The organism is Arthrobacter sp. E1SS-5 (assembly GCF_057073715.1).
Genome location: NZ_CP172703.1, coordinates 846,076 through 959,499, shown reverse-complemented (window position 1 = coordinate 959,499; position 113,424 = coordinate 846,076). Strand labels below are relative to the sequence as shown.

At 65.5% G+C, this 113,424-nt stretch carries 104 protein-coding genes and 1 pseudogene (2 of these 105 cut by a window edge); 49 read left to right on the top strand and 56 right to left on the bottom strand.

The genetic code is table 11. The annotated features are described in order from the left end of the window. Positions 1–502, bottom strand: partial view of a Gfo/Idh/MocA family protein gene (locus ACIGJD_RS04545; RefSeq protein ID WP_483688490.1) — the beginning only. Its footprint begins 641 nt before the window's first position; 502 of the gene's 1,143 nt are visible here — the first part of the coding sequence; it begins with the start codon at positions 500–502; the stop codon falls past the left edge of the window. A gap of 137 nt (positions 503–639) precedes the next feature. On the opposite strand from ACIGJD_RS04545, the gene ACIGJD_RS04540 reads away from it, so the two are divergent. The 12 genes from ACIGJD_RS04540 to ACIGJD_RS04485 all read left to right on the top strand — a co-directional run bounded on the left by ACIGJD_RS04540 (position 640) and on the right by ACIGJD_RS04485 (position 12,893). Next, the gene (locus tag ACIGJD_RS04540) at positions 640–1,542 is read left to right on the top strand and encodes a PfkB family carbohydrate kinase (protein ID WP_483688489.1); all 903 of its coding nucleotides are present in this window, start codon (positions 640–642) and stop codon (positions 1,540–1,542) included. 21 nt (positions 1,543–1,563) lie between these two features. After that, positions 1,564–2,448 carry an aldolase gene (locus ACIGJD_RS04535; RefSeq protein ID WP_483688488.1) on the top strand — a complete coding sequence of 295 codons (885 nt, stop codon included), beginning with the start codon at positions 1,564–1,566 and terminating at the stop codon, positions 2,446–2,448. Positions 2,449–2,551: 103 nt separating this feature from the next. After that, positions 2,552–3,841 (top strand): ABC transporter substrate-binding protein, encoded by a 1,290-nt coding sequence (locus tag ACIGJD_RS04530; RefSeq protein WP_483688487.1) that lies wholly within the window; start codon positions 2,552–2,554, stop codon positions 3,839–3,841. Further along, positions 3,838–4,794: a carbohydrate ABC transporter permease gene (locus tag ACIGJD_RS04525; RefSeq protein ID WP_483688486.1), complete on the top strand. Its 957-nt coding sequence runs from the start codon at positions 3,838–3,840 to the stop codon at positions 4,792–4,794. The genes ACIGJD_RS04530 and ACIGJD_RS04525 overlap by 4 nt, the downstream gene beginning before the upstream one ends. 4 nt (positions 4,795–4,798) lie before the next feature. Next, complete coding sequence (locus ACIGJD_RS04520) at positions 4,799–5,614, top strand: carbohydrate ABC transporter permease (protein ID WP_483688485.1); 816 nt, start codon at positions 4,799–4,801, stop codon at positions 5,612–5,614. A 64-nt stretch (positions 5,615–5,678) separates the two neighbouring features. Then, positions 5,679–7,118 (top strand): NAD-dependent succinate-semialdehyde dehydrogenase, encoded by a 1,440-nt coding sequence (locus tag ACIGJD_RS04515; RefSeq protein WP_483688484.1) that lies wholly within the window; start codon positions 5,679–5,681, stop codon positions 7,116–7,118. After that, positions 7,119–7,862: a sulfite exporter TauE/SafE family protein gene (locus tag ACIGJD_RS04510; RefSeq protein ID WP_483688483.1), complete on the top strand. Its 744-nt coding sequence runs from the start codon at positions 7,119–7,121 to the stop codon at positions 7,860–7,862. 37 nt (positions 7,863–7,899) lie between these two features. Continuing rightward, positions 7,900–9,159, top strand: a complete 1,260-nt coding sequence (locus ACIGJD_RS04505) for an AGE family epimerase/isomerase (protein ID WP_483688482.1) — start codon at positions 7,900–7,902, stop codon at positions 9,157–9,159. 151 nt (positions 9,160–9,310) lie between these two features. Beyond that, entirely contained in the window at positions 9,311–10,552 is a 1,242-nt protein-coding gene (locus ACIGJD_RS04500; RefSeq protein ID WP_483688481.1) for an MFS transporter, read from the top strand. Positions 10,553–10,795: 243 nt separating this feature from the next. Then, positions 10,796–11,446, top strand: a complete 651-nt coding sequence (locus ACIGJD_RS04495) for a hypothetical protein (protein WP_483688480.1) — start codon at positions 10,796–10,798, stop codon at positions 11,444–11,446. A gap of 95 nt (positions 11,447–11,541) precedes the next feature. After that, positions 11,542–12,090, top strand: coding sequence for an RNA polymerase sigma factor (locus ACIGJD_RS04490; protein ID WP_483688479.1), 549 nt, complete (start codon positions 11,542–11,544; stop codon positions 12,088–12,090). Then, positions 12,087–12,893, top strand: a complete 807-nt coding sequence (locus ACIGJD_RS04485) for a hypothetical protein (RefSeq protein ID WP_483688478.1) — start codon at positions 12,087–12,089, stop codon at positions 12,891–12,893. Before ACIGJD_RS04490 ends, ACIGJD_RS04485 begins: the two co-directional genes overlap by 4 nt. Positions 12,894–12,922: 29 nt before the next feature. Here ACIGJD_RS04485 and ACIGJD_RS04480 read toward each other — a convergent pair whose 3' ends face one another. After that, a complete protein-coding gene (locus ACIGJD_RS04480) occupies positions 12,923–13,258 on the bottom strand; it encodes a cupin domain-containing protein (protein WP_483688477.1) in 336 nt (111 codons plus the stop codon). A gap of 139 nt (positions 13,259–13,397) precedes the next feature. On the opposite strand from ACIGJD_RS04480, the gene ACIGJD_RS04475 reads away from it, so the two are divergent. The 3 genes from ACIGJD_RS04475 to ACIGJD_RS04465 all read left to right on the top strand — a co-directional run bounded on the left by ACIGJD_RS04475 (position 13,398) and on the right by ACIGJD_RS04465 (position 15,934). Beyond that, positions 13,398–13,805 carry a DUF1304 family protein gene (locus ACIGJD_RS04475; RefSeq protein WP_483688476.1) on the top strand — a complete coding sequence of 136 codons (408 nt, stop codon included), beginning with the start codon at positions 13,398–13,400 and terminating at the stop codon, positions 13,803–13,805. Positions 13,806–13,876: 71 nt separating this feature from the next. Further along, positions 13,877–15,124, top strand: coding sequence for a mechanosensitive ion channel family protein (locus ACIGJD_RS04470; RefSeq protein ID WP_483688475.1), 1,248 nt, complete (start codon positions 13,877–13,879; stop codon positions 15,122–15,124). A gap of 57 nt (positions 15,125–15,181) precedes the next feature. Next, entirely contained in the window at positions 15,182–15,934 is a 753-nt protein-coding gene (locus ACIGJD_RS04465; RefSeq protein WP_483688474.1) for an ArsR/SmtB family transcription factor, read from the top strand. Between the two features lie 80 nt (positions 15,935–16,014). Here the strand turns inward: ACIGJD_RS04465 and ACIGJD_RS04460 are convergent, their stop codons facing one another. Both ACIGJD_RS04460 and ACIGJD_RS04455 read right to left on the bottom strand, forming a co-directional pair. Then, positions 16,015–17,358 (bottom strand): alpha-L-fucosidase, encoded by a 1,344-nt coding sequence (locus ACIGJD_RS04460; RefSeq protein ID WP_483688473.1) that lies wholly within the window; start codon positions 17,356–17,358, stop codon positions 16,015–16,017. Further along, a complete protein-coding gene (locus tag ACIGJD_RS04455; protein ID WP_483688472.1) occupies positions 17,351–18,133 on the bottom strand; it encodes a FadR/GntR family transcriptional regulator in 783 nt (260 codons plus the stop codon). Before ACIGJD_RS04455 ends, ACIGJD_RS04460 begins: the two co-directional genes overlap by 8 nt. 164 nt (positions 18,134–18,297) lie before the next feature. Here ACIGJD_RS04455 and ACIGJD_RS04450 point away from each other — a divergent pair, with 164 nt between their 5' ends. The 8 genes from ACIGJD_RS04450 to ACIGJD_RS04415 all read left to right on the top strand — a co-directional run bounded on the left by ACIGJD_RS04450 (position 18,298) and on the right by ACIGJD_RS04415 (position 25,655). Then, on the top strand, positions 18,298–19,683 hold the full coding sequence (locus ACIGJD_RS04450; RefSeq protein ID WP_483688471.1) for an L-fuconate dehydratase: 1,386 nt from the start codon (positions 18,298–18,300) through the stop codon (positions 19,681–19,683). Then, positions 19,680–20,108: an RbsD/FucU domain-containing protein gene (locus tag ACIGJD_RS04445; protein WP_286402237.1), complete on the top strand. Its 429-nt coding sequence runs from the start codon at positions 19,680–19,682 to the stop codon at positions 20,106–20,108. Before ACIGJD_RS04450 ends, ACIGJD_RS04445 begins: the two co-directional genes overlap by 4 nt. A 14-nt stretch (positions 20,109–20,122) precedes the next feature. After that, positions 20,123–21,001 carry an amidohydrolase family protein gene (locus ACIGJD_RS04440; protein ID WP_483688470.1) on the top strand — a complete coding sequence of 293 codons (879 nt, stop codon included), beginning with the start codon at positions 20,123–20,125 and terminating at the stop codon, positions 20,999–21,001. A 1-nt stretch (position 21,002) separates the two neighbouring features. Next, positions 21,003–21,974, top strand: a complete 972-nt coding sequence (locus ACIGJD_RS04435) for an aldo/keto reductase (protein WP_483688469.1) — start codon at positions 21,003–21,005, stop codon at positions 21,972–21,974. 37 nt (positions 21,975–22,011) lie between these two features. Beyond that, on the top strand, positions 22,012–22,857 hold the full coding sequence (locus tag ACIGJD_RS04430; protein ID WP_483688468.1) for a fumarylacetoacetate hydrolase family protein: 846 nt from the start codon (positions 22,012–22,014) through the stop codon (positions 22,855–22,857). A gap of 18 nt (positions 22,858–22,875) precedes the next feature. Continuing rightward, positions 22,876–23,634 carry an SDR family NAD(P)-dependent oxidoreductase gene (locus ACIGJD_RS04425; protein ID WP_483688467.1) on the top strand — a complete coding sequence of 253 codons (759 nt, stop codon included), beginning with the start codon at positions 22,876–22,878 and terminating at the stop codon, positions 23,632–23,634. A 66-nt stretch (positions 23,635–23,700) separates the two neighbouring features. Further along, complete coding sequence (locus tag ACIGJD_RS04420; protein ID WP_483688466.1) at positions 23,701–24,996, top strand: hemolysin family protein; 1,296 nt, start codon at positions 23,701–23,703, stop codon at positions 24,994–24,996. 218 nt (positions 24,997–25,214) lie between these two features. After that, positions 25,215–25,655 carry a hypothetical protein gene (locus tag ACIGJD_RS04415; protein ID WP_483688465.1) on the top strand — a complete coding sequence of 147 codons (441 nt, stop codon included), beginning with the start codon at positions 25,215–25,217 and terminating at the stop codon, positions 25,653–25,655. 16 nt (positions 25,656–25,671) lie between these two features. Here ACIGJD_RS04415 and ACIGJD_RS04410 read toward each other — a convergent pair whose 3' ends face one another. From ACIGJD_RS04410 to fdhA, 5 genes are all read right to left on the bottom strand, one after another. Continuing rightward, on the bottom strand, positions 25,672–26,415 hold the full coding sequence (locus ACIGJD_RS04410) for a dienelactone hydrolase family protein (protein ID WP_483688464.1): 744 nt from the start codon (positions 26,413–26,415) through the stop codon (positions 25,672–25,674). Positions 26,416–26,480: 65 nt separating this feature from the next. After that, positions 26,481–27,842, bottom strand: a complete 1,362-nt coding sequence (locus ACIGJD_RS04405) for an MFS transporter (RefSeq protein WP_483688463.1) — start codon at positions 27,840–27,842, stop codon at positions 26,481–26,483. A gap of 68 nt (positions 27,843–27,910) precedes the next feature. Beyond that, the gene (locus ACIGJD_RS04400; protein WP_483688462.1) at positions 27,911–28,861 is read right to left on the bottom strand and encodes a serine hydrolase; all 951 of its coding nucleotides are present in this window, start codon (positions 28,859–28,861) and stop codon (positions 27,911–27,913) included. A gap of 255 nt (positions 28,862–29,116) precedes the next feature. Then, a complete protein-coding gene (locus ACIGJD_RS04395; protein ID WP_483688461.1) occupies positions 29,117–29,470 on the bottom strand; it encodes a GNAT family N-acetyltransferase in 354 nt (117 codons plus the stop codon). Positions 29,471–29,577: 107 nt separating this feature from the next. Continuing rightward, a complete protein-coding gene (fdhA, locus tag ACIGJD_RS04390; protein WP_142130916.1) occupies positions 29,578–30,789 on the bottom strand; it encodes a formaldehyde dehydrogenase, glutathione-independent in 1,212 nt (403 codons plus the stop codon). A 301-nt stretch (positions 30,790–31,090) separates the two neighbouring features. Here fdhA and ACIGJD_RS04385 point away from each other — a divergent pair, with 301 nt between their 5' ends. From ACIGJD_RS04385 to ACIGJD_RS04370, 4 genes are all read left to right on the top strand, one after another. Beyond that, a complete protein-coding gene (locus tag ACIGJD_RS04385; protein ID WP_483688460.1) occupies positions 31,091–32,065 on the top strand; it encodes an aldo/keto reductase in 975 nt (324 codons plus the stop codon). 195 nt (positions 32,066–32,260) lie between these two features. Next, positions 32,261–33,997, top strand: coding sequence for a RecQ family ATP-dependent DNA helicase (locus ACIGJD_RS04380; RefSeq protein ID WP_483688459.1), 1,737 nt, complete (start codon positions 32,261–32,263; stop codon positions 33,995–33,997). 35 nt (positions 33,998–34,032) lie between these two features. After that, positions 34,033–35,235: a TerC family protein gene (locus ACIGJD_RS04375; protein WP_483688458.1), complete on the top strand. Its 1,203-nt coding sequence runs from the start codon at positions 34,033–34,035 to the stop codon at positions 35,233–35,235. 162 nt (positions 35,236–35,397) lie between these two features. Continuing rightward, positions 35,398–39,084, top strand: coding sequence for a TM0106 family RecB-like putative nuclease (locus ACIGJD_RS04370; RefSeq protein WP_483688457.1), 3,687 nt, complete (start codon positions 35,398–35,400; stop codon positions 39,082–39,084). 103 nt (positions 39,085–39,187) lie between these two features. Here the strand turns inward: ACIGJD_RS04370 and ACIGJD_RS04365 are convergent, their stop codons facing one another. The 3 genes from ACIGJD_RS04365 to ACIGJD_RS04355 form a co-directional block, all read right to left on the bottom strand. Next, on the bottom strand, positions 39,188–39,499 hold the full coding sequence (locus tag ACIGJD_RS04365; protein WP_483688456.1) for an acylphosphatase: 312 nt from the start codon (positions 39,497–39,499) through the stop codon (positions 39,188–39,190). Between the two features lie 103 nt (positions 39,500–39,602). Further along, positions 39,603–40,556 carry a pullulanase X25 domain-containing protein gene (locus tag ACIGJD_RS04360; RefSeq protein WP_483688455.1) on the bottom strand — a complete coding sequence of 318 codons (954 nt, stop codon included), beginning with the start codon at positions 40,554–40,556 and terminating at the stop codon, positions 39,603–39,605. Between the two features lie 261 nt (positions 40,557–40,817). Then, complete coding sequence (locus ACIGJD_RS04355; protein ID WP_483688454.1) at positions 40,818–41,879, bottom strand: adenosine deaminase; 1,062 nt, start codon at positions 41,877–41,879, stop codon at positions 40,818–40,820. Between the two features lie 310 nt (positions 41,880–42,189). Between ACIGJD_RS04355 and ACIGJD_RS04350 the strand changes: the two genes are divergently transcribed. Beyond that, entirely contained in the window at positions 42,190–42,831 is a 642-nt protein-coding gene (locus ACIGJD_RS04350; RefSeq protein ID WP_483688453.1) for a transglycosylase family protein, read from the top strand. Positions 42,832–42,999: 168 nt separating this feature from the next. Here ACIGJD_RS04350 and ACIGJD_RS04345 read toward each other — a convergent pair whose 3' ends face one another. After that, entirely contained in the window at positions 43,000–43,587 is a 588-nt protein-coding gene (locus tag ACIGJD_RS04345; RefSeq protein WP_483688452.1) for a hypothetical protein, read from the bottom strand. 156 nt (positions 43,588–43,743) lie between these two features. Between ACIGJD_RS04345 and ACIGJD_RS04340 the strand changes: the two genes are divergently transcribed. From ACIGJD_RS04340 to ACIGJD_RS04315, 6 genes are all read left to right on the top strand, one after another. Beyond that, the gene (locus ACIGJD_RS04340; RefSeq protein WP_483688451.1) at positions 43,744–44,664 is read left to right on the top strand and encodes an MSMEG_6728 family protein; all 921 of its coding nucleotides are present in this window, start codon (positions 43,744–43,746) and stop codon (positions 44,662–44,664) included. Between the two features lie 3 nt (positions 44,665–44,667). Then, positions 44,668–45,528, top strand: a complete 861-nt coding sequence (locus tag ACIGJD_RS04335; RefSeq protein WP_483688450.1) for an SDR family oxidoreductase — start codon at positions 44,668–44,670, stop codon at positions 45,526–45,528. A gap of 69 nt (positions 45,529–45,597) precedes the next feature. Then, positions 45,598–45,993 (top strand): DUF1622 domain-containing protein, encoded by a 396-nt coding sequence (locus ACIGJD_RS04330; RefSeq protein WP_483688449.1) that lies wholly within the window; start codon positions 45,598–45,600, stop codon positions 45,991–45,993. Between the two features lie 170 nt (positions 45,994–46,163). After that, positions 46,164–48,077, top strand: a complete 1,914-nt coding sequence (locus tag ACIGJD_RS04325) for an HNH endonuclease signature motif containing protein (protein ID WP_483688448.1) — start codon at positions 46,164–46,166, stop codon at positions 48,075–48,077. Between the two features lie 35 nt (positions 48,078–48,112). Then, positions 48,113–48,892 (top strand): isocitrate lyase/PEP mutase family protein, encoded by a 780-nt coding sequence (locus ACIGJD_RS04320; RefSeq protein ID WP_483688447.1) that lies wholly within the window; start codon positions 48,113–48,115, stop codon positions 48,890–48,892. A gap of 65 nt (positions 48,893–48,957) precedes the next feature. Further along, a complete protein-coding gene (locus ACIGJD_RS04315) occupies positions 48,958–49,764 on the top strand; it encodes a YqjF family protein (RefSeq protein WP_483688446.1) in 807 nt (268 codons plus the stop codon). On the opposite strand, the gene ACIGJD_RS04310 is transcribed toward ACIGJD_RS04315, so the two are convergent. After that, positions 49,761–50,114: a hypothetical protein gene (locus ACIGJD_RS04310; protein WP_483688445.1), complete on the bottom strand. Its 354-nt coding sequence runs from the start codon at positions 50,112–50,114 to the stop codon at positions 49,761–49,763. The genes ACIGJD_RS04315 and ACIGJD_RS04310 overlap by 4 nt on opposite strands. A 46-nt stretch (positions 50,115–50,160) precedes the next feature. Then, positions 50,161–52,662: a Tex family protein gene (locus ACIGJD_RS04305; RefSeq protein WP_483688444.1), complete on the bottom strand. Its 2,502-nt coding sequence runs from the start codon at positions 52,660–52,662 to the stop codon at positions 50,161–50,163. A 130-nt stretch (positions 52,663–52,792) separates the two neighbouring features. On the opposite strand from ACIGJD_RS04305, the gene ACIGJD_RS04300 reads away from it, so the two are divergent. Further along, positions 52,793–53,110 carry a hypothetical protein gene (locus ACIGJD_RS04300; protein WP_142134819.1) on the top strand — a complete coding sequence of 106 codons (318 nt, stop codon included), beginning with the start codon at positions 52,793–52,795 and terminating at the stop codon, positions 53,108–53,110. Between the two features lie 232 nt (positions 53,111–53,342). Here the strand turns inward: ACIGJD_RS04300 and ACIGJD_RS04295 are convergent, their stop codons facing one another. The 4 genes from ACIGJD_RS04295 to ACIGJD_RS04280 form a co-directional block, all read right to left on the bottom strand. Beyond that, positions 53,343–54,413 (bottom strand): alkene reductase, encoded by a 1,071-nt coding sequence (locus tag ACIGJD_RS04295; protein WP_483688443.1) that lies wholly within the window; start codon positions 54,411–54,413, stop codon positions 53,343–53,345. 110 nt (positions 54,414–54,523) lie between these two features. Further along, on the bottom strand, positions 54,524–55,408 hold the full coding sequence (locus ACIGJD_RS04290; RefSeq protein ID WP_483688442.1) for a hypothetical protein: 885 nt from the start codon (positions 55,406–55,408) through the stop codon (positions 54,524–54,526). A 35-nt stretch (positions 55,409–55,443) separates the two neighbouring features. Continuing rightward, positions 55,444–56,118: a DUF6318 family protein gene (locus ACIGJD_RS04285; RefSeq protein ID WP_483688441.1), complete on the bottom strand. Its 675-nt coding sequence runs from the start codon at positions 56,116–56,118 to the stop codon at positions 55,444–55,446. A 198-nt stretch (positions 56,119–56,316) separates the two neighbouring features. After that, positions 56,317–58,044, bottom strand: a complete 1,728-nt coding sequence (locus ACIGJD_RS04280; RefSeq protein ID WP_483688440.1) for a purine-cytosine permease family protein — start codon at positions 58,042–58,044, stop codon at positions 56,317–56,319. 189 nt (positions 58,045–58,233) lie between these two features. Between ACIGJD_RS04280 and ACIGJD_RS04275 the strand changes: the two genes are divergently transcribed. Together ACIGJD_RS04275 and ACIGJD_RS04270 are read left to right on the top strand one after the other, a co-directional pair. Further along, positions 58,234–58,668 (top strand): pyridoxamine 5'-phosphate oxidase family protein, encoded by a 435-nt coding sequence (locus tag ACIGJD_RS04275; RefSeq protein WP_142130942.1) that lies wholly within the window; start codon positions 58,234–58,236, stop codon positions 58,666–58,668. 19 nt (positions 58,669–58,687) lie between these two features. Then, positions 58,688–59,131, top strand: coding sequence for a very short patch repair endonuclease (locus ACIGJD_RS04270; RefSeq protein ID WP_483688439.1), 444 nt, complete (start codon positions 58,688–58,690; stop codon positions 59,129–59,131). Between the two features lie 128 nt (positions 59,132–59,259). On the opposite strand, the gene ACIGJD_RS04265 is transcribed toward ACIGJD_RS04270, so the two are convergent. Further along, positions 59,260–60,438: a glycosyl hydrolase gene (locus ACIGJD_RS04265; protein WP_483688438.1), complete on the bottom strand. Its 1,179-nt coding sequence runs from the start codon at positions 60,436–60,438 to the stop codon at positions 59,260–59,262. 282 nt (positions 60,439–60,720) lie between these two features. Here ACIGJD_RS04265 and ACIGJD_RS04260 point away from each other — a divergent pair, with 282 nt between their 5' ends. Further along, positions 60,721–61,131, top strand: a complete 411-nt coding sequence (locus ACIGJD_RS04260) for an Hpt domain-containing protein (RefSeq protein ID WP_483688437.1) — start codon at positions 60,721–60,723, stop codon at positions 61,129–61,131. On the opposite strand, the gene ACIGJD_RS04255 is transcribed toward ACIGJD_RS04260, so the two are convergent. Next, positions 61,104–61,868: a response regulator transcription factor gene (locus ACIGJD_RS04255; RefSeq protein ID WP_483688436.1), complete on the bottom strand. Its 765-nt coding sequence runs from the start codon at positions 61,866–61,868 to the stop codon at positions 61,104–61,106. The two genes, ACIGJD_RS04260 and ACIGJD_RS04255, sit on opposite strands and share 28 nt — an antisense overlap. A gap of 94 nt (positions 61,869–61,962) precedes the next feature. Between ACIGJD_RS04255 and ACIGJD_RS04250 the strand changes: the two genes are divergently transcribed. Further along, the gene (locus tag ACIGJD_RS04250) at positions 61,963–63,618 is read left to right on the top strand and encodes a sensor histidine kinase (RefSeq protein ID WP_483688435.1); all 1,656 of its coding nucleotides are present in this window, start codon (positions 61,963–61,965) and stop codon (positions 63,616–63,618) included. Between the two features lie 30 nt (positions 63,619–63,648). On the opposite strand, the gene ACIGJD_RS04245 is transcribed toward ACIGJD_RS04250, so the two are convergent. The 11 genes from ACIGJD_RS04245 to ACIGJD_RS04195 form a co-directional block, all read right to left on the bottom strand. After that, positions 63,649–64,842 (bottom strand): 5-methylcytosine restriction system specificity protein McrC, encoded by a 1,194-nt coding sequence (locus ACIGJD_RS04245; RefSeq protein WP_483689429.1) that lies wholly within the window; start codon positions 64,840–64,842, stop codon positions 63,649–63,651. 46 nt (positions 64,843–64,888) lie between these two features. Next, positions 64,889–67,120, bottom strand: a complete 2,232-nt coding sequence (locus ACIGJD_RS04240) for an McrB family protein (RefSeq protein WP_483688434.1) — start codon at positions 67,118–67,120, stop codon at positions 64,889–64,891. A gap of 70 nt (positions 67,121–67,190) precedes the next feature. Further along, positions 67,191–67,448: a PLD nuclease N-terminal domain-containing protein gene (locus tag ACIGJD_RS04235; RefSeq protein WP_483689428.1), complete on the bottom strand. Its 258-nt coding sequence runs from the start codon at positions 67,446–67,448 to the stop codon at positions 67,191–67,193. Between the two features lie 134 nt (positions 67,449–67,582). Then, positions 67,583–67,999, bottom strand: coding sequence for an acyl-CoA thioesterase (locus tag ACIGJD_RS04230; RefSeq protein ID WP_483688433.1), 417 nt, complete (start codon positions 67,997–67,999; stop codon positions 67,583–67,585). Positions 68,000–68,037: 38 nt separating this feature from the next. Beyond that, the gene (locus tag ACIGJD_RS04225; protein WP_483688432.1) at positions 68,038–70,101 is read right to left on the bottom strand and encodes an ABC transporter ATP-binding protein; all 2,064 of its coding nucleotides are present in this window, start codon (positions 70,099–70,101) and stop codon (positions 68,038–68,040) included. After that, entirely contained in the window at positions 70,098–71,831 is a 1,734-nt protein-coding gene (locus ACIGJD_RS04220; protein ID WP_483688431.1) for an ABC transporter ATP-binding protein, read from the bottom strand. The genes ACIGJD_RS04225 and ACIGJD_RS04220 overlap by 4 nt, the downstream gene beginning before the upstream one ends. A gap of 240 nt (positions 71,832–72,071) precedes the next feature. Then, on the bottom strand, positions 72,072–74,285 hold the full coding sequence (locus ACIGJD_RS04215) for an MDR family MFS transporter (protein WP_483688430.1): 2,214 nt from the start codon (positions 74,283–74,285) through the stop codon (positions 72,072–72,074). After that, entirely contained in the window at positions 74,278–74,772 is a 495-nt protein-coding gene (locus tag ACIGJD_RS04210) for a MarR family winged helix-turn-helix transcriptional regulator (protein ID WP_142130959.1), read from the bottom strand. The genes ACIGJD_RS04215 and ACIGJD_RS04210 overlap by 8 nt, the downstream gene beginning before the upstream one ends. A 139-nt stretch (positions 74,773–74,911) precedes the next feature. Continuing rightward, a complete protein-coding gene (locus ACIGJD_RS04205) occupies positions 74,912–76,600 on the bottom strand; it encodes a thiamine pyrophosphate-binding protein (RefSeq protein ID WP_483688429.1) in 1,689 nt (562 codons plus the stop codon). Between the two features lie 4 nt (positions 76,601–76,604). Next, positions 76,605–77,666, bottom strand: a complete 1,062-nt coding sequence (gene speB, locus ACIGJD_RS04200) for an agmatinase (RefSeq protein ID WP_483688428.1) — start codon at positions 77,664–77,666, stop codon at positions 76,605–76,607. 386 nt (positions 77,667–78,052) lie between these two features. Further along, entirely contained in the window at positions 78,053–78,328 is a 276-nt protein-coding gene (locus ACIGJD_RS04195) for a hypothetical protein (protein ID WP_483688427.1), read from the bottom strand. A gap of 36 nt (positions 78,329–78,364) precedes the next feature. Here ACIGJD_RS04195 and ACIGJD_RS04190 point away from each other — a divergent pair, with 36 nt between their 5' ends. Continuing rightward, a complete protein-coding gene (locus tag ACIGJD_RS04190) occupies positions 78,365–78,796 on the top strand; it encodes an endonuclease domain-containing protein (protein WP_483688426.1) in 432 nt (143 codons plus the stop codon). A 126-nt stretch (positions 78,797–78,922) separates the two neighbouring features. Here ACIGJD_RS04190 and ACIGJD_RS04185 read toward each other — a convergent pair whose 3' ends face one another. Further along, entirely contained in the window at positions 78,923–79,498 is a 576-nt protein-coding gene (locus ACIGJD_RS04185) for a helix-turn-helix domain-containing protein (RefSeq protein WP_142030339.1), read from the bottom strand. Between the two features lie 260 nt (positions 79,499–79,758). Here ACIGJD_RS04185 and ACIGJD_RS04180 point away from each other — a divergent pair. Beyond that, positions 79,759–81,278, top strand: a pseudogene (locus tag ACIGJD_RS04180) (sodium:solute symporter family protein). Between the two features lie 97 nt (positions 81,279–81,375). Here ACIGJD_RS04180 and ACIGJD_RS04175 read toward each other — a convergent pair. Continuing rightward, positions 81,376–81,603, bottom strand: a complete 228-nt coding sequence (locus ACIGJD_RS04175) for a hypothetical protein (RefSeq protein ID WP_483688425.1) — start codon at positions 81,601–81,603, stop codon at positions 81,376–81,378. Positions 81,604–81,868: 265 nt separating this feature from the next. On the opposite strand from ACIGJD_RS04175, the gene ACIGJD_RS04170 reads away from it, so the two are divergent. Continuing rightward, positions 81,869–83,014, top strand: coding sequence for a VIT1/CCC1 transporter family protein (locus ACIGJD_RS04170; protein ID WP_483688424.1), 1,146 nt, complete (start codon positions 81,869–81,871; stop codon positions 83,012–83,014). Between the two features lie 39 nt (positions 83,015–83,053). On the opposite strand, the gene ACIGJD_RS04165 is transcribed toward ACIGJD_RS04170, so the two are convergent. Then, positions 83,054–84,190: an LOG family protein gene (locus ACIGJD_RS04165; RefSeq protein ID WP_483688423.1), complete on the bottom strand. Its 1,137-nt coding sequence runs from the start codon at positions 84,188–84,190 to the stop codon at positions 83,054–83,056. A 146-nt stretch (positions 84,191–84,336) separates the two neighbouring features. After that, positions 84,337–85,755, bottom strand: coding sequence for a sugar porter family MFS transporter (locus ACIGJD_RS04160; RefSeq protein ID WP_483688422.1), 1,419 nt, complete (start codon positions 85,753–85,755; stop codon positions 84,337–84,339). A gap of 293 nt (positions 85,756–86,048) precedes the next feature. Between ACIGJD_RS04160 and ACIGJD_RS04155 the strand changes: the two genes are divergently transcribed. Genes ACIGJD_RS04155 through ACIGJD_RS04145 form a run of 3 tightly spaced genes read left to right on the top strand, consistent with a single transcriptional unit; the run spans position 86,049 to position 88,773 of the window. Beyond that, complete coding sequence (locus ACIGJD_RS04155; protein ID WP_483688421.1) at positions 86,049–86,789, top strand: GntR family transcriptional regulator; 741 nt, start codon at positions 86,049–86,051, stop codon at positions 86,787–86,789. A gap of 17 nt (positions 86,790–86,806) precedes the next feature. Then, positions 86,807–87,700 (top strand): 5-deoxy-glucuronate isomerase, encoded by an 894-nt coding sequence (iolB, locus tag ACIGJD_RS04150; protein WP_483688420.1) that lies wholly within the window; start codon positions 86,807–86,809, stop codon positions 87,698–87,700. 56 nt (positions 87,701–87,756) lie between these two features. Beyond that, complete coding sequence (locus ACIGJD_RS04145) at positions 87,757–88,773, top strand: LacI family DNA-binding transcriptional regulator (protein ID WP_483688419.1); 1,017 nt, start codon at positions 87,757–87,759, stop codon at positions 88,771–88,773. Here the strand turns inward: ACIGJD_RS04145 and ACIGJD_RS04140 are convergent. Continuing rightward, the gene (locus ACIGJD_RS04140; protein ID WP_483688418.1) at positions 88,770–89,975 is read right to left on the bottom strand and encodes an MFS transporter; all 1,206 of its coding nucleotides are present in this window, start codon (positions 89,973–89,975) and stop codon (positions 88,770–88,772) included. The genes ACIGJD_RS04145 and ACIGJD_RS04140 overlap by 4 nt on opposite strands. A 168-nt stretch (positions 89,976–90,143) precedes the next feature. Here ACIGJD_RS04140 and ACIGJD_RS04135 point away from each other — a divergent pair, with 168 nt between their 5' ends. Both ACIGJD_RS04135 and ACIGJD_RS04130 read left to right on the top strand, forming a co-directional pair. Then, positions 90,144–90,593 (top strand): MarR family winged helix-turn-helix transcriptional regulator, encoded by a 450-nt coding sequence (locus ACIGJD_RS04135; protein ID WP_483688417.1) that lies wholly within the window; start codon positions 90,144–90,146, stop codon positions 90,591–90,593. 185 nt (positions 90,594–90,778) lie between these two features. After that, entirely contained in the window at positions 90,779–91,795 is a 1,017-nt protein-coding gene (locus tag ACIGJD_RS04130) for a sugar phosphate isomerase/epimerase family protein (protein ID WP_483688416.1), read from the top strand. Between the two features lie 188 nt (positions 91,796–91,983). Here the strand turns inward: ACIGJD_RS04130 and ACIGJD_RS04125 are convergent, their stop codons facing one another. The 9 genes from ACIGJD_RS04125 to ACIGJD_RS04085 form a co-directional block, all read right to left on the bottom strand. Beyond that, complete coding sequence (locus tag ACIGJD_RS04125) at positions 91,984–93,414, bottom strand: sugar porter family MFS transporter (protein ID WP_483688415.1); 1,431 nt, start codon at positions 93,412–93,414, stop codon at positions 91,984–91,986. After that, entirely contained in the window at positions 93,411–94,286 is an 876-nt protein-coding gene (locus tag ACIGJD_RS04120; protein ID WP_483688414.1) for a sugar phosphate isomerase/epimerase family protein, read from the bottom strand. The genes ACIGJD_RS04125 and ACIGJD_RS04120 overlap by 4 nt, the downstream gene beginning before the upstream one ends. 73 nt (positions 94,287–94,359) lie before the next feature. Beyond that, complete coding sequence (locus ACIGJD_RS04115; RefSeq protein WP_483688413.1) at positions 94,360–95,373, bottom strand: Gfo/Idh/MocA family protein; 1,014 nt, start codon at positions 95,371–95,373, stop codon at positions 94,360–94,362. Between the two features lie 30 nt (positions 95,374–95,403). Continuing rightward, positions 95,404–96,315: a sugar phosphate isomerase/epimerase family protein gene (locus tag ACIGJD_RS04110; RefSeq protein ID WP_483688412.1), complete on the bottom strand. Its 912-nt coding sequence runs from the start codon at positions 96,313–96,315 to the stop codon at positions 95,404–95,406. 34 nt (positions 96,316–96,349) lie between these two features. Next, positions 96,350–97,864 carry a CoA-acylating methylmalonate-semialdehyde dehydrogenase gene (locus ACIGJD_RS04105; protein ID WP_483688411.1) on the bottom strand — a complete coding sequence of 505 codons (1,515 nt, stop codon included), beginning with the start codon at positions 97,862–97,864 and terminating at the stop codon, positions 96,350–96,352. Positions 97,865–97,896: 32 nt separating this feature from the next. Further along, positions 97,897–99,873 carry a 3D-(3,5/4)-trihydroxycyclohexane-1,2-dione acylhydrolase (decyclizing) gene (gene iolD, locus ACIGJD_RS04100; protein WP_483688410.1) on the bottom strand — a complete coding sequence of 659 codons (1,977 nt, stop codon included), beginning with the start codon at positions 99,871–99,873 and terminating at the stop codon, positions 97,897–97,899. Positions 99,874–99,875: 2 nt separating this feature from the next. Then, entirely contained in the window at positions 99,876–100,814 is a 939-nt protein-coding gene (locus tag ACIGJD_RS04095; protein ID WP_483688409.1) for a Cgl0159 family (beta/alpha)8-fold protein, read from the bottom strand. Further along, the gene (iolC, locus tag ACIGJD_RS04090; protein ID WP_483688408.1) at positions 100,811–101,821 is read right to left on the bottom strand and encodes a 5-dehydro-2-deoxygluconokinase; all 1,011 of its coding nucleotides are present in this window, start codon (positions 101,819–101,821) and stop codon (positions 100,811–100,813) included. Before iolC ends, ACIGJD_RS04095 begins: the two co-directional genes overlap by 4 nt. Before the next feature lie 188 nt (positions 101,822–102,009). Continuing rightward, positions 102,010–102,414 carry a tautomerase family protein gene (locus ACIGJD_RS04085; RefSeq protein ID WP_483688407.1) on the bottom strand — a complete coding sequence of 135 codons (405 nt, stop codon included), beginning with the start codon at positions 102,412–102,414 and terminating at the stop codon, positions 102,010–102,012. A gap of 155 nt (positions 102,415–102,569) precedes the next feature. On the opposite strand from ACIGJD_RS04085, the gene ACIGJD_RS04080 reads away from it, so the two are divergent. Both ACIGJD_RS04080 and ACIGJD_RS04075 read left to right on the top strand, forming a co-directional pair. Then, on the top strand, positions 102,570–102,926 hold the full coding sequence (locus ACIGJD_RS04080; protein ID WP_483689427.1) for an ArsR/SmtB family transcription factor: 357 nt from the start codon (positions 102,570–102,572) through the stop codon (positions 102,924–102,926). Continuing rightward, positions 102,926–103,408, top strand: coding sequence for an SRPBCC family protein (locus tag ACIGJD_RS04075; RefSeq protein ID WP_483689426.1), 483 nt, complete (start codon positions 102,926–102,928; stop codon positions 103,406–103,408). The genes ACIGJD_RS04080 and ACIGJD_RS04075 overlap by 1 nt, the downstream gene beginning before the upstream one ends. Here the strand turns inward: ACIGJD_RS04075 and ACIGJD_RS04070 are convergent. The 10 genes from ACIGJD_RS04070 to ACIGJD_RS04025 form a co-directional block, all read right to left on the bottom strand. Beyond that, positions 103,366–104,172 carry a triose-phosphate isomerase family protein gene (locus ACIGJD_RS04070; RefSeq protein ID WP_483688406.1) on the bottom strand — a complete coding sequence of 269 codons (807 nt, stop codon included), beginning with the start codon at positions 104,170–104,172 and terminating at the stop codon, positions 103,366–103,368. The genes ACIGJD_RS04075 and ACIGJD_RS04070 overlap by 43 nt on opposite strands. 30 nt (positions 104,173–104,202) lie before the next feature. Continuing rightward, a complete protein-coding gene (locus ACIGJD_RS04065) occupies positions 104,203–105,549 on the bottom strand; it encodes an MFS transporter (protein WP_483688405.1) in 1,347 nt (448 codons plus the stop codon). Positions 105,550–105,650: 101 nt separating this feature from the next. Continuing rightward, positions 105,651–106,418, bottom strand: a complete 768-nt coding sequence (locus ACIGJD_RS04060) for an SDR family NAD(P)-dependent oxidoreductase (RefSeq protein ID WP_483688404.1) — start codon at positions 106,416–106,418, stop codon at positions 105,651–105,653. A 60-nt stretch (positions 106,419–106,478) separates the two neighbouring features. Further along, positions 106,479–107,432: a 3-hydroxyacyl-CoA dehydrogenase family protein gene (locus ACIGJD_RS04055; RefSeq protein ID WP_483688403.1), complete on the bottom strand. Its 954-nt coding sequence runs from the start codon at positions 107,430–107,432 to the stop codon at positions 106,479–106,481. Next, positions 107,429–107,923, bottom strand: coding sequence for a ribose-5-phosphate isomerase (locus ACIGJD_RS04050; RefSeq protein WP_483688402.1), 495 nt, complete (start codon positions 107,921–107,923; stop codon positions 107,429–107,431). The genes ACIGJD_RS04055 and ACIGJD_RS04050 overlap by 4 nt, the downstream gene beginning before the upstream one ends. A 10-nt stretch (positions 107,924–107,933) precedes the next feature. Next, positions 107,934–109,655: a dihydroxyacetone kinase subunit DhaL gene (gene dhaL / locus ACIGJD_RS04045; RefSeq protein ID WP_483688401.1), complete on the bottom strand. Its 1,722-nt coding sequence runs from the start codon at positions 109,653–109,655 to the stop codon at positions 107,934–107,936. 38 nt (positions 109,656–109,693) lie between these two features. Next, complete coding sequence (locus ACIGJD_RS04040) at positions 109,694–110,692, bottom strand: sugar phosphate isomerase/epimerase family protein (RefSeq protein ID WP_483688400.1); 999 nt, start codon at positions 110,690–110,692, stop codon at positions 109,694–109,696. A gap of 143 nt (positions 110,693–110,835) precedes the next feature. Beyond that, positions 110,836–111,525 (bottom strand): GntR family transcriptional regulator, encoded by a 690-nt coding sequence (locus ACIGJD_RS04035; protein WP_483688399.1) that lies wholly within the window; start codon positions 111,523–111,525, stop codon positions 110,836–110,838. Between the two features lie 110 nt (positions 111,526–111,635). Beyond that, positions 111,636–112,412: an SDR family NAD(P)-dependent oxidoreductase gene (locus ACIGJD_RS04030; RefSeq protein ID WP_483688398.1), complete on the bottom strand. Its 777-nt coding sequence runs from the start codon at positions 112,410–112,412 to the stop codon at positions 111,636–111,638. Positions 112,413–112,421: 9 nt separating this feature from the next. Further along, on the bottom strand, positions 112,422–113,424 hold the 3' portion of the coding sequence (locus tag ACIGJD_RS04025; protein ID WP_483688397.1) for an MFS transporter. It continues 347 nt past the right edge of the window; the window shows 1,003 of its 1,350 coding nt (coding positions 348–1,350); the start codon falls outside the window, past its right edge; its stop codon occupies positions 112,422–112,424.

Below are 113,424 nucleotides of genomic sequence, written 5' to 3'. Positions count from 1 at the left end.
GGAACCGGTGTTCCACGATGGAGAGCATGTAGATGTTGCCCAGCTTGCCACCATGCGCTGCCTGGATGATTTCCTGCACTGGGGGCATGTACCGGTATTCCATGGCCACCCATACCGGCGCGGCGTAATTGGCGGCGAGCGCCTCCAGTTCGTCGGCCTGCTCGGCGCTGGTGCAGACGGGCTTCTCCACGAGCACGGGCAGGTTGGTTCCGCTGGCGAAGATGTCCTTCAGGATCCCGAGGTGCGTGTCGTTGGGGCTGGCAATGACCAGCGCATCCACCAGCCCCGAGGCCAGCAGTTCATTGTGGGTGGAAAAGGTCTGCACCTCATAGCCGATCTCCCTGGCCGTCTCTTCCAAGGATGACGGCGTGGGATCCGAGACTGCGGTGATCTGGCTTCCCGGGATCAGGGCAAGGTTCCTGACATGTTCACGGGCCATGTGGCCGGCTCCGATGAGGCCGTACCTGATTGTCCGTACTGATTCCGCAGTAGGCAATGACATGAGCTGCTCCGTTTCTCTACGTTGAGTGGGGGACCGCGGCGTTGCTTCCCAAACACAACTATACAGAAAGTGTTGTTTTTCCAACATAGCGTGTGTATATTTCTTCAGTACCAGCCGGAACTACAACGAGGTGGATCGTGCCCCAACCGACAACCGGAACCCTGCTCTTCGTAGGATGCGCCACTCTTGACTCCATTGCCCTGGTGCAGGATTACCCGGCCGCGGACAGCCGCACGGTCGCCACGGACTTCGCGACGGCGGGCGGCGGCCCGGCGGCCACCGCAGCTGTGGCGGCAGCCCGGGCAGGGGCAAGGACAGCCTTCGCAGGAGTCCTGGGCACCGACGAGGAAGGTGACCGCATCATCCACGGCCTGGAGTCCGAGGGCGTGGACACATCCGCCGTGGTCCGGGATGCCGGCGTCAAGACCGGTGCCAGCGTGATCGTGGTCAGCAGGGCAACGGAGAGCCGGGCAATCGTCACCCGCCCGGTCCCGCCGGTCAGCTTCCCCGCGGGCAGCCGCTTCTCCGAACTGCTGCAGTCCGCGGCGTGGGTGCACACCGACCACCTGGGCTGGAACGCCGTGGCCAACGCGTCCGGCCGTCCCGCGACACTGAACATCAGCGTCGACGCGGGCAATCCGATTCCGGACTTCAGCCCCCGCGGCGTCGCACTGTACGTCCCCACCATTGAAAGGCTCCGGGCAGAGTACGGCGAAGACCTCTCCCCTGCAGCGCTCCTGCAGAAAGCACTGGACGACGGCGCCTCCGCCGTCGTCGCCACCGCCGGCTCCGACGGCGCCTGGGTCTTGGAACGCGGCGGCGAACCCGTCCACGTACCGGCCACCCCCGCAACCATCGTCTCCACCCTCGGCGCCGGAGACGTGTACCACGGCGCCCTGCTCGCCGCCGTCGCCGCCGGACTTCCCCTCGTGCAGGCCGCAGCATTCGCCGGCCGTACCGCCTCCGCCTCCTGCGGCGGACTCGACGGCCGCTCCGCCATCCCGCACCAAACCATCGATTCCGTCCCAGCATCCATCTGAACCAGCTGAAAGAAGCAGCCCATGACCTCCACAGACCTTTCCCCCCTCCAGCGCCCGTCAGGCGCCTTCGCGATGCTCGCCGTGGACCAGCGTGAAGCAATGCGCAACATGTTCGCCGAGCACACCGACCAGCCCGTCACCGACGAGGACCTGCGCAACTTCAAGCTCGAAGCCGCCCGGATCCTCAGCCCCTACGCGTCAGGCATCCTGATCGACCGCCAGTTCGCCCTGGACCAGGCCATCGACGCCGGGGTGGTGGACCCCGGCTGCGGGCTCATCGCCTCCGCCGACCACTTCGAGTCCGCGCACGGCGAGCTGGTGGGCGAGGTGACCATCGACAAGCTGGTGGACCCGCACAAGTACAAGGCCCTGGGTGCGAAGGCCCTGAAACTCCTGGTCCTCTACCGCCCGGACGAGCCCGCCGAAGGCCGCGTGGCGATGGTCCTGGAATTCGTCGAAAGCTGCCGGTCCGCCGGGCTGATCAGCATCATCGAACCCGTCTCCCGCAAGCCCCTCGCCGGCGGCGACTTCGACTGGAACGCGGGAATCCTGGCCGCAGCCAAGGAGCTCGGCAGCCTTGGCGCCGACCTTTACAAGGCCGAGGTGCCCTTCAAGGGACAGGCTTCCGAGGATGAGGTCCGCGCGGCCTGCGCCGAACTGACCCAAGCCATCGACGGCCCCTGGGTGGTCCTTTCCTCCGGAGTTCCCGAGGATGTCTTCCCGGACGCCGTCCGGTGGGCCTGCCTGGAAGGTGCCAGCGGCTTCCTTTCCGGACGCGCCGTCTGGGCGTCGTGCATCGGCGCACCCGACGTCGTCGAATCCCTGTCCACTGACGCCGTCCGCCGGCTGCAGCGCCTCTGTGCCGTGGTGGATGACGTCGTCTCCAGCCAAAGGAGCCACGCCTAGCCCGCCACCGGAGTTCCTGTCACCGGACGGTGACCCTTTCGCACTCAAGCAATTTTTGCAGTCAAGCAACAAGGCATAGCAAACACTCAACGAGGAGATTATTGTGAGTCAGATTTCACGCAGGCAGGCCATGGCCCTTCTCGGAGCCCTGGGCTTGGGCGCCAGCGCGGCAGCGTGCGCCGGCCCCGGCGGTTCCACCAAGCCGGCCGGCGCGTCCGGACCGGCGGCCCCCTCCACCGGTGCCGTCACCGGCAAGGTGTCCTTCGCGCACTGGCGCGGCGAGGACAAAGCCGTGTTTGACGAGCTGATCAAGCGCTTTGCGGCAAAGCACGACGGCGTTGAGGTTGCCCAGGACATCTCCACCTCCAACGACTACAACGCCCAGGCACTGCAAAAGCTGCGCGGCGGCTCCATCGGCGACGCGTTTGCCACCTTCCGCGGCGCACAGTTCAAGAACTTTACCGAGGCAGGAATCTACACCGAACTGAAGGACAGCCAGGCGGTGAAGAACTACCAGAAGGGCCTGCTCTCCGCGGGCCAGAACGGCGACAGCCAGCTGGGTCTGCCCTACCAGGTGGTGTTCCCCATGCCCATGGCCAACCTGGACCTGTTCGACAAGGCAGGCGCGGACGTGGCCCCCAAGAACTGGGACGCCTTCCTGGCCATGTGCGAAAAGCTCGCCTCCGCCGGAGTCATTCCCATCTCCTGGCCCGGCGGTGACGTTGGAAACGGCGGCCAGCTGTTCAACTGCATGATCGCCAACAACGCCCCCGTGGACGACATGTGCGCCCAGATCGAACAGGGCAAGCTCAAGTGCACCGACGACTGGTTCATCAAGATGCTCAACCAGTACAAGGACCTGAAGCCGTTCGTGCAGCCCAACGCCACCGGCACCGCGGTGGAGCCCGCCCAGAACCTGTTCTCCCAGGGCAAGGCCGCCATGCTGGCCACCGGTTCGTACCACCTCGCCGCCGTGCGCGGGCTGGGCGCCAAGTTCCCCATTGACCTGGTGTTCCCCAACACCACCTCCGACGGCAAGGGCAAGTACGAGGGCGCCTACAACGCCACGTTCATCCTGGGCGTCAACTCGGCCAGCAAAAACCAGGCAGCCGCCGCAGCCTGGATCGATTTCCTCTCCGAGCCGGAGAACGCCGGCTACTACGCCAACCAGACGGCCCAGCACGTGTCCGTGGACAAGGTGGAGTACACCAACCCGGACCTGAAGCGGCTGAGCCCCTGGCTGCAGAAGAAGACGGCGCTCGCCGCCCGGTTCCAGTTCAACAACCTCGATGTCCGCAACGCGGTGGAGGCCAGCGCCACGGCCGTCATCTCCGGCACCAGCCCGGAGCAGGCAGCCGCTGCCGCCCAGAAGATTGTTGACGAACGGCTATGAGCATCCATCCTGGAACGGCTGCCAAGCGCAAAGCGACGGACAGCCCGGCACCCGCAAACCCTGCCAAGGTGCGCCGCCGCTCCCCTACCAGGGTGAATCCGGCACTGTACCTTTTCCCGCTGCCCGCCGTCGCCGTCGTCGCCTTCTTCCTGGTGATGCCCACGCTGCAGGCCTTCCAGTACGCCATCACCGACTGGAACGGCTTCTCGGCGGCGTTCAACTACGTGGGCCTGGACAACTTCATCCGGGCGTTCACCAAGGACTCACTGTTCACCAACGCGCTGACCAACAACCTGAAGTTCGTGCTGCTGGTGGTGATCGCCCAGACCGTGTTCTCGCTGGTGCTGGCACTGCTTCTGACGAAGAACTCGCGGGGCAGCATCCTGCTCCGCGCCCTGTTCTTCTTCCCCACCATCCTGTCCTCGGTGTCGGTGGCCTTCATCTGGAAGTTCATCTACGACCCCAACTTCGGCCTGGCCAACACGGTCCTTCGAACCGTGGGGGTGGACGGCGGCGCCTACCTGGGCAACGACGCGCAGGCCCTGTACTGGGTGGCCGTCACCCAGGTGTGGTTCCACTCGGGCCAGATGATGGTGGTCTACATTGCGGGCCTGCAGTCCATCCCCAAGGAACTCTACGAAGCGGCGGAAATGGACGGCGCCAACAAGTGGCAGCAGTTCAAGTCCATCACCTGGCCCTTCGTGGCCCCGGCGACCTCCATTGTGGTGGCCTACACCACCGTGCAGTCGTTCAAGGCCTTCGACCTGATCCTCGGCATCGCGGGCAACCCGCCCAAGGCCTCGCTGGACATCCTGTCCACGCGCATCTACAGCACCTTTGCCAACTCGGAGTTCGGCTACGCCGCCGCCCAGTCGATCATCTTCATGGCGATGATCGCCCTGGTCACCTGGCTCCAGCGCCGCCTGCTCCGGCTGACCCCGAAGGGGGACTAGCAGCATGCTCGCCTCACTCAGCCGCCGCGCCATCCTGGCCATCTATGCGGTCATCATCATCATTCCCCTGACCGTGGTGGCCTTCGGCAGCTTCAAGTCCACGCAGGAGCTCTTCGCCGGGCCGTTCAGCCTCCCGCACTCCCTCGCCCCGGACAACTTCGCGGAAGTGGTGGGCGGCCAGAACCTGGGCTCGTCCTTCATGAACAGCGTGATCGTCACCGGCATCTCCGTGCCGCTCACCCTGTTCCTGGCCAGCCTGGCAGGCTACGCCGTGTCCCGGTTGAAGGGGTTCATGGCCTGGGCCATCTTCGGCTTCCTGGTCCTGGGCATGGCCATCCCGGCGCAGGCCAACATGGTGCCGCTCTACGTGCTCTTCGGCCGCCTCGGCCTGCTGGACAACCTGGCCGGCCTGATCCTGGCCAACGTGGTGTCCACACTGCCCATCGCCGTCTTCATCCTGGGCGGGTTCATGCGGACGCTGCCCAAGGAGCTCTACGAAGCCTCCTCCATCGACGGCAGCGGACCGTGGAAAACCTACTCCTCCATCGCCCTGCCGCTCTCGGCCCCCTCCATCGCCGCCGCAGCGATCTTCCTGTTCGTCATCCACTGGAATGAACTGCTGTACCCGCTGCTGTTCATCCAGACCCCCGGCAACCGCACCCTGCCGCTGGCACTGCTGAGCTTCCAGGGCGAGTTCCAGACCAACTACCCGCTCCTGTTCGCCGGCGTGATCCTGGCGTCGCTGCCTGTCGTGGTGGCCTACGTCTTCCTGCAGCGCTACTTCGTTGCCGGTATCACGGCGGGAGCCAGCAAGGGATGAGTACGACGACGACACGCGGCTCCGCTGGCGGCAGTCCCCTTCCAGCCAACGAAAGGCAACACTGATGAACCTCAAATCGGCCAGGCACCTGGTGAACGGCAGCTGGCACACCGCCGGAAGCGCCAAGGACGTGATTGACCCGGGCAACGGCAGCACCGTCGGCGAGGTGGCCTGGGGTACTGCCGCAGACGCCACCAAGGCCGCGGACGCCGCCGCGGAAGCCTTCGGTTCCTGGTCCCGCACCACAGTGCGGCAGCGGGCAGACCTGCTGCGCAACGCAGCCGAACTCCTGGCCGAACGCCGGGACGAACTCGCCCACACCCTGGCGCTGGAAGCCGGCAAGCGGCTCCCGGAGGCGCAGGGCGAGGTGGACTTTTCGGTGGAGTACTTCCGCTGGTTCGCCGAGGAAGCCCGCCGGGCCACCGGCACCCTCAGCCCGCCCGAGCTGCAGGGCCGCCGCCACCTGAGCAGCCGCAAGCCGATCGGCGTGGCCCTCAGCCTCACACCGTGGAATTTCCCGGTGTCCATCCAGGCCCGCAAGCTCGCGGCCATGCTCGCCGCCGGTTGCACGGTGGTGGGCAGGGTATCCGAGAAGGCCCCGCTGGCTGCCACCGGGCTTTTCGAGGTCCTGCACGACGCCGGCTTCCCAGCAGGCGTAATCAATCTGGTCCACGGCCCCTCCCGCGAAATTACCGGTGCGTTGATGTCCCACCCCGCGGTCCGCGCCGTCAGCTTTACCGGTTCCACGGGGGTCGGCAGGCAGATCATGGCATCCGCTTCGGAGCGCGTGGTCCGGCCCCTGCTGGAGCTGGGCGGCAACGCGCCGTTCATTGTCTTCGAGGACGCCGACCTGGACGCCGCCGTGGAGGGTGCCGTCCTGGGCCGGCTCCGCAACACCGGCCAGTCCTGCGTGGCCGCCAACCGCTTCCTGGTCCAGGACAGCATCGCGGAAGAGTTCGCGCAGAAGCTGGGCGCACGCTTTGATGCCATGAGCATCGGCCACGGCGTTCCCGACGACGGCACACCGGTTCCGGACCTCGGCCCGGTCATCGACGCCGAGAGGGTGTCCGCGGTGCAGGCACTGGTGGACGACGCACTGGAGCTCGGCGCCCGCCGCGTCACCCAGCGGACGTCCGTGCCTGGCGAAGGTGCCTACATGGCACCCACGCTGCTGGCCGACGTCCCGGACGATGCACTGCTGGTGACCGAGGAAGTCTTCGGCCCGGCAGCCGGCGTCGTCACCTTCTCCTCGGAGGAAGAAGCCATCCGCAAGGCCAACGCCACCGAGATGGGCCTGGCCGCCTACGTCTGGAGCGGCAGCCCGAGGCGCGGGTGGGACATCCCGGAGCAGCTCGAAGCCGGGATCGTGGGCGTCAATGACCCCCTTCCCTCCGTAGCCTTCGCCCCCATGGGCGGTGCCAAACAGTCCGGCCTGGGCCGGGAAGGATCGAGTCTGGGCCTGGAGGAATTCGAGGAGGTCCAGTACGTGGCCTGGAGGCCGTAAATGCTGACCACCGGGCTGGTGCTGGGCGCCGTCGTCATGGGTGCGGGGATGCAGCGGATCACCGGAATGGGCTTCGCCCTGGTGGCCGCCCCCTTCCTGGTCCTTTTGCTGGGACCGGTGGAAGGCGTGGTGCTGGTGAACGTATGCGGCGCCGTAACGGCGGGGGCCATCATCTTCCGGGTGGTCAAGGACATCGACTGGAAGCGCTACCTGCTGCTCGCGGCCTCGGCGCTGCTGGGCATCATCCCGGCGGCGTTCCTGATCCGCCTCATTCCGGCGCCGGTCCTGGAAATCTCCATCGGCGTGCTCCTGGCCGCCGGGCTGACGGTCCTGCTGTTCCTGAAGTCCGCCACCCTCCCGGAGCGCCGCCGCTACCTCTTCACCGCCGGCGGCCTCAGCGGGTTCATGAACACGGCTGCCGGGGTGGGCGGCCCGGCGGTCAGCATGTACTCCATCGCCACCCGGTGGCAGCACAGGTCCTTCGCGGCCACCATGCAGCCGTACTTTTTCACCATCGGAACGTTCTCGCTCATCTCCAAAGCGATTACCGCCCCGGCGACGTTCCCCGTGATGCCGTTGGCCATGTGGGCCGCTGTCGCCGTGGCGTGCCTGGCCGGGCTGGTGCTGGGCGACCTCGCGTCGAAGTTCGTCCCCGCCCGCGCCGCACAGATACTGCTGATCATCCTGGCCTACCTGGGAGCAGCGGCCACCATCATCCGCGGCGTGCTTGACGCCGCCGCCTGACCCGACATTCACATTCTCACCAGAAAGAGGACATGACATGACCTGGCTCGACAGTGCCGCCCACGCACGATGGCTTGAGGCGGAAACCGACCGGCTGATCCGTTTCGCAGAGGCGTCGAAAGTATCCACCGGTTTCGGCTGGCTGGACAACTACGGCAAGGTGTTCGCCGACAAGCCGACCCATCTGTGGATTACCGCCCGAATGACGCACAGCTTCGCCGTCGCCGCGCTGATGGGACGGCCGGGTGCTGCGACCCTCGTGGACCACGGCATCAACGCACTCAACGGTGTCCTCCACGATGACGAGTTCGGCGGCTGGTACGCCGAGGTGGACAGCAACGGCCCGGTTAACGACACCAAGTCCGGCTACCAGCACTCCTTCGTGCTCCTGGCTGCCGCCAGCGCCGTCGCCGCCGGACGCCCGGGGGCCCGGGAACTGCTCGACGAGGCCCTGCGGATAGCCGACACCAAGTTCTGGGACCACCAGGCCAACATGTGCTTCGACTCGTGGAACCGGGAATTCACCGAAACGGAAGCCTACCGGGGCGGCAACGCGAGCATGCACTCGGTGGAGGCCTACCTCATTGTGGCCGATGTGACAGGGGAGAACCGCTGGATCGAACGGGCGCTGCACATCGCCGAGGTGCTCATCCACGATTTTGCGCGCAACAACAACTACCGCGTGTTCGAACACTTCGACCCGGAATGGAACCCCATGCCGGAGTACAACACCGACGACCGGGCCAGCCAGTTCCGCGCCTACGGCGGAACCCCGGGCCACTGGGTGGAATGGGCCCGGCTGCTCCTGCACCTCCGCGCCGGGCTCGAGGCCCGCGGTTTGGAAGCCCCTGCCTGGCTCCTCGACGATGCCCGGGGCCTGTTCGACGCCGCCATCCGCGACGCGTGGGAACCGGACGGCTACCGGGGGTTTGTGTACACCGTGGACTGGGAGGGCAAGCCTGTTGTCACCACCCGCATCCGCTGGGTTCCCGCGGAGGCCATTGGAGGCGCGGCAGCCCTTTACCTTGCCACCGGCGAGAAAAAGTACGCGGACTGGTACGAACGGATCTGGGACCATGCCCGCGACTGGTTCATCGATTACGAGCACGGATCCTGGAAACAGGAACTGGACGAGAACGGCAACATCAGCTCGACTGTCTGGTCCGGCAAGGCCGACATCTACCACCTGTGGCACTGCCTGGTGGTCCCACGCCTTCCGCTGGCCCCCGGCCTGGCTCCGGCACTCGCAGCAGGCCTGCTCGACTCCCGCCTGGATGCCTCCCGAAGGGGCCTGTGATGCAGCAGGGCCCGAAGGGGCCTGTGATGCAGCAGGGTGGGTGACCGTGTCACGTCTGTGACAGCCACTTTGGTCCGGTAAATTTAATGGAGGAATTGTCCGGCGAGCCGAGCCGCATTCCAAGCCCTCCCCTTGAATGGACCGCACCCCCATGTCTTCCGCGATTTCCGCGCCGTCCCCTACCCGTTTTCCCTACGCCGCGATGGTGGTGCTGGCCACCATCGCGTTTACGGCCATCACCACCGAGCTCCTCCCGTCCGGGCTGCTGCCGCAGATCAGCACCGGCCTGGGCGTGTCCGAGCCCGTGGCCGGATACCTGGCGGCAGCCTATGCCGCCGTCATTGTGGTCACGGTGGTTCCGGCGGCGCGGCTGCTGGGGAAGATCCCGCGGCACGCCCTGCTGGTGGGCCTGGTCCTGACCTTCGCACTCAGCAACGCGCTGGTGGGACTGGCCCCGGACTTCACCTCCGCGATGGTCGCCAGGCTGGTGGGCGGTTTGGCGCACGGGTTGCTCTGGACCACCATGGCGCCGTTCGTATCGCGGGTGGTGCCGGCGGACAAGGTGGGCAAGGCCCTGGCCATCGTGTTCAGCGGCAACAGCCTGGGACTGGCCATCGGGGCCCCGGTGGGAACGGCCCTGGGCGGGTTCCTTGGCTGGCGTGCCGCGTTCATGGTGCTCGCCGGATTTGGTGTGGTGCTGACCGTTCTCGCGTTCTGGCTGCTCCCCCGGGTCCAGCGCATCAGTGACGCCGCCCGACCGTCCCTGCGCAAGGCGATTGGCCAGCCCGGCGTGAAGTCGGTGGCGATTGCCTGGCCGCTCCTGGTGCTGGCCCACTTCGCCCTGTTCACGTACATCGCGCCGTTCATCCGTGAAGCGAACCTGCCGGACTACGCCACGAGTCTCTCCCTCACCGTGCTGGGCGGTTCCGGGCTGCTGGGCATCTGGATCGCCGGGATGACCGTGGATTCGCGTCCCCGGCGTTCGCTGTTGATCACGACGGCGGCCATCGCCGCATCGATGTTCCTCCTGCCCCTGGCGGTGGGGAACCTTCCCCTCGCATTGGTCCTGATGACCGTTTGGGGAGCCGGCCTGGGTGCCATCGGCATCTACAACCAGTCCGCAATCCTCCGTGCCGGCGGCGAATACAGCGAGGCGGCCAACGGGCTCACCGTCCTCACCATCCAGCTGGGCATCACTGTCGGGGCGCTTTACGGTTCCGCCGCCCTGGTGGTTGGCGGCCCGCTGCTGGTTCCGGCCGCCGCGGCAATCCCGGTAATCGCCGCGTTCGTCATCACCCTGGCGGGGAAGAGGTACGCCTACCCGCCCGGCCCCCGCGAGCGGATTTGGCTGGAGCCCCGCCCGGTCACCGACAAGGTCGAGGATCCCGCCTAGCCCCAAACCACCCTTTCATCGATTGCTCCGTAACTGTCGTTTTGAACGCCCATAACGACAAGTGCGGAGCAATCGATGGTTCTGCGGGGGAATTTCAGGGCTGCCCGGTGGAAATTTTGACAAATTAGTCACGAGATTCCCGCAAATCCGTAACCTCCATGACCCAAATTTCGATTCACTAAATGCGGGGGCAACTCCGCGGAAGTTGAACGCAATCGAGAAAATTCGTCAACGGAGGGTCTCATGTCTTTCTTCACGTTCTCAGGTAACAAACTGGCCATGACCGTGCTCGCGGCAGGCGCGCTCGCGGTCGGCGGCACAGGCGTTGCCGCAATGGCAGAGTCTTCGCCGGACACGCCATCGGTCCTTGCGGAAACGGAATCGCCGTCGCCGAGCCCCACGGCAACCGAAACTGAGTCACCGTCGCCGAGCCCCACTGCGACCGAAACCGAATCCCCGGACCCGACTCCCACGGAAACCGAGACGGAGGCTCCGGACCCGACACCAACGGCGACGGAAACCGAATCACCGGAGCCCGCCCCCACGGAAACGGCTGATCCTGAACCGTCGCAGACTTCCACTCCAGCAGGACCTGACGCATTCGGCCCTGCCGCCTTCGGACTGTGCAACGCGTTCAGCAATGGCGGCCTGGGTACCACGTCCACGGCCTACGCGGCCTTGGTCCGCGCAGCCGGCGGGGAAGACGGCGTCGACGCCTATTGCGCCACTGTTGCTGCACCCGGAGGCGGCGACGACAGCGATGCCCCTGCCACCTCCGAACAGGGGCAGATGCAACAGCAGCAGGTAAAGGAGCAACGCCAGGGTGCACCCGCCTCCAACGGCGGCGCCCACCAGGGCGCCGGCAACGGCGCCAAGCACGGCGGACAGCGGTAGCTGCCAGCGGCGTGCGGTTGCGCCGGGACATCCAATGTTCCGGCGCAACCACCCATCTGGAGCTGTTGCAGGCGGGACCTGCCTCAGGGGGGCGGATGCAAAGGATTGAGCACACGGCAGAGCGGTCCGGCTGGACGGACGAAAGCCCTTTTTGTGCTGCCTACCGTGAGTTTTCACCCGGGGTGCTCAGCTACCTCCGCGCCCGCGGCGTCGAGGATCCTGAGGGCCTGACCCAGGAGGTCTTCCTGGCCCTCTTTCCACAGCTCCGTGACGTCCGCGGCGGGATGAAGGGGGTCAAATCCCTGGTCTTTTCCATCGCGCACGCCCGCTATGTCGACGAGCACCGGCGGCAGCTCAAAGCACCCCCGACCACCGATTACGATCCCGCCCGGGACCCGCGGTGCAGCAGTTCCGCAGAGGACGAACTTCTGGCGGTGGAAAGCTCCGGAAACGTCAAGGCACTGCTGAACGATTTGCGGCAGGACCAGCAGGAGGTGATTGCGCTGAGGATCGTGGCGGATCTTTCCGTTGAGACGACGGCGGCGATCATGGGCAAGACCCCGGGGGCCATCAAGCAACTGCAAAGGCGAGCGCTTTGCCGGCTACGCAAGCTCCGCAGCCCACTACAGGAGGACCGGTCATGACAGGGGAACACGACGCACAGTTGGAACGCAGGCTGAATGACCAGCGCGCTGTCCAGGAGCTGCTGGAAGAGGCTGGCCTGGCCAACGATCCAGTCCTTCGGCAGGTACTGCTGCAGGTCCGGGAGCTCAGGGTTTCCGACATCCCGGCGCCATCACCCCGACTGAGAGCACTATTGGCTGAGCCGGAATTGTCGGCCGCCGGCTGCCAGGAGCCCGGCAAGCCCCGGCATAAGAGGCGGGTGGTCCTCACCGCGCTGGCGGTGGCCGCGTCGCTCGGAGTCGCCGGCGGTGCCGCGGCGGGAAACGGGGATCTCCGTCGTGGCGCTGAGGGAAGCATCAGCACCGTAGCGGGGTGGTTCGCCGCTCCGGCACCCGCCGCTCCCCTGCCCACTCCGGCACCGGAACCGGAGGCAACCAGCCCGGCTCCCGCCGTCGTACGCGTTTTCCCGCAAGCCCCGACGTCCAGCACTCCGCCCGTACCCGCGCCTGGCGAAGGCCCGGCAGCCGGTGCTTCGCACGCAGGACCTTGGGAGGTTGAAGGGGCATCCAACCCGACGGTAACCACCCAACCCGGCCCCGGCGCCCAGGACACCACTCCCCCGCCCCGTGTGGCTAAAGGCCCTGCCGACGGACCGGCGTCGACTGCTCCGGGACCACCCGCACAACCGCCGGCAGCACAGCCCGGAGCCGCGAGGCCGGATGCTCCTGGCCGGACGGCAGACGGTGGAGGTGCTGCCATCAACGGCGGGGGCAAGCCCGACCTACCCACGCGGCCAGGCGACAGGCGGGCTCCAATGCGCTAAATCGCGGCTGACAGGAGCCGCGGGCCGGATCAGTCGCGGTACTTGGCAACCGTGAACAGGAAGGTGGAGTCCTCTTCGGCGTGCAGGCTGTGCAGGCCGGGCGGGACAATCAGCAGGTCGCCGGTCTTGCCCTGCCAGGTCTCCCTGCCGGCCTTGAGGCTCACGCAACCCTGGACCACGAAGACCGTGGCGTCACCGGGGTTCTGATGCTCGCTCAGCTGCGTTCCGGCCTTCATGGCCATGACCGTCTGCCGCAGGATCTTCTCATGGCCGCCGTACACCGTGTCGGCAGCACGGCCGTTGGTGGAGGTGAGGGCAGCCTCGAGCTGCTGCCGGGCCAGCGCGTCGATCGATATCTTCTGCATGCGCCCAAGGCTACCCGCGTTCTTCCCGCAGGGGACCGGGCTGGGTGGCGCAATTGCGTGGCGAAGTTGGGCTGCCCGGCACCGCAATCCCCTTACCTGGGGATGGAGCAACGGCCGTGCCGCTCCTAATCTTCGAAGCATGAATGCTGTATCGCAGATCTTCGCGGTACTTGCCGCGGTCATCTATATCTTCGTGTTTCCGCTGGAGAGCTTTCTCCTTCGCCGCAACCGGTGGGCGCAGAAGTTCCTGAGCACTCCGCCTGAGAATGTGTCCGCCGTGATGATGTGGGCCATTCCCACCGGGTACAAAAACCTGGTGATCGCGCTGGGCGTCATCGCGGGCGTGGTCGCCGCCAACGCCGGCCAGCTCGTGGTGGGCTACACGCTGGTGGTGTACTGCTGCGCCAACATGGTCCTCACCGCGCCCACCATGCTGCTGGCAGACCTCCAGGGGCATTACCCCAGGAAGTGGGAGAGCGTGCCGGGGACCCTCGCCGCCACGGTTCCCGCCATGCTGGCCCTGCTCCTCCTGCCCCTGGGGCCATAGGCGCGTGCGGACACGCCACGTCCGGCATCCCGATTTCGAAGGCTCCGCAACCGCTTGGTAAACGTTAAAGGATGCTAGATGTCCTGAATCCCGCCCTGCCCTTTATCGCCATGGCCCTGGCGGTGCTGGCCGGACTTACACTGTCCTGGCTGCTCCGCAAGATCGTCCTGAAGCTCAACCGGAAGCGGCCCGAGCTGCAGGCCACCTCCCGGGTGGCCCGCCAGCCGCTGCGGCTGGCACTGTGCCTGGTGGGCGTCCGCACTGCGCTGGGGCTGACGGCGGGCAGCGAAAGCTGGCATGCCGGCGTCGACCATTTCCTCCTGATTGCCCTCATCGGTGCGGTGGCCTGGCTGGTGGTTGCGGTACTGCTGATCATTGAGGCCGTGGTGCTGAACAGGCACAGCGTGGACGTGGCGGACAACCGGAGGGCGCGGCGGCTGCGCACGCAGATGATCCTGGCGCGACGGATCGCCGTGGCGCTGGTAGTGGTGCTCGCGGTCGGCTCTGCCATGCTGACCTTCCCCGCCATCCAGGCGCTCGGTGCCGGACTGCTGGCATCCGCCGGCGTGCTCTCCATCGTCGCCGGCCTGGCCGCGCAGACGTCGCTGGTCAATGTCTTCGCCGGGATGCAGCTGGCCTTCACCGATGCCATCCGCGTGGACGACGTGGTGGTGGTCCAGAAGGAGTGGGGCCGGATCGAGGAAATCACGCTGACCTACGTGGTGGTGCACCTTTGGGACGACCGCCGGCTGATCCTGCCCTCGACCTACTTCACCACCACGCCCTTCGAGAACTGGACCCGCCGCCAGTCGGAGGTGATGGGCACCGTGGAGTTCGACCTCGACTGGCGCGCCCCCGTGGAGGACATGCGCACCCAGCTCCGCCGGGCACTGGCCGGCACCGAGCTGTGGGACGAACGCGTCGGAGTCCTGCAGATCACCGATGCCACCGGCGGCTTTGTCCGCGTCCGGATCCTGGTGAGCGCCGCGGACAGTGCCGCGCTCTTCGACCTGCGCTGCCTGGTGCGCGAAACCATGGTCACCTTCCTCCAGCAGGACCACCCGGAGGCCCTGCCCCACCAGCGGTGGGAGCAGGCAGCGGACAGCAATCAAGCGCACGACGGCGGCACGGGCACCCGGCGCCGGACACCACTGCGCGGGCTGGGTTCGCCCGCTGCCGCCGGCACGCACGCGGCGGATCCCCATGAGTCGCAGCTCTTCACCGGCTCCATCGAGGCCGTTGAGCGGTCCCGCGCCTTCTCAGGACCGGGTGAGGACGTGTTTGAGGAACGCGACAGGAACCTGGCCTCCCGGAACTAAAATCCTGCTGCGAAGAACCCTTGATATGTGACCATTTAGTCACCTATCATTGCTGCCATGGACGACGTGTTCAAAGCACTCTCCGACCCCACCCGGCGGGACCTGCTCGATGAGCTGTTCCGCGAGGACGGGCAAACCCTGAGCGCACTTGAGGCACGGTTCGACATGACCCGGTTCGGGATCGCCAAGCACCTCCGCATCCTGGAGGACGCAGGCCTGGTGGTCACCCGTCGTCGCGGACGGGAAAAGCTGCACTTCCTGAACCCGGTTCCCATCCGGCTGGTCCATGACCGCTGGGTCAGCAAATACGCAGAACCATGGGCCGCTGCCCTCAGCGACCTCAAATCCAGATTGGAAAGTCCCATGGAAAAGATCTTCGAGATTTACATCAAAACCACGCCCGAACGGCTCTGGGAAGCCATCACGGACAGCGACATCCGGAGCAAGTACCAGTTCGGCAACACCCTGGAGACCGACTGGTCCCCCGGTGGCCGGTTTGTGATGGGCAACCCGAAGGCCGGGGCGGTGCTGGGCGAAGGTGAGAATTTGGAGGTGGACCCGCCGCGCCGGCTGGTGCAGACCATGCGTGCACTGTGGGGCGAGGACGTACAGGCCGAGGGCACATCCAAAATCACCTGGGAAATTGAGCCGGTGGGGGACTCCTGCCACCTCACGGTCACCCACAGCGACCTGCGCGAAGGCGCCAACGAACAGCTCTACGGCGGCTGGCCGATGATCCTCTCCGGCCTGAAGACGTGGCTGGAAACCGGCGAGAAGCTCACCACACCGGGTTCGCTGATGTACACGTAGTCATCCGCTTGGAGGAACGGCACGACGGCGGCGGCCGCCCTTTCGCGGGACGGCCACCGCCGTAGAGGTACTTTGCGGGACTATCTCCGGGGGATGCGGACGATGGCCGGGCCAGGCCGGTCAGGTGACAGCGAGACTTTTAGTCCATCCGCGGTGGCCTCGACGGTTCCGCCGGGTCCCTCCACCGATGCTTGCGCCAAGTCGAAGCCACCCGCGTCCAGCTTCAAGTCGGCCTCCGCTCCACCGCCTAGCGAGTCAACGAAGGCCACTACCTCGGTCCCCCGGTCCACCCACCGAACCCACGAATCTCCTTGGTCCGTGGCCGGAGCGCCCTCCAGCGGACGCGCCCCCACGAGGTACTGCTTTGCGGTGGCCATCCACTTTCCGAGGTCGGTCAGGGCCTGCCGCTGGATTTCAGGGATGGTCCCGTCAGCCCGAGGACCGACATTCAGGAGGAAGTGGCCGCCGCGGGAGACGACGTCCGTGAGGTGGCGGGCCAACTGTTGGCCGGTCAACGACTGCTCCGGACCTTCCACCTGGTTGTAGCCGAAGGAGAACCCGATGCCCCTGCAGTTCTCCCACTCCGATTCGGACTCGTTTTCCCTGGCGGCTTCGTACTCGCTGGTGCCGTAGTCCTGGTGGGTAGCGCCCCAGCGGTCGTTCACCACGCCACCGGGAACAGCGGAATAGAAGTGCTCAAACAGCGTTCCCAGCCCGTGCTCACCAAAGTGCTTGCCGGCGTCGGGCCATTCGATGTCGTTCCACAGGACGTGGGGGCGGTACTTGTCCACCAGGTCCACCACATGGTTGTAGGCGTACTCGGCGTAGCCCGCGTCCTTGGGGCGGGACGTATCGTGGACGCTTTCGCTGGTGGTGTGCGGCGGGAAGGGACGTACGTGCCAGTCCAGGCCTCCGGAGTAGTACAGGCCCAGCTTCAGCCCCTTGTCCTCAACGGCACGCGCAATGTCGCCGATCAGGTCCCTGCGTGGTCCGCGGTGCACCGTGTTCCGCTCCCCCGTTCCCGGAGCGTCCCAAAGTGCGATGCCATCATGGTGCTTGGTGGTGGGAACCACGTAATCCGCTCCGGCGGACTTGAACAGTTCCACCCAATCCGCCGGGTCGAACTGCTCGGCTTTCCACTGGTCCAGGAACGCGTCATAGTCCTCCCCGCCGTACTCTTCCTTGTGGTGCTGCTGGGCAGGGCTGCCGTCAATGCGGATGGTGTTGCAGTACCACTCCGCGTACGGGTTGTGCGCGAACCATTGATGGTCATCAATGGTGCCAAGGGCGCCGATCGGCTCCGCCCAGGCGGGGACGGAGTAGGCGCCCCAGTGAATGAAGATGCCGAAGGGGGAATTCTGGAACCACTCCGGGACTGGCCGGGATAGGTTGTCCCACTCTTCAGGCGTGGCGATTTCAGTCATGATGCGCTCCAACTCTTGGTGTGCTGTGGACATTCGTCGTGACGGCAGGATTCTGGAGTTCGCGGTCCGGGATGGCCGTGACGTAGTCCTCCACGGCATACAGATGGTTAGCCATTCTGGTCCGGGCACGGTCAGCATCGTGCCGCCTCAGTGCTTCCAAAATGCCCAGATGCTCGCCATGGGTAGTCCGCAGTCCGGCAGCATCATGGATTGACCGCCACATCCGTCCGCGGACTGTCGTGGTGGAGACCGTTTCAATTAGGGCGGACAGCACATGATTCCTGGATGACTCCGCGATCAGCCGATGAAACTCAAGATCGCATTGCATGGCTACGTCATGATCGACGGGTTTGGCATGAATGGCGGCGTGTGCCCGATCCAGGATGTGCCCAGCCTGCTCCAGTTGCTGCTCGGTAATGGAAGCGGCGGCTGCAGCAGCGGCCTCGGTCTCAAGCGCGCGTCGCACTGTATGCACCTGGTTGGCCCGTTCTCCATCCTGTAGGCCCACCCAGAATTCCAGGGCGGACAGTAGGGCAGAGGGCTCCAGGGTGGTGACGAAAGTACCGGCACCCTGTCTGGTTTCCAAGATCCCCATGGTGGACAGGGCACGGACCCCTTCACGCAGGGACCCACGAGACACCTGCAACTCCGCAGCAAGGTCTTTTTCAACGGGCAGCCGGTCCCCCGGCCGCAGCCGACCGGAAGAAAGCATGTGCTTTACACCGGTGATCACGACGTCGGTTTGCGACATAGGGCCGCCGGACACGAGGTCCACTGCCCCGACGCCTCCTGCGGATCTATCATTCATACACTTTCATCCGATCTATTGGTTGGAAAACCGGGCTGAGTCCTATAGTGTCACGGAAAAGACCAAAATTCATCAGATGTAAAGGTGATCGCGGGGAAGTCACCTGGACTTTCTGGACCGGAGGGAATCGCTTGCCAAAGATCACCGGATTCGATGTGTTTGACGTACGGTTTCCCACGTCGCTGTCGGCGGACGGCTCGGATGCCATGAACCATGATGCCGACTATTCCGCCGCCTACATCGTGCTGAGGACAGACGACCCCGCACTGTACGGCTGCGGCTTCACCTTCACCATCGGCCGCGGCAACGACATCTGCGCGGCCGCCATCGAACTGCGCGCCCGGCCCCTCATCGGGCAGGACGCCGGGGCGATCTGCGGCGACCTGGGGGGAACTTACCGTAGCTTGAAGCGGGACTCCCAGCTGCGCTGGCTGGGACCTGACAAGGGCGTGGAGCACCTGGCCCTCGGGGCGGTGATGAACGCGGTCTGGGACCTCGCGGCACGGCAGGCGGGGAAACCCCTGTGGCAGTTGCTGGCCGATATGACCCCCGAACAGATTGTTGACGCGACGGACCTGAGCTACCTATCGGACGCCCTCACCCGTGAAGAAGCGTTGGGCCTGTTGACCCGCCTTGCGCCCACCAGGGACCAGCGCATCCGGCAACTGAGTGAAAACGGGTACCCCTGCTACACCACGTCGGCCGGCTGGCTGGGCTACTCCGACGAGAAGCTCCGGCGGCTGTGCCAGGAGGCTGTGGACCAGGGCTACCGTCACATCAAGCTCAAAGTAGGCGCATCCCTGGAGGAGGACATCCGCCGCCTCGCGATTGCACGCGAGGTCATCGGTCCTGACGGCAACCTGATGATCGACGCGAACCAGGTGTGGGATGTTCCGCAGGCCATCGACTGGGTCAAGCAACTGTCCGAATTCAACCCCATGTGGATTGAGGAGCCAACCAGCCCCGACGATGTCCTGGGCCATGCCGAGATCCGCAGGGCAGTACAGCCCATCGGAGTGGCCACGGGCGAACACGGCATGAACCGCGTGCTCTTCAAGCAGCTCTTCCAGGCCGGCGCCATCGACTACTGCCAGCTGGATGCCTGCCGGCTCGCCAGCGTGAATGAAGTACTCGCCGTCCAGCTGATGGCCGCCAAGTTCGGCATTCCGGTGTGCCCGCATGCCGGCGGTGTGGGCCTGTGCGAGCTGGTCCAGCACCTTTCAATCTTCGACTTCATCGCAGTTTCAGGAGACCTTACCGGGCGGGTGACCGAGTTCGTCGACCACCTGCACGAGCATTTCGTAGATCCCTGCATCGTCAAGGACGGTGCCTACGTCATGCCCGCGACTCCTGGATATTCCGCGGAACTCAAGGAACAAACGCTGCAGGAATACGCCTTTCCCTATGGCACCTACTGGGCAGGAACTGACACCGGCCAGGCGGAACAGGCCTGGCGGGCGGGCAACCAAGCCGGCCGGGTTGCCTTCGCGAGCGCACGGATCGAGGCACAGGCATGATCAACTACACCCTGACCCACCCGGGGCTGCTGGCCGCGCTCGCCGAGTCCGGCCACGGCACACAGATCCTTGTTGCTGACGCCAACTATCCGCACAACACCGGAGCACCCGCATCCGCCCGTCGCATTGCCCTGAACCTCCGGCCCGGCCTGCTGACAATTGACCAGATCCTCGAAGTCCTGGTCGAGGCAGTCCCTTTGGAGGCGGCAGCGGTGATGACCCCGCCGGACGGAAACTGGACGGAAGCCGTCAAAGGCTACGAACGGACATTGGGCACGGAGGTTCCAATCACGTCCCATCAGCGCTTCGAGTTCTATGACGCCGCCCGCTCGCCCAATGTCGCCGTCGTCATTGCCAGCGGCGATACAAGGCACTACGCCAACCTGCTGCTCACCATCGGTGTGCGGCCCGACGTAACGGCCTGATGGAGGCGCCTTCAATGCAGGTGGTTGACTCCCATGTCCACGTCTGGGATCCGGACGTGCTGGACTACGCATGGCTGGCCGACACTTCCGGCTTGAACCGTCCGTTCCTGCCAAGGGACCTCCCCCACACCCCGGAAAACACGCGTGCCGCCGTTTTCGTGCAGGCCAACTGCCGTGATGACCAGGCACTCAAAGAAGTGGACTGGGTGTCAGGCCTCCGGACGGTCTGGCCCCAGCTCGCCGGGATCGTGGCGTTTGCGCCTATCAGCAAGGGCGACGCCGTCGAGCAGGACCTGGACCAGCTGCTGGAACGGCCCCTGGTCCGCGGGGTGCGCCAGCTGTTCCAGGACCGGGACGAATCCTTCATGCTGCACACGGACACCCTGGCGGGAGCCCAGCAGGTGGCCAGCGCCGGGCTGGTTTTCGACGCGTGTATCCGTAGCCGCCAGCTGGCACCCCTCGCGGAGTTTGCCCGCCGCGTGCCCGGGCTCGCGATCGTGCTGGACCACATGGGCAAGCCGCCCATCGCCAGTGGGCAGCTCTCCGCGTGGCGCAGCGGGATGCAGGAACTGGCCCGGTGCGGCAACGTCGTCGTCAAAATTTCCGGCGCGGGCGCGGAAGCTGACCCGGACCGGGCCATGTCGCCCCAGGCACTGCCGTTCATCCGGGACACACTGGATCTCTTCGGGGCGGACCGCTGCATGGTGGGCAGCGACTTCCCCGTCTCCCTGACACGCCCCGATGCTTATCTTGACTGGATCACCACAGTGGAACAGGCGATGGCAGGCGCGTCGGAGGGCGAACGCCGCAACGTGGCGCAGGAAACCGCAGCCCGCGTCTACCGGCTGGAAGCGGCAGCAGAACAGGCAAGCCCACATGAGGAGAAGGACTGACATGCAAGCAGAAACCCGCACCATTCCTGGTACTGACGTCCAACTGCCAGTGCTCGGCTTCGGCGGGGCACCCATCGGCAATCTCTATCGGGAGGTGCCCGAGCAGGAAGCGGTCGACGCCGTCACCGCGGCCTGGGAGGGCGGCGTGCGGTATTTTGACACCGCGCCGCACTACGGGCTGGGACTCTCCGAACACCGCATGGGTGCCGCGCTGGCAGGGAAGGACCGCGACAGCTACGTGCTCAGCACCAAGATTGGGCGGCTGCTGCGGCCCAACCCGTCGCCCGAAGGCAAGGACACGGAAGGCTTCGACGTCCCTGACACTGTGCACCGGGTCCGCGACTACTCACGCGACGGGGTGCTGCGTTCCGTCGAGGAGAGCCTGCAGCGGCTGGGGACCGACCGAATCGACATCGTTTACATCCATGACCCCGATGACTACTGGGCGGAGGCCGTTGAAGGCGCGGCTCCGGCACTGTCCGCGCTGCGCGACGAAGGGGTGATCCGCGCCTGGGGTGCAGGAATGAACCAGTCGGAAATGCTCCACCGCTTCGTCACCGAGACGGACATCGACGTGGTCATGCTCGCCGGAAGGTACACACTGCTGGAGCAAGGCGCAGCCCGGGACCTGCTTCCGGCCTGCCTGGAACGCGGCGTTGGCGTCGTGAACGTGGGCGTCTTCAATTCAGGGCTCCTGTCCAAGGAACGCCCCGCCGCCAACGCCACCTACAACTACGCACCTGCCCCGCAGGAACTGCTGGACAGGGCCAACCTGCTGGCTGACATCTGCGAATCGCACGGGACCACCCTCCCGGCGGCCGCCCTCCACTACCCCTACCAGCACCCCGCCGTGACAAGCGTTGTCCTTGGCATGCGCACGCCGGCGCAGGTGAAGCAAAACCTGGACCTGGCCGCCCAAAGCGTCCCGGCCGGGTTGTGGGCTGACCTGCGGGAGCGCGGACTGATCGGCTGAAAGCACAACCGGGTACTACCGAGAAAAGAAGAAACGAATGCAATTTGCGCGCATAGGTGCCACCGGCAAGGAAATCCCCGCCCTGCTCCACGACAAAAAGTACTACTCCCTGGAGCAGGTGACGCGGGACATCGATGCCGACTTCTGGGAAACGAACGGGCCGGCTCGTGCTGCAGCGGCACTGGCCGCCGGCGAACTGGCCGAACTCGCCGTTGACGGGGCCCGGATCGGTGCTCCGATCGCCAGGCCGTCCTCGGTGATCTGCGTGGGTATGAACTACGCAGCCCACGCAGTGGAATCCGGCTCCGCACCGCCTTCGGTCCCCATCATTTTCCATAAGGCTCCCAACACGGTGGCCGGGCCGTTCGATCCGGTGGCCATCCCACGCGGTTCCACCAAGACCGACTGGGAAGTGGAACTCGGCGTGGTCATCGGCCGGCGCGCCTCCTACCTGGACTCTCCGGCACAAGCCCGCGATTACATCGCCGGCTTCGTCACCGTCAATGACCTGTCCGAGCGAACCTTTCAGTTGGAGGTATCCGGTGGCCAATGGTCCAAGGGAAAGAGCTGCGCCGGCTTTTGCCCCACGGGCCCGTACCTGGTGACCCCGGATGAAGTGGACGCCCGCGACCTGCGGCTGCGCAGCTGGGTGAACGGCGAAATCCGCCAGGACTCCTCCACCCGCGACCTGATCTTCGGCGTGGAGCAGGTGATCTATGACCTCAGCCAGTTCCTGGTCCTTGAGCCGGGAGACCTGGTCTGCACCGGCACCCCGGAGGGGGTGGCCCTGTCCGGGCGTTTCCCATACCTGAAGGCGGGGGACGTCGTCGAACTTGAAGTGGCGGGATTGGGCCGCCAGCGCCAGGAATTCTTCCAGGGCTGATTACGAAAGGACCAAACAATGGAGTTTGCGGGAATCAAGGCAATCGTTACCGGCGGAGCCTCGGGAATTGGGGCTGCGACAGTGAAGCTGCTGCAGGAACGCGGGGCCGATGTCGCCGTGTTGGACCTCAACCCCGACCAAGCGCCGGCGGGAGTGAAGGCCGTCCACTGTGACGTCTCCGATGACGCATCCGTCCGCCGGGCCGTTGAAGAGGCTGCGGAACAGCTGGGCGGGATCGACGTGGTGGTCAACAACGCCGGTGTGGGTGCACAGGGCACCATTGAAGCAAATGACGACGACGAGTGGCACCGCGTGTTCGACGTCAACGTGCTGGGCATGGTCCGGGTGTCACGGGCTGCCCTGCCGCACCTGCGCCGGTCCAGCCACGCGGCGATCGTCAATACGTGCTCTGTTGCAGCCACCGCCGGGCTCCCCCAGCGCGCCCTGTACAGCGCAACCAAGGGCGCAGTGCTGTCGCTCACCCTGGCCATGGCCGCCGACCACCTCCAGGAAGGCATCAGGGTCAACTGCGTGAACCCGGGAACCGCCGACACTCCCTGGATCGGCCGCCTGCTGGCCAGCGCACAGGATCCTGCCGCGGAACGGGCGGCGCTGGAGGCGCGCCAGCCGCACGGCCGGCTAGTCTCGCCCGAGGAAGTCGCAGCCGCCGTCGCTTACCTTGCCAGCCCGCTCTCCGGGTCCACCACCGGAGTGGACTTGGCAGTGGACGGCGGCATGCAGGCACTTCGGCTCCGGCCCCGCCCTGCCGCTTCCTGACGCAGCCGCTTCTGAGCAGGGCAACAGGCACGCGCCACCGGGCCCGTAGCTCGGTAAGGTCGTGTCATGGACAGCGGCGCTTTCCTCAATATCGCGTTGGTTCTTGGATTCGTGTTGCTGGGCGGGGTGTTCGCCGCGGCGGAGATGGCACTGGTGTCCCTGCGCGAAAGCCAGGTGCGCCGCATCGAGAAGTCCGGTGAGTCAGGGGCTCGAACGGCAGCGCTGGCGCGCAACCCCAATCGGTTCCTCTCCACGGTCCAGATCGGGGTGACGCTGGCTGGGTTCTTCTCGGCGGCCTATGGCGCCTCGGCGATCGCGCCCGACGTCGTGCCTCTCCTGGAAGCCGTGGGGCTGGGTGCGGCGGCCGGGCCGGTCTCCTTTATTGGCATGACCCTGCTGGTGGCCTATCTGTCCCTGGTGCTGGGCGAACTGGCGCCCAAGAGGCTGGCGCTGCAAAGCCCCGTCGCCTTCACCAGGGTCCTGGCCCCGCCGCTCATCAGTTTTTCGAGGATCATGCGGCCTGCCATCTGGCTCCTGTCCGTCTCCACCGACGCCGCGGTCCGGCTCTTCGGCGGTGACCCGCGTGCCAAGCGCCCCGCAATCACCTCGGAGGAATTGTGGGACATGGTGGCCGGGAACGAGATGCTCGAAGAAAGTAGCCGGCACATCCTGGCTGACGTGTTCGGTGCCGGAGACCGGACCCTGCAGGAGGTGATGCGCCCCCGCACGGAGGTCATCTTCATCGACGGCGCCATGACCATCGCCGACGCCCGCACCATGGTCCGCGACGGTCCCTATTCCCGGTTTCCGGTCATCGGCAGGAGTCCCGACGACGTACTGGGCTTCGTGCACATCCGCGACCTGATGCCGGGCGGTGAGGTGCAGGACCAGGCGCCGGTGCGCGACATCGCCCGAAAGATCCTTGCCATGCCGGGGACCAACCGGGTGCTGCCGTCGCTGTCCCGGATGCGCAGGACCAATCAGCACATTGTGCTGGTGGTGGACGAGTACGGCGGCACGGATGGCGTGGTCACGCTCGAAGACCTCGTGGAGGAACTCGTGGGCGAAATTTACGACGAGTACGACACCGGCGCCGAGCACGAGGACCGCGTCACCATGGCCAACGGCGCCATCGACGTGGACGGGGGCCTTATCCTCCAGGAGTTCACGGCGGCGTCCGGGATCGCCCTGCCGGAGGGCCACTACGAAACAGTGGCCGGGTTCATGATGGAGCGCCTGGGCCGCCTGCCCGTCACGGGCGACAGGGTCCCGATCCCCGGCTACGTCCTCACCGTCCTCAGCATGGACCGGCTGCGGATCGCGCGCATCCGGGTCACCCCGCTCACAGACCAGAGCGGCTGACCGGCAGGAAAGGCACGACGGCGGGACGCACCTTTCGCCAACGGGTCGCGAAGCAGCCGCGGGCCCGCCACGGGACCAACGGCCCTACGGTCAGGGGCGGGCGGCCGCCACAGTTAAGGTGCGGCTGGCCGTTGGGGCCAGGAGCGGCTGGGGGCTGTTTCCGCTGCACCATTGGGGCACAGGGCACGTGCTCCCTTACCCCGGCAGGACACATTGCCATGTTCACGAAACGCCCCACCCTCATCGGCGCCGCCCTGGCCCTTGGCGCTGCGGCCCTCGCAGCCCCCGCACAGGCCGCCAGCAGCAACGGCGCAGACGTCACCAAGTTCAACGAATGCACGGTTTACGGCAGCTACCAGGACTGCCGCACGGGCACGGCGGTCAACCACCAGGTTTCGACACCCAGCGGCGTCCAGTCCACCTCGTCCTCCAGTAACTACAGGGACACCTTGACCGTGACAGACGGCGGAACTGCCTTAAACACCATCCAGACCCAGACGCACTCCCACATGCTCGTCCGCGACGGCCAACTCATCGAGGTGGGCCAGCATTACCGGGAGCAAACCACGGACGCCACCCGCCAGTGCTGGGAACGGGAGGACTCCCACCAGACGGGCACCAAGGTCCAGTACGACCGTGAGGCGCACTACTGCCCGTGAGTGGGTGCCGCCGCTACTAGGCCTCCAGGCTTCGCTCCAGGAAAGCGAGCGTGCGGGTCCAGGAGTCGGCGGCTGCTTCGGGGTTGTAGGTGTACGTGTTGGTGTCGTTGAAGAAGGCGTGGCCAGCGCCCGGATACACCACCGCCTCAAAGTCCACCCCGGCTGCGCGCATGCCTGATTTCAGCCCTGGCAGCTCGTCCATGAGCGCTGCGTCCTGATCCCCGTAAAAGGCAAGGACCGGGCAGCTGATGGCGCGCAGCTCTGCGTCCTTGAACTCGGCGTGCCCGTAGAAGGCGACGGCGGCGCGCAGCCGGGGTTCGGAAACGGCCAGCGAGAAAGTGTAAGTCCCGCCCAGGCAGAAGCCCGTGGCGGCCACCCGGCCGGTCAGTCCAGCCACGCCCTCCAAATGGTCGAAACACACGTGCAGCGCAGCAACCGCGTGCTTGGCGTACTCCGGGGAACGGATGGGTGCCATGTGCTTGCGCAGGCGCGGCTGGGCGTTGCTGCGCTGTTGGGGGTCGAACGCCGCCTCCTGCAGTTCCCCGCTGAGATCCGGCACGCCGCCGGCTCCGGACAGCAGGTCCGGGGCGACTGCCAGGTAGCCTTCCGCGGCAAAACGGTCCGCCACGTCCCTGGTGTGGGGCACCAGCCCCCACACTTCGTGGACCACCACCAGTCCGCCTTTGGGAGTTCCGGCTGGTTCACTGACGTAGGCCTGGACGGATGTCTTGGCGTTGCCGAGAGTCATCATGTTTCCCATGCGGCCAGCATGGCATGCTCCCCCGGGCCTTCCTAGGGGCTCCGGCCCCTACCTGATGCGTGCGGCTACGCCTTCTGCTGCCGCCAGAACACGGAAATCCCGAACGTCACGGCGCAGAGCACCAGCATGGCCAGCACCATCCGCATCCAGCTCTCCTGGTGCACCCCGCCGGCCGCGAACACCCCAATCATCACGGTGGCGGTAATCGCGCCGACGTAGCGGCAGGTCTGGTAGATACCTGCCGCCACGCCACGGTCCTGGGGGCGGGTGGACACGAACATGCCCTGGTTGGAGGCGATGCTCACAGTGCCGTACGGGACGCCCATCAGCGCGGTCAGGACCACCACGAACGGGATGGCCAGCGTGCCGGTCAGCAGCCACATGAGTGCCGCCACCACGGTCAAAAGCACGACGCCGGCAAGCAGCACGCGCCGCACGCCGAACCTTCCCATCGCGGAGACGGCCCACGGGGTGGCGACCACGGACATGCCCGCCAGGGGCAGCATCAGCAAACCCACCACGCCGGGATCGTAGCCGCCCGCTTCCTGCAGCAGCTGCGGCAGGCCGAAGAAGACGAAGTAGTAGACGCTGCTGAACACGGCGAAGGCCAGGTACACCAGCATCAGCGGCCGGTTCCGGCCCAACAGCCGCAGGTCCAGGAACGGCTTGGCGAAGCGCAGCTCCCGCCAGGCAAACAGTGCCGCGAGGACGGTTCCGGCGGCCAGCATCAACCAGCGGTAGTCCGGCGCAACGTTCAGTGCGGCCATCATGACCAGCAGCAAGGCGCCGATGAACCCAGCGATGCCGGGGACGTCGGAGTCCCGCACCAGCTCTGCCACACTGCCGTGCTCCCGGACCTTGTCCGGCGGCGCGGCCTTCCGCACGATCAGCAGCGCTGCCAGTGCCAGCGGAACGTTGATGAGGAACAGCGACTGCCAGCCCACGAAGCCCACCAGCAGTCCGCCGACGACCGGGCCCACCGCGGCTGCGGAAGTGTTGGCCATTTGCAGCCGGCCCAGCGGACGGGCGGTGTCAACCTTCGCCTGATGGGCCAGCGCCCCCACCATCACCACGGCACTGGGGTAGGCCGTGGCGGTGCCCAGCGCCATAACCGCCCGAGCCACGCAGAGCAGCGCGAAGTTCGGGGCCAGTGGGGCCAGGGCACACGTGATGGCCACCAGCGCCATGCCCAGCATGAACATCCGGCGCGGGCCGAACCGGTCGGCCAGCCTGCCCATGACCGGCTGCCCGGCGGCGGAGGCCAGGTAGAAGGAGGTAACAACCCAGGTAACGGCAGCGACGTCGAGCCCGAAGTCCGCGCGCAGCACCACCAGGGCGACAGCGATCATGGACGAATTAAGCGGGTTGAGTGCCGTACCCAGGCTGAGGCCGGAGACGGCCAAGGCAGTCCGGGGTTTGTTGCTCACGGTAACAGTCTGGCCCACAGCGGCCGCCCGCGACGATTCGGCGGGCTTCCGGCGCGGTGTGGCGTTCGCTACTTGCCGGCCAAGGCCACCGGGAACAGCGCGTCCTCCACGGCCCGGGTCAGGTCGCGGATGACCTCCGCCTGGCCGTCGTCGGCCACGCCGTCCGGGTTCTCCGTGTAGATCACCAGTGCAAACGTGGACCCGCCGTAGGTGAGCAGGGCGGCGTCATGGAGTTCGCCGGACACCTCCCCGTACTTGTGGTGGACGTCCACTCCCGCCCGTGAGCCGGCGGGAATGAGGTCTTCATCGTTGGTGTCCTGCATGTAGCTGAGAAGCTGGTCCGTGTTCTCCTTGTTTAGGAGCTCCCCCGCGTACAGCTTCTTCAGGATCAGCGCCATGTCCGCGGCGGTCAGGAGATTTTGTTCGGGGTCGTAAGTCACACCGATGGAGCCCGCGTAGGCGATCAGCTGTGGGTAGCCCACGGCGTTCATCAACAGCAGCCAGGAATCGTTGTTGCTGTCATTGACCATGGCCTTGAGCTGGAAGGCGGCGTCGTAGTCGCCCATGGGCGCGTCCAGGCTGGCCTGCCCCTCCTCCACCAGGTGGTAGTAGGCGGCGGCAGTCAGGATTTTCGCCGTGCTGGCTGCCGTGAAGGTGTCCTGGTCCCCAAAAGTCCGTTCTGCACCCCCCGAGACGTCGGCGAGCGCCAGCCCGATCCGGTATTGGTCAGCTTCGCTCAGGATGTTCTCCACGTTGTCCTGCAACGACGGCGGGGCTGCCGCCACCGGCGCCGCGGGCACGGCGGGCGGGGTGGGGACAACTGCACCCGACCGCGGTTCCGACCGGACCACCGCCAGGGTGATGGTGCCGACGATCACCACGACCACGATGAGCGCCAGGATCAGCAGCCGTCGGTTGCCCCGGGCTTTACTGGAACTGGGCTTACCGGAGCTGGGCTTGCGCGGCGTAGGCGGCGGAGCGTCGCGGCCTGGTGTGGGCACCACGTGGTGCTCGGACATACAAGGGCTCCTGTCCCGCCTCGGCAAACACAAACAACGTCAGCGCGGCCATGAGCCGCGCTGACGTTGCCGATTAAATCACTGGAGGTTGGGAGCTTCCTGAAGGCCTGCAGGTGTTCCGCGCCACCCTGCGGCGCAAGGAATCATTCTCGACGCGTTGAATAAATATCGACGCGCAATTTACTCTGCGCGCACCAAATTCTGGGTGCGCCACGGAATCTGGGCGTCGGGCACCTTGTGCGTGTCGAAAACTGTTTAGCCGCGGGTCCGGGCAGCGAGTGCCGTTTCCAGGAATTCCAGGTGCGCCGGGGTAACTGCCACCATGCTGCCCAGGTATTCCGGGTGCTTGGCCAGGAACTTCTTGATGAACGGGCACACGGGAACTATGCCGCTGCCCGCTTCAACGGTGCTGTCCAGGGCAGCGGTGGCGAGCCGCCCGGCCAGACCCTGCCCGCCGTATTCCTCATTGACCACCGTGTGGTAGAAAATGCGCTGCGGCGACTCCCCGTCGTCGTACTCCTTGTACGCTGCCTTGCCGATGACGTTGCCGGCATCGAGGAGCTCGAAGCGCTCGCGCTCGGGGTTGTGGCGGACGGTGATGTCACTCAAGGGGAACTCCTTTGTTTGCGGGTGGTGCTGCCCGTGCAAAGCCTAACCCGGCACGGGCAGCACCTATTTCCGCAAGCGACGGTTCCTTGGCGGCATTACCCGCCCGGTCAGCTCAAGTAGCCGTTCGGATTGAGGACGTACTTGGTGGCCGCGCCGGCGTCGAACTCCGCGTAGCCCTTCGGTGCGTCCTCCAGCGGGATGGCCTTGGCGTTGACGTTCTTGGCGATGCTGACCTTGTCATTCAGGATGGCCATCATCAGCTGCCGGTTGTACTTCATCACCGGGCACTGGCCCGTGGTGAAGCTCAGCGACTTCGCCCAGCCGGTGCCGAGGCTCAGGCTCAGGGAACCCTTCTTGGCTGCCTCGTCGATGCCGCCCGGATCGCCGGTGACGTACAGGCCGGGAATACCCAGCGCGCCGCCCGCCGCCGTGATGTCCATCAGGGTGTTCAGCACGGTTGCGGGTGCTTCCTGCGCGCCCTTGCCATGGCCTCGGGCTTCGAAGCCCACCGCGTCAACGGCGCAGTCGACCTCGGGAACGCCCAGGATCTGCTCGATCTGGTCCTTCGGCTCGCCCTGGGTGAGGTCCACGGTCTCGCAGCCGAAGCTGCGCGCCTGCGCCAGCCGGCCCTCGTTCATGTCGCCGACAATCACGACGGCGGCACCCAGCAGGTGTGCGCTGGTGGCCGCTGCGAGGCCCACAGGACCGGCCCCGGCGATGTACACCGTGGAACCAACACCCACGCCGGCCGTGGTGGCGCCGTGGAACCCCGTGGGGAAGATGTCCGAGAGCATGGCCAGGTCCATGATCTTCTCCATGGCCCGGTCCTTGTCCGGGAACTTCAGCAGGTTCCAGTCCGCGTACGGCACCAGGACATAGTTGGCCTGGCCGCCCACCCAGCCGCCCATGTCTACATAGCCGTAGGCGCTGCCGGGGCGGTCCGGGTTCACGTTCAGGCAGATGCCGGTCTTGCGTTCCTTGCAGTTCCGGCAGCGGCCGCAGGCGATGTTGAACGGAACCGAACAGAGGTCGCCGACCTTAATGAACTCGACGTCCCGGCCCACTTCCACCACTTCGCCAGTGATTTCATGGCCCAGCACCAGGTCCGGCGGGGCGGTGGTGCGCCCGCGGACCATATGTTGGTCCGAGCCGCAGATGTTCGTGGCCACCGTTTTCAGGATCACCCCGTGGTTGACCGGGCGTCCCACGTTGGCGGGGTTGACCCCCGGCCCGTCCTTGAGCTCGAACGTTGGGTAGTCAATGTCGATTACTTCAACCTTGCCCGCTTCTTTGTAGGCAACGGCTTTGTTCCCTGTCATCTATCACTCCTATAGCCAGGCGTCCGGTGGGACGGCCATGATCTGGGTAGGTGGGACATCCCTTGGGGAACAGCCCTGGCCCGTCGGTGCTTCCTGATATTTGGCGTGGTCAGATACCGGTTCCCGGGTGGGGATTCGCCCAGTCTAGGCACGGCCCCCCAAGCGGTCTAGGGGTAGGAAGCCCCTTGTTTACCGGAGTATTCACAGGGGAAGTTCCTATAGTGGCTTACGCTGCACCAACCGGCTTCCAAGAACGCCGGCTGGCCGCTTCCCAGGCAAGTCCCACCTTGAGGAGAACGGCATGAAAACACGCACCATTGGACAACTGACAGTTTCCGCCCTGGGCCTTGGCTGCATGGGCATGAGCGAGTTCTACGGCGACGGCGACGAACAGGAGTCGATCGCCACCATCCACGAGTTCCTGGACGCCGGCGGGTCGCTGCTGGACACCGCCGACATGTACGGCCCCTTCACGAACGAAAAGCTGGTGGGCCGCGCCATTGCGGGGCGCCGCGAGGATGTCGTGCTCGCCACCAAGTTCGGCAACGAGCGCCGCGAGGACGGGTCCTGGGTAGGCATCAACGGCCGCCCCGAATACGTCCGGGCTGCCTGCGATGCCAGCCTCCAGCGGCTTGGGGTTGACCACATCGACCTCTATTACCAGCACCGGGTGGACAAGACCGTTCCCATCGAGGACACGGTGGGCGCAATGGCGGAACTGGTCCAGGCCGGAAAGGTAAGGCACCTCGGCCTGTCCGAAGCGTCAGCAGAGACCATCCGGCGGGCCCACGCCGTGCATCCCATCACCGCGCTGCAGACCGAGTATTCGCTGTGGGAGCGCGAGCCCGAGACCAAGGTCTTTCCCGTACTCGCCGAGCTTGGCATCGGCTTCGTCCCCTACAGCCCCTTGGGCCGCGGCTTCCTCACCGGCCAGATCCGCAGCGTGGACGACTTCGCCGAGGACGACTTCCGCAAACATTCCCCGCGCTTCCAAGGCGAGAACTTCACCCGGAACCTGGAGCTGGTGGACCGGGTCAAGGAGCTGGCCGACCGGAAAGGCTGCACCCCGGGCCAGCTTGCGCTTGCCTGGCTGCTGGCGCAGGGCGAGCACGTGGTCCCGATTCCGGGCACCAAGAAACGGGAACGGCTGCGCGAAAACCTTGGCGCCGTGGACATCGAACTTGGTGTGGAGGATCTCCAGTTGCTGGACCAGCTGGCACCCGCCGGGGCAACTGCGGGCGCCCGCTACCCGAACATGTCCACCATCGACACGTAAGCTCCGAGGAACCGCCAGGGGCGGCCCTTCCCGGCATAGGCGTTGCCGGCCGGCAACGGTTGCGCAGGCCCGGGCCGCCCACGCGGGAAGGGCGCCACTGGGCGCAATTTACGACGGCGGCGCGGGGCTGGCGTAGGGTGGTTCCTACGGCTGAAGCAAGCGGCCGCTCTTTTCTTTGTGTGCGGAGCCCGTTCCATGTCCGACAAACCTGCCCTGCGGGCCCTTGCTGAATCTTCCTTTTCCCTTCCCCACCTCCGGGACGGCCAGTTGGCCGGCATGGGCGCCCTGGTGGACGGCATCGATGTCCTGGCCGTGATGCCCACGGGCTACGGGAAATCCGCCATCTACCAGGTCGCAGCACTGCACCTGCACCAGCAGACCGGACGCCCCGCCGTCGTGGTTTCACCGCTGATTGCCCTGCAGGAAGACCAGCTGGACGGGCTGTCCCAGGACCTCGGTACGGATGCCGCCGTGGCCATCAACTCCTCGCACAGCGACGCGGACGTCGAAACGTCGTGGAAGGCGGCTGAGGACGGCAAGGCCGTGTTCGTATTCCTTGCCCCGGAACAGCTGGCCAAGCAATCAACCGTCGACCGGATCAAGGCCCTGGACATCTCGCTGTTCGTGGTGGACGAGGCACACTGTGTTTCGTCCTGGGGCCACGACTTCCGCCCGGACTACCTGGCCCTCGGCAATGTCCGTGAACAGCTGGGCAACCCGCCCGTCGCCGCCCTGACCGCCACGGCCTCCCCTCCGGTGCGCGACGAGATCGTGGAGCGGCTGGGCATGAAGGACCCGCTGGTCCTGGTCCGCGGCTTCGACCGGCCCAACATCCGCCTTGACGTGGTCCGGCACCACGAGGACAAGGGCAAGCGCAAGGCAGTGCTGGAACAGGTGGCGGACCTGGCCGGGAAAGGGCAGGGGCTGCTCTACGCCGCCACTCGGAAGGACACAGAGAAGTACGCGGCCAAGCTGGCCAAGGAGGGGCTCCGCGCGGAGGCCTACCACGCCGGGCGTCCCGCCAAGGAGCGTGAACATATCCACGAGCTGTTCCTGGAGGACAAGCTGGACGTGGTGGTGGCCACCACCGCGTTCGGCATGGGCATCGACAAACCGAACGTCCGCTTTGTGGTCCATGCCGACATCCCCGAATCCCTGGACGCCTACTACCAGGAAATCGGGCGGGCAGGCAGGGACGGCGAGCCGGCCTCGGCCGTGCTGCATTACCGCTCGGAGGATCTTGGACTGCGCAAGTTCTTCGGTACCCACTCCCCTGACCCCGATGCGCTGCTGGAGGTGTTGAAGGTCCTCAAGGCTGCCGACGCCGCCACCCCCAAGTCCTCCCTCGCAGAGCTGACCGGCTTCAAGCCCCGCCGCGTCACAGGCCTGGTGAACCAGTTGGAGGAGATCGGCGCCGTGGCTGTTGGCAAGCGCGGCGTCCGGCTGACGTCCAAAGCCAAGCTGCCCACGCTGGTGGGTGACGCCGTCGAACTCGCCGAGGCCCGGCAACGGGTGGACCAGTCCCGCCTGACCATGATGCGCGCCTACGCGGAGACGGACGGCTGCCGGCGGCAGTTCCTGCTGGGCTACTTCGGCGAGGACCTGCCCGAGCCCTGCGGCAACTGTGACGGCTGCGCTGCCGCTGCCGATGCTCCCGCCCACACGGCGAAGGACGGCAAGCCGGACAAAAAGCAGGCGAACAAGAAAGGCGGCAGGAAACAGCACAGCGCAGCGTCCGACGGCGGCGGCCAGGCTTCCGCCGACCGTGACGAGCCGTTCCCGCTCCAGTCAGCAGTGGTCCACAAGGAATGGGGGCCCGGCTTGGTCATGCGGCACGAGGACGATGTGATCACCGTTCTCTTCGAGCAGGAAGGGTACAAGACCCTGTCCCGGTCCGCCGTCGTGGAGAACGAACTCCTGAAGCCAGCTTAGGTACGCTTAGGGGACCTCCAACGAAAGGCCCCCGCGTGGAAGTACCTGCGTTTGTCTGGATCCTGACCATTGCGGGAATCGTGGGGCTGCTGGCCTTCGACTTCTTCTTCCATGTCCGGAAGGCGCACACCCCCACCATCAAGGAATCGGCCACCTGGTCCGCTATTTACGTGGGAATTGCGGTGCTGTTCGGGCTGGGGGTGCTGCTGTTTGGCGGCCCCGACATGGGCACGGAGTACTTCGCCGGCTATGTCACGGAGAAGGCGTTGTCAGTGGACAACCTCTTCGTCTTCCTCATCATCATGGCCAGCTTCAAGGTACCGCGGGCGGACCAGCAAAAGGTGCTGCTGTTCGGCATCGTGTTCTCCCTGATCGCGCGGACAGCGTTCATCTTTTTGGGCGCGGCGCTGATCAACAGCTTTGCCTGGGTGTTCTACATCTTCGGCCTCATCCTGCTGCTCACGGCCGGCAACCTGCTCAAGCCGGACAACCACGACGACGACTCCGAAGGACTGGTGGTCCGGCTCGCCCGGAAGGTCCTGCCAGCGTCGCAGCACTACGACGGGGACAAACTATTCACCGTGGAGAACGGAAAGCGGGTCCTCACTCCGATGCTGCTCGTAATGGTGGCCATCGGCGGCACCGACATCCTGTTTGCCCTGGACTCCATTCCTGCTATTTTCGGCCTGACCCAGAACGTCTTCGTCGTCTTTACCGCCACGGCGTTCTCGCTGATGGGCCTGCGGCAGCTGTTCTTCCTGATCGACGGCCTGCTGGACCGACTGATCTTCCTCTCCTACGGCCTGGCGGTCATCCTGGGCTTCATCGGCGTGAAGCTCATCCTGCACGCCCTGCATGAGAACACCCTCCCGTTCATCAACGACGGCGAACACGTCAATGTGGTGGAAGTCAGCACCGGTGTCTCCCTGGGCGTCATCCTCGGCGTCCTGCTGGTGACTATCCTGGCGTCCATCTTCAGTCCCAAGGGCAAGGCCAAGAACGCGGTGTCAGGCGCGCGGCGGCACGCCACCGAATACCTGGACCTCACCTACGAAACGGACATGGCCGAACGCGACAAGATCTTTGCCAAAATGTGCCGGGAAGAGACCCAGATCCGTAAGCTCCCCGAAAAGTACAAGCGCCTGGTCCGCAACGAAACCGAGTTCATGGAGCTGCTGTACAACGCCCACGCTGAGCATGACAAGGCCCAGGTCCGGGCAGCCGCGGCCGGGGGCTGACACCAGCTTCCTGCCGGGCTGGGCCCGCCCTTCTTATGCCGCCCGCCCTTCTTGTTGTTGGCCTGCCCGCTGTTTGTCAGTCCCTCTTGCTACGTTTGATTCAGCCACACAAACAGGGCCCCGGAAACCGTCTTCGGGCCCGGCTGTCATTGGGGAGGCCCCGTGTTTCTGCTCGACGCTGGTGTTGAAGCCGGCTCAAGTGCGCCGCCGGACCTGGTCTTTTCGGCCAGTGATCTGGTGGCGGCCTCCGAGTGTGAGTACCGCACGCTCCGGATCCTGGACGAAAAGCTGGGCCGCGCCCCCAAAGCCGAGTTCGCCGTTGACGAGATGCAGAAGCGGGCCGGTGAGCTGGGCGACCGGCACGAGCAGACAGTGCTTGCCAGCCTTGTGGCGAAGTACGGCGAGTGGGACGCCAGCCGGGGCTCGGGCGTCTATTCGCTGGAGCGCGGCCAGAATCTGCGTGGTGAGCTGCAGGCAAAGCATGCAGAGACCGAACTCGCCCTCCGGTCCGGTGCGGATGTGGTGTTCCAGGCCACCTTCTTCGACGGCGAATTCCTGGGCTATGCGGACTTCCTGGTCAACGAGGCCGCCGGGACTGGGAACCCGGGGCGGTACGAGGTCTGGGACACCAAGCTTGCCCGGCATGCGAAAGTAGGAGCCCTCCTTCAGCTTGCCGCCTACGGCGACCAACTCCTCGGCATGGGGCTGGAGCCATCGCCTGTGGTCACCCTCGTGCTGGGCACACGAGTGGGTGACGACTGGCTGCGCAGCAGCCACTCCCTGCCGGACCTGCTGCCCGTCTTCCGGGAACGACGCCGGCGCTTTCGCCAGCTCACGGCCGGCCACCGTGCAGGCGATGCCCCGGTGCGATGGCAGCAACCCGGCGTCGTGCACTGCGGACGCTGCGACTACTGCGCCGAACAGGTCAAGCTCCATAGGGACCTGCTGATGGTGGCTGGCATGTCCGTTGTCCAGCGGCGGAAACTTCATGAAGCCAACGTCACCACCATCGACAAACTGGCAGCCATGCCCGCCGCGGACGCAAAGAACTCCGTGATCCGGCTCCGCGCCCAGGCCCGGATGCAGCTGGGACTCGATGAGCCAGCGGGGTCCCGCACCTTCACCAAGGACGGCGAGCCGCACACGGTCTCCTACACGGTTCTTCCGAAGAACTCCATCGGGTCTCTTCCGGCACCCAGCGCCGGGGACATTTTCTTCGACTTCGAGGGCGATCCGCTGTGGCAGGATCCCGCCACCGGCGCCTGGGGCATCGAATACCTCTTTGGCGTCATTGAGGCCCCGGTACCGGGTGCCGAAGATGATCCGGCGTTCCGTCCGTTTTGGGCACACTCCCGCTCTGGTGAACGCCGCGCCTTCCTCGACTTCCTGGACTATGTGGAAAAGCGCCGCACTGTTTACCCGGACATGCACGTCTACCACTACGCCCCATACGAAAAGACGGCGCTACGGAACCTCTCCCTCACCCACCAGGCCGGCGAGGACACGGTGGATGACTGGCTGCGGCAGGGGCTGCTGGTGGACCTTTATGCCACCGTGCGGCATTCGCTCCGCATCTCGGAGGCGTCGTATTCCATCAAGAAGCTTGAACCGCTTTACATGGGAGACAACCTGCGGTCCGGGGATGTCAAAGACGCCGGCGCTTCGGTGGTGGCCTACGCCGCCTACTGCGCCGCCCGTGATGAAGGGCGCCGCGAGGACGCTGAGGCCATCCTGGCTTCCATCTCCGACTACAACCAGTACGACTGCCTCTCCACGCTGCGGCTGCGGGACTGGCTTCTCCAACTGGGAGAGAAAGCCAGTGCTTCGCAGGAGCGCGGCCGGCCAGCAGGCGGAATGGATACAGGCGGGCTTGATGCAGGCGCAATTGGTCCGGAAGCCGATCCGGCCGAGCTACCCGGCATCGAAGTAGACGCAGAGGACGATGCGGTGCCTGTCGAGGAGTCACCGGAGGAAGGCAGGCTGCGGGAGTACCTGGCTGCCCTGCCGGATAACCGCCCGTGGACTGATGACGAACGTGCCATCGCAATGGTGGCGGCCGCCACAGGGTATCACCGGCGTGAACGCAAGCAGTTCTGGTGGCAGCACTTCGACCGGGTCGAGGCGCCGGTGGATAGCTGGTCCGACCAACGGAACGTCTTTGTCGTGGAATCGGCCGAAGTTTCAGCCGACTGGGCGCTGGCGAAGCCGAGAGAGAAGATGCGTACGCGGGTCCTGAAGCTTCGGGGCACCATGACCGAGGGCTCCGATTTCCGTGCCGACTCCACCTGGTGCCGCTTGTACGATCCCCCGGCCCCGCACGGCATGGCCATGCCCAATGCGGCACCTGGTGCGCGGGCCTACACCTTCAAGACCCGTATTGACGACCTCCGGGCAGCTCCCGACAATCCGGAACACACCATCATCACTATTTCGGAGCGGGAGTCCAGGAAAGTTGCCGCCTACTCACACATCCCGGTGGCCCTGACGGAGGACCAACCGGTGGCCACCGTCAGTATCGAGGCAGCAATCGCTGAAATAGCCCGTGCCGTCGGCTCCACGCTGCCGTCCCTCCCCGCGCAACCCGGCCTGGACATCCTGCGGAAGCTGCCGCCGCGGTTCCGCTCCCTCCGGGTACCTGCCGAGGTTCGGCCCGGCAACGATGGCGCGACGGATTACGCAGGTGCCATCACTGAGTCCCTGCGGGACCTGGACCACTCCTACCTGGCGGTGCAGGGGCCTCCGGGAACTGGCAAGACCTATGTCGGCGCCCATGTCATTGGCAGGCTCGTCGCCGAAGGCTGGAAGATCGGGGTGGTGGCCCAGTCACACAACGTGGTGGAGAACCTGCTGTGCCGTGCCATCGAGGACGGCGGTGTGGATGCGTCCTGTGTGGCCAAGAAGCTGAAAGACCCCCACGAGGTCCCGTGGAGTTTGACCGCTGACGGAGATGTGGCGCGCCTGCTGGCCTCTCCCGGCGGATGCCTGGTGGGCGGCACGGCATGGATCATGACCGGCAAGGAGGTGCCGCCTGCGTCTCTGGATCTGCTGGTCATTGACGAGGCCGGCCAGTTCTCGTTGGCCAACACGCTCGCTGTGTCCCGTGCGGCGAAGCGGCTGCTCCTTCTGGGCGATCCCCAGCAACTTCCGCAGGTCTCCCAGGGCGCCCACCCGGAACCGGTGGATGAATCGGCCCTCGGCTGGCTCACCGCCGGGCACGCGACGCTTCCCGCGGCCCTGGGCTACTTCCTCGCCGATACCTGGCGCATGCATCCGGAGCTGTGCCGCGCCGTATCCAACCTCAGCTACGAGGGAAAGCTGAAGTCGGCTCCGGCCGCTGCCCACCGCGAACTGGAGGGTATGGCGCCCGGCGTGGAGACGGTTTTCGTTAACCACACCGGCAACGCCACGGCTTCCAAGGAAGAGGCCGAGGAAGTGGTGCGGCAGGCCCAACGCCATCTGGGCCTGAAGTGGACGGCCGGCGCCGGCAGCGAAGCGCGGCCGCTGGAGCAGCAGGACCTGCTGGTGGTGGCCGCGTACAACGCCCAGGTCCATCTGATCCGAAGGAATCTGTCAGAGGCTGGACTGCCGGAGGTTCGGGTGGGCACCGTGGACAAGTTCCAGGGCCAGGAGGCACCCGTGGTGTTCGTTTCGATGGCGTGCTCGGCGGTGGCCGAGGCGCCCCGCGGCGCAGAGTTCCTGCTGAATCGGAACCGCATCAACGTAGCGGTTTCCCGTGGCCAGTGGCGCGCAGTGATCATCCGGTCCCCCGAACTCACCAGCTACATGCCCCACAAGCCTGCGGCCTTGGAGGAGCTGGGCGCGTTCATCGGCCTCAGCCCGCGGGAATAGCCGCGGAGTCCGGTCAGGCGGAGGACCCGCCTTCGCTAAGCGGCTCCGGGTTGGCGGGGCCTCGTTGGGCGGACGGGCCTCGTTGGAGCAAAGCCCAGCCAGGTCAGCCCACCCCGAACCCGCGGTATTTTCCGCCGGCTTGGGACATCGAGCTGTCCACCCGCTCCACCCGGCCGGGAGTGCGGTCCGAGTTCAGCCAGTCCAGCAGTTTGCGGACCTGTGGCTGGGGCCCTTCGGCAATCACGGATACCGAACCGTCGGCGAGGTTCTTCACCTCGCCCGACAGTCCAAGGTCCTCCGCCGTACCCATCGTCCAGTAACGGAAGCCCACACCTTGGACCATGCCGAACACCCGGGCGTCAAGCCGCACGCTGTCCTGCTCCGGGCCGTCCTCTGTGCGTTCATGCCTGCCCATGCCGGGCCTCCTAAGGAAACATCGGCCTGCCCAACCAGGTAGCAGCAGGTGCCGTTGTGAGTGTCAAACGACAGTAACCGCAGCCCGGTTGGGCACTCAACGCCTAGTTGATGGTGATGTCGCGGGTGGCGTGGTTGTAGCGAATGGTCACGGTGCCGCCGGCGTGGTGAAGTTCGTGGTTGGGGCCGTCGAACGTGCCGAAAGCGCCGTAGTTCTCATCCCACGAACGGTTGAGGGCGATCTTGAAGGTGTAGTAACCGGCCGGAAGCTCGGCGCTCTTCTTCCACAGCTGGTCCAGGAAGTCGAACTCCATCTGAGCTTCGTCGTACTGCGGGGCCCAGTCCTCAGGCGCGCCCAGGATGGTGTTGAAGTCACCCACCACGGCCACAGCCTCGGGCTGAGGCAGGGTCTCAACGTCGGGGCCCTCGAACGGCTCAGCAGCGCCGGCCGCCGTGGAGGTTCCAGCAGGGGCAGCAACAGCTTCGGTCTTGTCCTTGGCGGGAGACTTGCCCTTGCGGACGGCCTTCACCACGGGCTCCACGGCGTCTTCGAGCGCCTTGGCTGCCTTGCCCACAGCGGAGGCTGCCTTCTTCGCGGGAGCCTTCTTGGCGGTCTTCTTCGGTGCTGCTTCCTTGGCCGGGACCTCCAGCGTTGCCGCGGCGGCGGAAACCGGGCGGACAAAGCCCTCGGGAGCCGTGGGAACGGGAGTGTCGGCAGGGACCGGGGTGCCGGCGTCGAGCGCTGCTGCAAAGGAATCCACGTCCGGGAAGGCAACCGTGGCGCGCATGCCGTCCTCGGTGATGGTCCAGCCCGAGCGGCCCTTGATCAGCCAGCCCGCCTTGACCAGCTTGGCGGTTGCCGAGGTGAGGGTCTTGTGGCCCCGCGGGATGCCGCCGCTGAGGAGTTCGGACTCATGCTCGTTGAACGGCACGCGGGCGGTTGCTTCCGCCAGGACCTGGCCAGCATTCAGTGCATCGCCGGACCACACGCCTTCGGTCAGGACATCCAGCACGGTCTTGAGCCGAAGGTAAGTGTTTTCTGCGGTGGACTTGGCCATGATTCCCCTTATATAAAAGCGATCGGTCTTAGGCATCTTGCCAACTGCCCATTAAATCGCGCGACTTTAATTGGTTAACTCTGCGTGTCGTGACCGACTGTGAAGCGGATGGTGCCGCAAGTGAGGCGGAGGTCTCGGGTAAGGGCTGTCTGCATAACCCTCAAGCGCTGACACGGGTGCTGCCTTGCACTCCCCAGACACGCCTGCGGCACCTAGTTTACCGGGCAGAAAGCCCCGCTGTTGCGCCCGACACAGGAGCCGTCAGTCGGACACTTCCCTGCCGTTGAGTTCGGCCAGCAGTTCCGCCTTGCGCTCTTCCGAAGCGAAGGAGGAGTGGATCGAGTTCGCCGCCAGCCGCGCCTTGTCAAAATCGGAGAGGTCGAACACCGCGGTCAGCTGCGCGAAGTTGTCATCCACGTAGCCGCCGAAGTAGGCGGGATCGTCCGAGTTGACCGACACATTGAGGCCCGCCGCGAGCATGGCCGGCAACGGATGGTCCGCCAAGGTGTCCACGGCACGGAGCCGGACGTTGGACAGGGGGCAGACGGTCAAAGGAATCCGGGCGTCCACCAGGCGCTCCACGAGGTCGGGGTCGTCCATGCAGCGGATGCCGTGGTCGATCCGTTCCACACCCAGGAGGTCCAGGGCTTCAGTGATGTACGACGCCGGGCCCTCCTCCCCCGCGTGCGCCGTCAGCCGGAGGCCCGCCTCACGCGCCTTCGCGTACAGCCGCTCGAACTTGGACGGCGGGTTCCCCACTTCGGCCGAGTCCAGGCCGATGGCGCCGATTGGTGCGTTCATGGCCAGCAGCCGGCCCAGGACCTCCAGTGCCGAGTCCTCCGGCAGGTCGCGGAGGAACGCCGCGATGAGGATGGTGGAGATCCCGTATTCCTCCTCGGAGGTTGCCAGCACCGAGGCCACACCCTTGACGCACGCCTCCAGGGGGATGCCGCGGGAAAGGTGCGCCTGCGGGTCCATCATGATTTCGGCGTGCCGGACCCCCGCGGCGGCTGCGCGCTCAAGGTAGGCGCGGGTCATGTCCGCAAAGTCCTGCTCGGTTTGGAGTACTGCCATATTGGCGTAGTAGAGGTCCAGGAAGGACTGCAGGTCGGTGAACTCGTACTTTTGGCGCAGTTCATCCAGCCCGGAGTACGGGAGCGTAATGCCGTTGCGCTCGGCCAGGGCAAAGATGAGCTCGGGCTGCAGCGTGCCCTCGATGTGCAGGTGCAGTTCGGCCACCGGAAGGGGCTTGGCGGGAACCGCAGTTTCCGCGGGTTCCGTTTCGGTTTCGGGCGCGGTGCTGCCGCCGGCAAAGTTCTCCATCCGGTCAGGATAGTGCCCCTCCCGGTTTCGCGCCTGCCCGGGAACCCGCAACCTTTGTGAACCACACCGTTACCGTGCTTCATGCCACACCCGACGCGCCCACTTCAATCTCGATTTGATAACGGCCAGATGATGTCCTAGCGTGAAATGCATGCCCGTTCGGCGGGCTTTTTGATTGCCCGGTGCTGCCTCCACCAGAACTGCCCAGCGGCAGCCACCGATAGTGACCTCTATTCGTCAGGGGCGGGCAGTGGCGCGACGATCTCCGGGGACGGAGCCAGCGCCGGTGGCCTTCAGGAGCATCACCACCATGAAAAACACCAAATTCCGTACTGCCGCACGCCGCGGAGTCACCCTGGCCGCCGTCTCCGCGGCAGGTTTGGCCCTTTCCGCAACGGCGGCCAACGCAGCGACACCCACGTCCACCTGGGACGCTCTGGCCCAGTGCGAAAGCGGCGGCAACTGGTCCATCAACACGGGCAATGGCTTCTCCGGCGGCCTGCAGTTCACCGCCAGCACCTGGTCGGCCTACGGCGGAACCGGATCTCCCCAGAACGCCAGCCGTGAACAGCAGATCGCGGTAGCCGAGCGGGTCCAGGCATCCCAGGGCTGGGGAGCATGGCCGTCCTGCTCATCCCAGCTCGGACTGAGCGGTGGCGGCGGAGCCCCTGTCCAGAGTGCACCAATCCAGAGCGCCCCGGTCCAGAGTGCACCCGTCCAGGCCACGCAGGTCCAGAGCGCTCCGGTACAGCAGGCACCGGCCCCGCGGCACGCAACTTCGGTTGCCCTCAGCGGCGAGACCTACACTCTCCAGGCCGGAGATACGTTGAGCATCGTTGCCCAGAAGCTGGGCATCCAGGGCGGCTGGCAGCACCTTGCGGACGCCAACCTGGACACCATTGCAGACCCGAACCTGGTGTTCGCGGGCCAGGTCATCCAGCTTCCCGCTTAACAGCGGACACAGCTCCACTGGCGCCCCGGGCGCTCCGCCTTTCCCAAGGCGACACAGACAGGTCGGCGATAGACAAATTCCGTTGACCAAATAACGACGCCGGCACACCCCACAAGGGATGTGCCGGCGTCGTTCTTTTAATTCCTCAGCCGCTGCCGTGGTGGGCGGTCAGCTTACGGGCAGCTCGCGGACGATGCGCACCTTCCAGGCGGAGTCGTCGCTGGTGTCCAGCAGCGCCACGGTGCCGTGCGCCAGGTTCAGGGCGACCCGCTTGACCGCGAGCAGCTCGAGGTAAAGGTGCTCGTTCATGCGGCTGGGGGTATCGATCATGTACTTCACGGCGTCGCGCACTTTGCGGTAGTTGACGCTGCGTTCGCGGTGCATGTGCAGCTCCAGCGCTGACCGTTGCTTGAGCCGCGGCTCGTGCCGGTTGAGCAGGGTTACTGCGGTGTGGACGGCAACGACCAGGGTGAGCGAAACGCCGTAGATCCACCAGCCGCTTGAGAGAAGGAACAGGGGCAGGTTGGCGATGGCTACCAGTGCGATGACCACGCGGAGGGCGGCAATGCGGCGGACCGTCCGGGCGACGGCGGCCATGCCGTCACGGAAGCGGTGCTGGTCTTTGCGCGCCGCGGCGGGATCGATGATGAATTCGTCGAGAACCAGGACGCCCCGGGCTTCCGGGCCGAGCATTTGTCCGTAGCGGGGCAGGGCGGTACGGGCGGGGGTGACGGCTGTGTCAGGTGTAGATGTCATGAGAGAGCTTCCAAAATGCGGGGGTGGTTGCGGTGATCTTAGTGGTTTAACCTGAAAGCCGTATGCAGGCGTCCATTATTTGGACATGGACACGTTCAGCTTGTGGCCGCAGGCACAGCAATTGGCAGTTCCGCCGGGGACCGTCAGACTGAATGGATGCAAACCTTTCTCCCGTACCCTGACTTCCGCCAAAGCGCCGCAGCATTGGACACCGCGCGGCTGGGCAAGCAGCGGGTCGAAGCGCTGCAAACCCTCCGCGCCCTGGTGATTCCGGGCTACGGCTGGCAGACCCACCCGGCGATCCGGATGTGGATGGGCCACGTGCCCGCCCTCACCATGTACGGGCTGGCGATGGTGGACGAATGGACTGAGCGCGGCCACCCTGACAACACCCGCGCCAACATTGCGGAGTTCGCACCGCAGGCAGCCCACCCGGACTATGCCGCCAAAATTGTCATGCCGCCGTGGCTCGGTGATCCGGACTTCCACCTGAGCCACCGCTCCAAGCTGGTCCACAAGGAACCGAAGTTTTACACCCCGGTGTTCCCGGATGCGATTCCGGACATGGACTACGTCTGGCCCGAGCCCCGGCATGAGTTCCTGCCGGAGGAACCGGAAGGGGACATCCTGTGGATCCTCCGGGAACCGCACGACGACGTCGACCCCCAGTCCCTCACCACGGTGGCGCTTCCCCTGGTGAACCGCGCCGCTGCTGCCGCGGCCGCTACGTCCGCGGGCGACGACGGCTACTCCCCCGTTTATGTGGACGATGGCTCCCGCCGGCCGTCCCGGGCGCCGAAGAAGGCCCCACCCAAGCCCCAGGCGAAGAAGCCTACGCGCAAGCGGCTGGCGCAGGAGGAAGCGTTCCGGACCCTTCCGGGAAAGACTCCGGTAGCGGTTCCGTTCGAGAATGGGGCCAGGTTCGCTGTGGGACAGGTGGTGGGCCGGCCCATCACCCTCGATGACGGCCGCTTTGGCAGGAATTTCGAGGTCACGGAAATCATTGACCGGTCCGCGTTCACGTACCCGGCGCTGCTGCAGGACCCCCGCGTGTTCTTCCCGGTAGAGGCCCCGTAGGCCATGACGATTCTCCTGGCAGGGTGCGGTGACCTGGGCACCGAGGCGGGTCTGCGGTTCGCCGCATTAGGCCACCGTGTTGTCGGGTGGCGCCGCTCCCCTGCAAAACTGCCCGCAGCCATCGAAGGTGCCGCGGCTGACCTTGCCTCTCCGGACCTGCCGCCGGTCCCGGTGGATACCTCCGCCGTCGTGATTGCCGTGGCTGCCGATTCCCCCACGGAGGAGGCATACCGCTCCGCGTATGTACGCGGAGCGGCAAACGTCCTGGATGCACTCGAACGGGATGGAGTGGTGCCTCGCCGCGTCATCTTCGTCTCGTCCACCGCCGTATACGGCGATGCGGCTGGCGGGTGGGTGGATGAAGCCACGCCGCCCAGCCCCGGCGGTTTCTCCGGCCGCGTGCTGGTGGAGGCCGAGGACCTTCTGCAGGCCAGGCTTGCCGGCACCGGTTCCGTGGGCATCTCGCTCAGGCTGGGCGGCATTTATGGGCCGGGCCGGACGCGGTTGATCGACCAGGTGAAGTCAGGCTCGGCGGTGATTCCTGAGGACGTGCGCTACACCAACCGGATCCACCGGGACGACGCCGCGGCGGCCCTGGTGCATCTGGCAACAATGGACGCCGTACCCGCTCCTGTATACGTAGGCGTGGACAACGAACCGGCCGATCTGGGAACCGTGTTGCGCTTCCTGGCGGCCGAACTGGGCCTTCCTTCACCCCGCGTGGGCGACGCCGGACCTGCCCGCGGGGGCAATAAGCGCTGCAGCAACCATCTCCTGCGCAGCACCGGGTTTGCCTTCACGTTTCCCACATTCAGGGAGGGGTACAAGGAGGTTATAGCGGGGAACGGCGTGCGCCATCCATGAGTGAATCCGCCGTTCCTTGATCGCTGCCAGGCTGGCTATGGGGACGCCTGGCCTGAGTTGAGGCAGGGCATGGAATTTCGGCAGATCATTGAGACGGTTGGGCAACTGGTTGACTTCGCAGGCGTTGCGGTCATGGTGATCGGGGCGGTGGTCTCCCTCCCGATGGCAATCCGTGGCCACCAGCCGCGGCAGCTTCCAGCGGGTGCAGGAAAATTGAGCTTCTACCGTTCCTACCGCCAGCTGCTGGGCCGCTCCATCCTCCTTGGCCTTGAACTGCTCGTCGCTGCCGACATCATCCGAACCGTTGCCGTAACACCGACGTTCGTCAGCGTCGGGGTGCTGGCTATCATCGTGTTGATCCGGACGTTCCTCAGCTTTTCGCTGGAACTGGAAATCACGGGCCGCTGGCCATGGCAAAAGGAAGCACCGCCGGCCCGTTCTGAATCCCCCGCAACAGCACGCTAAGGCTCTTGACGGGGTTTTCCACATAGGGTTTTTGGGGTCTCTTGATTGTCAGTGGTGGCTGGCAGGGTTGGGTTATGGAGGCCATTGGGGAAGATTTTGGGAGGGCGTACGACGCCGGCAGTTGGCTGCCGCGCCCGGCCCGCCTTCACCCGGTCCCCAGTGAGGATCCTTTGACAGGTCCTTTGCAGGCATCGGCCTCGGGGCCCGGTGGGCAGGACGTGTTGGACGGGCTGGCCGCACAGCTGACGGCCGCCGCCCTGGCTGCCCCGGACCTGCTGGCAACGGCCTCTTATGTCGAGGCAGCCGATTATGCCGCCCGGATCGAGGGCCTGGCCCGCTCCATGGAGTATCTCCAACTCCTGGCCGCGGGGGCCGTCGACCGGACCCGCACCCAGGCCATCAAGGACGCCGCCACAGCCAAAACCCGCCCAGCCCGAACCCGCCCAGCCTCGTCCTCCGCGACCCGGGCCACGGACTGGATCACTGGGTGGGACGCCAACGGCATCGAAACCCTCCACACCACCCCCAGCACCGGCGCCTTGGACCAGACCAGCACAGCGTGCGTGACCGGGACTTCTACCGGGACCGGCGCGGTGAGCGAAACCGACGCCAACTGGCCCGGCCCGCCCTTCCGGCCCAGCCACCAAGTGGTGGTGTCCCCGGCCGATGACGGGTGCCGGAACACCGCAGAGTTCCTCCGCCTGCGCCTGCAGATCCCCATCCGCGAAGCCCGCCGCCGCCTCACCCTCGCCCAGCACGTCCTGCCCGCCACCACCATCACCGGCGAACCACTCCCACCACCCCGGCCACACCTCGCCGCCGCCCTCACCCCCACACCCCAAACCACAGTTGAAGGTGCCACCACCGAAAACACCCAGGACCCGGCGGTGTCCTCACACGCAGCGACCATCATCACCGCCACCCTCGACCGGCTCCAACACCACACCACACAAGAAACCCTCGACACGATCGAACACCACCTCACCCAAGCCGCCACCAGCTGCGACCCCGACTTCCTCACCCGCCTGGCCCAACGCTGGATGGACACCATCGACGCCGACGGCACCGAACCCACCGAAGAAGCCCTCCGCCACACCCAAGGCGCCTTCATCCGCAAACCCCGCCACGGCCTGCACCGCGTCGAAATCTTCGCCACCACCGACCAATACGAACACCTCCTCACCGTCATGAACACCGCCACCAACCCCCGCACCACCACCCCCAACACCGCAACCAACAACACCGACACCGGCAACGGCAACGGCACGGGCACGGGCGGCGGCAGCGGAGGGAGAGGTACCGGCACGGGCGGCGGCAGCGGCAACGGCAACGGCAACGGAGACAGCACACCGGCAGGCAACGCCACCGAGCACACCGCCCTGCCGGACCTGGACCGGCGCACCCGCGCCCAAAAACAACTCGACGGCCTCGTCACCGCCGCCAAAGCCGCCCTCACCACCAACACCCTGCCCACCACCGGCGGCAACCGACCCCAAATCATCGCCACCATCCACTACCAAGACCTCTTCCCCCACACCACCGGCACCACATCCGGGAAAACAGAACCAGGATCAGAGGCCCGAACGCACTCACAAGCGGAACCGGAAACGGCCCCGGAAGCCCAGGCAGGGACCTCCACCGGGACCGGAGCATTCATGTTCACCGGGCCCGTCGCCGCCACCACCCTGCGCAAAACCGCCTGCGACGCCGACATCATCCCCACACTCCTCGGCACCAACGGCGAAATCCTCGACCTCGGCCGCAGAACCCGCCTCTTCACCCCCGCCCAACGCCTCGCCCTCACCGCAAGAGACCAAGGCTGCGCCTTCCCCAACTGCACCATCCCCGCCCCCTGGTGCGAAGCACACCACATCACCTACTGGTCAAACGGCGGACCCACCACCACCAACAACGGCGTCCTGCTCTGCAGCCACCACCACCACCTCATCCACAAAGAACAATGGAAAATCACCACCACCCACGGCACACCCACCTTCATCCCCCCACCCCACCTCGACCCCACCCAAACACCCCAACAAAACCACTACTTCAAACCACCCCCACCACCCCACCCACGGGAATGATCACTGCCTAACAAGGGGCGGGTTAGGCTTCACCCATGACCGAAACCAGCAGTGCCAAAGCCTCCGAACTGCTCCGTCTCCACCAAGCCCCGGAGATTCTCCAGGTGATCAACGTGTGGGATGCCATCACCGCGAAAGTCATTACGGATGTTCCGGGAACCGCTGCCCTCGCAACGGCAAGCCACTCCATCGCCGCCACCCTCGGCTACGAGGACGGTGAGAACATCCCCGTCGACGAAATGATCAGCTTCGTTGGCCGGATAGCGGCGGCCACCCACCTGCCCGTGAGTGCCGATCTTGAATCCGGTTACGGCAATCCAGGCGAGACCACGCGCAAGGCGATTGGCGTCGGAATCGTCGGGGCCAACATTGAGGACCAGATGCGGCCGCTAACAGACGCCGTGAACCAGATGGCAGCCGTTGTTCATGCCGGCGCTGCAGAAGGAATCGACTTCGTCCTGAATGCACGGACCGACGCATTTCTGAAGGGCCAGGACCGTGCGTTCGAAGATGTACTTTCCGACGCCATCGAACGCGGCAGGGCGTTCCTGGACGTAGGCGCCACCACTGTCTTTGTGCCGGGACTCCTGGACGAGCGCACGGTCACAGCGCTGGTTGAGGGCATCGGCTGGAACAAAATCTCTGTCATCAATGTCCCCGGTTCCCTGCCGCCGGCCAAGCTCCAGGAACTGGGGGTTGCGCGCATCTCGTACGGTCCATGGACGCAAAGGGTGGCCCTGACAGCCCTCGCCGACGCAGCCGCAGATCTGCTCGCGGGCGGCCAGCTTCCTGGGAACACGCGGCCCTTGAACTAGGTGAAACCCGCAGCGTGCCAACTGCAAGCGTCAGCGGCTGGACTGAGGGAAGGAGTGGTTGAAAGTTGACGGGGAACCTGAGCGCCGCAGCACTATGGCCGCGTCCGCCGGAATTACCAAGGCCGGTGTTCTCCGACCAGCGGTGGCTTGACGCCGTGTTCCTCCACTGGCGAATTCCCGAGGCACTGGCGGCGAAGTTCATGCCGACTGGGGTTCAACCGGATGTGTTCGACGGCAGTTCCTGGGTTGGGCTCATTGGATTTCGCATGGTGCAGGCGGGGCTTGGCCACGGCCCCGGCATCCCCTACTTGGGAAGCTTCAACGAGGTCAACGTCAGGCTCTACTCGCGGGAGCCGGATGGGACCCGCGGCGTGGTGTTCCTGAGCCTGGACGCTAACCGACTCCCAGTCGTCATCGCAACGCGGGCAGTTGGGATTCCCTACGTGTGGTCACGCATCCGCCAATGGCCGCCCTTCCCGGGCGATTTTGACGGACATCGGCGTGGAATCCTCCGGACGAGTGCCGCCGGCACAAATGGCCTTCCTGTCGGCTATTCCGTGCACCGGTTCGGTGTCAACGCTGCCCGAAGCCACTTCGGCGTGGTGCCCAGACTGCATACCGCCGCCACCGATCCACTGTCGATCTTCCTCACCGCGAGGTTCGGAATGCATGGCCGCTTCGGGGGCAGAACCGTCTACGTTCCGAATACCCACCAGGAGTGGCCACTCTTTAGCGCAGACGTCCACCGGCTCAGCGACCGATTGGTCCGGGCTTCCGGCATCAGCGTGAGCGGGCCACCGGAGTCGGTCCTCTACTCGCCGGGAGTCCGGACACGCTTCGGCAGGCCTCGTCTGCTGGGAACTGGCGGCTAAAAGGTTGCGTCCTGAGGGTCCGGCGCCCCTGGGGCGTCCTGCCAACCCTGGCCTTCGGTAAACGTGCTCACCAGGGTTCCCACGCCCGCCTGCAGGGAGTTGGACGGGTCGAAGTACAGGGACGCCTCCGATGCCCGGCTGTGGATGATCAACTGCTCAGCCTCGAGCTTTGCCTCGGGCACGGTAGCGCCGATGATGCCCGTGCGGGCCGGCAGATCGGGAGTGTGCACTACTTCTGCGTTCGTCTGGGTCAGCGGGACCGTCTCGCCGGAATTGATCTCATCGTGGGGGAACTCGAACTCGTCATCACCAGGGGCGGCAGGAACGGTGTACTCCAGGAAATAGGTCATACCCCACCCTTGCAGAAAAGCCGTCCCTGCCAAAGTCCCCCGGAAGCTACTTGCCCAACCCCGCCTTTCTCAGAGCCTCAGCCATCGCGGTGTTAATTGGCTGGGTCTTTGGCGCGGAACGGTCATTACCGCCGCCGGAACGCGCAAACTGCTTGCCTTGCTGTTGCCGGTCCTGGCGTCCGGCGCGCTCAACCTTTTGACCACCCGCTCCCCCGCGGTTGCCTTGCCGGTCCTGTCCGGCACCGTTCTGTCCCGCCCTGGGTTTTCCTGCACCCCCAGGTCCTGCAGCGCCATGTCCCGCGCGCCGCCCGGAACCTGCACCGCCGGCGGCTGGTTCGTCGTCGAGCCTCAAGGTCAACGAAATCCGTTTCCGCTCGGGGTCAGCCTCGAGGACCTTCACGCGGACCACCTGGCCGGACTTCACCACCTCGCGCGGATCGGACACGAAGCGGTTGGCCAAGGCAGAGACGTGCACCAATCCGTCCTGGTGGACGCCCACGTCCACGAAGGCGCCGAACGCCGCAACGTTGGTCACCGTTCCCTCAAGGATCATGCCCGGCCGCAAATCCGAGACCTTTTCAATCCCCTCCGAGAAGGTGGCGGCAGCAAAGGCGGGCCGGGGGTCCCGGCCCGGTTTGTCCAGTTCAACGAGGATGTCCTGGACCGTGGGAAGGCCGAAGGTGTCGTCCACGAACTTTTCCGGGTCCAGGGAGGACGCCGGCGCTGACCCGGCAGCAGCGCGAATCTTCCGGGCCACCGCGTACGCCTCCGGGTGCACGCTGGACGCATCGAGTGGCTCGGCTCCCCCGGTGATTCGAAGGAAGCCAGCGCACTGCTCGAAGGCCTTGGCACCCAGCCGCGGCACCTTCTTGAGGTCGGTCCGCTTGCTGAATGGGCCATGTTCGTTCCGATAGGCCACGATGTTTTCGCTCAGCAGGGGCCCGACACCGGCAACCCGGCTCAACAGCGCGGGCGACGCGGTGTTAACGTCCACTCCCACGGCGTTCACGCAGTCCTCCACCACCGCATCAAGGCTCCGGTCCAGTTTCGACGCGGTGACGTCGTGCTGGTACTGGCCGACGCCGATGGACTTAGGATCGATCTTGACGAGTTCGGCGAGCGGATCCTGCAGGCGGCGCGCGATGGAAACGGCGCCGCGCAGGGAGACATCCATTCCCGGCAGTTCGGCGGCGGCGAGCGCGGACGCGGAGTAAACGGAGGCGCCGGCCTCGGACACCACCAGTTTCTGGGGCTTCCGGTCCACCTCCGGCAGCTGCTTGATCAGTTCAGCTGCCAGCTTGTCCGTCTCGCGCGATGCCGTCCCGTTCCCGATGGCAACAAGTTCGACGCCGTGCTGCCGCGCCAAACGCACCAGGGTGGCCAGGGCTTCGTCCCACTTGCGGGCGGGAGCATGCGGGTACACGGTGTCAGTGGCCACCACCTTTCCGGTGCCGTCCACCACGGCGACCTTCACACCGGTGCGCAGCCCGGGGTCCAGGCCAAGGGTGGCGCGGTTTCCGGCCGGCGCGGCCAGCAGCACGTCGCGAAGGTTGGCGGCGAACACCCGGACCGCTTCGTCCTCCGCCGCCGCGAACAGCCTGGCGCGAAGGTCAGACGTGATGCGGGCCAGCACGCGGGAGCGCCAGGCCACCTGGGCCGTCTGCATCAGCCATGCGTCGGCGGGACGGCCGCGGTCGGCGACGCCGAGGAACCTGGCCACCGCGGACTCATAGCGGGCACGGGCGGCGGTAAGGGCGGCGTCGTCCGCTGGATCTGCTTCGGCGAGGTCCAGTTCAAGGACGCCATCCTTCTCTCCGCGGAACAGCGCCAGCACCCGGTGCGAAGGCATCCGCTCCGGCGCCTGCGCGAACTCGAAGTAGTCGGCGAACTTCTGCCCTTCCGCCTCCTTGCCCTTCTTGACCCGCGACACCACCCGCCCCTGCGTCCACATTCTGTCCCGCAGGTTGGCAGCGAGGTCGGGATCCTGGGCCACCCGTTCTACCAGGATGGACCGCGCGCCTGCCAGCGCCGCGGCTGCGTCAGCGATGGAGTGCTCATTGTTGAGGTACTTGGCAGCTTCGCGTTCGGGGACCAGCTCCGGCCGCTTCAGCAGCGTATCCGCGAGCGGCTCCAGGCCCGCCTCACGAGCGATCTGGGCTTTGGTCCGACGCTTGGACTTGAACGGCAGGTAGATGTCCTCAAGTCGTGACTTGGTATCCGCAGCCAGGATCGCCTTGCGCAGTTCCGGTGTCAGCTGCCCTTGCGCTTCAACCGCCTCAAGGACGGCACGACGGCGGTCCGCCAGTTCCCGGAGGTAGCGGAGCCGCTCGTCGAGGTTCCGGAGCTGGGTGTCGTCCAGCGTCCCGGTGGCTTCCTTGCGGTACCTGGCGATGAATGGAACCGTGGAGCCGCCGTCGAGCAAGCCGACGGCGGCCTTCACCTGCCACGCCTTGACCCCCAGCTCAGTAGCGATCTGGGCAAAGACCGCCTCCTCCCCCGACGCGTGGGAAGTTGCGGAATTAGCGGAAGGCGCAGGCAGTTGAGTCACCAGAACATCTTGCCTTACCGGTCTGCCGGGCTCCACTGGAGGGCGTGTTTATGTGGATGTCGCGGGGTTGCGGAGGGTATTCCGTTGGGGCGTGCGAAGTGCTGTAGTGGACATGCCGTTACTGGCGCCGATGCTCGAGGAAGAGGCCATCATGCGGGAACTGCTTGTTGTTTTCCAGGAGGGGTTCGACGAGGCCAACATCACTGTGACCGTCAATGGCAAGGAGGTGCGCAGGGATTTGGGCGTCTCCACCAATCCGTTGCTCGGCATCGCTTCGGAGGTATCGGTGGAGTTGCCAGCCAAAGGCGCCCAGGTGGGAGTGGAGGTGACCAACCGGGGGCTGAAGGCGATCACCAAGGTCAGCGGCAAACCCAAAAGCGTGCTGGTATCCATCGAGGACGGGCGGCTGCTGATGAAGGAAGGCACGGGGCGCGAGGCTGTGCTTTAACTGGGTTTGTTGACCGCAAAACTGGCTCTGGTAAGAGTCCATTCGTTGGAGTAGCATCTGATCACCGCCGGCTTCCGATGGAGTCCGGCGGGCCACAAAAGAGTCTTCAGCCGGGGGTCGTCGGATGGCCTCCGGCGCCGCTGCCAGGGACCAGCACCCCAGACAGCCAACGACGGCGGCGCCCACGTTGGGTGCCGCCGTCGTCGTTTTGTCCGGGCTGCCGGTGAGGTGTTTAGCCTTGGTACATCGGGTAGTCCGTGTAGCCGGTAGCGCCTTCCGCGTAGAAGGTGGACGGATCGGGCTCGTTGAGCGGAAGGCTTTCCTTCCAACGGCGGGCCAGGTCCGGGTTGGCGATGGCGGGCCGTCCCACCACCACGGCGTCGGCGTGGCCTTCGGCCACCAGGTTCACCGCTTCTTCCCGGGTGGTGATGACACCGAACCCTGTATTGACCAGGAAGGTGCCGCCGAAGCGCTTGCGGAGGTCCTGCACAAGTTCACCGGTGGGTTCGTGGTGCAGGATGCTCAGGTATGCCAGGTTGAGAGGCGCGATGCTGTCCACGAGGACCTCGTAGGTGGCGCGGACGTCTGCGGTGTCGGTCTCGGCGATGCCCTGGACGTTGTGTTCGGGCGAAATCCGCAGGCCCACGCGGTTGGCGCCAAGGGCTGCCACAACGGCGTTGACGGTTTCGATAACGAAGCGCGCGCGATTTTCCGGGGATCCGCCGTAGCTGTCCGTGCGGATATTGGAGTTCGGTGCCAGGAACTCGTGCAGGAGGTAACCGTTGGCAGAGTGCAGCTCCACGCCGTCGAACCCTGCCTCGATGGCGTTCAACGAAGCGGTGACGATTTCCTGGATGACCATGGGAAGCTCGTCGGTGGTCAGGGCGTGCGGCACCGGGTACGGCTGCTTGCCCGCGGGGGTGCGGACGACGCCGTCGATCGCTACAGCGCTGGGTCCGACGATGGGCAGGCCACCGGTGATGTCAGAGTGGGAAACCCGGCCGCCGTGCATGATCTGGGCGAACATGCGGCCGCCCTCGGCGTGGACTGCGTCGGTAACCTTCTTCCACCCAGCGACCTGTTCCGGGGTGACGATGCCGGGCTGTCCCGGGTAAGCCTGCCCCACAGGGACGGGGTAGATGCCCTCGCTGACGATAAGTCCCAGGGAAGCGCGCTGGCGGTAGTGCTCGACGAGGAGGGGGCCCGGAATGCCCTTCTCACCAGCGCGGAGGCGGGTCAGCGGTGCCATCACCAAGCGGTTGGGAAGTTCAAGTTCGCCGAGGGTGAGCGGGGAAAACAGCATGCGCAGTTCCTTTCAAAGACTGAAGACGTACTGCCTTTGCCAACTGTGGGGCGCGTGCAACTATTCCAGCACTTTCCCGGGTGAGACGGGGATCACGGTCCTGTCTGGACTTAGCGGGTCCCGGCACCAGGGCAGCCCTGGCCCTGCGGGTTGGTGTGGCAGTCGTCCGCATAGTTACGGGTGAGCGAGCGCCAGACGCTGATGGCTTGCGATGGTGAACTGAATTGTCCCTGGCCGGGGATCGGCAGCGGCGGGCCGGAGTTCACCGAGTAAGTGCCTTGGAAGGTCGTAGTCATGACCACCTGGAAATCCCCGGTTGATGCGTAGGCGTGGCTGGTCCGGGTTTTTTCGCCCCAGCGGTCCTGCGGCAGGGGCCCACCCATGGACGGTTGGGGGCCGAAGACGGCGCCGTCGCCGTAGTTCCACGTGTACTGCACGGGTGTTGCCACCACATGGACCTTTTGGCCGAACATGGTGATATCGAACTGCTGCTCCACCGCTTCGGCGTAAAAGTTCGTTTCGGCACCGCGGAGGGTGTTGGGGCTGGGCTGCGCAGTTACTTTCCCTGCGTTTACCGGAAGGTTCTGGAACTGCCGCTGGATGTCTGCGGCGATGCGCGGCAGGAGGTCCTCGGGCTTGGGGTCGTAAAGGCAGGTTGGCCCCGAATGATGTGCCCAGACTGCACCCGGCACGCCTCGAGGCCGGGACAGCCACATGACAGGGATGCCCTTGGCGCCGTCCTCCCGGTCCTTGCAGTCGAGCTGGCGGGCAAGGCAAGGCGTGTCGAAGTCGCCTCCGCCGAGGTGGCATTGGAGTTCGTACTTGTACTCGTTGGGGTCGGTGCTTACGGCGCCGGGCTCAGCGCGAACAAGTTTCCCTGTATCCGAATCCTTCACCCACTGATCAGCACCAACAGCCACTCCCCTATCCTCGTAACCAACTGCTACGTCGGCATAAGCGAGTGTGGGGGTGAGGATAAGGACGAGCAAAGCCACAGTCAGAATCTTGAGTTCTGGAGCCTTCATCTCGACTACCGGATCAAGCCAAGGTCTGTCATGGTCCAGCCTTCTGGTCCGAAAGTCAGCCCGGCTCGACTGCCAGTATTGGTGGCAGGCGTCGGCTTTTGCAGCAGAGTACCGTCCGGCTTTCTAATCTCGATTATTGACTGAATAACTTGAACCACGGCATATGCTTCAGCTGCCGTCTCGACTGTTGCTGTGATCGCTGGAGTCTCAATCTTGCCACCCGATATCCAACGGCCTTCGCCCCAGGCTTCAGCTATCCCGTCCCGCAGACCGCTACAAAAGACACATCCGGGACTGCTGAGCTTTTCGAGGACTTTTGTATCCCCTGTTTCGTAGCTGTAGCTCAAACTCTCGTACCAATAGCGAACAAACGCTTCCGCCCCTTCCTTCGTTTCCGTCTTCGCCACTTCGGGAAGCACGGGAACCGGGACGTTTTGGGCGGGTCCAGACGCGTCGGCCGGCTTGTACACGGCACTCGGCGTCGGGGTGGGAGTGGGCGTGGAGGTGGCGGTGGGCGTGTCAGCGGCCACCGGAGAAGAAGTGCCGCCCGGACCAGGAAAATCGCCCGGGTTGCAGCCAGACAAAGCCAAGGCAAGTCCAAAAACAAGAGCGGCCGCGCCGGACTGCATAGTGCGTGACGAAACAAATGCGCGGGACGAAAGGAAGTTCTGCGATGTCATGGGCCGCTATTCCCCCAGTAGTTTCAAGACGGCTTGCTCCGGACAGTGACTTAAGGGTAGCCCACGTCACAATTCACTGGGGAAGTTATCCACAGGCACAAGGCCCCCGATGCACTGTCTACCATCCGGAATGCGACAAAAGAAGTCACAAAGTAAGCCGGCGCACCGAAGTGCGCCGGCTTCCCTGATCAAAAGACGTTACTTCTGTGCGGGCAGCACCAGTTCCCCCGTCTTGTCCGTCGACAAGGCGAGCGAAGAAACATACTGCGGTCCGCCGTCGGGTGCGTCCTGGGCGGAACGCACCATGTCCGGACGCTCGAACTTCAAGCCTGTCACGTGGCACAGGAGCTTAACGTCGCTGGGGTTCCCGTCGGCGTCGAACATGGGCAGGTCGATGCCGTCGTCAACGCGCCGCAGGTAGAACCGCCCGCGAGTCAGCACGGCCATGACCGGCGGCAGCACGAGCGCCAGGCCCACCGCGAAGATCGGCGAATACGGCTGGATGGCGGCGCCGAATGCTCCGAAGAAGACCGCGATGGAAACACCCGCAGACGCCAGCATGGACACAAACCCCACGGGGTTGACGGCGTACAGCATCCCGCGTCGGAACTCAGGCACCTTGGGCGAGATCTTCAAAAGGTACTTGTTGATGGCAATATCGGACGCCACGGTGACCACCCACGCCATGGCGCAGTTGGCGTAGAAGCCCAGGATGGTGTTTAGGAAGTCGAACATGTTGGCTTCCATCAGGACCAGCGCGATCAGCAGGTTCACCACCACGAAGACCATGCGTCCCGGGTATGTCTTGGTGATGCGGGTGAAGGAGTTGGTCCAGGCCAGGGAGCCGGAGTACGCGTTGGTGACGTTGATCTTGATCTGCGAAATGACCACCAGCACCACCGCCAGCGTCATGGCCAGCCAGGCCGGCATCATCTCCTGGTACACGCCGAGGAACTGGTGGACCGGTTCGTTTGCGGTGGCAGAGGCAGCGGGATCCAGGGTAGCGATCAGGTAGATGGCGATGAAAAGGCCCACGATCTGCTTGATGGCCCCGAAGATCACCCAGCCCGGGCCGGCCAGGATCACTGCGCGCCACCAGGCGCCACGGTTCGCAGCAGTGCGCGGCGGCATGAAGCGCAGGTAGTCGATCTGCTCGGCGATCTGCGCCATCAGGGACAGGCACACGCCGGCGGCCAGCATCACGGACGCGAGGTTGGGGCCGCCGTCACCGGTCGCACCGGTATAGGCGAAGAAGCTGTCGATGCTCTCCGGGTGCGAGACCAGCAGGTAACCCACCGGCACCACCATCAGGAGCAGCCACAGCGGGGTGGTCCAGACCTGCAGTTTGGCCAGCGTATTCATCCCATAAATCACCAGCGGGATGATGATCACGGTGGACGCGGCGTACCCCAGCCACTGCGGAATGCCCAGCCCCAACTCCAGCCCCTGCGCCATGATGGATCCCTCCAGCGCGAAGAAGATGAAGGTGAAGGTGGCAAAGATGACGTTGGTGACCACCGAGCCGTAGTAGCCGAAGCCGGAACCACGGGTGATCAGGTCCAGGTCGATGTTGTAGCGGGCCGCGTAGTACGCCAGGGGAAAACCCGTTGCGAAGATGACGACGGCGGCCACCAGGATTCCCAACAGTGCGTTGACCGTGCCGTATGAGATGCCGATGTTCGCACCGATCGAAAAGTCCGCCAGATAGGCAATGCCGCCCAGGGCGCTCGTGGCCACTACGCCGGCGCTCCACTTGCGGTAGGAGCGCGGCGCGAACCGGAGCGTGTAATCCTCAAGGCTTTCCTTGGTGGCGTTAAGAGCCGAGCTGTTGCCCGCCGTCGGGGTTGCCGGAGAACGTCCGACGACGGCGGCGTCAGCAGGTGCCGCAGGTTCCAGCAGTTGCGTTGTGTCTGTGTCGTTGCCCATTGGGTGCGTCGCTTTCTTTTCGCATTCAGCCGTAATGGCCCTGCGTGCGACGCTATCCAGCTGGAAAGACGACGGAGTCACAGGCCTGTTTCCGGCCTGTTAAGCATTGACGGAGCTGTCACAAAGAAGCGGGGAATTGCGGGTACAAAGCCTCTGGCGCATTTCTACTTGAGGTAGAAGAATGGCGGCATGATGTTTGAACACGCGGACGGCAATCCCGTCCTGGAACTCGATGATGAGCAATCGTGGCGTCTCCTGGCGGCAACGCAGCACGGGCGGTTGGTGGTCTCCGTGGCGGGAGAACCGGATATCTTCCCTGTGAACTATGTGACCTCGAACCGGAAGGTCTACCTGCGCACCGCTCCCGGAAACAAGCTTGCGCAGCTGACCATCAACTCCAAAGTGCTGTTCGAAACCGATGGCATCCTGTCGCAGGAGGCGTGGTCCGTGATCCTCCGCGGGACGGCACGGGTCCTTAGCAACTCGGCTGAGCTTGCGGCCATCGAGGAACTTGGACTGAAGACCTGGGTTCCCACGCTGAAAGACTTTTACGTGGAGATCGAGCCGAAGTCCGTCAGCGGCCGCCACTTCGTGTTCGGCGAACAACCGGAACGGGAGATCTAAGGCCTCCTAGACTGGAGGAATGGCGGACAAGCCCACTGCAGACAAGCTCACCCCCGAGCGGCGCAGCTGGAACATGTCCCGGATCCGCGGCAAGAACACCGAACCCGAACTGCTGGTGCGCCGGATCCTGCACGCCAAGGGCTACAGGTACCGGCTGCACGGCAGGTCCGGCCGCACAAAACTGCCGGGAAACCCGGATCTCGTCTTCGCCGGGCGGCACAAGGTGATCTTTGTGAATGGCTGCTTCTGGCATTTCCACGACTGCCGGGTGGGTCTGCACGCGCCGAAAGCCAATGCGGAGTTCTGGCTTGCCAAGCGCACCCGGACCCGCGAGCGCGACGCCGGCCAGCGCCGCCAACTGGAAGACGCCGGCTGGGAAGTGTTAACCGTTTGGGAGTGTGAGCTGAAGGATCGTTCAGCCCTCGAATCCCAGTTGGTCCACTTCCTCGAAGCCGGCGCCTGACAGCTGAATCTTGAGGCAATCTTTAGCTGTTTCTGCCACCCTCCTTGATCCTGGACCGACAGAATGGACAGGTTGCCGCGGTCAGGCAAGCCGCCACTGCCAGTTTCGGAGCAGCTATCCCCTATCCCCTAGCTTCTCCGGGCCAACAGTGCCGATTTGAAGGCCGACGCCGACGTGTCGCTGCTGTTGATGCGCCAGTCCGTTTCCTTCTGCATGTCGAACCAGACGAAGCCCATCACGTCCGGCTGGGCAGCCAGGTAGGACACCAGGTCCGTGTTCCATGAGGCTTTGGAACCACCCAGTTCGCTGGACGCCGTCTCGGCGATCAGGACCGGCTTGCCGGGTGCCAGGGTGCGGAGCTGGGAGATGCCGGGGGCAAACAGGTCCACCGGGGAAACCCAGCTGCTCCAGGTTTGCGAGGTGCCCCAGTTGTAGCCATCCAGTGCCACGATGTCCACGTAGCCTGCCCCGGGGAACAAACCTGTCAGGTCGGTCGATCCCCAGTAGGGCACGTTCGGGGACCAGACCCACTGGACGTTGGTTGCTCCCGTAGCGGCAACAACATCGTGGACATGGCGCCAGGCTGCCGCGTATTCTCCCGTCTGGTTACCGTTGACGCCCTCGGCCCACGGATACCAGTTGCCGTTCATTTCGTGGGCGAAGCGCAGCATGACTGGCTTGCCCCAGGCCGCCAGGGACTGGCCCCACTGGCTGATGTACGTGTCAAAGTCGCCTGCAGTGATCCGGGCCAACGAATAGGCGGGCTGGTCCACTCCGCCTCCCCAGGCCCAGGGCTCCCAGGTGACAAGGGGTGTAGCTCCGCGCGAGCGCACAGCGTCCAACTCGCTGATCGGCGGGGCCTGCAGGAAGTCCTTGTAGCTCATTACCACGGAGGGGATTTCCCCTGCCAGGGTGGCCACCTCGTCCAGCTCAGCACTGGCCATGGGTCCCCCCGGCGTTGCCACCCCGAAGCGCAAGGGGGCGGAACTTATGGTTGGCGCCGGCGCAGGGGCAGGCGCAGGGGCTGCCTGGACAACAAACGTGGCTGACGCCTTGATGGACGAAGTCTTGGCAGTGATGGTGAGGTTTCCGGTTGATGCGGCCGGAATGGTGATGCCGGTGCTGAAGGCGCCGGTGGATGTGGTTTGGAACGCGAAAGTAGTGGAACCCACAATCACAGTGCCCGTGGTGGCAGCCTTGAACCCGGTTCCGGTGACCGTGACCGCGGAACCGGCCGGACCGGAACCCGGATTGAGCGTGATCTGCGGTGTGGTGGCTGCGCTGGCCGGCTGGACGATGGACAACACCAGCCCGGCGCCGATTATGAGCGCGACAAATAAGGTCCTAAGTGTTCGGAACACGGCAATCTATCCCCAGATTGAAAAGGCGGCTATGGCCGCTGATGACGTCAATGCGAAAAAGCACTGGCATCGATTTTATGGGCCAAAAACCGCAGTCCCATCAAGAAAACCACAATTCTTCCCGAGTCTTCTGCTAGGTCGCGGGAACGGTCCTAACCTGAAACAGAACAAGATCCCCCGCCTAAACACCCTGTTTTCGGGTCCCCAAATCCAGCAGAAAGGACTGTCATGAGCACGTCGGATGATGCGCCAAGGCCGCTGGTGGACCAGTCCGTCCTGGACCGGCTCCGGGACGAACTCGAGGAGGAAGAAGGCTACAGCCGGGTCTTCGTAGGGAACTTCATCGACTACCTGCCGCAACGGCTGGGCCGGCTGCGGCTTGCCCTGACCACCGGTGACCTGGAGGGCTCCATGGACGCGGTCCTGAGCCTGAAGACGTCAAGCCAAATGGTCGGAGCCGAACGGTTGGCAGGACTTGCCTTGGAATTGGAAAACGAGATCCGGGCCGAGGCACGCCACGCTGATATGGCGGTGGCATTGCCCAGGCTGGCCGCCACCTACCTGCGGCCCATCACCCAGTGCAGCAGGCAAACCATGCACCGGCTGCAGGCTCAGTGCTGCCCCGGCGCCAAACGGTAGCCCACCCCGCGGACGGTCTGAAGCCATCGCGGCTGCTGCGGCGAGTCACCCAGTTTCTTGCGCAGGTTTCCCATGTGGACCTCCACGGACCGTTCGTCGGCCTCGCTGATGTAGCTGCCGACGTCGTAATCCTCATCGCGGAGCCGCCGCACCAGGTCGGACTTGGTCCGGACCGTCCGCCCCGCTTCCAGGAGCGCATACAGCAGCTCGAACTCGGTGCGCGTCAGGTTCATCTCTTTGCCGTCAACGGTGACAGTACGTGAGGCGTAGCTGAGCTCCAGGCCGTTGTGGCTGAAGTTTCCACGCTCCGGGTGGGCAGCGCTGTCCGCGGAGGCATCAACGGCAACGTCGCCGGGGTCGGGAACGGACCGCGGCCGGCGCATCATGGCAGCAACCCGCGCCCGCAGCTCCCGCGGGCGGAAGGGCTTGGTGAGGTAGTCGTCCGCGCCGGATTCCAGCCCGATGAGGGTGTCCAGTTCTTCAGTCCGCGCCGTAAGCATCACGATATAGGCATCCGAGAACTCGCGGATCTGCCGGGAAACCTCAAAGCCGTCAATGTCCGGCAAGCCCAGGTCCAGCGTAATGACATCAGGATTCAGGCTCTTGGCCATCAGGACGCCCTCCGCGCCGCCGCTGGCGACAGTGACGTCAAACCCAGCCTGGGTCAGCACAGTGCGAACCAGTTCCCGAATGTCGTGGTCATCCTCGATGACCAGACCCACACGTGCCTCACTCATAGAGCCCCCTCAGTGCCAACGTCAGAAGTATAGCTGGCTGCGGATATCCTGCTGGTATGGTCCCGCACAGCCCGACGTCCGCGCCTTCCGCGCCATGAGCAACCCCACGGCCTGGTCCTCCGGACGGCTGCGTTTCTTCAAGCGGCCATTCCATGAATACCGGCTGACCGACCGCGTGGCCATGAGCCAAATGCCGCTGTTCGTGACCACCATCCTCACAGCCGTCCTGGTATGGGCGTTCTTCCCCGAGACCATGGGCAACCCGCTGTTCGTCACGTTCCTCATCTCGCAGCTTGCCATCATGGCGCTTTGCTATGTCATTCCCTGGGAACGGCTGCCCTACACCAGCTTCCTGGCCATCCCCTTACTGGATTTCGCCTCCATCGCGGCGGGCAGGGAAGGCGGCCAGGAGAGCCTCACGGGCATCAGCCTGCTCGCCGTCTTTCCGGTCATCTGGCTCTGTGCGTCCGGGTACTACGCGCGGGCGGCACTGTGGTTGTCCTTCCTGGGACCGCTGGCCATCATCTGGGTGCCGCTGCTCTTGAAGGGAAACCAGAACCCGCAGGACTTTGCCCGCTCCCTGCTGCTGCCCGTCATGATGCTGGGCATCGGAGTGTCGGTGAGCGTCCTGACCTTGAGCATGATGCGCCAGCAGAAAGAGTTGGAGGACAAGGACGAGCAGCTGCGGGCCAACCTGCGCACCAGCAAGCGCCAGGAATCGCTCCTCAACACCATCCTGGACACCGTGCATCTGGGCGTCCTGGCAGTGGACGCCGACGGCCACGACGTCCTGATGAACCGCAAGCAGCGCGCCAACCACGAGCTTGCCCGGCCAAAGAATATTGCCGATCCCAACGAGTCGCAGCTGTTGGTCTACGGGGCGGACCGGAAGACCCTGATCCCCGTTCAGGAGCGTCCCGTGCGGCGCGCCGTCCTGGGCGAAACCTTCACCGATTACCTGGTGTGGCTGGGTGAAGGGAACGATCAGCGGGCACTGGTGACCACGGCGCGCGCCATGAGGGATTCCGATGGCAAGTTCACCGGCTCAGTGATCGTCTTCAGCGACGTCACGGACCTGGTGAACGCGCTCACCGCCAAGGACGACTTCGTCTCCAGCGTCTCCCATGAATTCCGCACCCCGCTGACCTCCATCCTGGGCTATGTGGAAATCCTGCTCGCCGACGAACCGGACGAGCCGCAGCGCGAAATGCTGGAAATCATCCGTCGCAACTCCGAGCGGCTCCTGACCCTGGTATCGGACCTGCTGTCCAGCCGGAACGGACAGCTGATCGTCACGCCACACACTGTGGATGTCGCCGACCTCGTCCGGAGCAGCGTGTCCTCGGCGATGCCCCGTGCGGCAGCGGCCGGCGTCGAGCTGAGAGCGGCCACGCCGGAACGGCTGGAGGCCCAAGTGGACAGTGCGCGGATTTCGCAGGTCCTGGACAACCTGGTGTCCAACGCCATCAAGTACTCACCAGACGGTGGCCAAGTGGTGGTGTCGCTGGCACGGGAGGACGGACATGTGGCCTGCCGCGTCACGGACACCGGGATGGGCATGACACCGGAGGACGCTTCAGAGGTGTTCGCCAAATTCTTCCGCACCAGCAGCGTCCGGCGCACCGCCATCCCCGGCGTGGGCCTGGGGCTTCCCATCAGCAAGGCAATCGTCGAAGCACACGGCGGCACCATCGACGTGGAGAGCACCCTGGGCAAGGGAACAACCTTTACGTTCCGCGTGCCGGCCTGAAAGGACGACGACGGCGGGCGGCCGGGTGCGTCAGCCGTTCCGGGCCTGGCGGACCACCTCGCCCCAAGACTGGCGGGCAAGTTCCTGGACTGAGGCAAGGATGGCCGACGGCGGCTGGCTGAGGTCCAGCGGAAACTCCACGATGTCGATGTCGGTGTTCAGGATGCGGCGCAGTTTGACTTCACCCTTGCCTGCATAAACCAGCCACGCGGTGGGCACGGCGAGCGCCGTGCAGTGGGCCAGCATCTGGTAATGGTCGGCCGTCAGGGAGGCGCCGGCATCGGAGGCCGCCCGGTACTTGGCGTTGTAGGCCACCACGGGGCGCCCGCCCAGCAGGTGCACTGCATCGGGGCTGACGGACAGGCGGTCGGAATCCCGTACGGCCTCGCTGAGGAGGGCGTTGTACCGCAGCCTGAGTTCGCCGGGATAGGCGGCCATGGCGCTGCGCAGTGCGGTTCCCACGAAGTCCTCGAACACCTGCGCCATGTCCACGACGAACGAGGCCGTCTGCTGCCTGCCCTCGCCGGCCTCGGCGGACGCGTTGCGCAGGATCAGCTCCGCCAGGCGCAGCACGGCGTGGTAGCGCAGGTTCATCCTGGTTGGCTTCCACGGCGGTACCGGGGCGCCGGCTGGAAGGCGCGTGACGCCGTCGAGCTTTCCCTTCAGTTGGCGCAGCCGGCCCAGCACCTCGGGCCGCACCCCCGGCACCTGCCCCATCCGTTCAAGCGCGGCACGCAGGATGCGGTTTTCGGTGATGTCCTCAGTGAACTCGTCGTAGGAGACCTCCAGGGGAACCAGCATGCCCGGGCGGCGGGAGATCTGGTCCGATATCCGGATCCGCCCCTTGACGGTGCGCAGCGACTCGTCCACGGTGAGGTAGCCCTGCAGGACGCCGCGGCCCAGGGCTCGTTCGGCCAGTTGGGCCAGCGACTCGGCCAGCGCGCTCCACAGGTCCCGGTCCTCGCTGGCCGCCACCAGCTCCGGCCGGAAGCCCTGCTCCCCCGCGTAGCTGAGCAGGAACAGGAGCCGGCTCAGTCCCAGCCGGCCCTTGGGCCGGACGTCCAGCTGGACCCTGGCTGTCCGCACCGACCCCACCTTGCCCACCGGCTCAATCCGGTACAGTCCCATGCCCATCGGGGAAGCTTTGGCCAGGCCGCTGGAGTTCAGGACGGAAGCGCTGGGTGCGTCCAGCCGTTCCACCAGCCCGCCGGACAGCTCGTCCAGGACCAGATGGCGCAGCGGCCCGGGTGAAGTGCCCGGCGCCCGCGGATCAGCGCGCTGCAATGCGTCCCAGCAGCTGGTCCAGCCCGAAGCGCTCATCCAGCTGCGCGCGTGTCAGCTGGCCGTGGTAGTGCTCCTCCAGCAGTGGCATGAGCTCGTACTTCCAGATCCGGCGCAGCCCGGCGGGGGTCTGGGCTGCGGGCTTCATGAAGTAGGACGGCCCGATCATCAGGTCCCGGTCCCACTCATCGATGGCCCCGTTCAGCGCATCCAGCAGCAGCGCCGGCGTGGAATCAAGCTGGCGGGCCTGCAGGAACCGGGCCAGGGAGCCCTTGACCGGTTCGGTCTGCGGGTGCAGTTCGATGAAGGAGAACCGGCGGCGGATGGCGGCGTCCATCATGGCAATCGACCGGTCCGCGGTGTTCATGGTCCCGATGATGTACAGGTTGTCCGGCAGCGTGAACGGCTCGTTGGGGCTGTACTGCAGGTAGATCCGGTCATCCCGGTACTCCAGCAGGAAGTACAGCTCACCAAACACCTTGGCCAGGTTGGCGCGGTTCATCTCATCGATGATCAGGAAGTACGGCTTCTTCTCGTTCCCGGGCTTGGCGGCTTCCTCTGCCAGGCGCCGCAGCGGGCCGGCCACCAGTTTGAAGGACACCTGCCCGTCGTCGGTCTTGTCCGGGCGGTAGCCCTCGAAGAAGTCCTCGTAGGCGTAGGACGGGTGGAACTGGACCAGCTTCACCCGCTCGTCCGTGGTGTCGTCCGCCAGTTCGGCCGCCAGGTGCTTGGCCAGGTAAGTCTTGCCGGTGCCGGGCGGCCCGTAGAGGACCAGTTGCCGGTTTTCCTCCAGCAGGTCGGCGATCTCCTGCAGCGGTTCCAGCTCCATGTGCAGCGAGGCGGCGAATTCCTGGGTCAGCGGGCGAAAGCCCTCCTGGGCGGAGAGGACGACGGCGGCACCGTCAGCATCGCCGTCGGGCTCGGTTTCCGCCTCGGCGGGCAGCAGCGCCTGAAGCGCCTGCACCACCCGGGTGGCGTCCACCACGATGCCGGGGGTGGCCAGCTGCCGTTGGACGTGACGGGGAAGGCTGGTGGTGGTGTGCCCGTCGTCGAACCAGCGCACCTTGCGCCGCAGCCGGCGGTTGTCATCGTTGTACTCGGGCTCCCCCAGCACGCCGCCAAGCCGTACGGTTCCGGCGTGCTGGTAGAGCACCAGGTCGCCGGGTTTCATGACGGTCAGGAAGGCAAACACCGCTGTTTTGGTGTCCTCGCGCTCCACGTAGCCGAGGTGCTTGTAGTCCTCATCCACCGCGTGCTGCACCACGCCGGCGGTGACGCCGGGCTCCAGCAGGCGGAGGTGTTCGACGTCGAGCGTCACCTTCTCCTCGCCATGCCAGGCGGTGAGCAGCTCGGCGTTGTCGCTGTGCGTCCGGAGCAGCCAGGCACGCCGCCCGGGGTCGCCCACTTTGCGCCACTGGCTGACCAGCTGGCGGGAGTACCAGTCGATGCGCTGGCCCGCCTGCTCGTCCAGATGGAGCCGGATGCGGTGGATATCCGCCGTGATGTCCTCTTCGCCGTCTCCCTTGGCGCCACCCACGAGGGAGGCGAAGGCATCCCTGATTTCCTGCCGTTCCACGTCCGCAACCACGGGCTCGAAATAGCTGGGCCAGGCCAGGAACTCGATGCTGCGGCGGATGGCCGGCTGGTCATCAGGCGTCGATGCAGCGAGGCGGTGGAACTGCAGCGGATCCTTGATGGCTGCCTGGACCACGCTGGCCGGCCGCTGTGCGACGTTGCGGACGAACCGGCACAGCCACTTGAGGTGGTCCCAGATGGTCCAGTTGAACTCGGCGGTGCGGTCGCGGATGACACCGTGGTCCGTCATGCCGGCGTACAGCTCTTCGGGCAGTTCCAGCGGCGGCTCGAGCCAACCCGCGGCCTCCGCCACCCGGGCCCGCTTGACCTTCAGCGACTTCACCTCGTGCGCCAGCGGCAGGGACTGCAGGAAGAGCAGCTCCACGGCCAGCTGCTTGGCCCCGCGGGTGGCACCCTCCAGGTTTTCGCGGAGGTTGGTCATCATGGGGGCCTTGGAGTCAGCGATGCCCCGTTCCAGCCGGTCGAGCAGCTCAGCGGCTGCCGGAACGGACCATGTCCGCGTGCGGCCGTCCAGGGGTGACGCCTTGCCCTGCAGACCCGGCCCCAGTACGAACCACGCTGCATCCTCAATCTCCTTGGAGATGCCGAGGGCGCGGGTCATGGCAGCAGTGGCAGTGGGGGTCATGCCCACAAATTTACAGGGTCAAGCTGGGCGCCCGCTCCACGCCGGCTGAGCTGCCGGACCGCCAGACAGGCTATTTACCGGTGAGAGACCGCTTCCTGCCGAAGATGAAGTAGCCCATGGGGCCAATGAAATTAACGAAGGACGCTGCCCTCCACGCGGCCTTTGGCCCGTTGATCAGCTCAGCAGGCCTGCGCGAGATATCGCGCTGGGCGGCAACCAGCAGGGACACCTGCATAATCGCGGTGACGATGGTGCCCACCTTGCCGGCCGGGGACATCTCCTTCCAGGTCTTCTTCCTGCCACCACGCATCTTGTTCTTGCGGCTCATTTCGTGCGCCTTCTTGTTCAGGGCCTTCTTGTTCCGTGCCATCAGGCTTCCTTTCGCTGTGGGTCGTGGTTCCAGCCGGGTGTTTGCAGTCAGGTGTCTACAGTCCAGTGTTATGTGCAGCCCTGACCAGAGTCTTAGTGCCTGTAGGGAGCCATCCGCTCTTTTTGCTCCGGGGTGAGCCGTTGCACCCGGCCCGTGGCTTCATCCACGAACGCCAGGTGGCTGCTTGCCTGCACGCAGTTCTCCCCGGTGACGGGGTCCTGGACCACGTAGTGGATGTCAAAGCTGGCTCCCTTGACGGCGCCGATCCAGACCTGCACCACGGCCGGAACGTTGCGGTACTCCAGGGTCCTGACGTAGCGGATCTTGTGGTCAACAATCAAGGCAAGCGTGCCCTCGGGGACGTCGTTGAACAACGATACCGGGGGCTCGATGCCAGGCAGGCCCGCACCCCGCGGTGGCCCGAAGGCTGCGATCCGCGCTTCCTCCAGCATCCGCACGATCTGGACGTTGTTGATGTGGCCGTAGGCGTCCATGTCGCCCCAGCGCATCGGTACGTGGACCTCGATGCGCTGGCCACCGTGCGCGCTCAGCTGCGCACCGCCGTCGAATCATCCACTGCCGTTTCCCCGGCGTCCGCACCCGCGAACTGCGACATGTAGAGGCGGTGGTAAGCCCCGCCTGCGGCGAGCAGCACCTGGTGGTTGCCTTGTTCCACGATTTGTCCGTTTTCCATGACCAGGATCGTATCGGCATCGCGGATTGTGGAGAGCCGGTGCGCGATCACGAAGCTGGTCCGGTCCGAACGCAGCGCCGCCATGGCCTTCTGCAGCAGCAGCTCGGTGCGGGTATCCACGGAGCTGGTGGCCTCATCCAGGATCAGCAGCGAGGGGTTGGCCACGAAGGCGCGGGCAATGGTGATCAGCTGCTTTTCACCGGCGCTGACATTGTTGCCTTCTTCGTCGATCACGGTGTCATAGCCTTCGGGCAGGGCTCGGACGAAGCGGTCCACAAAGGTGGCTTTGGCAGCTGCGATGACCTGCTCCTCGGTGGCGTTGAGGTTGCCGTAGCGGATGTTGTCGTAGATCGACCCGCCGAAGAGCCAGGCGTCCTGCAGCACCATGCCCACCTTGGAGCGCAGCTCGGAGCGGCTGAGGTGGGTGACATCCACGCCGTCCAGCATGATGGAGCCCGAGTTGAGCTCGTAGAAGCGCATCACCAGGTTCACCAAGGTGGTCTTGCCGGCTCCCGTGGGTCCGACGATCGCCACCGTGTTGCCAGGCTCTGCCGTGAAGGACAGGTTCTCGATGAGCGGTTTGTCCGGCGTGTAGCTGAAGGTGACGTTCCGGAAGTCCACGTGGCCGTCCGTCTTGGCCGGAAGGTGTTCGGTGGCGGTTTCGGCGTCCTGTTCATCGGCGTCCAGGAACTCGAAAACGCGCTCCGAGGATGCCACGCCGGACTGGAGCATGTTGGCCATGCCCGCCATCTGGCCCAGCGGCTGGGTGAACTCGCGGGAGTACTGGATGAACGCGGTGGCGTCACCCAGTGACATGGCGCCGGAGGCCACGCGGAGGCCGCCCACCACCGCGATGCCCACATAACTGAGGTAGGACACGAACTGCATGACGGGGAAGATGATCCCGGAGACGAACTGCGCGCCGAAGCTTGCCTTGTAGAGTGCCTCGTTGCGTTCCTCGAACCGTGCCAGCATGTCGGCGTCGCGGCCGAAGACGCGGACCAGGTCATGCCCGGAAAAGGACTCCTCGATCTGGCCGTTCAGCGACCCGGTGTTCTTCCACTGGGCGGCGAAGAGTTTCTGGCTCCGGGCTCCGATCAGGCCTGCTGCCACCCCTGACAACGGGAGGGCGACCAGGGCGATCAGGGCAAGCTGCCATGAGACGATGAACATCATGATCACGATGCCCAGCACGGTCAGCACGGAATTGACCAGCTGGGCGAACGCCTGCTGGAGTGCCTGCTGGATGTTGTCGACGTCGTTGGTCACCCGGGACAGCACATCGCCGCGCTGCCGGGTGTCAAAGTAGTTCAGCGGCAGGCGGTTGAGCTTGTTCTCGGTGTCATCACGCAGGCGGCGGATGACCTTCATGACGATGCGGTTCAGGACGTAGCCCTGCAGCCACATGAAAATATTCGCCACGAAGTACATCAACAGGACGATGGCGATGAGCATGGTGAGCTTGTCGAAGTTGATGCCGGTGCCCGGCACCAGCTCCATGCGGGACACCATGTCGGCGAAGTTGTCCTGGCCCTGCTGGCGCAGCCCGGCTACGAACTGCTCCTTGCTGGCTCCGGCCGGCAGCTGCTTTCCCACCACCCCGGCGAAGATGACGTCCATGGCCTGGCCCAGGATCTTGGGCGCAATGACGTTGAGGACCACGGAGACGACCACCAGGCCCACCACGGCGTAAATGCCCAGGGCTTCGGGCTTCAGCAGGCCCATCAGCCGCTTGGCGGATGGCCAGAAGTGCTCGGCCTTCTTCGCGGGCATGCCGCCGAACATGTCCCCGTCCGCTTCGGAGGGGGTGAACTCCTCCTCGAGGAAATCGTCGTCGGCTTGCCCGGCCCCGGCAGCCACGGTGGATGCAGGGGCTGTCTCTTCGACAGCGGTGGAGTCTCTCTTGCGGGGGCTCATGCCACTTCCTCCACACTCAGCTGGGATTCGACAATTTCCTGGTAGGTGGGCGAGGTTTCCAGGAGTTCCTCGTGCGTGCCGCGGTCCACGATCCGCCCGTTGTCCAGCACCAGGATTTGGTCGGCCTCGGTGATGGTGGAAATCCGCTGGGCCACGATGATGACGGTGGCGTCCCTGGTGGTGTCCTTGAGCGCGGCGCGCAGCCGGGCGTCGGTGGCAACATCCAGCGCGGAGAACGAGTCATCGAAAAGGTAGACGCGGGGCTTCGTCACCAGTGCCCGGGCGATGCAGAGGCGCTGGCGCTGACCGCCTGAGACGTTGGTGCCGCCCTGCGAAATCCTTGCGTCCAGGCCGTTCTTCTTTTCGCGGACAAAGGACTCACCCTGGGCTACCCGGAGGGCATCCCACAGTTCCTGGTCTGTTGCCTCGGTCTTGCCGAACCGGAGGTTGTGTTCGATGGTGCCGGAGAACAGATACGGACGCTGCGGCACCAGGGCAACCCTTTTAGTGATCTCGGCGCGGTCCAGCTTGTCCACCGGGACCCCGTCCAGCAGCACCTGTCCTTCCACTGGGTCATACAGCCGCGGCAGGAGGGACAACAGGGAGGTCTTGCCGGCACCCGTGGACCCGATGATGGCGACGGTCTGCCCGGGACGTGCCGTGAAGCTGATGTTGCTGAGCACCGGGGACTCGGCGCCCGGGTAGGCGAAGGTGACGTTGCGGTACTCCACCACCCCGGTAAGCGAGGCCGGAGCCTGCGGCTGCTGGGGATCGTGGATGGAGGGTTCGACACCGAGCACCTCGCCGATGCGGTCAGCACAGACGGAGGCGCGCGGGATCATCATGGCCATGAAGGTGCCCATCATGACTGCCATCAGGATCTGCAGCAGGTACTGCAGGAACGCGGTGAGGGAGCCCACCTGCATGGCTCCGGCATCCACCCGCTGGCCGCCGAACCAGAGCACCGCTGCCGTGGACAGGTGCAGGATCATGCTGATGGCCGGGAACATCAGGACGAACAGCGCCCCAATGCGGAGCGAGACGTCCGTCAGTTCCTTGTTGGCCCCGCCGAACCGTTCAGTCTCAAATGGTTCACGCACGAAGGCCCGGACCACGCGGATACCGATGATCTGCTCGCGCAGCACCGCGTTAATGCGGTCGATTTTCCGCTGCATGGAACGGAACAGCGGCATGAGTCGAACCACCAGGTAGCCCACCACCACGGCCAGCAGGGGCACGGAAACCCAGACCAGCCACGACAGGTTGATGTCCTCGCGCAGCGCCATGATGATGCCCCCGATGCACATGATGGGGGTGGCCACCATGAAGTTCAGCCCCATGAGGAGGAGCATCTGCACCTGCTGGACGTCATTGGTGCCCCGGGTGATCAGCGTCGGCGCGCCGAACGCGTTGACATCCTTGGCCGAGAAGCTGGTGACCTTACGGAACACCGCACGGCGCAGGTCCCGGCCCACGGCCATGGCGGTCCTGGAGCCGAAGTACACGCCGGCGATGGCCGCGGCCACCTGCGCGAAGGCCACCAGGAGCATCACCGCGCCGGTTCGCCAGATGAAATCGGTGTCCCCGCGTGCCACGCCCTGGTCGATGATTTGGGCGTTGAGGCTGGGCAGGTACAGCGCAGCGATGGTGGCCGCGAGCTGGAAAATAACGACAGCCAGGATGTACGGCAAATACTGTTTGGAGTACCGCCGAATGAGGGTGAGGAGCATGGACCCAACTCTAGTGATGGGCACCGACAATTGGGCCTCTCGGCCGGGATCTTTTCCGCTGGGTGGAGAGCCTGCTGAAAAGGGCCTGGAGCGAGGGCGGCGCCGGGCAGCGGAACCACTGCATGAAGAAAAGCCGCAGCCCGCTCCCGGAGGTCTTCCGGATGCGGGCTGCGGCTTTGAAGTTGCCGTGGCTTTAGCCTCGGCGGGGACGGGCTGCCGTTCCTGCCAGTGTCCCTGGCCTTACTGTCCTTGGCCCGGTTCAGAACCGGCACCGGCGGACGGTGCGTCCAGCGGGGCGGCGGCGCTGTGCCTGCCGTGGCCGGCCAGGTAGAGCGCGGCTGCTGCCTGGATTTTGCGTTCCTTCAGGAGCTTGCGCTGCACCCTGCTGAGCTCTGCCGCGGTGGCGGCCTGCTTGGCAGCCAGCTCCTGCTGGGACCGGTGCTGTTCCTGGACGTCCAGCAGCATGTTGCCCAGTGCTGCCTGCTGGCGGGTCAGCAGGTGCTGGGTTTCCTGCAGCTTCTGCAGGGTGGCGGCGGCACTGGCGATCGCGTCGGCTACCTTCTCCGCGTCGTCTGCGGACCGCAGGTCCAGGTTTTCGGAGCTGAAGCTCCGCGCAAAGACTTCCTCGAAATCCTCCGTGGCTACCCGGCCGGACGCTGCAGCGGCAGCGGCAGCACCGCCGTCGTACCTTTTGGCGGGGGCGGAACCTGCACGTGATGCACTCCGCGTGGCCATGCCCGGCCCTGCGGGGATGTCCCGGTCCGGGGCGTCACTGGAGACCATGGGCAGCTGGCCGGTCATGGCGGTCATGCCCGCTTCACCGGCAGCGTTTGCCTGCAGGGTGGCTTCGGGGGTGATGTCCACGGTCTTGCGCAGCGGCACTTCCTTGATGAAGATCACGGCGATCAGGGCAACCACGCTGACGGCGGCGGAGATCATGAAGATACCGGCCGTGGCGTCACCGTAGGCGGCGCGCATGATGTCGGCGATCGGTGCGGGCAGGTCCTTGAGGTCCAGGCTGGCGCCGCCGCCGTCACCCGAAGCCTGGATACCCAGCTTGGCAAGGCCGTCGGTGGCGAGGTCCTTGACGTGGTTGGACATGACGGCACCCAGGACGGACACGCCGATCGCACCGCCGACGGAACGGAAGAAGGCAACGGAGGCGCTGGCGGAGCCGATGTCCTTGGCCTGGACGGTGTTCTGGACGGCCAGGACCAGGTTCTGCATGAGCATGCCCAAGCCGATGCCGAAGATGCCGGTGTAGAGGCCGGTCAGCCAGAGTTCGGTGGTGTGGTCCATGGTTCCGGCGAGCGCCAGGCCGCCAATGAGCAGGACGGTGCCGCCGATCAGGAATCGCTTCCACTTGCCGTAGCGGCTGATCAGCTGGCCGGAGACCACCGAACCGATGAGGTTGCCGGCGATCATGGGCAGGGTCAGCAGGCCGGCCTCGGTAGGCGTCGCACCGCGGGCCACCTGGTAGTACTGGCCCAGGAAGGTGGAGGAACCGAACATCGCCACACCCACGGCCACGGAAGCCACGATGGCCAGGGCAGTGGTGCGCTCGGAGATGATCTTCAGCGGGATGATCGGCTGGGACACCTTGGACTCCACCAGCACCAGCAGCGCGAGCAGCAGGACGCCGCCGCCCACCATCACGGCTGACTGCCAGGACCACCAGTCGTAGTAGTCGGCCTTGCCGGCGAAGGAGACCCAGATCAGGAGCAGGCTGACACCGGAGGTGAGCAGGATGGCACCAAACCAGTCGATCTTGGCGGGGCGCTTGACGTGCGGAACCTTCAGCGTGACCTGGAGCAGGATCAGGGCGACGACGGCGAGCGGAACGCAAACGAAGAACGTCCAGCGCCAGCCGAGCGCGCTGTCCACGATGAAGCCGCCCAGCAGAGGGCCGCCGGCCGTGCCGACAGCCATCACGGCACCCATGTAGCCGGAGTACTTGCCGCGTTCACGCGGCGGAATGATGGAGCCGATGATGGCCTGTGCCAGCGCGGTGAGGCCACCCATGGCAATGCCCTGGATCACGCGGGCGGTGAGCAGGAACGGGATGCTTTCGGAGAAGCCCGCCATGACGGAGCCGCCCACGAAGATCACGATGCTCAGCTGGACCAGGAACTTCTTGTCGAACAGGTCCGCGAGCTTGCCCCAGATGGGGGTGGTGGCTGCGTTGGCCAGCAGCGCGGCCGTGATGACCCATGCGAAGTCCGTCTGGGTGCCCTTGAGCTCGGACATGATGGTGGGCAGCGCGTTCGCCACGATGGTGCTGCTGAGGATAGCGGTGAAGAAGGCAGCCAGCAGGCCGGTCAGGGCCTCCATGATCTGCCGGTGGTTCATGGGCGCGCCGGGTTCGTGGCGCTTGGACTGCCGCGATTCCTGTTTAACGGTGCGTTCGCGCTGGCGCTCCTGCTCCTGGTCCGCGGCGGCGGTGACGTTAGCCATTGATGGACTCCTGCGTTTTCTGTTCGTTGGTGGTTCCGGCCGCCCTTGCCCGGATGGAATTCTTCAGGGATGTGGTGAGCTTGTTCAGCATGGCGGCTGTTGCGGCCGCGTCATCCTCGTTCCAGTCGGAGAGGTAGGCCTGCAGCGTTTCCGCCCGGTGCCGCACCAGCTCTGCCAGCTTCTCCTTCCCGCGCGGGGAAAGCGCCAGCAGTTGGGCCCGGCCATCGTCCGGGTCCTGGGTGCGCACCACCAGGCCCGCATCCGCGAGCTCGGCCACGTGCCGACTGAGTACCGGCGGGCTGACCCCCAGGCGTTCAGCCAGGTGCGCGGCCCGGGTCTCCCCCTCGCCGATGAACTTGAGCACGCCCTGCAGGGCGATGCCGGTGTCCTGGCCTTTGACGTTAACCATGGTGACGCAGCGCAATGCGCGCTGGAGGTCATAGATATGGCTGACGAGGTCGGCTGCAGTGGCCGGTGCGACAGACATGATCCTCCCTAAAGAATTAGTTGCTGCAAGCAACTGTATCAGAAAAAGGTTGCTTAGGGAAACGAACTTATGGGGATGAAGGTTAAGCAGAAGCTCCCCCACTTCCAGCAGGAAATGAGGGAGCTCCAGGACGAAAGGGTTACGGCTTGTCGCCCAAATGGGTAGGGCTGAACATTTTCAGGAGGGTTTCAACCACGACGACGTTTGGTCCGTCCGCGGCGAACCCCGCCTTGAGCGCGTCCCCCACATCCTCCGGGGCCACCCGGGTGGCGGGCACACCAAAGGATTCCGCGAGCTTCACGAAGTCGGGCCGGGCAAGTTCGGTGGCCGTGGCTTTGCCGAACGCACCCACCATGTACTCGCGCAGGATGCCGTAGCCGCCGTCGTCCACGATCAGCCAGGTGACCGGCACGTTGTGCTGCTTGGCGGTGGCAAGCTCGGCGATTGAATACATGGACGAACCGTCGCCGGAGACCGCCAGCACCCGGCCGGGCTTTCCCAGCGTTTCCAGGCCCACTGCCGCACCGATGGCTCCGGGAAAGGCGTAGCCCAGTCCGCCGGCGCCCTGGGCCGAGTGGAACTGCCCCTGCCGGGCGTCCCAGCAGGACCAGCCCCAGTAGGCGGCGATGGTCATGTCCCAGAACGTCTGCATGTCCGCCGGCACGGCGTCACGGATATCGGCCATGAACTTCAGTTCCTTGGCCAGGTCCTGCGATTCCAGCCGGGCACGGACCTTGGCAAGGGACGCCTGCACCAGCTCTTCCGGCGTGCGCCCATGCCAGTCCGGCGCTGCAGTCCCGCTGGGCTGCAACGCCTCGTCGAGAGCCGCGAGCGCCTGGCCGGCGTCGGCTCGGATGCCCAGGCCCGGCCGGTTGGATTCGAGAACCCGTGGCTCGGCGTCGATCTGGATGATCCTGCCGCGCGGCTCGAAAGTGAAGTAGTTGGAGGTGACTTCACCCAGGGACGAGCCGACCACCACCAGGACGTCCGCGTCCTCGAGGACGTCGGTCATGTACCGGTCCTCGATCCAGGACTGCAGCGACAGCTCGTGGTTCCAGGGGAAGGCGCCGTTGCCGCCGGGCGTGCAGATCACCGGCGCGCGCAGCTTCCCGGCGATCGACAGCAGCGACTTTTCCGCCTTGCCGCGGCGGGTTCCGCCGCCGGCAATGATGGCCGGGCGCCTGGCCGTTTCCAGCCACTTCACCGCTTCGCGCACCAGCTCAATCCGCGGCGGGTTGTCCGCCGCTTCGGCCAGGGCGTCCTCCACCGGCGGAACCATGATCGGATCCAGCAGTACATTCTGGGGTATTTCCAGCCAGACCGGCCCCTGGGGCGAGGAGATGGCCTCGGTCCAGGCGTCCTGGATGGCAGACGGAATGCCCGATGCATGCTGGATCAGCCGCTGGCTCTTGGTGACGTTTGCCGCCGAGGCCTTCTGGTCATCGAGCTGGTGCAGCATGCCCTTGCGCCGCGCACCCAGGCCCTCCAGGGGAATCTGGCTGGCCACCACCACCATGGGCACGCCGGTGGCGTAGGCCTCCTGCAGTCCGGCCAGCGATGTCAGCGCCCCAGGGCCGGTGGACAGGAACAGGACGCCCACTTCGCCGGTGGCGCGGGAGTACCCGTCCGCAGCAAAGGCGCTGTTGTTCTCCACCCTGGACGAAACGAAGTGCAGGTTCCCCCGGCCCATGGCGTCGAAGAGGCCCAGGGCATGCTGGCCCGGGATACCGAAAACCGTCTTGGCTCCCAGCGCTTCGAGGGTTTCGACGACGAGGTCCCCGCCGTTGCGGGCACCGCTCCCCTGCGCGGGGGCGTCCTGTTCTGCCACGGCCCTACTCCTTGGCGGCAGCGAAGCCGGCGGGACGGCGGGTTTCCTGGCCGAGAGCCTGCGCCGCGTATCCGGTTTCCGCGCCGAAGCGGCTTCCGGGGGCGGCATTGTCCGCCATGAGGGTCACCAGTTCGTACGCCACGTGGCTGGCGGCAACGCCGGTGATCTCCGCGTGGTCGTAGGCAGGAGAGACTTCGACGACGTCGGCCCCCACCAGGTTCATGCCGCGGAATCCCCGGATAATCTCCAGGAGTTCGCGGCTGGTGATGCCGCCGGCCTCGGGGGTGCCGGTACCCGGCGCATGGGCCGGATCCAGGACGTCAATGTCCACGGAGATGTAGAGCGGGCGGTTCCCGATCCGGTCGCGGACCTTGGCCACCGTCTCCAGCACGCCCTGGTAGTAAACGTCCGCGGAGGTGACGATGCCGAACCCGAAGCGGTGGTCGTCGTCGAGGTCCTTCTTGCCGTACAACGGGCCGCGGGTGCCGATGTGGCTGATGGCCTCGGTGTCCAGGATGCCTTCCTCCACCGCCCGGCGGAACGGCGTGCCGTGCGTGTATTCGGCGCCGAAGTAGGTGTCCCAGGTGTCCAGGTGGGCATCAAAGTGGAGCATGGCAATGGGGCCGCCGGCGCGTTCGGCGGCGGCGCGCAGCAGCGGCAGAGCGATGGTGTGGTCCCCGCCCAGGGTCAGCAGCTTGCTCCCGGCGGCCGTGAGGTCCAGCGCGTTCTGCTGGATGGTCTCAATGGCGTCGTTGATGTTGAACGGGTTGACCGCCATGTCCCCGGCATCGGCCACCTGGATGTTCTCGAACGGGCTGACATCCCAGGCAGGGTTGTAGGGGCGCAGCAGACGGCTCGCTTCCCGGACGTGGTTTGCGCCAAAGCGCGCTCCCGGACGATAGGAAACACCCGAGTCGAAGGGGACGCCGACTACCGTGACGTCAGCCTTGTCCACCTGGTCCAGGCGCGGAAGGCGGGCATAAGTGGCAGCTCCGGCATAGCGGGGAATCCGGGATGAATCGATGGGGCCAAGGTTGCCGTTGGCTTCAATGCGCAGCTCTTCCAATGGAGGCCTCTCCTTCGAGGAGTTGAGGGACTTCTGTGACTGCCATCATACACCCTTGTTTTCCTTGGAGCATCAGCTGTTTACCTTCCCGGGCGGGGTGGAGCACTCCTGCCCAGTTACTCCCTGGTCTCGCCGACTCCGTTACTCGTGCCCTGCGCGAATTACCAGGTTTTGTGGCAAAGCAACCCGAGCCGCCGGGAAAGCAACTGGGCAGGAATGCAGACTGCGCCCCGCCGGGTTGTGCACATAGGGCCGGCGTCCGGTTCCAGGCCTTGCCTCACACGGTCTCAAATGATGCGGTGGACATCCTCGAATACCTGAAGCAATCCGGCGGCGTTGCCCGTTCCGGCCAACTCCTGGACGCAGGGTTCCCGCGCCGGGAACTCTTACGGCTCACAGGGCTCGGCGCCACCCAGCCCAGGCGCGGCGTCTTCGTTCTGCCCGGCTGCGACGAAGGCCTCCTCGCAGCAGTCTTGAACAACGGGAGGCTGAGCTGCGCCAGCGCTGCCGCCCACTACGGACTCTGGCTGCGCAGACCTCCCGACCGACTTCACCTCGCCTGTAATCATGGCCACGGCGATGGCTTCGTCCGGCATCGCACCGTTCGATTCCAGGGTCATCCATTCCAGCCGCTGACCGCAGTCGAAGACGTTGCGCTTCATGCATTGGGCTGCCTGCCGGCTCCAGCCTCCACCGCGATGGCCACTTCAGCTATCAGATTGCACGGCGTACCGCGCGAACTGCTCGCGTCCCAGCTCCTGGCCGACCGGTCGGGACCCGCGCTCCGCGTCCTGCGGGAACTTGACGTGCGTGCGGAATCGATCGTGGAAGTGGATGCACAGCACCTGTTCCGCGCCAACGGAATCGACTTCGAAACCCAAGTCTTCCTGCCCGGGATCGGCCGGGTGGACTTTCTACTGGACGGCTTCCTGATTGTGGAGATCGACGGCTTCGCGTTCCACTCGAAGCGGGGGGACATGCTCCGCGACCGGGAGCGAAATAACGCATCCGCCGTCAGCGGCTACGCTGTCCTTCGCTACATGCCGGAGCATATCTGGTTCGATCCCAGCAGGGTGATATCGGAAATCAAGACAGTCCGGGCGGCACGACCACGTAATCCGAACCGGTGACCGTGCAATGCTGCCCAGTTACTTCTATCCTCACAGACTGCGCCCGGCGGAATCCGGGGGAAGGAGGCGCAGTCACATCCGGGCAACCAGAGGCAACTGGGCAGGAACGCACAGCCCAAGAAAGGGCTACCGGCTCGCGGCGGGGACCAGGACCCAGAGCACCTCGACCGGCTTGTCCGTGGGGTTGACCCAGGTGTGGGGCTCGCGGCCAGGGAAGGTAACGGTATCTCCGGTGTCGAGGTCGTATTCCTCATTGGTCAGGATCAGCTTGATGGACCCCTTGATGACGTGCAGTACATCCACGTCGCAGTCCACAGCGTAGAGCTCGGACTCGCCGCGGCCATGCGGCTCGATGACGGCCTGGATGATCTGGACCCGCCGTTCCGAGCGGGCGGTCAGCAGCCGTTCCACGATGCCCTGGCCGCCCAGCGAGATCCGCGGCCCGTCGTTGCGTTTGGTCAGGTGGGTCTCCGGGGCAGCGAAAAGGTCGCCAATGGAAATGGACAGCACTTGGCACAGCGTCACCAAGGAGGCGACCGACGGCGAGGTAAGGTCCCGCTCCACCCGGCTCAGGAAACCCTTGGTCAGCCCGGTCGCGTCGGCTACCTGCTCGATGGTGAGCCGCTGGGACTGCCGGGCGGCCCGGATCCTGGAGCCGATGGCAACCGGGACATTGCTGGGCTCAACTGGCAGTGCCTTCATCTACGAACCTTTCATGGCCGGCCGCCCGGCTCCGCTCTGGAGCCATACTAGTGGCCGCCGCTTTTGTGACGCACCGGCGCCACACGGGCGATCCGCAGTCGCTCCCCTCCTTGACTGTTGCCGCCGTCACACTCTAGTCTATGGAAACTCCTGTTGCCTATAGGGCAATATCAGGAGCCGTCTCAGATCGTCCGCGGCGGTTCCGGGCGGCGTCGCCCCCGGTCCCACACCCGGCGCCCAACAGCTCCAAGGAGCCATCTATGGATGCAAGTGCCATCAACATCGCCATCGTGGTGGTGTACCTTCTCGCCATGCTGGCCTTCGGCTGGTGGGGCAAGTCCCGCACCAGGAACAACACGACTTCCTGGTTGCCGGGCGCCGTCTGGGGCCTTTCCTCTACACCGGAACCATGGCCGCCGTCGTCCTCGGCGGAGCCTCCACCGTTGGCGGCGTGGGACTCGGCTACAAATTCGGCATCTCCGGCATGTGGCTGGTGGTGGCGATCGGCGCCGGCGTCCTCCTGCTGAGCCTGCTTTTCGCCGGAACCATCCAGAAACTGAAGATCTACACGGTGTCCCAGATGCTCACCCTCCGCTACGGGAGCAGGGCAACGGAAGCCTCGGGCATCGTCATGCTCGCCTACACCCTGATGCTTTGCGCCACCTCCACCGGCGCCTACGCCACCATCTTCGTGGTGCTGTTCGGCCTGGACCGGGCGTTGGCCATTGCCATCGGCGGCGCCATCGTTCTGGTGTACTCCACCATCGGCGGCATGTGGTCCATCACCCTGGCGGACCAGGTGCAGTTCGCCATCAAGACCGTGGGCATCTTCTTCCTGATGCTCCCGTTCACCCTGAACGCGGCCGGCGGCCTGGACGGGATCCGCAGCCGGGTGGACGCCAGTTTCTTCCAGATGGATGGCATCGGCGTCCAGACGATCATCACCTACTTCGTCGTCTACACCCTTGGCCTGCTGATCGGCCAGGACATCTGGCAGCGCGTATTCACCGCCAAAACCCCCAAGGTGGCCCGGTGGGGCGGCGCGACGGCTGGCATCTACTGCATCCTCTACGGCGTGGCCGGGGCCCTGATCGGCATGGCCGCCAACGTGGCGCTGTCCAGCGTCAAGATCGCCGCCAAGGACGACGTGTACGCGGAGGTTGCCCAGAACCTGCTCCCCGTCGGCATCGGCGGCCTGGTCCTGGCGGCAGCCGTGGCCGCCATGATGTCCACCGCGTCCGGCGCCCTTATCGCCGCCGCCACCGTGGCCCGCGCCGATGTCCTGCCGTTCGTGGCCGGGTGGTTCGGCAAGAAGGTCAACACGGGCGACACCGAAAACCCGGAGCACGACGTCAAGGCCAACCGCATTTGGGTTCTCGTCCTGGGGATCCTGGCCATCGTCATTGCGATCATCACCAAGGACGTGGTTGCGGCCCTGACCATCGCCTACGACATCCTGGTGGGCGGGCTCCTGGTGGCCATCCTGGGCGGCCTCGTTTGGAAGCGCGGCACCGGCCTGGCCGCCGCGGCCTCCATGGCGGTGGGCTCCGTGGTGACTTTGGGAACCATGATCATCCTGGAAATCAACGCCAAGGCACCCCTTGACGGCGTTTATGCCAACGAACCCATCTACTACGGCCTGATCGCCTCGGCCGTTGTCTACATTGCGGCGTCACTGTTCACCCGGCCCACGGACCCCGCCGTCATGCAGGCCTGGCAGCGTCGCGTTTCGGGACAGGAACCCGAGGACGCTCCCGAGGAAGTCCTCGCCGGCCGCTGACCCTCAAAGGCAAAAACATATAACGCACGACGGCGGCACCTCCTTTCGCTTTTTGCGAAAGGAGGTGCCGCCGTCGTAAGTCCTACTCCCCTGTGTCCTAGCTCTGGGTGTCGCGGGGCTCGTCGTCATCCAGCGGGACCTCGCGGTCCTCGGCGTCGATGACCACCGGCGGCGGCTGGACCACCGGTTCTTCCTCATCGATCAACGCGTCCTCCGCGTCCCAGTCCGCATCGTCTACCGGTGCATCCTCGGCGTAATCGTAGGCGGGGTCCGCTTCCACGGCGTCCAGGTGCGGCATGTCCGGGTGCTGTCCGGTGGTGCTCATGATTCAACCTCCGTAGGTTCGCCTGACGTGCTCTTTCAGGAGGGCGCAGCCTGCGCCACACCTTCATCACAGCACCGGCCGGGCGGACGGGTCAATAGCCGCCGGGGCCTCGGGAAAAGGCCCCGGAAACCGGCACCAGGGGCCTGTGTTTTAAGGCAAACCGAAACTTTCCAGCTAGGTTTGCCAGCCAAAAAACGCCGGAAAACCGCAGTAGGCTGGCAGGGCAAAGGCGCGAAAACATGCCCTTTCCAGCCCAGGAGTACCAGTGCCGCAGCACGCCCAATCCGGTTCCCATGCCATGCCCCAGGAGGCCTCCGCAACCGTGCAAGCCCAGCCCTCGCCGTCGAACATCAAGCGGTGGCGCCAGTACCTGGCCGATGAGCGCGCCGAAGCCGCTGTCTACCGTGACCTCGCCCAGAACCGTGAGGGGGAAGAGCGCGCCATCCTCCTGGCCCTGGCCGAGGCCGAAGGCCGGCACGAAGCACACTGGCTGGCCCTGCTCGGTGAGCACGCCGGCAAGCCCAGGCGGGCCTCGGCGCGAAGCCGGTTCCTGGGATTCCTGGCCCGGCACTTCGGCTCCGTGTTCGTGCTGGCCCTTGCCCAGCGCGCCGAGGGCCGCTCCCCCTACGCCAAGGACCCCAACGCCACTCCCGCCATGGCCGCCGACGAGCAGATCCACGAGGAAGTGGTCCGTGGCTTGGCAACCCGCGGCCGCAACCGACTGGCCGGCACGTTCCGCGCGGCCGTCTTCGGTGCGAACGACGGCCTGGTCAGCAACCTGTCCCTGGTGATGGGCATGGCCGCGTCCGGCGTGGCCAGCAGCGTGGTGCTGCTCAGCGGCATCGCCGGGCTCCTGGCCGGCGCCATGTCCATGGGCGCAGGGGAATTCATCTCCGTCCGCTCCCAGCGCGAACTGCTCGCCGCCACCCGTCCGACCCAGATCACCCTGGCGGCAGCGCCCAAACTGGACCTTGAGAACAACGAACTCCTCCTGGTGTATCTGGCCCGCGGGATGTCCCGGGAAGCGGCTGAACACCGGGTTGCCGAGCGCACGGGCCAGCTGTCCTGCGACTGCGATCCCAGCCTGTCCCTGCAGCCGGAACTTGCGGAGGAAGAGGACCGGCACGAGGCAGTGGGCACGGCCTGGGGGGCCGCGTTGTCCAGTTTCTGCTTCTTCGCTTCCGGCGCCATCATCCCCATCCTGCCGTTCCTGTTCGGTATGACCGGCGTCGCGGCCCTGGTTGTCGCAGGGGCCCTGGTGGGCATTTCCCTCCTGGCGACCGGTGCCGCCGTCGGCCTGCTGTCCGGCACGTCCCCGCTGACCCGCGGCCTGCGCCAGCTGGCCATCGGCCTGGGCGCGGCTGCCATCACGTACCTGCTGGGCCTGCTGTTCGGCACGGCGGTGGGCTAGCAGCAGGCACCGGCTTTTGTGGAGGTCCTTCGGTAACGTTCAGCGTTCCCGGAGGACCTCCACTGCTTCATCCACCGTGTCCACCAGGTGGATGTAGTCCGCCATGGCCCGGCCGGCCGCAAGGCTGCGCAGCATGGGCCAGGCAGGGTACTCCTGCTCCCAGTGCTGCCGCCCCACCAGGACCATGGGAGCCACCTTCTCGCGGGCTCCGTAGTAGTTTTCGCAGGCGTCCTGGAAGATCTCCTGTACGGTGCCGGCGGCGCCGGGCAGGAAGACGATTCCACCGTGGCACAGTTCCAGCAGGATGGCCTCGCGGATGGCGTTGGCGAAGTATTTGGCGATGTGCGTGGCGAAGTAGTTGGGCGGCTCGTGCCCATAGAACCAGGTGGGGATGCCGAGCGACGGCGTCCCGCCCGGATGGCGTTCGACGACGGCGGCGGCCGCACGCGCCCACCCCGACACCGAGGGACGGAACCCGGGAACAGCGGCGAGCGTGGCCAGGGCCGCCTGCACGTCGCCGTCGGACGCCTGGCTGAGGTATGCCCCCATGTTGGCCGCCTCCATGGCACCCGGTCCGCCGCCGGTGGCCACCGAACGGCCTTCGAGGGCCAGCAGCCTGCCCAGCCGCGCCGCCTCCGCAAACTCGCGGCTGCCGCGCGGCGCTGCGTGTCCGCCCATCACGCCGACGATGGACCGGCGGGCCCACGTTCCGGAGCGGGTCAGCTCATCCAGCGCGTCCCCGATGGCATGGTCGTGCAGGGCGGAGGCCAGGGTTGAGTCAACACGGTGCCGCTGGCCGGGCTGGATGCTCCAGTGGTAGATGCGCGCGTCCGGCACCTCCTCGTACGGGGACGTGGCCAGCCCGGCGTACAGCTCAGCCGGGGAATACAGGGCGGCCCGGTAGGGATCGAACGGGACGCCTTCCAGCCTGGGAAAGATCAGGGCCCCGCGGCTCCGGAGGTAGCCATCCATGCCGTCGTCAAAGATGCAGCCCAGGAACATTGCACCCTCGACGCTCACGCTTTTCAGTTCGGCCGAGCGGCCCCGCAGGTCCAGGGACTGCGCATGCCAGCCGTGCAGGTTGACGGCGCCGCCGGCCACCAGGCGGTCGAAGCTGGCCAGGTCTTGGACTTCCAGTGTGCGCGGGCGGGGACCAAGGCTTCCGGCGAAATTCATGGTTGCTGCCCCGCGTTGCCAATCAGCGAAGTCCTGGTCATGGAGCCAGCCTAGCCACCCAAGGCAAAACACGGGGCCGGACCCGCCCGTCCGGTTGATGCCGGAAAAGCGGGTCCAGCCCCGCGGTGCGTGGCGGCCTGATGTTGCTAGGCGCCGACCTTTGCCGGCACTTCACCGTCGCGGAAGTGCGCTTCGAGGTCCTCGAGCGAGTGGCCCTTGGTCTCCGGGACGAACTTGGCCACGAAGGCCACGGATGCGAGGTTGACCAGGACGAACAGGCCGAAGGTGCCCGTGGAGCCGAGCGCGTTGACCACGATGGGGAACAGGAAGGAGATGGCGGCGTTGACGGTCCAGAGGGCGAAGACCGCGATGCCCATGGCGAAGCCGCGGATGGCCAGCGGGAACATCTCGGAGAGCAGGAGCCAGACGCAGGTGCCGATGAAGCACTGGACGAAGGCCACGAACAGCATCATGGCTGCCAGGATGGTGTAGCTGGCCAGGTCCGACTGCGGCAGGAGGAAGACGATGGCCAGCAGCGCCTGCGAGCCCACTACGCCGGAGAAGCCGATGATCAGCATCCTGCGGCGGCCGACGAAGCCCAGCAACCAGATGCCCAGGATGGTCATGAGTACTGAGGTGACGCCCACGCCGATGGTTGCCACGAGCGAGGCGCTGACGCCAAGCCCGCTCTTTTCAAGGATGGTGGGGGCGTAGTAGTTGACGGTGTTGATGCCGGTGGCCTGCTGGACAACGGCCAGGCCGATGCCGATCCAAAGCAGGCGCCGCATCCAGGGGTTGTTCTTCAGGTCGCGGAGGGCGTGGCCGCGTTCCTCCTTGGCAGTGCGGGCTGCCAAGGCAATTTCCTCGAACTCGGCGGCTGCCTCCTGCGGGCTGCGGCTGAGGTTCAGGACGCGGCGGCTGTCTTCGAGCCGGCCACGGATGGCGTACCAGCGGGGTGACTCGGGAAGCATCAGCATACCTGCGAGCAGTGCCAGCGCGGGAACGGAGGCGATGCCCAACATGGAGCGCCAGACCTCGTTGTCGTGGATCAGCGCGTCCAGGAGGGCGTTGATGGCAAACGCGAGCATCTGGCCGGTCACGATCATCAGCTCATTGATGGTCACCATGCGGCCGCGAAGGTGGGCCGGCGCCATTTCCGCCAGGTACAGCGGGCAGGTCACGGCGGCAGCGCCCACGCCCAGGCCAAGCACGATGCGGGCGGCAATCATGAAGGTCACGTTCGGTGCCAGGGCGCAGCCCATGGCGCCGAGCAGGAACAGGAGGGCGCAGACAAGCAGGGAGCCGCGGCGGCCCAGCTTGTCTGCCATGCGGCCGCCGGTGAGGGCGCCGACGGCGGCACCGGGGAACAGCAGGGCGCTCACCACGGTTGCTTCCTCGACGGCGGTCATGTTGAGGGAGTCGTTCATGTACAGCAGGGCGCCGGAGATGACGCCGGTGTCGTACCCGAAGAGCAGGCCGCCCAGGGTGGAGATGACTGTGAGCCGGGCGAGGTAACCGCGGCGCTGGGTGCCGGACGGGCTCTGGGTTTGTTTCTGCAACAGCATTGTTGCCTCTCAAATTCTCTCGGGGACCGGCGGGCCGGTCAGGAATGTGATGCGTGCCACTGACTTTAGAGCGCTCTAATACCCGGCGTCAATAGAAAGTCTTAATGTCAGCACAATTTAATTCCGCCCGTGTTCCAGCGCCGCAGGGCCGGCACCCTTGACCCTCGGGGCGCGCCTGCTACGATCAAGGAAGGAAGTATGTCCTATCAAGCGAACATATAGCGGCAAAGTGCCTGCAGGCGCCCCTCTCCCGACCGGACGGCGCGCATCGACGGAAGACAAGGGAACGCATCGTGGCGAACAACCTGGGACTCAGCATCGACCGTTCCTCCCCCGTACCCTTGTACCACCAGGTGGTCCAGGGCATCGAAGCGGCGATCTACAGCGGAGCACTGGAGCCCGGCAGCCGGCTGGACAATGAGATCGACCTCGCAGCCCAGCTCAACCTGTCCCGTCCCACCATGCGCAAGGCCATGGACGAACTGGTCCGGTCCGGACTGCTGGTGCGCAAGCGCGGTGTAGGCACTCAGGTGGTTTCCAGCCAGGTCCGCCGCCCGCTGGAGCTGTCCAGCCTCTATGACGACCTCACGAACAACGGGAAAAAGCCCACCACCGAGGTCCTGAGTTTCTCGCATGTAGACGCCGATGACGCCACCATCGCCACCCTGCAGTTGCCCGCGGGCTCCAAGGTGTACCACTTCACCCGGCTCCGCAAGGTGGGCGGCAAGCCACTGGCCCTCATGGAGAACTGGGTGCGCGACGACATTGCCGACATGGATGAGGCAATGTTGCAGGCCGAAGGCCTTTACTCCATCCTTCGCCGCGGCGGCGTGAACTTCCGGCTGGCCACCCAGCGCATCGGGGCCAAGACCGCCGATGACTATCAGGCCTCCATGCTGGACACCGCCGCCGGGTCTGCGCTGGTCACCATGGAACGCACCGCGGTGGACGATACCGGCCGGCGCGTTGAAACCGGCCACCACGTGTACCGCGCCGATTCCTACAGCTTTGAAATGACTCTCGTACAGCGATAATCCAAGGAGCCAACTCCATGACCAACTGGGTATACCCCCTGGGCACCGCAGCCGACGGTAAATGGGACGTCTCGATCGGAACCTCCGATTCCTCCCTCAGCGTGGACGGCTGGGCCCACACGGGACTGAAGGTGGCCACCCTGGCCGCGGGCGCCGCCGTCGAACTTCCCGCCGCGGACGAGGAACGCATTGTGGTTCCCCTCAAGGGGTCCTTCACCGTGACCGTCGACGGAACGGACTACCCGTTGGAAGGCCGCGCCTCCGTATTCTCGGGCCCCAGTGACGTGCTGTACTCCGGTACCGGGCGCGCCGTGGGCATCAGTTCAGCGGACGGCGGCCGCGTCGCCGTGGCCACCGCGCCCGCGAAAGAGTCCTACCCCACCCGCCTGGTGTCCGCCGCCGAAACCCCGGTGGAACTGCGCGGCGCAGGCAACTGCTCACGCCAAGTCCATAACTTTGGCACGCCCGCGGCGCTGGAAGCCGACCGCTTCATCGTTTGCGAGGTCCTCACGCCTGCCGGGAACTGGTCGTCCTACCCTCCGCACAAGCATGACGAGGAGAAGGACGGCGAGACTTCCCTCGAGGAGATCTACTACTTCGAGACCCAGGTGGCCTCGGGCTCCGGCGCACCCGCCGACGCGGACGCCATGGGCTACCAGCGCGTCTACGCCTCCGACGATCGCCCCATCGACGTCGCGGCCGAGGTGCGCACCGGAGACGTTGTCCTGGTCCCCTACGGCTGGCATGGCCCTGCCATGGCGGCGCCGGGGTACGACCTCTACTACTTGAACGTGATGGCCGGCCCCGGGCCGGTGCGCGAGTGGCTGATCAGCGACGACCCGCACCACGGCTGGGTCCGGCAGACCTGGGAAAGCCAGAATATCGATCCCCGGCTGCCGTTCGGGGCCTGACACGGGCGGCCCAGGCTCGGCGGACTGGCGGCAGCGGGCTGGCATAGTGGGTTTTTGTGAAACAGACTACCCCTTCCCCACGGTCGGTGACCATGGAGGACGTGGCACGCGATGCTGGAGTGAGCCGCGCCCTGGTGTCCCTGGTGATGCGCGAGTCCCCCAACGTTTCTCCCGCAAAGCGGACGGCGGTGCTGGAAAGCGCTGCCGCCCTGGGCTACTCCCCCAACAGATTGGCCAGCCGGCTGGCAAGCCACCAGACCAAAACCGTAGGCGTCCTGTTCCTCGACCTGCACAACTCCGTCTTCGCCGACATCTATGACGGCATCACGGAAGGCCTGGCGGGCAGCGGCAACCAGGTGATGGTCGCCGTCGGCTCCGCCGACCCCGGAACCGAACTGGAGGCCGTGCGCTCCTTCGTGGACCTGCGCGTCGATGGCGTGCTGCTGGCCGGGTACACCGGCACCTCCGCGGAACTGGCCGCGGCGCTGCGGGGGACGCCCGCCGTCGTCATCACCCGGCAGATGGAGGTCGACGGCGTTGATTCGGTCTTGACCGACGACTTCCGTTCCGGCGCACTCGCGGTAGAGCACCTGTACCACCTGGGGCACCGGCGGATCGCGCACTTCGACATCTCCGATTGGCTCCCTTACGCGGACCGCCGCAACGGGTACCTGCACGCCATGCAGGAGTTCGGCCTGGAACCACAGCTGGTCCACAGCGACATGACCGAACGCGGGGGCCGGGCCGTGATGGAGCAGTTCCTGGATTCCGGCGCCACGCTCCCCACCGCAGTCTTTGCGCATAACGACCTGACCGCCATCGGCATCATGGAAGCGCTGGTGTCCCGCGGGCTCTCCATTCCGGGCGATATGGCGGTGGTGGGCTGCGACAACATTGAGGCGGGAGCCTCGCCGCTGGTTGCCCTGACGTCGATCGACCAGCACGCCGGGGAACTGGGCCGACTGGCGGCCCAAACCATGCTGGACCGGATTGCCGGTGCTGCAGGACCGGCCGCCACCCGGAAGCTGGAGCCGGCCCTGATGGTGCGCCGCTCCTCGGATCCTGCCGCCTAGCGGCTTGCCAATTCCGCCGCCGTTTCCTGCATGTGGGCCCGCCCATGCCCTTCGCTGCGCTTCGCGCCTGCCGCGGCGAAGGCCATGACGGCCAGGCCCGCAAGGGTGATCAGTGCGCCGGCCCAGATGGGTGAGGTGTAGCCGAATCCGGCGGTGATGGTGACGCCGCCCAGCCAGGCACCCAGGGCGTTGCCCACGTTGAAGGCGCCGATGTTGGCGCCGGAAGCGAGCGTGGGAGCCGCTGGGGCGTACTTCTTCACGCGCATCTGCAGGCCCGGCACGGTGGCAAAGCCAAAGCCTCCCATGAGCACCAAGGAGATGACCGTCAGGACGGGATTGGCGGCCGTGAGGGCAAACGCCACCAAGACCACTGTCAGCGCGGCGAGCACCACCAGGAGCGTCCGGTCCACATTGCGGTCGGCGGCCTTTCCACCCAGGGTGTTACCCGCAAAGAGGCCCACGCCGAAGAGAATGAGCAGCCACGGCACCGCGGAAGCGCTGTAACCGGATACTTCGGTGAGGGTGTAGGCGATGTAGGTGAACGCGCCGAACATCCCGCCGAAGCCCAGGATGGTGACGATGATGGACAGCCATACCTGTCCGGAGCGGAAGGCGCGGAGTTCGGAGCGGAGGCTGCCCGCCTCTTCCGTTGCGCCGGCGGACTTGGGTACAAGCGCCAGGATACCGGCGAGCGCGGCTACGCCAATCACGGTTATGGCCCAGAAGGTGGCGCGCCACCCGGCCGCCTGGCCCAGCAGCGTGCCGAAGGGCACACCCAGAACGTTGGCCGCGGTCAAACCCGTAAACATCAGCGCGATGGCGCCGGCCTTCTTGCTAGGTGGGACCATTCCCGCCGCCACCACGGCCCCGATCCCGAAGAAGGCGCCGTGCGAAAGTGCTGCAATGACCCGGCCCAGCATCATGGGCCAGTATCCGTCGGCCGTCGCGGAGAGCAGGTTGCCGGCAATGAACAGCACCAGCAGGGCGGCCAGCACAGGTTTGCGCTCGAAGCGCGTCACGGCAGCCGTCAGCCCCAAGGCCCCCACCACCACGGAAAGGGCGTAGCCGGAGATGAACCAGCCCGCCGACGCTTCACTGACCCCAAAGTCGGCCGCGACCTGCGGGAGGAGGCCGGCAATGACGAATTCGGTAAGTCCAATGCCAAACCCGCCCAGGGCGAGTGCTATCAGGCCAACAGGCATGCGAATGCTCCTTTGAGCTGTAAGTGTGGTTGTTCCCCTGAAGGGATAACGCCTAAGATAGTTGCAGGCGCGGCATTTATTGTTGCACATGCAAATATCCCGCGCAAGCAACTATCTATTTTCGGGCTACCGGTTGCTCCTCCCGGAGCCAACCCGTAAGGAGCAAGCATGGGCATTAGGGACGACGCAGTCGAGGTCCGCGCGCAGGGCTGGCGTACCCTCGCGGCCCTGCACGGGCTGATTGAAAACGAACTGGAACGCTCCCTCCAGGCAGAGTCGAAGCTTTCCGTGGTGGAGTACACGGTCCTTGATGCCCTTAGCCGGCAGGACGGGTGGCACATGCGGATGCAGCAGTTGGCCCGCGCTACCGCCCTGAGCCCAAGCGCCACCACCCGCCTGGTGAACCGGCTGGAGGACCGCGGCCTGCTGACCAGGATCCTGTGCGACGACGACCGCCGGGGCATTTACACCGAACTGACTGGCAGCGGGAGCAGTTTGCTCGCGGAAGCGCGGCCGGTGCACGACGCCACCTTGGAGCGTGCCCTCGAGGAGGCAATGGCCATTCCGGAGCTGGCACCGCTGGTGGACGCACTCCCCAAGCTGCATGCAGCATCCTGACCGGAGCCACTTAGCCTCCGGACAGCTGGCTGGACCCCTACTTCGGCCATCTTTTCCGACCATCCAGGCGCGGACGCACAAACCTATTGACAGGACATACGTACATACCTAGTCTTTGAGTAGTTTCGATTAGAGCGCTCTAAAGCATGCGGAGTCGGCGCTGAACAACGGAAGAAGGTATTGGTATGAAACTCGGCGTCTACAACGCGATCCTCCACGACCGACCCCTCCCTGAAGCCTTGAAGGTTATTGCGGATCTGGGGTTGACGGGCATCGAGATCAACACGGGGGGTTTCCTGCCCCCGGTGCACGTTCCGACGATGGAACAGATCCTCGAAAGCGACGCAGCCCGCGACGACTTCCTTGCGATTTTTGAAGGCACCGGGGTGTCCATCGCCGGCCTGAACTGCAACGGCAACCCGCTGCACCCCAGGCCCGAAATTGGCGGCAAGCATGCCGAGGACATCCGTCGCTCCATCCGTTTGGCCCAGCGCCTTGGCCATGACCGGGTGGTCACCATGTCAGGCCTCCCGGGCGGCGAACCAGGTGCAACCGTGGTGAACTGGGTGGTCAATGCCTGGAACTCAGCAGCCCTTGACGTACTGGATTATCAGTGGGAAGTTGCGGCGAAGTTCTGGCGGGAAACGGACCGCCTTGCAGCAGACCACGGGGTCAAAGTGGCCCTGGAACTCCATCCCCAAAATATTGTGTTCAACACCGCCGATGTCCGTAAACTCATCGAGCTCACTGGCGCCACCCATGTTGGGGTCGAATTGGACGCCTCGCACCTGTTTTGGCAGCAGATGGACCCGGTGGCCGTGGTACGCGAACTCGGGCCTCTTGTCTTCCAGGCCGCGGCCAAAGACGTCCGGATCAACTCCGGCAACGCCGCCTTGTACGGCGTACTGGACAACAGCTTCCGCCGCCTTTCCCCGGATGAAAACCGCACCAACCTCGGCGGAGACGAATGGGTGAATGATTGGCCCAAGGACTCCGCTTGGGATTTCGTGGCCCTGGGGCGCGGCCATGACACTGCGTACTGGACCGAGTTCCTGCGCGCACTGCACGAGGTGGATCCGAACATGCTGGTCAACATCGAGCACGAGGACGTCTCCCTTGGACGGATCGAGGGGCTCAAGGTTGCTGCGAAGGTCCTGAAGGACGCTGACGCGGCTCTCTCAGCGTCCTTCGACCCTGCCTGACAATCCCGGCACCAACAACAGGAGGGGCGGCGCGTTTTTGCGCCGCCCCTCCTCATGTTTAACCGGACAACGCCACAACGAAACTGACCGCGGAAACGAGCCACACCCCCTTGAGCGATGCTCAAGGGGGTGTGGGGTGGGTGTGGGGTGGTGGAGCGGGCGTGGTTATGGCTTGGCTGGCCGTACCGTCAGTGAACTGCGGCCCCGGCCGCTTGGGACTTGCTGCCTGCAACGTTCTTGAAGTAATGCTCCAGGTCCTCCAGGCTCTTGTCCTTGGTTTCCGGAACATACTTGGCGGCGAAGGCGATGGCACCCACGCCAAGGACGGCGAACACGAAGAACGTGTTGGAGATGCCGATAGCGGCCAGCAGCTGCGGGAAGCCGAACCCGATCAGGAAGTTCACGATCCACAGCAGGAAGGCCGAAGCGCCCATGCCCAGGCCACGGATCTTGAGCGGGAAGATTTCCGAGAGCATCAGCCACGTCACCGGGGAGATGGCGCCCTGCTGGAACGCCAGGAACGTCACGGTGAGCGCCAAGATGACGAAGCCCCTGGCTGTGCCTTCCGGCAGGATCATGGAGAAGAGGCCGATGAGCAGCAGCGCCGTCGTCGTGCCTGCCTGGCCGGTGATCAGCATCCGGCGCCGGCCCACCTTGCCCAGCAGCCAGATGCCTACAAAGGTGGCCAGGACCGAGATCACGCCGTTTGCGATGTTGGCTGTCAGTGCCGCTTCCCGGCCGAAACCGGACTGCGAGAGGATCTGGGTTCCGTAATACATGATTGAGTTCACGCCGGTGATCTGTTGGATCACCGCGAGGCCCAGGCCTACCACGAAGATTCGGCGCAGCCACGGGATGCCCAGGTCCTTCCATGAGCCCATCTTGGACTTGTAGTCCTCCACGGCCATGGCCTTGACTTCCTCGAACTCCTTCCGCGCCTCTTCCTGGGACCGGATGCGCTGCAGCACACCCAGCGTCTCGCCGAAGCTGCCGATCGAAGCCAACCAGCGTGGGCTCTCGGGCATGAAGTTCATCCCGATCCACAGTGCAATGGCGGGCAGGGTGGCGATGACCAGCATCCAGCGCCAAATGCCGTGGGACTCACCGAACGAGTTGCCCAGGTAGGCATTGAAGATGAAGGCCAGCAGCTGCCCGGTGACGATCATGAGTTCGTTCTGGGTGACGATCCGGCCACGCCGGTTGCTCGGCGAAACCTCGGCCAGGTACACCGGTACGGTCACCGACGCGCCGCCCACCGCGAGGCCCAGGATGAAACGGGCCGCAATCATCACTTCCGTGTTGGGCGAGAACGTGCAACCCAGGGTCCCCACAAGGAAGATGACGGCCAGCACCATGATCATCCGGCGCCGGCCGTTGCGGTCCGCGAGACGTCCGCCGAACAGGGCGCCGAAGGCCGCGCCGAACAGCAGGGACGAAGTCACCAGGCCTTCGGTCAGCGGGGTGAGGCCCAGGTCCTCCTGCATGTACGGCAGGGCGCCGTTGATCACGCCGGTGTCGTAGCCGAACAGGAGGCCGCCAAAGGTGGAAATGATGGTGACGGTCCGCAGCGCCCGCTTGTGGTTGCCGGGTTTCGCCCCGGTATGCGCGGGAGAACTCATACGCTTACCTTCTGGACGTACTGCTTCATGGTCTCCAGCTGGTAGCGGGAGACGTCTTCGGCGTTCTCGTCCTCGGCGAAGACGCTGGACACCATCACCGTGTCCTCGCGGTCCAGGAAGCCGATCTCCTTCAGGCCGCCGAAGAACTCATCCCAGTTGACGTCGCCGTCGCCGATCTTCAGGTGCTGGTGGACACGGACCGGATTGCCCGGCGGGTTGGTGATGTAGCGCAGGCCGTGGGAGGCGTGGTGGTTCATGGTGTCCGCCACGTGGACCAGGCGCAGCTTGTCCCCTGCTGCACGCATGATGTCCAGCGGGGAGTTCTTCATGTGGAAGCTGTGCGAGGCCACGTAGACCATGCCCACGTTCTTGGAGTTCACGCCGCGGATCACGCGGATGGCGGCAAGGCCTTCCTCGACGAAGTCGTCGGGGTGCGGGTCAATCAGCAGGTCAATGCCTTCGTGCTCGATGATGGGCAGCAGTTCCTCCATGGAGCGGTAGAACGCGCGCTCGGATTCCTCGGCCTTTTCGGGGCGGCCGCTGAATTCGGTGTTCATGGTGCTGACGCCCAGGTCCACGGCGATCTGGATGGCGCGCTTCCAGTAGCGGACAGCTGCCTCGCGGGCGTCCTCGTCCGGCCCGGACCAGCGGAGCACCGGCAGGACGGAGGCAATTTCGATTCCGGCGTCCCGGCAGGCCTTCTTGAGCTGGCCCACCAGTTCATCGTCCGCCTTCGGATGGTTGAAGAACGGGATGAAGTCCGCGTGCGGGGTCATCTGCATGTACTTGTAGCCGAGGTCCGCCACCACCTTGGGGAACTCGAGCAGGCTGTGCGAGTGGTGGAACGGGGTGGGATCAAGTGCGATTTTCACGTAAACACTCCATTGTGGCTCAAAAGGTATGGAGACACGAAAGGGGACGGATGGCTCCGTCCCCTTTCCGGTCTTACTTGTAGAGGTCGGGCTTTGCGTTCAGCTTCACGGCGACCTTTTCGCCGTTCTTCTGCGCTTCGACGCCTGCTTCGCAGCACGCAGCGGTGGCGTACCCGTCCCAGGCGGAGGGGCCGCCAATCTCACCCTTAAGTGCCGCGTCCACCCATGACTGAATTTCGACGTCGTAAGCGGCGCCGAAGCGCTCTTCGAAGCCGGGCGTGACGTTGCCGCCCCAGCGGCCCGAGCTGCGGGTGTAGGGGCCCTTGTCGCCGCCGATGCTGACGATGCCGTCTTCGAAGGAGGCCTGGGTGGCCACCTCGTAGCCGAACTTGGCGTTGACGTAGATTTCGACGTCGGCAAGGACGCCGGACTCGGTTTCGACCAGGACGTGCTGGGGGTCGTGCTGGCCGTTGGGAGCGTTCCGGGTGGCCTTGCCCAGGCGGACCTGCACGCTGGTGATTTCCTCACCGGTGAAGTAGCGGATCGCGTCGAACTCATGGACCACGGAGTCGTTGATGAGCATCTCGTTGGTGAAGCCCTCGGGGGTGCTCGGGTTGCGGTGCTGGTGGTGCAGCATCAGCAGTTCACCCAGTTCGTGGTTGCGGATGATCGAGCCCAGGGTGGCGTATTCGGCGTCGAAGCGGCGCATGAAGCCCACCTGGATGCGCTTGTGGCCCAGTGCCACCTCGGCTTCGACGATCTTCCAGGAGGATTCGGCGTCGGGCGTGAGGGGCTTTTCGCACAGGATGGGGATGTCCTTGGCGAGGGCTTTGAACAGGATGTCCTCGTGCAGGAAGCCGGGAGTGGCGATGAGGACGGCGTTGACGTCGCCGTTGTTGAGGGCCTCTTCGGCGTCGGCCAGGGCCACGGCTCCGGGGATGCCTTCAATGGCGGCCTGGGCGCGGGCGAGGTCGACGTCGACGACGGCGGCAACTTCGGCTCCGTGGATGCGCTTGTTGAGGCGCTGGATGTGGTCGGCGCCCATGCGGCCTGCGCCGATGACGGCGACGCGGAGGTTTTCAGTCATTGTTCTGGTCCTTTTGGTGTCTGGAACGGATTAGCTGACGGCGGTGCGGGAGCCGCAGGACAGCAGGTAGTTGCGGGTGCGCTTGGCGATGGGCATGGGAACGTCGAAGGCCACGGGGTACATGTCCTGCTCCACGATGCCGAAGATGGGACGGTTCAGGGCTTCCACAGCTTCGACGACCGCGCGCAGGTCGGGCAGGCCGTTGGGCGGTTCGGTCATGACGCCGGCCAGGTTGGCGGCGGCCCACGTCATGTTGTCCTCGTTGACCTTCTTGAGGATCTCCGGGTTGATCTGCTTCAGGTGCAGGTAGCCGATCCGGTCCGGATAGTTCTTGATCAGGTCCAGGCTGGACGCTCCGCAGTACTCAGCGTGTCCGGTGTCCAGGCAGAGGTTCAGGTACTGCGGGTCTGTGGCGCCGAGCAGGGTCTCGATGTCCTGCTGCGCGCCAACGTGGGAGTCGGCGTGCGAGTGGAACTGCTGCTTCAGGCCGAAGTCCTCCAGCAGGGTCTTTCCCAGGCGGTTGTGGCCCGCGAACAGATCGTCCCATGCCTTTTCGCTCAGGGTGCCGCTCTCCACTGCCTCGCCCGTGACGTCGTCCCGCCACATGGCAGGGATGACCACGATGTGCTCGCCGCCCATTGCTGCCGTCAGTTCGGCGACCTTGCGGGCCGGCTCCCAGGCCGTCTCCCACTGGTCCAGGCCGCGGTGGAACGCGGTGAAGACGGTGCCGGCGGAAATCTGCAGGTCGCGCTGCTTCAGTTCCTCTGCCAGCCGGGTGGGATCGGTGGGAAGGTAGCCGTAGGGACCCAGTTCGATCCACTTGTAGCCGGATTCGGCCACCTCGTCGAGGAAGCGTTCCCACGGGGTCTGCTTGGGGTCGTCCGCGAACCAGACACCCCATGAGTCCGGCGCCGTGCCGATGATCAGCTTGTTCTCAGTCATGACAGCGTTGTCTCTCTCTTTGCGGGCGCGGGGACTAGTTGGAGGGGAAGTTGTAGGAGGCGCCGGAGGCGTGGTGGGTTTCGGGCCAGCGGGAGGTGACCACCTTGCCGCGGGTGTAGAAGCTCACGCCTTCGGGTCCGTAGATGTGCTTGTCGCCGAAGAGGGAGGCTTTCCAGCCGCCGAAGGAGTGGTAGGCCACGGGGACGGGCAGGGGCACGTTGATGCCAATCATGCCCACAGTCACCGAACGCTGGAACTTGCGGGCAGCGGCTCCCGAGGAGGTGAAGATGGCGGTGCCGTTGCCGTAAGGGTTGGCGTTGATCAGCGTGATGCCCTCTTCCAGGGTGTCCACGCGGACCACCACGAGGACGGGTCCGAAGATCTCTTCTTTGTAGGCGGTCATTTCGGTCTTGACGTGGTCGATCACGGTGGGACCGACCCAGAAGCCGTTCTCGTGGCCGGGGACCACGAGGTCGCGGCCGTCCACGACCATGGCGGCGCCGGCGGTTTCGGCTTCGGTCACGATCTTGACGATGCGTTCCTTGGAGGCGGGGGTGATGACCGGGCCCATTTCGGCGTCGGGTTCGGTGCCGTTGTTGACCTTGACCGCTTCGGCCCGTTCCTGGACTTTGGCGACCAGGGCGTCGGCGGCGTCCCCGACGGCGACGGCGACGGAGATGGCCATGCAGCGTTCGCCTGCTGAGCCGAACGCGGCGGCTGCAAGGTGGTCGGCGGCGTTGTCCAGGTCGGCGTCGGGAAGGATGATGGCGTGGTTCTTCGCCCCGCCCAGGGCCTGGACGCGCTTGCCGTGCTGGGTGGCGGTTTCGTGGACGTACTGCGCGATCGGGGTGGAACCAACAAAACTGATGCCGTCCACGTCCGGGTGGGTGAGGAGCCCGTCGACGGTTTCCTTGTCGCCGTGGAGGACCTGGAACACACCATCGGGCAGGCCGGCTTCCTTCCAGAGCTTGGCCAGCAGCAGGGAGGCGGAGGGGTCCCGTTCGGAGGGCTTGAGGATGAAGGCGTTGCCGGTGGCGATCGCCATCGGGGCCATCCACAGCGGCACCATCACGGGGAAGTTGAACGGGGTGATGCCGGCGACGACGCCGAGGGGTTCGCGGAAGGAGAAGACGTCGATGCCGGTGGAGACCTGGTCCGAGTAATCGCCCTTGAGCAGGGTGGGGATCCCGCACGCGTACTCCACCACTTCCAGGCCGCGGCCGATCTCGCCCTTGGCGTCGGAGAGGACCTTGCCGTGCTCGGCGGTGACCAACTGGGCCAGTTCGTCAACGTGCGCGGCAACAAGTTCGCGGAACTTGAACAGCACGGCGGTGCGCTTGGCCAGGGAGATGTCACCCCAGGCATCGGCGGCCTTGCGGGCGGCGGCGACGGCGGTGTCCAGGTCGGCCCGGTTGGCCAGGCGCAGTTCGCCGGACACGGCACCGGTGGCCGGGTTGTACACGCTCGTGGTGCGGTCGCCTTCACCGGCGGTCTCGGCGCCGTTGATGAAGTGGTTGATGACCGTGGTTTCGGTGGTGGTGGCAGTCATGGGACTCTTCCTTGAGTAGTGAAAAAGTATGGTTAGCCCAGCAGTTTGCGCTGGCGTGACTTGTGGTCGACGTAGGTCTGGAACGCCTGCTTGGTGGACTCCAGTTCGGAGACCTGTGAGACGGGGACGTCCCACCAGGACTCGGAGGACGGCGCGTCCAACAGGGGGTCGGATTCGACGTGGATCAGGATCGGTCCGCTGTTTTCCGGGGCGGCCTTGGCGTCGCGGATAGCCTGCTCCAGTTCAGCGATGACCTTCTCCCCCGGTTCGATCCGGATGACCTTGACGCCCAGGGACTCGGCGTTCAGGGCCAGGTCCACGGGCAGGGTCTCGCCCTCGTCGAAGCTGTGCTGCTCCTCGTTCAGCGCCCGGTACTGGGTACCGAACCGCTGCGAGCCCAGGGACTCGGACAGGGAGCCGATGGAGGCGTAGCCGTGGTTCTGGATCAGGACCACGATCAGCTTGATGCGCTCGGCGACGGCGGTGACCAGTTCGGTGTGCATCATCAGGTAGGAGCCGTCCCCCACCATCACGACGACGTCCCGCACCTGATCGCCCGACGCGCCTGCCGCCGTCGTGCTTTGCGCTTCGGCGATCGCTGCACGCTTGACGCCCAGGCCGCCGGGGATTTCGTACCCCATGCAGGAGTAGGCGTACTCCACGTGGTAGCCGAACGGGTCGCGGACCCGCCACATCTTGTGCAGGTCACCGGGCAGCGAGCCGGCGGCGCAGATGACGACGTCCCGGGCATCCATGGCCCGGTTGGTGGCGCCGATGATCTCGTTCTGCGCCGGCAGCGGGGTGTAGCGGGTGTCGAAGGCCTCGTCCACGGTGGTGTTCCAGCGCTTCTTCTCGGCTTCGATCTCCTGCTCCAGGTCGGCGCCGACGCGGTAGCCGCCCAGGGCTGCGTTGAGCTTGACCAGGGCCTTGCGGGCGTCGGCGACGATCGGCAGGTGCGTGCCGTGCTTGTACGCGTCGATCGGGGCGACGTTGATGTTCACGAACTTCACGTCCGGGTTCTGGAACGCGGTCCGGGACGCGGTGGTGAAGTCCTCGTAGCGGGTGCCGATGCCGATGATCAGGTCAGCCTCGGCGGCGATGGCGTTGGCCGCCGTCGTGCCGGTGGAGCCGATGGCGCCGAGGGAGAACTTGTGGTCCCAGGGCAGGACGCCGACGCCGGCCTGTGTGTTGCCCACCGGAATCCCGGTCAGCTCGGCCAGTCTGGCCAGTTCCTCGTTGGCGAAGGCGTAGAGGACGCCGCCGCCGGCGATGATCAGCGGACGTTTAGCGGCGCGGATGGCTGCGGCGGCGCGGGCGATGTCCTCGTCGTCCGCGTCGGGGCGGCGGATCCGCCACTCCCGCTCGGCCAGGAACTCCTCCGGGACATCAAAGGCTTCGGCCTGGACGTCCTGCGGCAGCGAAATCGTGACAGCGCCGGTCTCGGCCGGGTCGGTCAGGACACGCAGGCCGTGGTGGAACGCGGAGAACAGCTGCTCGGGCCGGGTCACCCGGTCAAAGAACTTTGACAGCGGCCGGAACGCGTCATTGACGGTGATGTCGTACGCGTACGGCTGCTCAAGCTGCTGCAGGACAGGGTCCGCGGCGCGGGTGGCGAACGTGTCCGAGGGCAGCAGCAACACCGGCAGGCGGTTGGTCGTCGCCAGCGCGGCACCCGTCAGCAGGTTGGACGAGCCCGGGCCAATCGACGTGCTGACCGCATAGGTCTGGCGGCGGCGGGTGTGCCTGGCATACCCGACGGCCTGGTGCACCTGGGCCTGTTCGTTCCGGCCCTGGTAGTACGGCATCAGGGTGGGATCCTGCTGCTGGTACTGCTTCAGGGCCTGGCCCACGCCGGCCACGTTGCCGTGCCCGAAAATACCGAACGTGGCCGGGATCAGCCGTTCCCGGTACTCGACGCCGCCCACCGAGTCCACGGTGTACTGCTGGGAAAGGTATTCGACGACGGCCTGCGCCACCGTCATTCTGCGCGTTCCTGGTGTTGTGCCCATTGCTAGTTCTCCGGGATTTCTGTGGTGTGGTGCAGGAGCGAGGCAGCCGCGGCAACGGCGCCGGCGACGTCCCCGTCAGCGGGGTAGAGCAGGGTGCGGCCCACGGTGAGGCCCTGCACGCCGGGCAGTGCCAGCGCGGCGCCCCAGGTTGCGAAGACCTCGTCCTGGGATCCGTCCGGGTCACCGCCCAGAAGGACGGTGGGCATGGTGGTTGCGGCCATGACGCGTTCCATCTCCGCCACCACCGGAAGCTTCATCCAGGTGTAGGCGCTGGTGGACCCCAGGCCCTCGGCGATCGCGATGGACTTGATTACGGAGTTGGTGGACAGGTCGTTGCGGACGCGGCCGTTTTCGCGGACGGACAGGAATGGCTCCACCATGGCGATCAGCTTCCGTTCGGCCAGGGAGTCGATGGCGCGGGCCGTGGCTTCCAGGGTGGCTACGGTGTCGGGGTCGCCCAGGCAGATGCGGGTGAGCATTTTCCCTCCGTCGGCGCCCAGTTCCTTCAGGGCGGCGGCGGTGTGGCCGGTGAACCGGTCATCGAACTCGTTGACCAGCCCGGACAGCCCGCCGCGGTTCATGGAGCCGAACACCAGCTTTCCGTCCAGCGCACCCAGCAGCAGCAGGTCGTCCATGATGTCCGGGGAGGCCAGGACACCGTCCACAGCGGGGTTGGCGAGCGCGATCTGCAGCCGGTCCAGCAACTGGCGGCGGTCAGCCATGGCCACGGGATCGTTGCCGACGGCGAGGGCGCCGCGGGCCGGGTGGTCGGCGGCGACGATGAAGTTCTGGCGGCCTGCCTTCACGCCCGGGTGGCGGCGGCGGGCCTTCGCGGCGCGGGCGACGGCGTCCGGGTCCTCGAGGCGGATGGTGCTCAGGTGCTCGTAGCGGCGCGGGTCATCGTCCACGGCGCTGTTTGAGGCGAGGGGTGTGAGGGTCACAGTGATGCTCCTTCGGTGGCAAGCTGAGCGGTGCCGGGAACCGGGCGGCCGCGTTCGGCCAGCAGGGAGGTAACCTCGTCCGGCGTAGGCATGGCATCGGCGCAGGAGAGGCGGGAGGCGACGATGGCACCCGCAGCGTTGGCGTAGTCCAGGACCTGGGCCAGGGGCCAGCCGGACAGCAGCCCGTGGCAGAAGGCGCCGCCAAAGGAGTCGCCGGCACCCAGGCCGTTCAGGGTCTCGACCGGGACCGGCGCGGACACAACACGTTCGGTGCGGGTCTTGGCCATTACGCCTTCAGGGCCGAGCTTGACGACGGCGATTTCCACGCCGGCAGCCAGCAATCGGTCCGCCTGCTCATCCGGGGTCCCTTCCCCCACGGCGACGGCGCATTCCTTGTCATTGCCGATGGCAACCGTAACGTGCGGCAGGACCTTGGCCACCTCGGCACGTGCCTCTTCCTCCGAGGCCCAGAACATGGGCCGGTAGTCCAGGTCCAGGATGGTGAACTGCCCCTCGGCCAGCCCCGTGCGGGGACGGGCCTCGTGGGCGGCGATGTGGGCGCTGCGGGACGGCTCCTGGCACAGCCCCGTCACGGTGGACCAGAAGATCCCGGCATTGCGGACAGCGGCCAGGTCCAGTTCTTCAGCCTTGATCTGCAAATCAGGGGCGGTGGGGAACCGGCCGTAGAAGTACAGTGGGAACTCGTCCGTCGCCGGCTTGATGGCACAGAACGTCACGGCCGTGGGCCAGTCTTTGACCGGCGTCACGAAGGTGTCGTCCACAGTGAACTTGCGCAGCTCGCGGTGCAGGTAGGCGCCGAAGGGGTCGTCCCCGGTGCGAGTGATGACGGCGGTCCGGCGCCCGTGGCGGGCAGCGGCAACAGCGACGTTCGACGGCGAACCGCCCAGGTACTTGCCGAAGGAATTGACTTCCTCCAGGCCAACCCCGATGTCGTTCGGGTAGATATCAACGCTGATGCGCCCGATCGTAAGAAGCTCGTGGGTCACGTGAATCGTGGACCTTTCTGGTGTGGAACTCGAATCCTTTGAGGGGCAGGAGTTCCGGAACTGGCAGGCCGTGGTGTGGGCCACAGGCACTACTTTGCCCTAGATCGAATGTCCTGTCAAAGGTTTGTACTGACATACTTACAACAGAAGTTGGTGGGGCCCCATCCCCCAATCGATGGGCACGCAGGCTACTTCTTGGGAACCGCCAATTCGCCCGTCACGTACTGGGCCTTGCCGAAGCCGAACGACCAGTCCCCGGCCGTGTTTTCCACATAGCCGATGAACACGTCCTCGCCGGCAACTCCCACCGCGGCGAGCTTTTCGGCAACTGCAGCGAACAGCCGCTGCTTGGCCTCCTGCGAGCGTCCGCCTTGGGTGAAGATCTGGATCATCACTACTCCCCCGGTGCGCTCGAATCCCAACCCTGCATCCTGGGCGAAGATCTGGCCCTGCGGGTGTTCGGTGAGGATATGGAAGTAGTCGCGCTCCGGAATGCCGTACTCGGCCAGGATGGCGTCGTGGATTCCGCGGCTGAGCTGCTGCAGGTCCTCGGCGGTGCGCCCTTCGTTGACGTCGATGCGTACCAGTGGCATAAGGCTTCTCCCTTGTTAGTTTGTACTGACATACTAACAAAGCGACTTTGGAAGAAACAAGGCCCCCTTGCGTCGAGGACATGGCAGGACCTAGCATTAATCAATCAAAAGGTTGATAAAGGATTTGGTTGATTAAGATTCGAGAGGCCGGCGCAATGTCCGACGACGTGGCTCTGAATGCGGCTTTCCTGGCCCTGGCAGACCCTGTGCGTCGCAGCATCATCGCCCGGCTGAGCAAGGGTCCGGCAACCGTCAATGAACTTGCGGACCCGTTCGAGATTTCCAAGCAGGCAGTCTCGAAGCACATCCAGGTACTCGAGCAGGCGCAACTGGTCACCCGCAGCCGGGATGCCCAGCGCCGGCCCGTACACCTGAACCCGGCACGGCTTGAGGCACTTACTGCGTGGATTGACCAGTACCGCTTGGTCCGCGAAAGTCAGTTCCGCAACCTCGACGCCGCGCTGGCATCACAGGCGGCCGCGAGCGGCGGCCAATCCTCCAAGGAGTCATGATGAGCAATTCCCTGAAACTCAGCGTTCCTGAGGGCGTTCCCTTTATCGATTACGAGCGCGAGTTCGACTTCCCGGTGGCGGATGTGTTCCGCGCACACAAAGAGCCGGACCTGATTGTCCAGTGGCTGGGCCCGCGGGGCATGAAGATGGACATGGACCACTACGATTTCCGCACGGGCGGGAGCTACCGGTACATCCATACCGGTCCCGACGGGGTGCCGTACGAGTTCCGTGGCATCTTCCACACAGTGCGCGAGAACGAGTTTGCCCTGCAGACCTTCGAGTTCGGCGGGTACCCGGATGTGGTGAGCCTGGAGTTCATGACATTCGAGGACCTGGGCAACGGACGTACGCGGTTGCGGGGGCACTCGGTGTACCCCAGCCAGGAGGCGCGTGATGGCATGGCGCAGTCGGGAATGGAAGGCGGCTTGAGCGAAGGCTACGAGCGGCTTGAAGAATTATTGGCGGGCGCGCGGGTCTGAGCAAGGACGAGGGCTTCGTCCAGGACGCGGCCCAGGTTGGCGGCGTCGTGGGCAAAGCGGCCCAGGAAGAGTCCGTCCGCGGCCGGCAGTTGGGGAAGCAGCCCGGGGCCGGCGCTGCCGCCGTAGATGAGGGGGCAGTCCGGGCCCAACTCGGCACGGATCTGTGCCAGGACGGCATTCACGTGCTGCGGCGGGGCAGGTTCCTGTGCGCCGATGGCCCAAACCGGCTCGTAGGCCAGGACCAGGCGGCCGAGCAGTGCGGTGTCGCCGCCCGTGGCGGCCCGGACCTGCCCGATGCAGAAGGCGGCGGCAGCTCCGGCGTCGAGCCTGTCCGGCTCCCCGATGCAGAGCAGCGGGGTGAGGGAATGGCCGACGGCGGCACGCACCTTGCGTGCCACCACGGCGTCATCCTCGGCGAAGAGTTTGCGGCGTTCCGCGTGGCCGATTTCGACGAGTGAGACGCCGAGTTCGGCCAGCATGCCGGGGCTCACTTCCCCGGTGAGCGGCCCGTCCCCCCAGGCGCAGTTTTGCGCCCCAAGCAGGACGGACGACCCGGCCAGGATCCGGCCGGCTGGTTCCAGGACCGGGAAGGACGGGATGACGAAGACCCGGACCGGCGAATCAGCGGCCAGTCCCGGCCTTTCGTCCACAATGGAGCGCACCTCCGACAGCCAGCGCAGGCTTGCCTGGTAGCCCAGGTACATTTTGGTGCTGACACCGACGTAGAGGGTGCCGTTGCCTGCGTTGCTGCCGGAGGTGCTCATGGTTTCCTTGCGTTGATGGTGCGGGCCTGCTCAGTCGAGCAGGTCGTCGGCCTTGTTCTTGAACCGCCGGGTGGCGAACATCATCGCCGCCGCCACGAACGGCAGGACACCCAGGGCGTAGACGCCCATGGAACCGGTTGGGGAGCCGGTGGCTTCATTGACGGCGGTCCGGAGGATCGGGGCCACGAAGCCGCCCAGGTTGCCCAGGGAGTTGATCAGGCCGATGCCGGCGGCAGCAGCCGATCCTGCCAGGAACGCGGTGGGATAGGACCACACCACGGGACCGACGGCCAGGAAGCTGCAGACTGCCAAGGTAATGAAGATCATGCCCAGGACCGGCTGGTGGTTGGTTCCCGCCCAGGCCGACCCGAAGATACACAGGCCGGTGGAGATGAACAGGATGGTGCCGAACTTGCGGCGCTTGGCTACGGTGTCCGCTGCCTTGCCGATGAAGTAGCAGGCGAAGATGCCGAAGAACCACGGGACGGCGATCAGGAGGCCGACGGCGAGCCCCACCTTCTGCCCGGTCAGCGAGGACACCTGCTGCGGCAGGAAGAACGTCACGCCGTAGACGGCGACCTGAAGGCAGAAGTAGATGACGGTGAAGTACCACACCCGGCCGTTGCGCAGCGCCGCGAGGATGCCGCGCGGGCCGTGCTCGTCCTTCACGGTGTCTTCCAGTGCCATGACTTCCTTCAACGCGTACTTCTCGTCGTTGCTGAGGAACTTGGCCTTCTCCGGGCCATTGATCAGGAAGAAGAAGGCCGCAATACCTGCCAGGACGGCCAGCATGCCTTCGACGAAGAACATCACCTGCCAGCCGCGCAGGCCGGGCACCTGGTCGCCGATGTTGATCAGCCAGCCCGACAGCGGGTTGCCGATCATCTGGGAGAACGGCTGGGCCAGGTAGAAGATGGCGAACATCTGCACGCGCACCTTATTGGGGAACCATTCGGCCAGGTACATGATCACGCCCGGGAACAAGCCGGCTTCGGTCACGCCCAGGAGGAACCGCAGGATCACGAACGAGGTCTCGCCCTGCACGAAGGCGAAGCACGCCGAGACGATGCCCCAGGTGATGGCGATGCGTGCCAGCCAAATCTTGGCGCCCACCTTCTTAAGCAGCAGGTTGCTGGGGATCTCGAAGATCGCATAGCCGATGAAGAAGATGCCCGCGCCCAGGGCGAAGGCCGCGGCGGACACTCCCTTGTCCGTTCCCAGCGCCGCCTCGGCAAAGCCGACGTTGGTGCGGTCCAGGAACGAAACGACGTACAGGATGACCAGCATCGGCATGAGCCGGCGGGCCGCCTTGAAGATCGCGGACTTCAGGACCGGACGGGCCAGAAGCTCCTTGGATGTTGCGGTGGTTTCGGACACAACACTCTCCTTCGAGTGGTGACGTTGGTGATACCCGGGGGCCGGCGGCCCGCGGGCTTTGTGATGGCATTCAGCTGTGTGGTTGGCGGTAGCTGCTGCCGTTAGTGCATGTACAGCCCGCCGTCGACGTTCAGCGTCTGGCCGGAGATGTAGCCGGCATCCTCGCCGATGAGGAAGGAGATGGCCGCGGCGATGTCGCGGGTAGTGCCCACCCGGTTCACCACCAAGTCCTTGACCAGCTCATCCTTGCGTTCCTCGCTGAGGGTGCCGCCCATGATGTCCGTGTCGATCGGCCCCGGCGAGATGGCGTTGACGGTGATGTCGTATTCACCCAGTTCGCGCGCTGTGGCGCGGGTCAGCCCGATGACGCCGGCCTTGGCCACCGAATACGGGGTCTTGCTGAAGGTTCCGCCGCCGCGCTGTGCGGAGACGGAGGAGATGTTGACGATCCGGCCCAGCCGGTTCCTGGCCATCGATTCGGCCGCCCGGCGGGTGGCGTAGTGGACGCCGTTCATGTTGATGTTGATGACGCGGTCCCACTCGGCACTGTCGAGTTCCAGGTAGGGCACCGGTGAGCTGACGCCGGCGATGTTGGCCAGGGCCACCAGCTGCGGCAGTTCGGCTTCGATCTCGTCGATGGCGGCCCGGACCGACGCTTCGTCGGCCACGTTGGCGCCGGCGCCGTGGGCCTTGACGCCGTGCTTCCCGGCAAGTTCCTTGGCCACTGCTTTGCAGGCGGCGTCATCGAGGTCGATCACGCCGATGTTCCAGCCGCGCTCGGCCAGGTAGTCGGCGGTGGCACGGCCGATGCCGCGCTCGGAGACTGCGCCGGTAACGATCACCGTGCGGTCTGCGGGGAATGCTGTCATGAAGTGTTCCTTCTAAAGGGGGGTGGTGTGGGTCCCGGAAAGCGCTGCAGTCCGAAGAACTCAGGACAGCGGGGCGGGGCCCAGTTCCTCGATGAGCTTCTGCATGGCGACGTACGCCTTGTTCCGGTAGGCAACCAGGGCTGCGGTGCGGTCGGCGGGGACGTCGAGGAAGCCGGAGCCGGTCTTGGTGCCGAGCTGGCCGGCGTCGACCTTTTCCTGCAGGATCTTGGGGGTGGCGAACCGTTCCGGGAAGCCCGTCTGCAGGGACTTGTAGCAGAAGGCGTAGACGTCCAGGCCTGCCATGTCCGCGATGGCGAAGGGGCCGAAGAACGGCAGCCGGAAACCGAAGGTGGTGCGGACCAGGGTGTCCACGTCCTCCGCGCTGGCGATGCCTTCCTCCACCACCTGGGCGGCCTCGTGGAAGAGGGCGTACTGGAGCCGGTTCAGCACGAAGCCGGTGACGTCCTTGACGGTGGCGGTTTCCTTGCCGGTCTCCCCCACGATGGTGCGCGCCGCCTGCACGGTGGCCTCGGAGGTTCCCTCGTGCGGGATGACTTCCACGCCGGGGATGAATGGTGCCGGGTTGGAGAAGTGGACGCCCAGGAAGCGCTCCGGGTTTTCCACTACCTCGGCCAGTTTGGCGATGGAGATGGTGGAGGTGTTGGAGCCGATGATGGCGTCCGGGCGGGCTGCGGCGCTGATCCGGCCCAGGGTGGCGTGCTTGATCTCGAGGACTTCCGGCACGGCCTCCTCGATGTACTCGGCACCGGAGACTGCCTCTTCGATGTCCTTGGCTGCCCAAAGGTTTTCCTTGAGCAGGTCCGTGGCGTTGGCCGGGAAGAGGCCTGCCGCAACGAACTCGTCGGATTCCTTCAGCAGCCGCTCGTAGTTGCTCTGGGCGATTTCGGCGGAGACGTCCGCCAGGGCCACGCGGGCTCCTGCCAGTGCCAGGACCTGGGCGATTCCGCCGCCCATGTAGCCTGAGCCGACGACGGCGATGTTACGGGTGCTCATTTGGTTTCAAGTCCTTCCGACGCGCCCTCATAGGAGCAGATGGCGTCTACTTTGGCCGCGGATGCGGAGTTCTCATCGAAGCGGTAGCTGAGCCACTCACCCACCAGCTTCTTGGCAAGTTCCAGGCCGATGACACGCTGGCCCAGGGTCAGCACCTGTGCGTTGTTGGACAGCACGGAGCGTTCCACGGAGTAGCTGTCGTGGGCGGTGACCGCCCGGATGCCCGGTACCTTGTTGGCCGAAATGGCCACGCCCAGGCCGGTGCCGCAGATCAGCAGCGCGCGGTCCGCTTCGCCGGCGGCCACCTTGCGGGCTGCTGCGACGGCCAGGTGCGGGTAGGCGGTGGAGTCGTCGGCGCCGACTCCAACGTCCTCCACCGAGGCAACCCGGGGGTCCGCCTCCAAAAGTTCACGCAGGGCGTTCTTGTACTCAACGCCTGCTTCGTCGTTGCCGACGACGATGCGCCAGCCTGGCTGGGTGTTCTCGGTCATGATGTTCTCCTTAGGAGCTTTCGATGGTGGCGGCGTAGTCGGCCACCCTGCGGGCGATGAGTCCAAAGGACACGGCCCCGGGGTCCGGATGGCCCAGGCTCTTTTCCGCCAGCGGCCGTGCCCGGCCCTTTTTTGGGCTGAGCTCTGCAGTTGCGTCAGCGGCCTTTGCCGCCGCCTCCGCTGCTGCACGAAGGCTGGCAGCCAGGCTGCCGCCGTCGTCAATTGCCTTGGCGAAGGTGTCAGCGAACGGAAGCAGCGCGTCCACCATGGTTTTGTCGCCTGCTTCCGCCTTGCCCAGGGTGACGATGGCGTCACGGAGGGCGTTGACGGCCGCCGCTGCGTCTGCGGAAGTGTAGGAGTCCTTGCTGCCAAGGGTCTTTCCAATCGCGGTGACGGCCGCGCCCCAGAGGGCCCCGGAGGTGCCACCCGCGCGCTCGGCCCACTGTTCCCCCGCCGCGGCGAGGAGTTCCTCGAGCCCGGCGCCGGCGGCGTGGGACTTTTCGGCGGCGGCAACGGCGGCATCGACGCCGCGGCGCATGCCGATGCCGTGGTCACCGTCCCCGGCGATGGCGTCCAGCTTGCCGAGTGTTTCTTCGTGTTCGACGACGACGGCCTGCGCTTCCTTCAGCGCGTCCAGGGCCGTGGCGGCCAAGGCAGTCGACGCAGGAGTGGCGGCAAGCAACGGCGCCGTTCCGGCCTCCGCGAGGGACTCGACGGACCGCGCGCGCCTGGGAGCCAGGTTGCCCTTGCGGAAGGCAGGGGTGTCAGCCGGCGCGGACCAGAACTTTTCCAGTTCCCCGTCCAGCCAGAACAGCGTCAGGGACAGGCCGGACATGTCCAGGCTGGTGACCAGTTCACCGCACTCGGGCTCAACGATCTCCAGTCCGGCTTCGGTGAGCAGTGCCTCGATCCTGCCGAACAGCAGGAACAGTTCGTCGTACTTGACGGTTCCCAGGCCATTGAGGATGGGCACTACACGGCGGCCGGCAGTGTCCGGCTTGTCCTTCAGCAGACCGTCCACCAGCAGCTGGGCAAGCTCGCTGGCGGTGGGCAGGGGCTGTTCGGAGATGCCCGGTTCGCCGTGGATGCCCAGGCCCACCGACATCATGCCCTCGGGGACAGTGAACAGGGGCTCGCCGGCTCCGGGAAGGGTGCACCCGGCGAAGGCCACACCGAGCGAACGGGTGTGGTGGTTGGCCTTGATGGCAAGCCGCTCCACCTCGTCCAGGTCCAGGCCCGCTTCTGCTGCCGCCCCGGCCACCTTGAAGACGGTGAGGTCTCCTGCGATGCCCCGGCGCTTGCCGATTTCCTCGACCGGCGCGCTGGCGATGTCATCGGTGACCAGGACGGTCCGGGTTTCGATGCCCTCGGCGTTCAGCTTCTCCTGCGCCTGGCCGAAGTGGAGCACGTCACCGGCGTAATTGCCGTAGCTCAGCAGGACGCCGCCGCCGGTCTGGGATGCCTTGGCCACGCGGTAAACCTGCCCCGCGGAGGGGGAAGCAAACATATTGCCGCAGGCGCTCCCGGCAGCGAGGCCGGCGCCCACCAGGCCGGCGAAGGCCGGGTAGTGGCCGGATCCGCCGCCGATGACCACTGCCACCTGGCCCTCCGGTGATTCGGTGGAGCGGACCACACCACCGTCAACGCGGGCCACGTACTGGCGGTTGGCGGCGACGAAGCCGTCGAGGGCGTCGTCTGCGAACTGCGCTGGATCGTCAAATATCTTTGTCATGATTCCTCGTCGAACCGGTTGTCGGTTGGGATGCCGGGTTAGCGGGCCGGGACTGCCGCCGGGGTCTGCCGGCCCTGTGCCACCAGGCTGGTGCCCAGGGCGTAGCCTTCGCGCTTGGGCAGGACCTGGCTGCGCAGGTAGTCCTGGTTGGCTGCGGTGACGCTCAGGCCGTCGCCGCCGTAGTGTTCGGTGCAGATGATGCCCTGGAAGCCAACGGAGATGGCGAACTGGAAGGCCTCGCGGTAGCTGATGAGGCCGGATTCCATGGGGGCCGGCATGGCGACGTACTGGTCCCGTGCCTGGTCCTCATCGCGGATGTAGTTCTTGACGTGCCAGTAGTTGGAGTACGGCAGGGTCTTGTGCACCAGTTCGCGCCAGTCCTCGATGGGACGGTGAAGGCGGATCAGGTTGCCCAGGTCCGGGTTGAGGCCGACGTTGGGCAGGTCGATGTCCTGGACGAGCTGCACGGAGGAATCCCCCGTTCCCAGGTAGGTGTCCTCGTACATCTCCAGCGATACCAGGAGGCCGAGTTCCGCTGCGTGCTTGCCCACTTCGCGGATGCGGGTGACGGCGTTGTTCCACGCTTCCTTGTCCCCTGCCGGATCCTTGTGGCCTTCAACAGTCCAGAACCACAGCTGCTTCTGCTGCTCGGGGGTGATGGCCTGGTGCAGGCCGATGGAGACCACCTCGCACCCGAGGTGCGCTGCGGCCTCGAGGGTGCGGTGGGTGTAGGCCAGGTTGTCTTCCCAGTTTGCTTCTTCGATCACGCTGCGGCGGATCGCGGAGATGGAGGGCAGTCCCAGACCGGCTGCGGTGGCGGCGGACTTCAGTTCATCCAGCCGGGCGGGCGAGAGGTCGCCGGGGCGGACCCAGCTGTCGGTGAGGTCGGCGTTGGTGAAACCGGCGTCGGCCACTTCTTCGAAGACCTTCTGCCAGTCGCTTGCGGGGGCGTCCTGCACGGTGGTTCCATCGGGCCTGGTTCCCGGGAACTGCAGCAGGGCGGCGGCGATGGGCCAGTTTTCAGCGGTGTACGGCATTGTCACTCCAGATCTAAATCGCATTTCCTATAGGATCTACGCTGCTTGTGTTCCCTGTCAAGGGCCTGTTTGTTATGCCTGCTCAAAGCAGGGACGGGGTACGGCGGCAGCTCCCCGGGAGCGCATACGCCAGGGGGAAACTGCTAGCTGCGAACTTCGCTGTCGTGCTGTGAGCGCTGCTTGACGCCCTCGATGTGGTCGATCATTTTTTGCCGGGCGAGTTCGGCGTCGCCGGCTTCAAAAGCCTTGAGGATCTCGGTGTGCTCCGCGATGGCATAATCGGCGTCGGTCACGCCCAGGCCGCCGAAGAAGCGGAAACGCTGCACCTGGCCGCCCAGCGCATTGTAGGCGGACAGCAAGAACTGGTTGTCCGCGAATTCTGCGATGAGGCGGTGGAAACGTTCATCGGCTTCCCAGTAGGCGCGGAATTCGGCAAAGGACGGACCGCGCGGGGCTGCCTTCAGGTCTTCGATGGCCTGTTGCAGCTGCCCGGTCAGTTCCGGATCCGCGTGCTTGCAGGCCATGAAGGCGTTGGCCGGCTCGATCACCAGCCGGGCGTCCATGAGGTCTGCCAGCTCTTCCGGCGAAAACAGGGGCGCCACGCGGTAACCGCGCAGGGCCATCCTCCGGACCATTCCGGTGGCTTCCAGCCGGGCGAGCGCCTCGCGGACGGGTGTTGGGGAAACGTCCAGTTCCCGTGCCATCCCGTCGATACTGACGGGCGTGCCGGCCTCCAGCCGGCCGTCCATGAGGGCAACAAGAAGCGCTTCATAAACGTGGTCGGCGAGGACCTGCCTGCTCACGCCACTGGAGGCCTGCTTCTTGGTTGCCATGTAGAAATCCTATAGCCGGAAGATGCTCGCAAACGCGAGTGTTATGGGCGCAGCGCCCTGAAGGTGCCGGGCCGCCGCTGGGCAGCCCGGCACCTTCAGGCTTGGGGGTCCTAGGAGACCTGCAGGCCGCCGTTGATGTCATAGGTGGCGGCCGTGATGTAGCCGGCGTCCGCACTGAGCAGGAACGCGATCAGCGCCGCTACTTCCTCGCGGGTTCCCACCCGGCCCATCATGATCCCCTCGGACATTTGGGCCTTGCGTTCGTCGGTCAGGGTTCCGCCCATGATGTCGGTGTCGATTGGGCCAGGCGCGATGGCGTTCACGGTGATGTTGTGCTCGCCCACTTCTCGGGCAAGGGCACGGGTGAACCCGAGGATGCCGGCTTTGGAGGCGCTGTAGGCAACCTTGGAGTAGGTGCCGCCGCCGCGCTGGGCGGAAATCGAGGAGATGCTCACGATCCTGCCCAGCTCCCGGTCAATCATGCCCTTGAGGACCCGCTGCGACACCACGAAGGTACCGCGCATGTTGATGGCGAACACCTTGTCCCATTCCGCCACCGTGGTTTCCATGAAGGGGGTGGGCGAGCTGATGCCGGCGAGGTTCACCAGTCCAACGATCGGCGGAAGCGCCTGCTCGATCTCCGTGATGGCACGGTCTACAGATGCCTCGTCCGACACATCGGCTCCCACACCTATGGCCTTGACGGCCCGGTTGGCTCCGATTTCCGCGGCCGCGGCCTGGGCGTCTTCGGCATTGATGTCCAGGATGGCGATGGACCATCCCTCGCTGGCCAGGCGGTCGGCCGTTGCGCGGCCAATGCCGCGGGCTGACGCGGCTCCCGTGAGGACTGCGGTGCGTTCTGCGGGGAATGGGTGCTGGGTTGTCATTGGTCTGTCCTAGTGGGTTTCGGCGGCAGGAACGGTGGCACCAGGGGCGGAGACACCTTCGGGCCGCTTGCGTGCGTAAAGGTAGGTGGCGGCGGCGGTCACGGCCAGGCAGGCGGCCAGGAAGACCAAGCCGGTCTGGGAGTTCCCGGTGGCATCCTTGAGGATGCCCACGATATAGGGGGCGACGAAGCCGCCCAGATTGCCCAGCGAGTTGACCATCGCCAACCCCGCGGCGGCGGCAGCACCGGTAAGTGCTGCGGAGGGCATGGCCAGGAACGGGGCGATGGCCGAGTAGATGCCCATGGCCGCAAGGGTCAGGAACACCATGGCGAGCACCGCGTTGACCGGCAGCAGGAAGCCTGCGCCCAGGAGGCCGACGGCGGCCAGCACCATGCTGATGCTGGCATGCCAGACGCGGTTGCCGGTACGGTCCGAGCGCTTGCTCCAGAAGTAGACGAACACCGCTGCGATGGCGTACGGGATGAAGACGATGAATCCGACCTGCGTCGAATCGAACGTTCCGAGCGCCTTGACGATGGTGGGAAGCCACAGGCCCAGGCCGTAGATGCCGCAGACCAGGCCGAAGTACAGCGCGGAGTAGGCGATGGTTCGAGGGTCCTTCAGGCCTGCAAGGAAGTTGTGGTTTCCGGCCTTCTGCTTGTGCGCCAGTTCTTCGGACATGGTGGTGGAGAGCCACTCGCGCTCTTCCGGTTTGAGCCATTTGGCATGCTCGGGGCGGTCCGTCATCACGAAGGGCGTGATGATGCCCAGGATGATCGCGGGGATGCCTTCAAGAATGTAGAGCCACTGCCAGCCGTGCAGGCCGGCGACGCCTTCAAGGTTCAGGAGCATGCCGGACACGGGAGCGCCGAGGGCGTTGGAGATGGGCTGGGCCAGGATGAAGATGCCCAGCACGGTGACGCGCTGCGCTGCCGGGAACCAGAGCGTCAGGTAGAAGAGGATGGCCGGGAAGAAGCCGGCTTCGGCCGCGCCAAGGAGGAAGCGGATGACG

Bases quoted from the DNA above. Each gene is read 5' to 3' on its own strand.
- ACIGJD_RS04535 (WP_483688488.1), top strand. From the start codon at position 1,564: ATGACCTCCACAGACCTTTCCCCCCTCCAGCGCCCGTCAGGCGCCTTC.
- ACIGJD_RS04525 (WP_483688486.1), top strand. From the start codon at position 3,838: ATGAGCATCCATCCTGGAACGGCTGCCAAGCGCAAAGCGACGGACAGC.
- ACIGJD_RS04520 (WP_483688485.1), top strand. From the start codon at position 4,799: ATGCTCGCCTCACTCAGCCGCCGCGCCATCCTGGCCATCTATGCGGTC.
- ACIGJD_RS04515 (WP_483688484.1), top strand. From the start codon at position 5,679: ATGAACCTCAAATCGGCCAGGCACCTGGTGAACGGCAGCTGGCACACC.
- ACIGJD_RS04510 (WP_483688483.1), top strand. From the start codon at position 7,119: ATGCTGACCACCGGGCTGGTGCTGGGCGCCGTCGTCATGGGTGCGGGG.
- ACIGJD_RS04505 (WP_483688482.1), top strand. From the start codon at position 7,900: ATGACCTGGCTCGACAGTGCCGCCCACGCACGATGGCTTGAGGCGGAA.
- ACIGJD_RS04500 (WP_483688481.1), top strand. From the start codon at position 9,311: ATGTCTTCCGCGATTTCCGCGCCGTCCCCTACCCGTTTTCCCTACGCC.
- ACIGJD_RS04495 (WP_483688480.1), top strand. From the start codon at position 10,796: ATGTCTTTCTTCACGTTCTCAGGTAACAAACTGGCCATGACCGTGCTC.
- ACIGJD_RS04490 (WP_483688479.1), top strand. From the start codon at position 11,542: ATGCAAAGGATTGAGCACACGGCAGAGCGGTCCGGCTGGACGGACGAA.
- ACIGJD_RS04485 (WP_483688478.1), top strand. From the start codon at position 12,087: ATGACAGGGGAACACGACGCACAGTTGGAACGCAGGCTGAATGACCAG.
- ACIGJD_RS04480 (WP_483688477.1), bottom strand. From the start codon at position 13,258: ATGCAGAAGATATCGATCGACGCGCTGGCCCGGCAGCAGCTCGAGGCT.
- ACIGJD_RS04475 (WP_483688476.1), top strand. From the start codon at position 13,398: ATGAATGCTGTATCGCAGATCTTCGCGGTACTTGCCGCGGTCATCTAT.
- ACIGJD_RS04470 (WP_483688475.1), top strand. From the start codon at position 13,877: ATGCTAGATGTCCTGAATCCCGCCCTGCCCTTTATCGCCATGGCCCTG.
- ACIGJD_RS04465 (WP_483688474.1), top strand. From the start codon at position 15,182: ATGGACGACGTGTTCAAAGCACTCTCCGACCCCACCCGGCGGGACCTG.
- ACIGJD_RS04460 (WP_483688473.1), bottom strand. From the start codon at position 17,358: ATGACTGAAATCGCCACGCCTGAAGAGTGGGACAACCTATCCCGGCCA.
- ACIGJD_RS04445 (WP_286402237.1), top strand. From the start codon at position 19,680: ATGATCAACTACACCCTGACCCACCCGGGGCTGCTGGCCGCGCTCGCC.
- ACIGJD_RS04440 (WP_483688470.1), top strand. From the start codon at position 20,123: ATGCAGGTGGTTGACTCCCATGTCCACGTCTGGGATCCGGACGTGCTG.
- ACIGJD_RS04435 (WP_483688469.1), top strand. From the start codon at position 21,003: ATGCAAGCAGAAACCCGCACCATTCCTGGTACTGACGTCCAACTGCCA.
- ACIGJD_RS04430 (WP_483688468.1), top strand. From the start codon at position 22,012: ATGCAATTTGCGCGCATAGGTGCCACCGGCAAGGAAATCCCCGCCCTG.
- ACIGJD_RS04425 (WP_483688467.1), top strand. From the start codon at position 22,876: ATGGAGTTTGCGGGAATCAAGGCAATCGTTACCGGCGGAGCCTCGGGA.
- ACIGJD_RS04420 (WP_483688466.1), top strand. From the start codon at position 23,701: ATGGACAGCGGCGCTTTCCTCAATATCGCGTTGGTTCTTGGATTCGTG.
- ACIGJD_RS04415 (WP_483688465.1), top strand. From the start codon at position 25,215: ATGTTCACGAAACGCCCCACCCTCATCGGCGCCGCCCTGGCCCTTGGC.
- ACIGJD_RS04410 (WP_483688464.1), bottom strand. From the start codon at position 26,415: ATGGGAAACATGATGACTCTCGGCAACGCCAAGACATCCGTCCAGGCC.
- ACIGJD_RS04400 (WP_483688462.1), bottom strand. From the start codon at position 28,861: ATGTCCGAGCACCACGTGGTGCCCACACCAGGCCGCGACGCTCCGCCG.
- fdhA (WP_142130916.1), bottom strand. From the start codon at position 30,789: ATGACAGGGAACAAAGCCGTTGCCTACAAAGAAGCGGGCAAGGTTGAA.
- ACIGJD_RS04385 (WP_483688460.1), top strand. From the start codon at position 31,091: ATGAAAACACGCACCATTGGACAACTGACAGTTTCCGCCCTGGGCCTT.
- ACIGJD_RS04380 (WP_483688459.1), top strand. From the start codon at position 32,261: ATGTCCGACAAACCTGCCCTGCGGGCCCTTGCTGAATCTTCCTTTTCC.
- ACIGJD_RS04365 (WP_483688456.1), bottom strand. From the start codon at position 39,499: ATGGGCAGGCATGAACGCACAGAGGACGGCCCGGAGCAGGACAGCGTG.
- ACIGJD_RS04360 (WP_483688455.1), bottom strand. From the start codon at position 40,556: ATGGCCAAGTCCACCGCAGAAAACACTTACCTTCGGCTCAAGACCGTG.
- ACIGJD_RS04355 (WP_483688454.1), bottom strand. From the start codon at position 41,879: ATGGAGAACTTTGCCGGCGGCAGCACCGCGCCCGAAACCGAAACGGAA.
- ACIGJD_RS04350 (WP_483688453.1), top strand. From the start codon at position 42,190: ATGAAAAACACCAAATTCCGTACTGCCGCACGCCGCGGAGTCACCCTG.
- ACIGJD_RS04345 (WP_483688452.1), bottom strand. From the start codon at position 43,587: ATGACATCTACACCTGACACAGCCGTCACCCCCGCCCGTACCGCCCTG.
- ACIGJD_RS04340 (WP_483688451.1), top strand. From the start codon at position 43,744: ATGCAAACCTTTCTCCCGTACCCTGACTTCCGCCAAAGCGCCGCAGCA.
- ACIGJD_RS04335 (WP_483688450.1), top strand. From the start codon at position 44,668: ATGACGATTCTCCTGGCAGGGTGCGGTGACCTGGGCACCGAGGCGGGT.
- ACIGJD_RS04330 (WP_483688449.1), top strand. From the start codon at position 45,598: ATGGAATTTCGGCAGATCATTGAGACGGTTGGGCAACTGGTTGACTTC.
- ACIGJD_RS04320 (WP_483688447.1), top strand. From the start codon at position 48,113: ATGACCGAAACCAGCAGTGCCAAAGCCTCCGAACTGCTCCGTCTCCAC.
- ACIGJD_RS04310 (WP_483688445.1), bottom strand. From the start codon at position 50,114: ATGACCTATTTCCTGGAGTACACCGTTCCTGCCGCCCCTGGTGATGAC.
- ACIGJD_RS04300 (WP_142134819.1), top strand. From the start codon at position 52,793: ATGCTCGAGGAAGAGGCCATCATGCGGGAACTGCTTGTTGTTTTCCAG.
- ACIGJD_RS04295 (WP_483688443.1), bottom strand. From the start codon at position 54,413: ATGCTGTTTTCCCCGCTCACCCTCGGCGAACTTGAACTTCCCAACCGC.
- ACIGJD_RS04285 (WP_483688441.1), bottom strand. From the start codon at position 56,118: ATGACATCGCAGAACTTCCTTTCGTCCCGCGCATTTGTTTCGTCACGC.
- ACIGJD_RS04280 (WP_483688440.1), bottom strand. From the start codon at position 58,044: ATGGGCAACGACACAGACACAACGCAACTGCTGGAACCTGCGGCACCT.
- ACIGJD_RS04275 (WP_142130942.1), top strand. From the start codon at position 58,234: ATGATGTTTGAACACGCGGACGGCAATCCCGTCCTGGAACTCGATGAT.
- ACIGJD_RS04270 (WP_483688439.1), top strand. From the start codon at position 58,688: ATGGCGGACAAGCCCACTGCAGACAAGCTCACCCCCGAGCGGCGCAGC.
- ACIGJD_RS04260 (WP_483688437.1), top strand. From the start codon at position 60,721: ATGAGCACGTCGGATGATGCGCCAAGGCCGCTGGTGGACCAGTCCGTC.
- ACIGJD_RS04255 (WP_483688436.1), bottom strand. From the start codon at position 61,868: ATGAGTGAGGCACGTGTGGGTCTGGTCATCGAGGATGACCACGACATT.
- ACIGJD_RS04250 (WP_483688435.1), top strand. From the start codon at position 61,963: ATGAGCAACCCCACGGCCTGGTCCTCCGGACGGCTGCGTTTCTTCAAG.
- ACIGJD_RS04240 (WP_483688434.1), bottom strand. From the start codon at position 67,120: ATGACCCCCACTGCCACTGCTGCCATGACCCGCGCCCTCGGCATCTCC.
- ACIGJD_RS04235 (WP_483689428.1), bottom strand. From the start codon at position 67,448: ATGAGCCGCAAGAACAAGATGCGTGGTGGCAGGAAGAAGACCTGGAAG.
- ACIGJD_RS04230 (WP_483688433.1), bottom strand. From the start codon at position 67,999: ATGCGCTGGGGCGACATGGACGCCTACGGCCACATCAACAACGTCCAG.
- ACIGJD_RS04225 (WP_483688432.1), bottom strand. From the start codon at position 70,101: ATGAGCCCCCGCAAGAGAGACTCCACCGCTGTCGAAGAGACAGCCCCT.
- ACIGJD_RS04220 (WP_483688431.1), bottom strand. From the start codon at position 71,831: ATGCTCCTCACCCTCATTCGGCGGTACTCCAAACAGTATTTGCCGTAC.
- ACIGJD_RS04215 (WP_483688430.1), bottom strand. From the start codon at position 74,285: ATGGCTAACGTCACCGCCGCCGCGGACCAGGAGCAGGAGCGCCAGCGC.
- ACIGJD_RS04210 (WP_142130959.1), bottom strand. From the start codon at position 74,772: ATGTCTGTCGCACCGGCCACTGCAGCCGACCTCGTCAGCCATATCTAT.
- ACIGJD_RS04195 (WP_483688427.1), bottom strand. From the start codon at position 78,328: ATGAAGCGCAACGTCTTCGACTGCGGTCAGCGGCTGGAATGGATGACC.
- ACIGJD_RS04190 (WP_483688426.1), top strand. From the start codon at position 78,365: ATGGCCACTTCAGCTATCAGATTGCACGGCGTACCGCGCGAACTGCTC.
- ACIGJD_RS04185 (WP_142030339.1), bottom strand. From the start codon at position 79,498: ATGAAGGCACTGCCAGTTGAGCCCAGCAATGTCCCGGTTGCCATCGGC.
- ACIGJD_RS04175 (WP_483688425.1), bottom strand. From the start codon at position 81,603: ATGAGCACCACCGGACAGCACCCGGACATGCCGCACCTGGACGCCGTG.
- ACIGJD_RS04165 (WP_483688423.1), bottom strand. From the start codon at position 84,190: ATGAATTTCGCCGGAAGCCTTGGTCCCCGCCCGCGCACACTGGAAGTC.
- ACIGJD_RS04160 (WP_483688422.1), bottom strand. From the start codon at position 85,755: ATGCTGTTGCAGAAACAAACCCAGAGCCCGTCCGGCACCCAGCGCCGC.
- iolB (WP_483688420.1), top strand. From the start codon at position 86,807: ATGACCAACTGGGTATACCCCCTGGGCACCGCAGCCGACGGTAAATGG.
- ACIGJD_RS04140 (WP_483688418.1), bottom strand. From the start codon at position 89,975: ATGCCTGTTGGCCTGATAGCACTCGCCCTGGGCGGGTTTGGCATTGGA.
- ACIGJD_RS04135 (WP_483688417.1), top strand. From the start codon at position 90,144: ATGGGCATTAGGGACGACGCAGTCGAGGTCCGCGCGCAGGGCTGGCGT.
- ACIGJD_RS04130 (WP_483688416.1), top strand. From the start codon at position 90,779: ATGAAACTCGGCGTCTACAACGCGATCCTCCACGACCGACCCCTCCCT.
- ACIGJD_RS04125 (WP_483688415.1), bottom strand. From the start codon at position 93,414: ATGAGTTCTCCCGCGCATACCGGGGCGAAACCCGGCAACCACAAGCGG.
- ACIGJD_RS04115 (WP_483688413.1), bottom strand. From the start codon at position 95,373: ATGACTGAAAACCTCCGCGTCGCCGTCATCGGCGCAGGCCGCATGGGC.
- ACIGJD_RS04110 (WP_483688412.1), bottom strand. From the start codon at position 96,315: ATGACTGAGAACAAGCTGATCATCGGCACGGCGCCGGACTCATGGGGT.
- ACIGJD_RS04105 (WP_483688411.1), bottom strand. From the start codon at position 97,864: ATGACTGCCACCACCACCGAAACCACGGTCATCAACCACTTCATCAAC.
- iolD (WP_483688410.1), bottom strand. From the start codon at position 99,873: ATGGGCACAACACCAGGAACGCGCAGAATGACGGTGGCGCAGGCCGTC.
- ACIGJD_RS04085 (WP_483688407.1), bottom strand. From the start codon at position 102,414: ATGCCACTGGTACGCATCGACGTCAACGAAGGGCGCACCGCCGAGGAC.
- ACIGJD_RS04080 (WP_483689427.1), top strand. From the start codon at position 102,570: ATGTCCGACGACGTGGCTCTGAATGCGGCTTTCCTGGCCCTGGCAGAC.
- ACIGJD_RS04075 (WP_483689426.1), top strand. From the start codon at position 102,926: ATGAGCAATTCCCTGAAACTCAGCGTTCCTGAGGGCGTTCCCTTTATC.
- ACIGJD_RS04070 (WP_483688406.1), bottom strand. From the start codon at position 104,172: ATGAGCACCTCCGGCAGCAACGCAGGCAACGGCACCCTCTACGTCGGT.
- ACIGJD_RS04060 (WP_483688404.1), bottom strand. From the start codon at position 106,418: ATGACAGCATTCCCCGCAGACCGCACGGTGATCGTTACCGGCGCAGTC.
- ACIGJD_RS04055 (WP_483688403.1), bottom strand. From the start codon at position 107,432: ATGAGCACCCGTAACATCGCCGTCGTCGGCTCAGGCTACATGGGCGGC.
- ACIGJD_RS04050 (WP_483688402.1), bottom strand. From the start codon at position 107,923: ATGACCGAGAACACCCAGCCAGGCTGGCGCATCGTCGTCGGCAACGAC.
- dhaL (WP_483688401.1), bottom strand. From the start codon at position 109,655: ATGACAAAGATATTTGACGATCCAGCGCAGTTCGCAGACGACGCCCTC.
- ACIGJD_RS04040 (WP_483688400.1), bottom strand. From the start codon at position 110,692: ATGCCGTACACCGCTGAAAACTGGCCCATCGCCGCCGCCCTGCTGCAG.
- ACIGJD_RS04035 (WP_483688399.1), bottom strand. From the start codon at position 111,525: ATGGCAACCAAGAAGCAGGCCTCCAGTGGCGTGAGCAGGCAGGTCCTC.
- ACIGJD_RS04030 (WP_483688398.1), bottom strand. From the start codon at position 112,412: ATGACAACCCAGCACCCATTCCCCGCAGAACGCACCGCAGTCCTCACG.